The sequence below is a fragment of the Novosphingobium sp. HNCC26DJ243 genome (assembly GCF_057180545.1).
Map to the genome: position 1 here is coordinate 905,533 of NZ_JBXUGN010000001.1, position 114,414 is coordinate 1,019,946.

The 114,414-nt window shown below is 64.4% G+C and carries 104 protein-coding genes and 2 tRNA genes (2 of these 106 cut by a window edge); 39 read left to right on the plus strand and 67 right to left on the minus strand.

Annotated features, from left to right (window positions below; genetic code table 11):
* On the plus strand, window positions 1-147 hold the final stretch of the coding sequence (locus AC2A04_RS04345; protein WP_484211086.1) for a phosphoadenylyl-sulfate reductase. Its footprint begins 663 nt before the window's first position; 147 of the gene's 810 nt are visible here — the last part of the coding sequence; its start codon lies beyond the left edge, outside the window; the stop codon is at window positions 145-147.
* 10 nt (window positions 148-157) lie between these two features.
* Here the strand turns inward: AC2A04_RS04345 and AC2A04_RS04350 are convergent, their stop codons facing one another.
* The 31 genes from AC2A04_RS04350 to ccmA form a co-directional block, all read right to left on the minus strand.
* On the minus strand, window positions 158-2,761 hold the full coding sequence (locus AC2A04_RS04350; protein WP_484211087.1) for a CHAT domain-containing protein: 2,604 nt from the start codon (window positions 2,759-2,761) through the stop codon (window positions 158-160).
* A gap of 333 nt (window positions 2,762-3,094) precedes the next feature.
* Complete coding sequence (locus tag AC2A04_RS04355) at window positions 3,095-4,015, minus strand: NAD-dependent epimerase/dehydratase family protein (protein ID WP_484211088.1); 921 nt, start codon at window positions 4,013-4,015, stop codon at window positions 3,095-3,097.
* The gene (gene proB / locus AC2A04_RS04360; RefSeq protein ID WP_484211089.1) at window positions 4,015-5,148 is read right to left on the minus strand and encodes a glutamate 5-kinase; all 1,134 of its coding nucleotides are present in this window, start codon (window positions 5,146-5,148) and stop codon (window positions 4,015-4,017) included. The genes AC2A04_RS04355 and proB overlap by 1 nt, the downstream gene beginning before the upstream one ends.
* An 84-nt stretch (window positions 5,149-5,232) precedes the next feature.
* Window positions 5,233-6,291 carry a GTPase ObgE gene (gene obgE, locus AC2A04_RS04365; protein WP_484211090.1) on the minus strand — a complete coding sequence of 353 codons (1,059 nt, stop codon included), beginning with the start codon at window positions 6,289-6,291 and terminating at the stop codon, window positions 5,233-5,235.
* 166 nt (window positions 6,292-6,457) lie between these two features.
* Window positions 6,458-6,533, minus strand: a tRNA-Ala gene (locus tag AC2A04_RS04370).
* Between the two features lie 98 nt (window positions 6,534-6,631).
* Window positions 6,632-7,360 carry a hypothetical protein gene (locus AC2A04_RS04375; protein ID WP_484211091.1) on the minus strand — a complete coding sequence of 243 codons (729 nt, stop codon included), beginning with the start codon at window positions 7,358-7,360 and terminating at the stop codon, window positions 6,632-6,634.
* 188 nt (window positions 7,361-7,548) lie between these two features.
* A complete protein-coding gene (locus AC2A04_RS04380; protein WP_484211092.1) occupies window positions 7,549-8,292 on the minus strand; it encodes a Bax inhibitor-1/YccA family protein in 744 nt (247 codons plus the stop codon).
* Window positions 8,293-8,417: 125 nt separating this feature from the next.
* Complete coding sequence (locus AC2A04_RS04385; RefSeq protein ID WP_484211093.1) at window positions 8,418-9,224, minus strand: pyrroline-5-carboxylate reductase family protein; 807 nt, start codon at window positions 9,222-9,224, stop codon at window positions 8,418-8,420.
* Between the two features lie 31 nt (window positions 9,225-9,255).
* Entirely contained in the window at window positions 9,256-9,759 is a 504-nt protein-coding gene (locus AC2A04_RS04390; protein WP_484211681.1) for a type III secretion system chaperone family protein, read from the minus strand.
* 204 nt (window positions 9,760-9,963) lie between these two features.
* The gene (locus AC2A04_RS04395; protein ID WP_484211094.1) at window positions 9,964-12,300 is read right to left on the minus strand and encodes an SPOR domain-containing protein; all 2,337 of its coding nucleotides are present in this window, start codon (window positions 12,298-12,300) and stop codon (window positions 9,964-9,966) included.
* A gap of 64 nt (window positions 12,301-12,364) precedes the next feature.
* Entirely contained in the window at window positions 12,365-13,828 is a 1,464-nt protein-coding gene (gene ftsZ / locus AC2A04_RS04400) for a cell division protein FtsZ (RefSeq protein ID WP_484211095.1), read from the minus strand.
* A gap of 176 nt (window positions 13,829-14,004) precedes the next feature.
* Window positions 14,005-15,285, minus strand: a complete 1,281-nt coding sequence (ftsA, locus tag AC2A04_RS04405) for a cell division protein FtsA (RefSeq protein ID WP_484211096.1) — start codon at window positions 15,283-15,285, stop codon at window positions 14,005-14,007.
* Between the two features lie 7 nt (window positions 15,286-15,292).
* On the minus strand, window positions 15,293-16,270 hold the full coding sequence (locus tag AC2A04_RS04410) for a cell division protein FtsQ/DivIB (RefSeq protein WP_484211097.1): 978 nt from the start codon (window positions 16,268-16,270) through the stop codon (window positions 15,293-15,295).
* A 5-nt stretch (window positions 16,271-16,275) separates the two neighbouring features.
* The gene (locus AC2A04_RS04415; RefSeq protein ID WP_484211098.1) at window positions 16,276-17,259 is read right to left on the minus strand and encodes a D-alanine--D-alanine ligase; all 984 of its coding nucleotides are present in this window, start codon (window positions 17,257-17,259) and stop codon (window positions 16,276-16,278) included.
* Complete coding sequence (murB, locus tag AC2A04_RS04420; protein WP_484211682.1) at window positions 17,229-18,059, minus strand: UDP-N-acetylmuramate dehydrogenase; 831 nt, start codon at window positions 18,057-18,059, stop codon at window positions 17,229-17,231. Before murB ends, AC2A04_RS04415 begins: the two co-directional genes overlap by 31 nt.
* Before the next feature lie 149 nt (window positions 18,060-18,208).
* Window positions 18,209-19,633, minus strand: a complete 1,425-nt coding sequence (murC, locus tag AC2A04_RS04425; RefSeq protein ID WP_484211099.1) for a UDP-N-acetylmuramate--L-alanine ligase — start codon at window positions 19,631-19,633, stop codon at window positions 18,209-18,211.
* Entirely contained in the window at window positions 19,630-20,796 is a 1,167-nt protein-coding gene (gene murG / locus AC2A04_RS04430; RefSeq protein ID WP_484211100.1) for an undecaprenyldiphospho-muramoylpentapeptide beta-N-acetylglucosaminyltransferase, read from the minus strand. The genes murC and murG overlap by 4 nt, the downstream gene beginning before the upstream one ends.
* Complete coding sequence (locus tag AC2A04_RS04435) at window positions 20,793-21,986, minus strand: FtsW/RodA/SpoVE family cell cycle protein (RefSeq protein ID WP_484211683.1); 1,194 nt, start codon at window positions 21,984-21,986, stop codon at window positions 20,793-20,795. The genes murG and AC2A04_RS04435 overlap by 4 nt, the downstream gene beginning before the upstream one ends.
* Before the next feature lie 38 nt (window positions 21,987-22,024).
* Window positions 22,025-23,356 carry a UDP-N-acetylmuramoyl-L-alanine--D-glutamate ligase gene (gene murD, locus AC2A04_RS04440; protein WP_484211101.1) on the minus strand — a complete coding sequence of 444 codons (1,332 nt, stop codon included), beginning with the start codon at window positions 23,354-23,356 and terminating at the stop codon, window positions 22,025-22,027.
* On the minus strand, window positions 23,353-24,417 hold the full coding sequence (mraY, locus tag AC2A04_RS04445) for a phospho-N-acetylmuramoyl-pentapeptide-transferase (protein WP_484211102.1): 1,065 nt from the start codon (window positions 24,415-24,417) through the stop codon (window positions 23,353-23,355). Before mraY ends, murD begins: the two co-directional genes overlap by 4 nt.
* Window positions 24,418-25,887: a UDP-N-acetylmuramoyl-tripeptide--D-alanyl-D-alanine ligase gene (locus AC2A04_RS04450; protein ID WP_484211103.1), complete on the minus strand. Its 1,470-nt coding sequence runs from the start codon at window positions 25,885-25,887 to the stop codon at window positions 24,418-24,420.
* Complete coding sequence (locus tag AC2A04_RS04455) at window positions 25,884-27,332, minus strand: UDP-N-acetylmuramoyl-L-alanyl-D-glutamate--2,6-diaminopimelate ligase (RefSeq protein ID WP_484211104.1); 1,449 nt, start codon at window positions 27,330-27,332, stop codon at window positions 25,884-25,886. Before AC2A04_RS04455 ends, AC2A04_RS04450 begins: the two co-directional genes overlap by 4 nt.
* Window positions 27,329-29,074, minus strand: a complete 1,746-nt coding sequence (locus AC2A04_RS04460; protein ID WP_484211105.1) for a peptidoglycan D,D-transpeptidase FtsI family protein — start codon at window positions 29,072-29,074, stop codon at window positions 27,329-27,331. Before AC2A04_RS04460 ends, AC2A04_RS04455 begins: the two co-directional genes overlap by 4 nt.
* Window positions 29,071-29,871 carry a hypothetical protein gene (locus AC2A04_RS04465; RefSeq protein ID WP_484211106.1) on the minus strand — a complete coding sequence of 267 codons (801 nt, stop codon included), beginning with the start codon at window positions 29,869-29,871 and terminating at the stop codon, window positions 29,071-29,073. The genes AC2A04_RS04460 and AC2A04_RS04465 overlap by 4 nt, the downstream gene beginning before the upstream one ends.
* Window positions 29,868-30,839, minus strand: coding sequence for a 16S rRNA (cytosine(1402)-N(4))-methyltransferase RsmH (gene rsmH / locus AC2A04_RS04470; protein WP_484211107.1), 972 nt, complete (start codon window positions 30,837-30,839; stop codon window positions 29,868-29,870). The genes AC2A04_RS04465 and rsmH overlap by 4 nt, the downstream gene beginning before the upstream one ends.
* Window positions 30,836-31,333, minus strand: a complete 498-nt coding sequence (locus AC2A04_RS04475; RefSeq protein WP_484211108.1) for a division/cell wall cluster transcriptional repressor MraZ — start codon at window positions 31,331-31,333, stop codon at window positions 30,836-30,838. Before AC2A04_RS04475 ends, rsmH begins: the two co-directional genes overlap by 4 nt.
* Window positions 31,334-31,653: 320 nt before the next feature.
* On the minus strand, window positions 31,654-32,388 hold the full coding sequence (locus AC2A04_RS04480; RefSeq protein WP_484211109.1) for an ABC transporter: 735 nt from the start codon (window positions 32,386-32,388) through the stop codon (window positions 31,654-31,656).
* 5 nt (window positions 32,389-32,393) lie between these two features.
* Window positions 32,394-32,792 carry a hypothetical protein gene (locus AC2A04_RS04485; protein ID WP_484211110.1) on the minus strand — a complete coding sequence of 133 codons (399 nt, stop codon included), beginning with the start codon at window positions 32,790-32,792 and terminating at the stop codon, window positions 32,394-32,396.
* A gap of 14 nt (window positions 32,793-32,806) precedes the next feature.
* Window positions 32,807-33,805, minus strand: a complete 999-nt coding sequence (locus AC2A04_RS04490; protein ID WP_484211111.1) for a cysteine synthase A — start codon at window positions 33,803-33,805, stop codon at window positions 32,807-32,809.
* A gap of 88 nt (window positions 33,806-33,893) precedes the next feature.
* Complete coding sequence (gene ccmB, locus AC2A04_RS04495; RefSeq protein ID WP_484211112.1) at window positions 33,894-34,556, minus strand: heme exporter protein CcmB; 663 nt, start codon at window positions 34,554-34,556, stop codon at window positions 33,894-33,896.
* Window positions 34,553-35,128: a heme ABC exporter ATP-binding protein CcmA gene (gene ccmA / locus AC2A04_RS04500; RefSeq protein WP_484211113.1), complete on the minus strand. Its 576-nt coding sequence runs from the start codon at window positions 35,126-35,128 to the stop codon at window positions 34,553-34,555. Before ccmA ends, ccmB begins: the two co-directional genes overlap by 4 nt.
* Window positions 35,129-35,190: 62 nt before the next feature.
* On the opposite strand from ccmA, the gene AC2A04_RS04505 reads away from it, so the two are divergent.
* Together AC2A04_RS04505 and AC2A04_RS04510 are read left to right on the plus strand one after the other, a co-directional pair.
* Window positions 35,191-35,481, plus strand: a complete 291-nt coding sequence (locus AC2A04_RS04505) for a 4a-hydroxytetrahydrobiopterin dehydratase (protein ID WP_484211114.1) — start codon at window positions 35,191-35,193, stop codon at window positions 35,479-35,481.
* Window positions 35,482-35,602: 121 nt separating this feature from the next.
* On the plus strand, window positions 35,603-35,914 hold the full coding sequence (locus tag AC2A04_RS04510; protein ID WP_484211115.1) for a hypothetical protein: 312 nt from the start codon (window positions 35,603-35,605) through the stop codon (window positions 35,912-35,914).
* 367 nt (window positions 35,915-36,281) lie between these two features.
* Here AC2A04_RS04510 and AC2A04_RS04515 read toward each other — a convergent pair whose 3' ends face one another.
* Together AC2A04_RS04515 and AC2A04_RS04520 are read right to left on the minus strand one after the other, a co-directional pair.
* Window positions 36,282-37,085, minus strand: a complete 804-nt coding sequence (locus tag AC2A04_RS04515; RefSeq protein ID WP_484211116.1) for an SDR family oxidoreductase — start codon at window positions 37,083-37,085, stop codon at window positions 36,282-36,284.
* A gap of 214 nt (window positions 37,086-37,299) precedes the next feature.
* A complete protein-coding gene (locus AC2A04_RS04520; RefSeq protein WP_484211117.1) occupies window positions 37,300-37,917 on the minus strand; it encodes a DNA-3-methyladenine glycosylase family protein in 618 nt (205 codons plus the stop codon).
* A 128-nt stretch (window positions 37,918-38,045) separates the two neighbouring features.
* On the opposite strand from AC2A04_RS04520, the gene AC2A04_RS04525 reads away from it, so the two are divergent.
* Window positions 38,046-38,363 carry a 2Fe-2S iron-sulfur cluster-binding protein gene (locus AC2A04_RS04525; protein ID WP_484211118.1) on the plus strand — a complete coding sequence of 106 codons (318 nt, stop codon included), beginning with the start codon at window positions 38,046-38,048 and terminating at the stop codon, window positions 38,361-38,363.
* A 78-nt stretch (window positions 38,364-38,441) separates the two neighbouring features.
* On the opposite strand, the gene argC is transcribed toward AC2A04_RS04525, so the two are convergent.
* The 3 genes from argC to AC2A04_RS04540 all read right to left on the minus strand — a co-directional run bounded on the left by argC (window position 38,442) and on the right by AC2A04_RS04540 (window position 41,188).
* Window positions 38,442-39,371: an N-acetyl-gamma-glutamyl-phosphate reductase gene (gene argC, locus AC2A04_RS04530; RefSeq protein ID WP_484211119.1), complete on the minus strand. Its 930-nt coding sequence runs from the start codon at window positions 39,369-39,371 to the stop codon at window positions 38,442-38,444.
* Window positions 39,368-39,679 (minus strand): SH3 domain-containing protein, encoded by a 312-nt coding sequence (locus tag AC2A04_RS04535; protein ID WP_484211120.1) that lies wholly within the window; start codon window positions 39,677-39,679, stop codon window positions 39,368-39,370. The genes argC and AC2A04_RS04535 overlap by 4 nt, the downstream gene beginning before the upstream one ends.
* Before the next feature lie 114 nt (window positions 39,680-39,793).
* Entirely contained in the window at window positions 39,794-41,188 is a 1,395-nt protein-coding gene (locus AC2A04_RS04540) for a leucyl aminopeptidase family protein (RefSeq protein ID WP_484211121.1), read from the minus strand.
* A gap of 53 nt (window positions 41,189-41,241) precedes the next feature.
* On the opposite strand from AC2A04_RS04540, the gene AC2A04_RS04545 reads away from it, so the two are divergent.
* The 6 genes from AC2A04_RS04545 (at window position 41,242) to AC2A04_RS04570 (ending at window position 46,622) form a co-directional block, all read left to right on the plus strand.
* A complete protein-coding gene (locus AC2A04_RS04545) occupies window positions 41,242-42,057 on the plus strand; it encodes a DUF4163 domain-containing protein (protein ID WP_484211122.1) in 816 nt (271 codons plus the stop codon).
* A 55-nt stretch (window positions 42,058-42,112) separates the two neighbouring features.
* Window positions 42,113-42,943 carry a type I methionyl aminopeptidase gene (gene map / locus AC2A04_RS04550; RefSeq protein WP_484211684.1) on the plus strand — a complete coding sequence of 277 codons (831 nt, stop codon included), beginning with the start codon at window positions 42,113-42,115 and terminating at the stop codon, window positions 42,941-42,943.
* Window positions 42,944-43,208: 265 nt separating this feature from the next.
* Window positions 43,209-43,547: a P-II family nitrogen regulator gene (locus AC2A04_RS04555; RefSeq protein ID WP_484211123.1), complete on the plus strand. Its 339-nt coding sequence runs from the start codon at window positions 43,209-43,211 to the stop codon at window positions 43,545-43,547.
* A gap of 170 nt (window positions 43,548-43,717) precedes the next feature.
* Window positions 43,718-45,127, plus strand: coding sequence for a type I glutamate--ammonia ligase (gene glnA, locus AC2A04_RS04560; protein WP_484211124.1), 1,410 nt, complete (start codon window positions 43,718-43,720; stop codon window positions 45,125-45,127).
* Between the two features lie 293 nt (window positions 45,128-45,420).
* A complete protein-coding gene (locus tag AC2A04_RS04565; RefSeq protein ID WP_484211125.1) occupies window positions 45,421-45,819 on the plus strand; it encodes a CHAP domain-containing protein in 399 nt (132 codons plus the stop codon).
* Between the two features lie 182 nt (window positions 45,820-46,001).
* Window positions 46,002-46,622, plus strand: coding sequence for a tetratricopeptide repeat protein (locus AC2A04_RS04570; protein ID WP_484211126.1), 621 nt, complete (start codon window positions 46,002-46,004; stop codon window positions 46,620-46,622).
* A 3-nt stretch (window positions 46,623-46,625) separates the two neighbouring features.
* Here the strand turns inward: AC2A04_RS04570 and AC2A04_RS04575 are convergent, their stop codons facing one another.
* Window positions 46,626-48,911, minus strand: coding sequence for a bifunctional diguanylate cyclase/phosphodiesterase (locus AC2A04_RS04575; RefSeq protein WP_484211127.1), 2,286 nt, complete (start codon window positions 48,909-48,911; stop codon window positions 46,626-46,628).
* Between the two features lie 140 nt (window positions 48,912-49,051).
* Here AC2A04_RS04575 and AC2A04_RS04580 point away from each other — a divergent pair, with 140 nt between their 5' ends.
* Together AC2A04_RS04580 and AC2A04_RS04585 are read left to right on the plus strand one after the other, a co-directional pair.
* Window positions 49,052-49,198: a lmo0937 family membrane protein gene (locus AC2A04_RS04580; RefSeq protein WP_484211128.1), complete on the plus strand. Its 147-nt coding sequence runs from the start codon at window positions 49,052-49,054 to the stop codon at window positions 49,196-49,198.
* Between the two features lie 107 nt (window positions 49,199-49,305).
* A complete protein-coding gene (locus AC2A04_RS04585; protein ID WP_484211129.1) occupies window positions 49,306-50,730 on the plus strand; it encodes an aldehyde dehydrogenase family protein in 1,425 nt (474 codons plus the stop codon).
* Between the two features lie 64 nt (window positions 50,731-50,794).
* Here AC2A04_RS04585 and AC2A04_RS04590 read toward each other — a convergent pair whose 3' ends face one another.
* The 5 genes from AC2A04_RS04590 to AC2A04_RS04610 all read right to left on the minus strand — a co-directional run bounded on the left by AC2A04_RS04590 (window position 50,795) and on the right by AC2A04_RS04610 (window position 59,928).
* Window positions 50,795-54,985, minus strand: coding sequence for a translocation/assembly module TamB domain-containing protein (locus tag AC2A04_RS04590; protein ID WP_484211130.1), 4,191 nt, complete (start codon window positions 54,983-54,985; stop codon window positions 50,795-50,797).
* On the minus strand, window positions 54,985-57,237 hold the full coding sequence (locus AC2A04_RS04595) for an autotransporter assembly complex protein TamA (RefSeq protein WP_484211131.1): 2,253 nt from the start codon (window positions 57,235-57,237) through the stop codon (window positions 54,985-54,987). Before AC2A04_RS04595 ends, AC2A04_RS04590 begins: the two co-directional genes overlap by 1 nt.
* Complete coding sequence (locus tag AC2A04_RS04600; protein WP_484211132.1) at window positions 57,197-58,054, minus strand: arginyltransferase; 858 nt, start codon at window positions 58,052-58,054, stop codon at window positions 57,197-57,199. Before AC2A04_RS04600 ends, AC2A04_RS04595 begins: the two co-directional genes overlap by 41 nt.
* A 208-nt stretch (window positions 58,055-58,262) precedes the next feature.
* Window positions 58,263-59,513, minus strand: coding sequence for a threonine ammonia-lyase (locus AC2A04_RS04605; protein WP_484211133.1), 1,251 nt, complete (start codon window positions 59,511-59,513; stop codon window positions 58,263-58,265).
* A 37-nt stretch (window positions 59,514-59,550) separates the two neighbouring features.
* Entirely contained in the window at window positions 59,551-59,928 is a 378-nt protein-coding gene (locus AC2A04_RS04610; RefSeq protein WP_484211134.1) for a VanZ family protein, read from the minus strand.
* A 114-nt stretch (window positions 59,929-60,042) separates the two neighbouring features.
* Between AC2A04_RS04610 and AC2A04_RS04615 the strand changes: the two genes are divergently transcribed.
* Entirely contained in the window at window positions 60,043-60,963 is a 921-nt protein-coding gene (locus tag AC2A04_RS04615; RefSeq protein WP_484211135.1) for an NAD(P)-dependent oxidoreductase, read from the plus strand.
* The gene (locus AC2A04_RS04620; protein WP_484211136.1) at window positions 60,960-62,654 is read left to right on the plus strand and encodes an amidohydrolase; all 1,695 of its coding nucleotides are present in this window, start codon (window positions 60,960-60,962) and stop codon (window positions 62,652-62,654) included. The genes AC2A04_RS04615 and AC2A04_RS04620 overlap by 4 nt, the downstream gene beginning before the upstream one ends.
* Window positions 62,655-62,816: 162 nt before the next feature.
* On the opposite strand, the gene tatC is transcribed toward AC2A04_RS04620, so the two are convergent.
* The 9 genes from tatC to AC2A04_RS04665 form a co-directional block, all read right to left on the minus strand.
* Window positions 62,817-63,638, minus strand: a complete 822-nt coding sequence (tatC, locus tag AC2A04_RS04625; RefSeq protein ID WP_484211137.1) for a twin-arginine translocase subunit TatC — start codon at window positions 63,636-63,638, stop codon at window positions 62,817-62,819.
* The gene (gene tatB / locus AC2A04_RS04630; RefSeq protein WP_484211138.1) at window positions 63,635-64,033 is read right to left on the minus strand and encodes a Sec-independent protein translocase protein TatB; all 399 of its coding nucleotides are present in this window, start codon (window positions 64,031-64,033) and stop codon (window positions 63,635-63,637) included. The genes tatC and tatB overlap by 4 nt, the downstream gene beginning before the upstream one ends.
* Before the next feature lie 35 nt (window positions 64,034-64,068).
* Complete coding sequence (locus AC2A04_RS04635; protein ID WP_484211139.1) at window positions 64,069-64,308, minus strand: twin-arginine translocase TatA/TatE family subunit; 240 nt, start codon at window positions 64,306-64,308, stop codon at window positions 64,069-64,071.
* Between the two features lie 70 nt (window positions 64,309-64,378).
* Window positions 64,379-65,002 (minus strand): SMC-Scp complex subunit ScpB, encoded by a 624-nt coding sequence (gene scpB, locus AC2A04_RS04640; RefSeq protein WP_484211140.1) that lies wholly within the window; start codon window positions 65,000-65,002, stop codon window positions 64,379-64,381.
* Complete coding sequence (locus AC2A04_RS04645; RefSeq protein ID WP_484211141.1) at window positions 64,999-65,817, minus strand: segregation and condensation protein A; 819 nt, start codon at window positions 65,815-65,817, stop codon at window positions 64,999-65,001. Before AC2A04_RS04645 ends, scpB begins: the two co-directional genes overlap by 4 nt.
* The gene (gene nagZ / locus AC2A04_RS04650; protein ID WP_484211142.1) at window positions 65,817-66,833 is read right to left on the minus strand and encodes a beta-N-acetylhexosaminidase; all 1,017 of its coding nucleotides are present in this window, start codon (window positions 66,831-66,833) and stop codon (window positions 65,817-65,819) included. The genes AC2A04_RS04645 and nagZ overlap by 1 nt, the downstream gene beginning before the upstream one ends.
* Window positions 66,834-66,905: 72 nt before the next feature.
* A complete protein-coding gene (locus tag AC2A04_RS04655) occupies window positions 66,906-67,658 on the minus strand; it encodes an SPOR domain-containing protein (RefSeq protein WP_484211143.1) in 753 nt (250 codons plus the stop codon).
* 29 nt (window positions 67,659-67,687) lie between these two features.
* Window positions 67,688-69,436, minus strand: a complete 1,749-nt coding sequence (gene argS / locus AC2A04_RS04660) for an arginine--tRNA ligase (protein ID WP_484211144.1) — start codon at window positions 69,434-69,436, stop codon at window positions 67,688-67,690.
* 60 nt (window positions 69,437-69,496) lie between these two features.
* Window positions 69,497-70,159, minus strand: coding sequence for a hypothetical protein (locus AC2A04_RS04665; protein ID WP_484211145.1), 663 nt, complete (start codon window positions 70,157-70,159; stop codon window positions 69,497-69,499).
* 125 nt (window positions 70,160-70,284) lie between these two features.
* Between AC2A04_RS04665 and ispH the strand changes: the two genes are divergently transcribed.
* Genes ispH through rnhA form a run of 3 tightly spaced genes read left to right on the plus strand, consistent with a single transcriptional unit; the run spans window position 70,285 to window position 72,670 of the window.
* On the plus strand, window positions 70,285-71,268 hold the full coding sequence (gene ispH, locus AC2A04_RS04670; RefSeq protein ID WP_484211146.1) for a 4-hydroxy-3-methylbut-2-enyl diphosphate reductase: 984 nt from the start codon (window positions 70,285-70,287) through the stop codon (window positions 71,266-71,268).
* A gap of 2 nt (window positions 71,269-71,270) precedes the next feature.
* Entirely contained in the window at window positions 71,271-72,242 is a 972-nt protein-coding gene (gene thrB / locus AC2A04_RS04675; RefSeq protein WP_484211147.1) for a homoserine kinase, read from the plus strand.
* Complete coding sequence (gene rnhA / locus AC2A04_RS04680) at window positions 72,239-72,670, plus strand: ribonuclease HI (RefSeq protein ID WP_484211148.1); 432 nt, start codon at window positions 72,239-72,241, stop codon at window positions 72,668-72,670. The genes thrB and rnhA overlap by 4 nt, the downstream gene beginning before the upstream one ends.
* A gap of 195 nt (window positions 72,671-72,865) precedes the next feature.
* Here the strand turns inward: rnhA and AC2A04_RS04685 are convergent, their stop codons facing one another.
* The 4 genes from AC2A04_RS04685 to AC2A04_RS04700 all read right to left on the minus strand — a co-directional run bounded on the left by AC2A04_RS04685 (window position 72,866) and on the right by AC2A04_RS04700 (window position 76,017).
* Entirely contained in the window at window positions 72,866-73,342 is a 477-nt protein-coding gene (locus AC2A04_RS04685) for a hypothetical protein (protein WP_484211149.1), read from the minus strand.
* Between the two features lie 289 nt (window positions 73,343-73,631).
* Window positions 73,632-73,814: a YegP family protein gene (locus AC2A04_RS04690; RefSeq protein WP_311507879.1), complete on the minus strand. Its 183-nt coding sequence runs from the start codon at window positions 73,812-73,814 to the stop codon at window positions 73,632-73,634.
* A gap of 71 nt (window positions 73,815-73,885) precedes the next feature.
* Complete coding sequence (locus tag AC2A04_RS04695) at window positions 73,886-74,998, minus strand: NAD(P)/FAD-dependent oxidoreductase (protein ID WP_484211150.1); 1,113 nt, start codon at window positions 74,996-74,998, stop codon at window positions 73,886-73,888.
* The gene (locus AC2A04_RS04700; RefSeq protein WP_484211151.1) at window positions 74,995-76,017 is read right to left on the minus strand and encodes an alpha/beta hydrolase; all 1,023 of its coding nucleotides are present in this window, start codon (window positions 76,015-76,017) and stop codon (window positions 74,995-74,997) included. The genes AC2A04_RS04695 and AC2A04_RS04700 overlap by 4 nt, the downstream gene beginning before the upstream one ends.
* Window positions 76,018-76,099: 82 nt before the next feature.
* On the opposite strand from AC2A04_RS04700, the gene AC2A04_RS04705 reads away from it, so the two are divergent.
* The 7 genes from AC2A04_RS04705 (at window position 76,100) to AC2A04_RS04735 (ending at window position 83,329) form a co-directional block, all read left to right on the plus strand.
* The gene (locus AC2A04_RS04705; RefSeq protein ID WP_484211152.1) at window positions 76,100-76,588 is read left to right on the plus strand and encodes an A24 family peptidase; all 489 of its coding nucleotides are present in this window, start codon (window positions 76,100-76,102) and stop codon (window positions 76,586-76,588) included.
* A 73-nt stretch (window positions 76,589-76,661) separates the two neighbouring features.
* Window positions 76,662-77,687 (plus strand): Flp pilus assembly protein CpaB, encoded by a 1,026-nt coding sequence (gene cpaB / locus AC2A04_RS04710; RefSeq protein ID WP_484211153.1) that lies wholly within the window; start codon window positions 76,662-76,664, stop codon window positions 77,685-77,687.
* 44 nt (window positions 77,688-77,731) lie between these two features.
* Window positions 77,732-79,330: a type II and III secretion system protein family protein gene (locus tag AC2A04_RS04715; protein WP_484211154.1), complete on the plus strand. Its 1,599-nt coding sequence runs from the start codon at window positions 77,732-77,734 to the stop codon at window positions 79,328-79,330.
* Between the two features lie 14 nt (window positions 79,331-79,344).
* Entirely contained in the window at window positions 79,345-80,010 is a 666-nt protein-coding gene (locus AC2A04_RS04720) for a CpaD family pilus assembly protein (RefSeq protein ID WP_484211155.1), read from the plus strand.
* A 4-nt stretch (window positions 80,011-80,014) separates the two neighbouring features.
* Window positions 80,015-81,289, plus strand: a complete 1,275-nt coding sequence (locus AC2A04_RS04725; RefSeq protein ID WP_484211156.1) for a CpaE/TadZ family protein — start codon at window positions 80,015-80,017, stop codon at window positions 81,287-81,289.
* 41 nt (window positions 81,290-81,330) lie between these two features.
* The gene (locus tag AC2A04_RS04730; protein ID WP_484211157.1) at window positions 81,331-82,305 is read left to right on the plus strand and encodes a type II secretion system F family protein; all 975 of its coding nucleotides are present in this window, start codon (window positions 81,331-81,333) and stop codon (window positions 82,303-82,305) included.
* 19 nt (window positions 82,306-82,324) lie between these two features.
* On the plus strand, window positions 82,325-83,329 hold the full coding sequence (locus AC2A04_RS04735) for a type II secretion system F family protein (protein WP_484211158.1): 1,005 nt from the start codon (window positions 82,325-82,327) through the stop codon (window positions 83,327-83,329).
* 115 nt (window positions 83,330-83,444) lie between these two features.
* Here the strand turns inward: AC2A04_RS04735 and AC2A04_RS04740 are convergent, their stop codons facing one another.
* The 7 genes from AC2A04_RS04740 to AC2A04_RS04770 all read right to left on the minus strand — a co-directional run bounded on the left by AC2A04_RS04740 (window position 83,445) and on the right by AC2A04_RS04770 (window position 89,450).
* Window positions 83,445-84,452 carry a fumarylacetoacetate hydrolase family protein gene (locus AC2A04_RS04740; RefSeq protein WP_484211159.1) on the minus strand — a complete coding sequence of 336 codons (1,008 nt, stop codon included), beginning with the start codon at window positions 84,450-84,452 and terminating at the stop codon, window positions 83,445-83,447.
* Window positions 84,449-84,907 carry a MarR family winged helix-turn-helix transcriptional regulator gene (locus AC2A04_RS04745; RefSeq protein ID WP_484211160.1) on the minus strand — a complete coding sequence of 153 codons (459 nt, stop codon included), beginning with the start codon at window positions 84,905-84,907 and terminating at the stop codon, window positions 84,449-84,451. The genes AC2A04_RS04740 and AC2A04_RS04745 overlap by 4 nt, the downstream gene beginning before the upstream one ends.
* An 81-nt stretch (window positions 84,908-84,988) precedes the next feature.
* Window positions 84,989-85,900, minus strand: coding sequence for an S-methyl-5'-thioadenosine phosphorylase (gene mtnP / locus AC2A04_RS04750; RefSeq protein WP_484211161.1), 912 nt, complete (start codon window positions 85,898-85,900; stop codon window positions 84,989-84,991).
* Window positions 85,890-86,528 carry a TetR family transcriptional regulator gene (locus AC2A04_RS04755; RefSeq protein WP_484211162.1) on the minus strand — a complete coding sequence of 213 codons (639 nt, stop codon included), beginning with the start codon at window positions 86,526-86,528 and terminating at the stop codon, window positions 85,890-85,892. The genes mtnP and AC2A04_RS04755 overlap by 11 nt, the downstream gene beginning before the upstream one ends.
* The gene (locus AC2A04_RS04760; protein ID WP_484211163.1) at window positions 86,525-87,397 is read right to left on the minus strand and encodes a crotonase/enoyl-CoA hydratase family protein; all 873 of its coding nucleotides are present in this window, start codon (window positions 87,395-87,397) and stop codon (window positions 86,525-86,527) included. Before AC2A04_RS04760 ends, AC2A04_RS04755 begins: the two co-directional genes overlap by 4 nt.
* 63 nt (window positions 87,398-87,460) lie before the next feature.
* Window positions 87,461-88,246 (minus strand): SDR family NAD(P)-dependent oxidoreductase, encoded by a 786-nt coding sequence (locus tag AC2A04_RS04765; protein WP_484211164.1) that lies wholly within the window; start codon window positions 88,244-88,246, stop codon window positions 87,461-87,463.
* 31 nt (window positions 88,247-88,277) lie between these two features.
* The gene (locus tag AC2A04_RS04770) at window positions 88,278-89,450 is read right to left on the minus strand and encodes an acetyl-CoA C-acetyltransferase (protein WP_484211165.1); all 1,173 of its coding nucleotides are present in this window, start codon (window positions 89,448-89,450) and stop codon (window positions 88,278-88,280) included.
* Window positions 89,451-89,567: 117 nt separating this feature from the next.
* Between AC2A04_RS04770 and thiL the strand changes: the two genes are divergently transcribed.
* From thiL to AC2A04_RS04795, 5 genes are all read left to right on the plus strand, one after another.
* The gene (gene thiL, locus AC2A04_RS04775) at window positions 89,568-90,443 is read left to right on the plus strand and encodes a thiamine-phosphate kinase (RefSeq protein ID WP_484211166.1); all 876 of its coding nucleotides are present in this window, start codon (window positions 89,568-89,570) and stop codon (window positions 90,441-90,443) included.
* Window positions 90,444-90,567: 124 nt separating this feature from the next.
* Window positions 90,568-92,691, plus strand: coding sequence for a sodium-translocating pyrophosphatase (locus AC2A04_RS04780; RefSeq protein WP_484211167.1), 2,124 nt, complete (start codon window positions 90,568-90,570; stop codon window positions 92,689-92,691).
* A 145-nt stretch (window positions 92,692-92,836) separates the two neighbouring features.
* The gene (locus AC2A04_RS04785; protein WP_484211168.1) at window positions 92,837-94,000 is read left to right on the plus strand and encodes a GNAT family N-acetyltransferase; all 1,164 of its coding nucleotides are present in this window, start codon (window positions 92,837-92,839) and stop codon (window positions 93,998-94,000) included.
* Entirely contained in the window at window positions 93,997-94,878 is an 882-nt protein-coding gene (locus AC2A04_RS04790) for a transcriptional regulator (RefSeq protein ID WP_484211169.1), read from the plus strand. Before AC2A04_RS04785 ends, AC2A04_RS04790 begins: the two co-directional genes overlap by 4 nt.
* Before the next feature lie 46 nt (window positions 94,879-94,924).
* Complete coding sequence (locus tag AC2A04_RS04795; protein ID WP_484211170.1) at window positions 94,925-95,830, plus strand: acyl-CoA thioesterase; 906 nt, start codon at window positions 94,925-94,927, stop codon at window positions 95,828-95,830.
* Here AC2A04_RS04795 and AC2A04_RS04800 read toward each other — a convergent pair whose 3' ends face one another.
* From AC2A04_RS04800 to uvrC, 4 genes are all read right to left on the minus strand, one after another.
* Complete coding sequence (locus AC2A04_RS04800; protein ID WP_484211171.1) at window positions 95,831-96,241, minus strand: hypothetical protein; 411 nt, start codon at window positions 96,239-96,241, stop codon at window positions 95,831-95,833. It abuts the gene before it with no gap.
* A gap of 38 nt (window positions 96,242-96,279) precedes the next feature.
* Complete coding sequence (locus tag AC2A04_RS04805) at window positions 96,280-97,230, minus strand: hypothetical protein (RefSeq protein ID WP_484211172.1); 951 nt, start codon at window positions 97,228-97,230, stop codon at window positions 96,280-96,282.
* A gap of 131 nt (window positions 97,231-97,361) precedes the next feature.
* Entirely contained in the window at window positions 97,362-98,420 is a 1,059-nt protein-coding gene (locus AC2A04_RS04810) for a PLP-dependent cysteine synthase family protein (RefSeq protein ID WP_484211173.1), read from the minus strand.
* 10 nt (window positions 98,421-98,430) lie between these two features.
* Window positions 98,431-100,368 (minus strand): excinuclease ABC subunit UvrC, encoded by a 1,938-nt coding sequence (gene uvrC, locus AC2A04_RS04815; RefSeq protein ID WP_484211174.1) that lies wholly within the window; start codon window positions 100,366-100,368, stop codon window positions 98,431-98,433.
* A 160-nt stretch (window positions 100,369-100,528) separates the two neighbouring features.
* On the opposite strand from uvrC, the gene AC2A04_RS04820 reads away from it, so the two are divergent.
* A complete protein-coding gene (locus AC2A04_RS04820; protein WP_484211175.1) occupies window positions 100,529-100,936 on the plus strand; it encodes a PilZ domain-containing protein in 408 nt (135 codons plus the stop codon).
* A gap of 6 nt (window positions 100,937-100,942) precedes the next feature.
* Here the strand turns inward: AC2A04_RS04820 and AC2A04_RS04825 are convergent, their stop codons facing one another.
* A complete protein-coding gene (locus AC2A04_RS04825) occupies window positions 100,943-103,501 on the minus strand; it encodes a porin family protein (protein ID WP_484211176.1) in 2,559 nt (852 codons plus the stop codon).
* 274 nt (window positions 103,502-103,775) lie between these two features.
* Between AC2A04_RS04825 and infA the strand changes: the two genes are divergently transcribed.
* The 9 genes from infA to AC2A04_RS04870 all read left to right on the plus strand — a co-directional run.
* A complete protein-coding gene (gene infA, locus AC2A04_RS04830; RefSeq protein ID WP_264415920.1) occupies window positions 103,776-104,021 on the plus strand; it encodes a translation initiation factor IF-1 in 246 nt (81 codons plus the stop codon).
* On the plus strand, window positions 104,021-104,644 hold the full coding sequence (locus tag AC2A04_RS04835; RefSeq protein WP_484211177.1) for a Maf family protein: 624 nt from the start codon (window positions 104,021-104,023) through the stop codon (window positions 104,642-104,644). The genes infA and AC2A04_RS04835 overlap by 1 nt, the downstream gene beginning before the upstream one ends.
* Window positions 104,634-105,626: a ribonuclease E/G gene (locus AC2A04_RS04840; RefSeq protein ID WP_484211178.1), complete on the plus strand. Its 993-nt coding sequence runs from the start codon at window positions 104,634-104,636 to the stop codon at window positions 105,624-105,626. Before AC2A04_RS04835 ends, AC2A04_RS04840 begins: the two co-directional genes overlap by 11 nt.
* On the plus strand, window positions 105,623-105,796 hold the full coding sequence (gene yacG / locus AC2A04_RS04845; protein WP_484211179.1) for a DNA gyrase inhibitor YacG: 174 nt from the start codon (window positions 105,623-105,625) through the stop codon (window positions 105,794-105,796). The genes AC2A04_RS04840 and yacG overlap by 4 nt, the downstream gene beginning before the upstream one ends.
* 118 nt (window positions 105,797-105,914) lie before the next feature.
* Window positions 105,915-105,990 (plus strand) — tRNA-Phe (locus AC2A04_RS04850).
* Window positions 105,991-106,865: 875 nt separating this feature from the next.
* A complete protein-coding gene (locus AC2A04_RS04855; RefSeq protein WP_484211180.1) occupies window positions 106,866-108,062 on the plus strand; it encodes an ROK family transcriptional regulator in 1,197 nt (398 codons plus the stop codon).
* Between the two features lie 258 nt (window positions 108,063-108,320).
* The gene (locus tag AC2A04_RS04860; RefSeq protein ID WP_484211181.1) at window positions 108,321-110,588 is read left to right on the plus strand and encodes a TonB-dependent receptor; all 2,268 of its coding nucleotides are present in this window, start codon (window positions 108,321-108,323) and stop codon (window positions 110,586-110,588) included.
* A 323-nt stretch (window positions 110,589-110,911) separates the two neighbouring features.
* The gene (locus AC2A04_RS04865) at window positions 110,912-112,558 is read left to right on the plus strand and encodes a carboxylesterase/lipase family protein (RefSeq protein WP_484211182.1); all 1,647 of its coding nucleotides are present in this window, start codon (window positions 110,912-110,914) and stop codon (window positions 112,556-112,558) included.
* 444 nt (window positions 112,559-113,002) lie between these two features.
* Window positions 113,003-114,414 carry the 5' portion of an FGGY-family carbohydrate kinase gene (locus AC2A04_RS04870; RefSeq protein ID WP_484211183.1) on the plus strand. The gene runs 28 nt beyond the window's last position, so only the first 1,412 of its 1,440 coding nucleotides appear in the window; it begins with the start codon at window positions 113,003-113,005; its stop codon lies off the right edge, out of view.

Below are 114,414 nucleotides of genomic sequence, written 5' to 3' on the forward strand. Positions count from 1 at the left end.
GCCCCCTGCACCAGCCGCGTCGCGCCGGGCGAAGACCCGCGCTCGGGCCGCTGGAAGGGCTGGGACAAGACCGAATGCGGCATCCATTCGCCCACCGACGGGACGCCGGGCGACGAACTGCCGCCGGGATACGATCCGGTATTTTAAGGGTCTGACCCTAGTTTCCGACGACCATGAAGGGTGCCCAAAGCGCGGGATTGCGTGCTTCATCGGGCCTCCCATTTTTCATCACCTGCAGGATCGACCGACGCAGGGACTCGTCGGCAGGCAGGCCCTTGGCCGAAGCGTCGAGAATGCCGACCGAGAGCCGCGCTGCTATGTCGTCTCGCACCGGCCAGTGGCTGGCGACGACACGGTGGGCTCCGGCGAACAGGAATGCGCGGGCAAGGCCGGTGTAGCCCGCCGCACTGGTCAGGTCGCCAGCGGCGGTATCGCAGGCCGAAAGGATCACCCAATCGGCATCGAGGTGCAGTCTGGCAGCCTCCGAAGCTGTCAGCAGGCCATCGTTGTCGGCACTTTCTTCCTTGGGCGGGGTAAGCACGAGTGCCGGCTCGCTGCGGGAATCGAACGCGCCTGCAACAAGTCCATGCGTGGCAAACAGCAGCACGCTGACGTCTGCATAGTCGAAGGCACGCACCGCCGGCTCGGTGGCCTGTACACCTGTCAGAAGCGTGGCCTGCCCAGGCCGCCTGACATGCGCGGCGACCGTTTCAATCTCACGCGTGGCACCCGGCAGCGGCTGCAGCCTGCCCACGCGTGCCGAACGGGTTTCGCCTCCTGCGAACATGTCGGGACCAGCCATCGATGCAAGGTTCCCGGCGAGAAGCGGCGCACCGATGGCGACGAGATTGCGCCTTGCCGTGACGCGTGACGTCCCCAGCCCCAATGTTGCGAGCGACGGCAGCACCGAAACCGCATGATCCTCGATCAACCAGCGCGTGTCGGCAACCGTGGTTCCGGCGCGGCTGGCGAGCAGGGTGAGCGGCAGGGCCGAGAGGATGTCGCCAGTCACCACCCGCAAGCGCTGGCCCTTGGGCACTAAGGCGCGGACATCGGGAGTGAATATAGCCTCGTGTATCTCGTGCGCGGCGGCGATGTCGAACGGAACCACAGTGCCGTTTTCGGTCCCTGCCCGGATACGGCGCACGAGCGCACGCAGCGCTTCTCGGCGGATCGGCGCATGGCCGATGGCAATCCGGTCACGGGTGACCGCCATTGTGTAAAGCCCGAGGTCGCTTTCCTCGACGACGAGCAGCGTTTCGTTCGCAGAAAGGCGAGACTGGCTCTCGGTGAGCGACACGGCGCGCGGACGCAGGAGCGAACGGAAGCCGGGCGACTTGGCGTCCAGTTCGGCGTCGAGTGCGGCCAGCGCGGTGCGCGCATCGGCCACTGCACGATCCAGCGGCGCGCGGTCTGCGCCCTGTTCAAGGCCAGTGGCGCGCAGCAAGGCGGCATCTGCATCGGCCAACTTTCCAGCGGCTTCCTGCCGGCGACGCAGCAGCAGGCCGAGATCGGAGTTGCCGGCCTGTTCGCGCGCGGTGACCGCCACCGCCGCGCGGCTCGCGTCGGTTTCGACCAGGACCTGCAGCACCTCGAACGCGAACTCGTTGTCGCCCGCCAGCACTGCGGTTTCGAGCACCTGGCTGAACGCCTCGATGTTGTCGATCACGCCGACAACACGGTTCTGCGAAACTTCGAGACTGTTGTTGACCGCGATAGAAGTGCGGAAAGCGTCGCGCACTTCGGCCAGCCCCTCGGCCACGCGCCCGCGCCGAGCCTTGATCCAGCCAAGCGAGATGCGGCTGTTGAGGGTCTGGAAGTGAGTGGACGGGCGCAGGCGCTTGAGCACAGTGGCAGCTTCGGTGGCCATCGTCTCGGCTTCATCTAAGTGTGCAGCATGGGCGTAGGACTGGGCCAGCTTGAATCGATTCAGCGCCACCGCCAATTCGTGTTGGCGCGGCATTTTTGATAGAAGCGCAATGCCCTTCTCGCGCATGGTGAGACCTAGTGCTCGGTCGCCTGCACGATCCGCAGCGGTACCACCGTTGATGTAGGCGCCCGCCTGAGACGGCAATGCGCCGGCCAGTTCAAACTGCTCGGCCGACTTCTGGAAGAACGGCAAAGCCTCCGCGGGTCGGTCTGCCATAAGCAATGCAATGCCCAGCGCGGACAGTGAATCTGCACGTTCGCCCAGGATCGTCGTCTTTACGGCCTCCCCTACGTCAACTGACTGTCTCAACCAGGGGACAGCCTCGTGTATCCGCCCCTGCATAAGCAGTTCGGTGCCCAGCAGGTTCGGCAACTTTGCGCGATAAGGCTGTTTCGGACGGAGTTCGCCGCTTTCACTGACCAATTGTCGAAGCAAAGGCTCTGAGAGTTCAGGCTGTCGCGAGTAGACCAGTCCGATTGCGTACTGAAACGCTGCATCGACACGATCGTCGTCGCCAACCGGACGAAGGCGCTTAAGGACTTCCCAACCGTGGCGCGTACGATCGAGGCCTTCGTCAAACTGACTCTCACTGATCAGCAGCCGTCCAAGCATGGTATCGGCCTGAGCAATCTCGACACTTTCCTCCGGAAAATTCCGTAGCAGCAGTTCGCGCGCCCTTCTCACCAGACCGGCAGCATCCTTGTAGTCCTGTCGCTGAGACTTGGCGTTTGCCTCTGCGATCAGAACATCAGCCTCCACGTCTGGCGCATTGCCCGGAAGCAGTTTTCGCGCCAGCCGGATCGCCTCGTCAGCATCGTCAAGCCTGTCCAACTTGGCAAGTATGGTCGACCTCTGTGCAAGAAGTCGGACCTTGATCGCGATGTCTTTCTCCTGAGCGAGAAGTGCATCGCATTTTGCCAGCGCCTCAGCGGGCTGAATCGCAATATCGAAGTCAAACGAATTGGGCGCAGCGTTCGCCGGGTGAGCCAGAGGCATTGCAAGAGCCAATGCCGCAACGGGGAGCCATGACGTTCGAAGCCTCCGGAGCGCGCGGCCCGGATTGTTTGTCGCCCTCAATCTCGCACTCCCGACAGTCTCTCACCGTAACGCAATACCAAGAGTTATGCCAAAACAGTGAGAACGCCAGTGCCTTTCAGCACAATTTCACTTCAGCCAACCGGCCTCGCGATACCATGCTGCCGTCGCGTGCAGCCCCATGCGGGTTTCGACTTGCGGGGTCCAGATTGCAGGCGGTGGCTGGTTGCCTTCGCCCACGCGCCAATCGGCGTGGCACATGTAGCCGACGCGATCCATCGTCAGCTTGGCGCCCTTGCCGCGGAAGCGCGCGTCGAGCCTTGCGCCGAGGCGCAGCATGCCGGCGGGCAGGTTTAGCGCGGTGACGCGCTTGCCGACCGCGATGCCGATGGCGCGTGCCATATCGTTGTGCGTCCATCCGCCCGGCGTGCCATCGTCGGGTTCGAAGGTCAGATGCGTCACGTCCTCACCGCCCGGGATGAGCGCGAGCAGAAGACGGGCGAGGTCGTTGACGTGAATGATAGAGAGGTGCCCCTGCGGCGGCAGCGGCACGATCCCGCGCCGCGCGAGCTTGAACAGCTCGAACATCTCGGTATCGCGCGGGCCGTAAACGGCGGGCGGGCGGACCACGGTCCAGTCGAGGCTGCTGGCTTTGACAACCTTCTCGCCGCGCAGCTTGGACTCACCGTAGACTGACAGTTCCGGCTCGCGCGCAGAAAGCGAGGATACGTGGACGAAGCGCGGGACGCCGGCGTCGAGCGCGGCATTGACCACGTTCAGTGTGCCCCAGACGTTGCCGTCATAGAAGCCTTGCGGGTCAGGCGCGTTGACCACGCCTGCGATGTGAAGCACGACGCTGGCCTTGCCCACCAGTCGCTGCAAAGCGCGGCGGTCAGACAGATCGCCCTGCACCCACTCCACGCCGACGCGCGCTTCCTGCGGACGTCGGGCGAGCGCGCGGACCTCGATCCCTGCGCGAGCGGCGAATTCGAGAACCGCTTGCCCGACGAACCCGGTCGCACCGGTGATCGCCAGCAATTCTGCTGCCATTACAACAACACCATCTGATCGCGATGGATCAGGGCCGAGCGCGGGGCATAGCCAAGCAAGACCTCGTGCTCGCGGCTATGGCGGCCGGTGATGCGCGCGCATTCGGCGGCGTCGTACTCCGACAGCCCGCGCGCCAGTGTCTGCCCGTCTGGCCCCACCACGGCAATGGCATCGCCGCGCTGGAATTCGCCGTTCACCGAAGTGACCCCTGCCGCCAGCAGGCTGGACCCACGGGCAAGCGCCGCAGCGGCACCGGCATCGACATGGACCGTTCCGCGCAGGCGCATCTTGCCGCCGAGCCAGGCCTTGCGCGCCTGCTTGCGTCCACGCGGCAGGAACAGCGTACCGCGATCGGCACCAAGTGCGGTGGCGATGGGGGAAACCGGCTGGCCGTCAATGATGGCAAGGGCGATGCCGGCAAATTCGGCGATCTCGGCTGCCTGGAGCTTCGACGTCATCCCGCCCGAGCCGAGGCCCGAGGACGAGCCACCGGTGGCCATGGCGTGAATTTCGGGCGTGACACCTCGGACGATCGGAATGCGCACGGCGTCGCTCTGACGCGGATCGCGGTCATATAGACCGTCGATGTCCGAGAGCAGCAGCACCGCGCTGGCACCGGCGGCCTGTCCGACGCGCGCGGCGAGGCGATCATTGTCGCCAAAGCGGATTTCCTGAGTCGCGACCGAATCGTTCTCGTTGATCACGGGCACCGCGCCGGCTGCCAGCAGCGTGCCGAGTGTGGCCGTGACATTGAGGTAACGTCGGCGATCCTCGAGGTCCTCGAGCGTGAGCAGGATTTGCGCGGCTGTAAGCCCGTGGCCGGCCAGCAGCTCCGCCCAGAGGCCAGCCAGCGCAATCTGCCCGACCGAAGCTGCGGCCTGGGCATCGGACAGACTGCCACGCCCGCCCTTGGCAAGGCCGAGCTTGCGCGCACCGAGCGCGATCGCGCCCGACGATACGATGATGACTTCCTGCCCGGCAGCGCGGGCTGCGGCGATCTCCGCCACCAGCGCGCTCAGCCATTCACGGCGCGGCTCGCCATCCTTGCCGACAAGCAGCGCCGAGCCGACCTTGACCACCAATCGGGGGCAGGCTTGGGTGTCGGCGAGTTGGTCAAGCTGGCTGATCTTCATCTCGAAGCCGCTTAGGGGATTTGTGACAGGGCGTGAAGGCCTGCCGGTCGTATCTCTGGCCCAGACCGGCGATCAAGGTGGCGATCAGATCGGGGACCAGGGTTTCTCGTCGGCGGCATCCTCGACCTCGCCGGTCGGGCGTTCGGTCACGGTGGCTGCGGGCAAGTGATCGAGCACGGCGTCGAGCAGGTCGTCGAGGCCCTTGCCGGTCGCGCCCGAAATCGGGAAGACGCGCGTGGCACCGGCCTCGAGCAGTTCCTTGGCGAAGGCGTTGACCAGTTCGCGATCGACGAGATCGATCTTGTTGAGCGCGACGAGGCGAGGCTTTTCGTCCAGCCCGGCGCCATAGGCCTCAAGCTCGGCCTCGACCACGTGCATCGCCTCGACCGGATCGACGTCGCTGTGGATGTCGATCAGGTGGATGAGCACGCGGCAGCGTTCGATATGACCGAGGAAGCGATCGCCGATGCCCGCGCCGTCGGCCGCGCCTTCGATCAGGCCGGGAATGTCGGCCAGCACGAATTCGCGCGCGCGGTGGCGCACGACGCCAAGCTGCGGGCGCAGCGTGGTGAAGGCGTATTCGCCAACCTTGGCCTTGGTGTTGGTGATCTGGTTGATGAAGGTCGACTTGCCCGCGTTTGGCAGCCCGACGAGCCCGGCATCGGCCAGCAGCTTCAGTCGAAGCCAGACGTACATTTCCTCGCCCGGCCAGCCCGGACCGCTTTGGCGCGGGGCGCGGTTGGTCGAAGTCTTGTACGAGGCGTTGCCGCGCCCGCCGTCGCCGCCGCGCAGCAGGACGACGCGCTTGCCGACTTCTGTAAGGTCGAGCAGCACGGTCTCGCGATCATCGTCGAGCACCTGCGTGCCGACCGGCACCTTGATGACGAGATCCTCGCCGCCCGCGCCCGTACGGTTGGTGCCCTGGCCGCCCTGCCCGCGCTGCGCCTTGAAATGCTGGGTATAGCGGAAGTCGATCAGGGTGTTGAGACCGGCCACGGCCTCGAACACGATATCGCCGCCCTTGCCGCCGTTGCCGCCGTTGGGGCCGCCGTACTCCTCGTACTTTTCACGACGGAATGCGACTGCACCGGGGCCACCCTGGCCCGAACGGATGAAGATCTTTGCCTGGTCGAGAAAATGCATGACGGGTCACTGGTCCAACAACAGGCCCGGGGAATGCAGCCGAAACATCCTGCAAGCTGCGTCCTGAACCGCGGCTATTCTAACCCGTTCATGATGAGCTTGTCGAACACTGCCGACAGAGGAAACCGCGCAAGGCCTGCCTGAAAGATGCGGTTCCAGTGATACCTGGTGGAGCCGAGGGGGATCGAACCCCTGACCTCGTCATTGCGAACGACGCGCTCTCCCAGCTGAGCTACGGCCCCGTTCCCGGTATCGCCCGACAATCGGCGGACCGCCGGGAGCGCCGCCATTAGCGCAGCGTTCCCGGCGTGACCAGACCCATTTTTTACTCTGCAGGCGCTCAGTTCGGCGCGCCGCTCGCCGCCGACGGGGGCGTGACATACGTTACTGCAGGCTGCGGCGGCATCACCGGACCGCCGTACTGGGCCTGCCAGATGGCGAGTTCATTGCGGTACACTTCGTAACGCCGGTAGAAATCGTCGAACACGACTTCGATGCTCGGCAGGCTGCGCATCGCAAAAGCCTCGAGATCGGCCGACTTGATCAGCGCACCATCGCGCGTGACCGCCGTGACCGCATCGCAGAAGTCCGTCAGCGTCGGCGGCAAGGCGTAATGGTTGTAGACCGAAGTGATGTAGCTTTCGCGCGGGGCGATGTACTTGGCGCCGTACTTGGCCTTGAATTCGGCATCGAGCCGCTTGTTCACCGCATTGAGCGTCTTGGCGTGCACGGTGAGGAAGGTCTTGTAGCGCGGCAGGATTTCGGCGTGCTGGGGCTTGCTGCAGTTGAGCGCGGCGACGTTGTAGGCCGAGCGCAAGTTCCACACCATCTGCGCCGACGTGATGTTGCGGTTGAGCGAGGCGCGCAAACCGTTGGCATCGGCAGGCGGGATCATGATGTTGTCCGACGCGCCGTTAGGCGGCTTGGGTTTGGGCGGGATCACCACGACGACCGGCGGCGGCGGCGGTGGAGGCGGTGGCGGTGGCGGTGGTGCCGCGCAGGAGCCAAGCCCGATAGCCAGGGCGGTGAGAACCAGAGTTGGCGCTGATATGCGCCCGAAACGTGACATTGGCATTCCCCCAGATGATCCCGTGGCGCTCGATGATTGAGCGTGCGCCCGGGATCCTTTCTGCAAGCTGAAAGAGGTTACTAGCGCGACTACAGGGACTTGAGAATCCCTCGGGCAAAGAAAAACCCGGCGAGCCGGATGGCCCGCCGGGCATTCGCGTCCAGTCGATGCACCGGATCAGCGACAGATCAGCGGCGATCGCCCATGAACTGCAGCAGGAACTGGAACATGTTGATGAAGTCGAGATAGAGGTTCAGCGCGCCCAGTACGACAGCCTTGCCCGCGAAATCGGTGCCGGCGACGTAGGCATACTGCTCCTTGAGCTTCTGCGTATCGTAGGCGGTGAGGCCCGCGAAGATCAGCACGCCAAGGAAGCTTACCGCCCAGGCAAGGCCCGGCGACTTCAGGAAGATGTTGATCAACGACGCGATCAGTAGTCCGAAAACGCCCATGATCAGGAAGCTGCCGAAGCCCGACAGGTCCTTCTTGGTGGTGTAGCCGAACAGACTCAGGCCAGCGAACGCGCCTGCGGTGGCGAAGAACGTCGTCGCGATCGAAGTGCCGGTGTAGACCAGGAAGATGGTCGAGAGCGACAGGCCCATTGCAACCGCAAAGCCCCAGAACATGCCCTGGAGCGCCGTGGTCGAAAACTTGTTCGCGCCGAAACTCATGAACATGACAAAGGCGAGCGGTGCCAGCATGACCAGCCACATCAGCGGGGTGCCGACGAAAGCCTGCGTCATGCCCGAAGAGGCAGACACCATGGCGACGATGCCCGAGAGCAGCACGCCCGAGGCCATGTAATTGTAGATCGACAGCATGTGACGGCGCAGGCCAGCGTCGAACACTTCGCCGCGGGCCGAAGCACCCGAAAGGCTCGGAGACGCGCCGAAGCCCGTACGCGTGGGCTGAGGGTCGTTCCAGTTTGCCATTTTCAAAGCTCCGTTCTGTGGCCCCAATGGCCACGTACAGCGAATATCGGCGTAGTGAGGCGCGGTTTCAAGCGAAACCGGCACAATGCACCGACAATCATTTGTAACGAATTGTTGCGCGAGGCTCAGCCTGCGGCTCGGGCCTGTGCCGTCATCGCGGCGCTGCGGTCGCGCGCGCCGCGCAGAGTGTCTTCCATCAGCCGCGCCAGACGGCGATCCTGATCGAGAATGTCGATCCCGACCTGTGTCACGCCGCCGGGGCTGGCGACGCGGCGGGCCAGTTCACCCGGGCCGTGCGGAGAGGTTGCCGCAAGCATCGCCGCGCCCTCCACCATCGACAGCGCCAACCGGTCAGCCTGCTCGCGCGGGAGGCCGAGCACCGCTGCGCCCTCGGCCAGCGCATCGATGAAGCGATAGACGAAGGCAGGGCCCGATCCGGCAAGCGCGGTGACGAGGTCCATCTGCTCTTCGCCAGCAAGCCATTCGGCCTGGCCAAGCGGCGCCATGAGCGCATCGGTCTGCGCGCGCGCATCATCGTCGGCATCGCCGACCAGCGCAATCGGCGACTTGCCCAGAGCGGCCGCGAGATTGGGCATGACGCGCACGATCGCTCGCGCCGCCGGGAAAGCCTTGCGCAAGGTGGCAAGATCGACGCCCGCCAGAATGGAAAGCAGCAGCGTCCTTGGCCCGACATGAGCAGCCACGGTTGCAGCGGCATCGGGCAGCTGCTGGGGCTTGAAGCCGAGCAGGACAACGTCGAACGCGCCTTCACCATGCGGTGCGGCATCGAGCAGGCGCACGCCTTGAGGAGCGGCATCGAGATAGGGATCGACGACGGTGAACGATGCGGGCGCGATTCCACCGGCCAGCCAGCCCTTGAGCATGGCACCGCCCATGTTGCCGCAGCCGAACTGAAGGATGGTCGTCGTCATCTGCTGATCCTTGAAACCCGTTGGTGCGAGATCAGGCCTCGCCCGCTGCGTCCACCATTGCACTGGCCAGCGCCTCGGCAGGGCTCTTGTCGCCCCACAGGATGAACTGGAACGCCGGATAGAAGCGGTCACACTCATCGACCGCAGCCTCGATCGCGGCTTGAGCCTGACTGAGGCTGAGCATTCCATCGTCGCCCAGCATCAGGCCATGGCGGTAAAGCAGCACCGACCCGTTCGACCAGATATCGAAGTGCCCGATCCAGACCTGCTCGTTGATCAGGGCCATAAGTTCGAAGACCGGCCCTTTCTTGTCATCGGCGATGCGAATGTCGGGAAGGCAGAGAATCTGGAGGACGTGGTCTTCGGTCCGCCAGATCGCACGGACCTGATAGTTGGCCCAGGAGCCCTGGATTTCGCCGGTAACCTCGTCGTCGGACACGAACTCGCAGGGCCACCCGCGCGCCTCGAACAGCGAGGCAATCATGTCGACCGGAGCCGCTTCATCGCGCTCGTTGTCGTCATGGCCGGTCCGCATGGTACGTCCCCTGAACACTCGATGGGCCTCCCCGGATGGTCGGCCCCCGGCAAGGCGTTGTGCCCGACCTGCCGTTCACCCTGTCCATGAAGGGTAGACCCCCCCGCCGACAATCGACCGTTAACAGGCGGTTGGGCAAAACTCGACAAGCCTGTGGGAAAGCTGTGGACAAGGGGTGAACAAGGTGCCCCCCCCCCCGACCCATCATTTCAACGCGAGGGTATCCACGGCCTGGCCCGCCGGGCTGGTCCACTGATAGCTCGAAACACCGCTCTTGCGCAGGCGGGTGATGAACTCCTGCGCGGACGCCTCGCTCTCGAATGGACCGGTAAGCAGGCGGAAGTTGCCACGCAAGGGCGCGACATAAGGCTTGCGCCCACGCAGGACTTCGGGCGCTTCCTTGACGAGACGGCGCCACTCGTTGTCCATCATGTCCTTGTTGCCGCCCAGCACGACCTGCACCCAGATCCGGCTGGGATGGCTCGGGGCGGCTTTCTTGGCCTTGGCGTCCTTTGCGTCCTTCTCTGCCTTGGCATCCTTCTCTGCCTTGGCGGTCTTGGCATCCTTGCCCGTCCGGGCGTCCTTGGCAGTGGCCTTTTCGGGCTCTTTTGTGCTGGTGCGCGAAACGTCGCTCGGACCATCGGGGCGCTCGCCGCGCGGATCGGCCTTGACCGGTTTGGGTGCGGGTTTGGGCGGAAGTCGCGTGATATCGACTGCCGCGACAACCGGTTCGCGCTCTTCTGCTGGAGGCGTGAAGCTCTTGAACATCGACGCGAAATCAACCGGGCGTGATGGCGGCTCGGCGCTTTCGGGAAGGCGAGTCTGCACAGACGGCGTTGCGGTGGCCAGCTGGACGGCCTCGGCACCGGAAGGCACGGGAGGTGTCAACGGCGGAGGTGCTGCAGGGGCCTGAGATGGCGCGACAAGGGGCGATGCAGACGCAGCGACTGCGGCAGGCGTCGCCGGAGGTGTGCTGACGGGTACCGGAATGGTGATGGCGGGAGCCGAAACTGCAGTGGTCGAGCCGCCAACCCTGGCAAGGTCGAAGCCGGTGGCGGGCCGTGGTGCCGACGCGCCAGACGGCGTGCCCGGCTGGACAGGGGCCGCTGCCGCCGTATTCACCGGCGTCGGCGCAGGACGCGGCACGGGTGTCGGCGGCGCAGCCGTCGACGCCGCAACCTGCGCGGAAGGTACAGGCGCGGCCTGAATTGGCTGGACGGGCGCCGGAGCCCCAGTGCTGGCAGGCGGCGCGAGCGGCCTGATTGTCGTTGCCGCAGGCGCGGCCAGTGCAGGATTGGCCGAAACCGGCGCTGATGGCGGCGCCAGCGGGCGGATCGGGGCGGTATAGGGCCGGGCCGTACCCGGTGGAAGGTCGAGCACCGAAAGCACGGTCGGGCGCGTGGACGGAGGCACGGGCGTTGCTGCGGGCGCAGCGGGCGTCGCCGCCGCGATCGCCGTATTGCTGAAACCTGGACGTGGCGCTGGCGGCAGCGGCGTGGTGCCCAAAGCTTCTACCCGGCCCGTCGTGACGGACGAGGGCGTAGTCGTCCGGGCTGCGGCAAGCGCGCGGTCATCCTTGCCGGGCCGCCGACGCTTCTCGCGGCTGGGCTTATCACCCGACGAGCCCAGCGGCGCCCCTGCAGGCACCAGCCCTGCATCGGCAGCGCGCGGCGCGCGTGGATTGAGCGCGGCGTACTGTACAACGCGCGGATCGTCGCGACCGATTTCGGCGGCGCGCGGGAAACGACCGAAATTGGCGGCGGCTGCCTGTTGCGCCGGGGTCAGCCGGGGCATGTAACGCAAATAGGGCGCAATGCCTGCCGCCAGTTCCTGGGGCATCGAGGCATAGGCCACCGCGACGGCTTCGTCCGGTCCGCCGGTCACGGCCATGACGAAAGTCCGCGTGCGCCAGGTGGCGCGATCCTGCCTTGCGATCAGTGGCGCCAGGAGTGCTTCGGCCCCGCGCCGGTCGCCGGCAATTGCAAGGCTGAGCGCATAGCGGCGAGTCAGTTCGTCGTCGGGTCCGCGGCTCAGCGCAACCTGATACCAGCGCTGCGCGCGGCCGTTGTCGCCCACCAGATCGTAGGCAAGCGCCCGGTCCGATGCCATAGCGAAGGTATCGCCCCCGGCGCGTTCTGCCTCATCGAAGGCGCGCACCGCGTCCACCGGGCTTTCGGCGAGAAGGTAGGCCTTGCCGATCAGGATCTGCGCACGGGGATTGCCCGGCTGGATTTCATTGGCGCGGCTGAGGAAACCGATGGCCGCATCGCTGTCACCCAGACGCAGCGCCGCGTCCGCCGCATCATGGAGCGCGACAACGTTGCGCGGATCGGCGGCGAGACGTGCGAGCGCTGCGTTTAGATCGCGCGTCGGGCTTGCCGCAGTCGACTGCACCACGGGACGCGAAATCGTGGTCGGCCCGTCGGGATCGTCGTCAGCCTGCGCAAGTGCGCGGGGGGACGTTGCCGCGAGCATGAGCCCGAGCGCCAGCCGCAGGCCGGGCTTGAGCGTACCAGGCGCGAAGGGGAAGCGAATCGTCATCCAGCCGCGCTCATACCAAGGGCAACATGAAGCGGCGGCAACAGGCCACCGCTTCGCAACAGACTTACTGGTTGTTCTGGCGACCGAGGAAGCGCGGGATGTTCAGCGCGCTGCCATCATCGCCATCATCTTCATCGCGATTGCCGCGCGAAAGATTGGCCATCCGTTCGAACAGGGTGCTTCCGCCCGCAGGCTTGGCCGGCGCGGGCTCAGCCGCCCGACCGAGGCGTGGCATGGCGGGTTCTGCAGCAGGCTCGACCGAAGGTTCGGCCGGGGCTTCGTCCAGACCGCCGAGCAGCAGCTCATCACTCGCCGGATCGGCCGGCTCTTCCTGTGCTTCGGACAAGTCGAGCGTCAGGTCCATCGGTTCGGCGACGGTCGCCGGATCGGGCTGTATCTGTTCTGCGGCAGGCGTCCAGCTTGGCTGGGGTGCCGGTTCAGGCGCGGCGACAGCAGGCGGCGGAGCGAACGCCGGTGCGGCTGGTGCGGCAGATGGGACCGCAGGCCCGCGCGAGGTCGACGGGATCGAAACTGGGCGCGAGGCGACTTCGGCCTGCTCGGCGCTTTGTTCGATGCCAGTGGCGACAACCGACACGCGAATCTTGCCATCGAGATCGGGATTGAACGCCGAGCCCCAGATGATGTTCGCGTTGGGATCGACCAGTTCGCGAATGTGGTTTGCCGCTTCGTCGACTTCGAGCAGCTTCATGTCGTCGCCGCCGATGATCGAGATGATCACGCCCTTGGCACCCTGCATCGACACGCCATCGAGCAGCGGGTTGGCAATGGCGCGTTCGGCGGCTTCGAGCGCACGGTTGGGACCGTTGCCCTCGCCCGTTCCCATCATCGCCTTGCCCATCTCACCCATGACCGAGCGCACGTCGGCAAAGTCGAGATTGATCAGGCCCGGCATGACCATGAGGTCGGTGATCGAACGGACGCCCTGCTGCAGGACTTCGTCCGCCAGCATGAAGGCTTCCTTGAAGGTCGTCTCGGCCTTGGCCACCAGGAACAGGTTCTGGTTGGGAATGACGATCAGCGTATCGACGTGCTTCTGCAGCTCCTCGATGCCGCTTTCGGCAGCGCGCATGCGGCGCGTGCCTTCGAACAGGAACGGCTTGGTCACCACGCCCACGGTCAGCACGCCCTTGCGGCGCGCGGCTTCTGCGATGACGGGCGCAGCACCGGTGCCGGTGCCACCGCCCATGCCGGCGGCAATGAATACCATGTGCACGCCTTCAAGCGCGCGCTCGAGGTCCTCGAGCGTTTCCTCCGCAGCGGCACGGCCCACTTCAGGACGGGCGCCCGCGCCGAGGCCTTGGGTGATATCGGGTCCAAGCTGGATGCGGTTCTCGGCGATCGAATTGTTCAGCGCCTGCGCATCGGTGTTGACGACGATGAAATCGACACCCTCGATCTTGGCGTTGATCATGTTCGCGATGGCATTACCGCCCGCGCCGCCAACTCCGATCACCGTGATCCGGGGACGAAGTTCGTCGATGGCCGGCGGTCCGATGTTGATGCTCATTGTCGGTCTCCCAAACGGGTCAGTCAGTCGCCAATAAAGGCCTTGAAAAAGTCTGCCTCAACCTGTGGCACAATGCGGTCCGGCGAATCAAAGGCGGATTAACCTTTTCCACAGGTAGGATTACTCACACAGCCTGTATTCACGCCATTTTCGAGGCGGGACTGTGGATAACACGTTCAGAAGTAATCCCGGACCGCGCGCCAGAGCCGACTCAGCAGCTTCATGCCCTTGTAAGAACCGGTCGGCGTATAGTCGGGCCCGATGGCGCGAATATCGACCGGATCGGCGGCAGCGAAGAGCACGAGGCCGACCAGCGTCGAGGAACTTGGCGTTGCGTGTCCCGGCGGCAGGCCGAGCATGGTCGGCGGGGATCCGATGCGCACGGGACGGCCAAGCGCCGACTGCGCGTAGTCGGCAAGGCCGGGCAACTGCGCTCCGCCACCGGTCAGCACCACCTGCTGGCCGGTCTGACCGACAAAGCCCATCGCCTTCAACGCCTTGGCAACCTCTTCGGTGAAGAAGCCGAGCTGCTGGGTGATGACCGAGATCAGTTCGGCGCGCGGGATGCGGTTCTTGTCGTCGGCATGGCGCGCGACCGGACCACCCTCGGGATCGCCGGGCGCATTGACCGGAATCATCTCGCGATGGTCCGCCGGGCTGGCGATGGCCGAACCCGACATGCACTTGAGCCGCTCGGCCTGGTAGCGACGGATGCCAAAGGCCGAGGCGATCGCATCGGTGATGTCACCAGATCCATACTGGATCATCTGCATGCCAAGCAGCATACCGGCCGCATAGACCGAAACGGTGGTTACTTCCGCCCCGAATTCGACGAGCGCAACGCCCAGTTCCCGCTCTTCGGGTGACAGGCAGGCGTGGCCTGCGGCGACCGGCGAGCCGACCACCGCCTCGACATCGAGGTGCGCGTTCTGCACCGCTTCGCGCAAGTTGCGGATCGGCGCGCCGTCGGCCAGCATCACATGGATGTCGACCGCCAATCGCTCGGCATGGAGGCCCTTGGGATTGGGCACGCCGTGGGCACCATCGAGCGTGTAGTGCGCAGGCTGCGCGTGGAGCACGGTCCGCCCATCGGGTTCGATCATTTCGCGACCTGCGACAAGCAGATGCTCGATATCATCCTGTTCGATCCGCCGCCCGCCGACCTCGACTTCGACCCGCGTCGTCGTGCTGGCAAGGCCTGCGCCCGAGCAGCCGATCCATACCTTCTGGATGCCGATGTTGGCCATCTTCTCGGCGCGCTCGATCGCGTCGCGCACCGAATGGGTCGCGGCCTGCATGTCGGTCACGTAGCCGCGCTTGATGCCTTGCGCGGCGCGATGCCCTGAGCCGAGCACGACCATCTCGCCGGTTTCCGAGAGCCCCGCGATCATAGCGGACACGCGGAAAGAACCGATATTTACGGCAGCAAAAACCTTGGAAATGCGGGGCGTTGCCATCCGAAGCTCAACCCTCTTCGGACTTGTCGGCGGACTTTGCACTGGCGGCGGCACGCTTGGCTTCAGCCTTGGCCTGATCGGCGGCCCGCTTTTCGGCGGCGACCTCTTCGGCGTGACCGGGCACCCGCATGTAGATGCGATCGGGCGCGCGCATGTCGAACGCGGCAACCTTGCCGCCCAGCAGGCGATTGACGCCGTCCATGCGCGCAAAGCTCAAAAGCGCGCCCGCGGCCTTCTCGTCGCCCTCGGGCAGGGCGAGGACCTGATCGGTCTTGAATGTCAGGTTCCAGCGGCGGTTGCCGACCCATTCGGCCTCTGAGACCTGCGGCTTGAGCGCGGGCGCGGCGTCGAGCAGATGCGCCAGATCCTGCACACGCTGGCCGACGCCAAGCCCGGAGAGCACCAGCATGCCCTTGGCGCGGTCGGCGCGGACGGGTTCAAGCTCTGCGCCCGTCTCATCGATCAGGACCATGCGGTCAGGTTTGCGCAGCACCGCGTGGGGCGTGCGCTCCACGATGTCGATCACCAGCGTATCGGGCAGCTTGCGCGAGACGCGGGCGTCCTTGACCCAGGGCAGTTCGTTCAGTTCATCGCGCAGCGCGGCAAGATCGAGCGTGGTCATCGCGCGGTCGTTCTGTCCGAGAATGCGCTCGTAGATCTTGAGTTCGTTCATGCGGTTGACGCCGCGCACTTCGAGGTGGCTGACCTTGAAGCCCGCGTCAGACGCGATGAGCGCGGCCTGCTCCGACACGAGTGCGGGAATGCCCGCCATGACCACGGCGGTCCACACGATCGCGGCAGCAATCGCGAGAATGACCGTCATCACGATGCGATGAAGCGTCTCCTCGCTGAACGGCAGCCAGCGCATCACGCTGTCGAGCATCGAACCGGTCTGCTGGCGCGCGGTCTGGACCTTGCGCTGCGTGGTGCGCGCCGCTGCTGCGCGCCGCACGCCTTTCCCGCCCCGCTTGATCGTCTGCGCCATGATGATCAGCCCTTTCCGGAATCGTGAAGTGCTTCGGCAATGATCGCCTCGACGAGGTCTGGATAGTCCATGCCGAGCGCCTTGGCCTGTTCGGGCACGAGGCTCAGCGGTGTCATGCCCGGCTGGGTGTTGACCTCGAGCAGGAACAGGCCTTCGACGCCCTGATCGTCGTCCCAGCGGAAATCCGAGCGGCTGGTGCCCTTGCAGCCAAGCAACTGATGCGCGCGCAGGGCGATCTGCTTGCACGCCTCGGCGATCTCGTCGGGGATTTCCGCAGGGCACACATGCTCGGTCATGCCGTCGGTGTATTTCGCGTCGAAATCGTAGAAGCCCGACTTGGGGCGAAGTTCGGTGACGAGCAGCGCGCGATCGCCGATCACCGCCGTGGTCAGTTCGCGGCCCCGGATGAAGGGTTCGGCCAGAAGATGGTCGAACTCCTGCCATGGGCCCTTGCTGTCGGAGCTGATCGGGTTGCCGTAATTGCCGTCTGCCGTGACGATGGCGACCCCGACCGACGAGCCTTCGTTGACGGGCTTGAGCACATAAGGGCGCGGCAGGGGGTCGGCCTTGTACAGCTCTTCCGTGCGCACGATGCGCCCGCCCGGCATGGGGATGCCATGCGGCACCAGCGCCTGCTTGGTCAGTTCCTTGTCGATCGCGATGACCGAGGTGGCCAACCCCGAGTGCGTATAGATAAGGCCCATGATGTCCATCAGGCCCTGGATCGAGCCGTCTTCACCGGGCGTGCCGTGGAGCGCGTTGAACACGACATCGGGTTTCGCTTCGGCCAGACGCAGCGCGACATCGCGGTCCATGTCGATCCGCGTGACCGTGTGCCCCTTCGACTCCAGCGCCTTGGCCACGCCCTCGCCCGACATCAGGCTGACGGGGCGTTCGCTCGACCAGCCACCCATCAGTACGGCTACGTGAAGTTTTGCCAGAGGAAGTTTAGGCAGAGTCACTTGCGGCCGATCCTTTTGATTTCCCATTCGAGGTCCACGCCCGAGCTGTCTTTCACCCGGCGGCGGACCTCCTCGCCCAGTTCCTCGATCTCGGTGCTGGTGGCTGTGCCGGTGTTGATGAGGAAGTTGGTGTGCTTTTCGCTGACTTGCGCGCCGCCAATGGTCAGGCCCCGGCAACCGGCCTTGTCGACCAGTTCCCACGCCTTGCCGCCTGCGGGGTTCTTGAAGGTGGAGCCGCCGGTCTTGCTTCGCAGCGGCTGCGAGGCTTCGCGTGCGGCGCTGATGCGATCCATTTCCGTCTGAATCGCGTCCGGATCGCCAGGTTCACCGCGGAATCGCGCGGCGACGACGATGCAGCCGTCGGTCAAGTCTGAATGGCGGTAGGTGTAGCCGAGTTCCGGCAATGGCAGGGTCACGATCTCGCCCGAGCGGATCACGACGTCGCAATCGATCAGCACGTCCTTGACCTCGCGACCATAGGCACCGCCATTCATGCGGACAAAGCCGCCGACGGTGCCAGGGATCGAGCGCAGGAATTCAAGGCCAGCGATGCCGTTGTCACGCGCCGTGCTCGAAACGAGGATGCCGCTGGCGCCGCCACCGCAATTGAGCGTGATCTCGTCAACGCGCTCGACCTTGGCGAAGGCCTTGCCGAGACGGATGACCACACCCGGAACGCCGCCATCGCGCACGATCAGATTGGAGCCAAGGCCGAGCGCCATGACGGGGACATCGGGAGCCAGTCCAGCGAGGAAATCCTGCAGGTCGGCCACGTCCCTGGGCTCGAACAGCCAGTCGGCCGCGCCACCGGACTTGAACCAGACCAGCGGGGCAAGCGGAGCGTTCGGGGTGAGCTTGCCTCTGACACCGCTTGTTTTGAGCCCCGCTCCGTTCGTGTCGAGCGAAGTCGAGACACCTTGCGCAGCACTTTCCGTGTCTCGACTGCGCTCGACACGAACGGAAGTTGGTGGATTGTTCACCCCTGCCCCCTTTCGCGCGCAATTGCATCGGCGAGGCCCGCAGCCCACTTGGTGATGTCGCCGGCCCCAAGACAGACGACCATGTCGCCGGGCTGCACCATGGCTGCCAGTTCCTTCGCCAGTTCATCCGGCCCGCCGATAAGATGTGCGCTGCGATGCCCGCGCGCCTTGATGCCTTCGACCATCGCGGCGCTGTCCACGCCCTCGATCGGCAGTTCGCCCGCAGGATAGACCGGGGCGGCATAGACGACATCGGCATCGTTGAACGCGCCCTGGAAATCTTCCATGTGATCGCGCAGGCGGGTGAAGCGGTGCGGCTGGGCAACAGCAATGACGCGACCGGTCACGCCTTCGCGCGCGGCGGCAAGCACGGCGCGGATCTCGACCGGGTGGTGGCCGTAATCGTCGATCACGGTAACTGCCCCGGAATCAAGGGCCACTTCGCCGACCTTGGTGAAGCGGCGCTTGACCCCGCCAAATTTGGCAAAGCCCCCGCGGATGGTTTCGTCCGAGACGCCCATCTCCACAGCCACGGCGACAGCGGCTAGCGCGTTCTGCACGTTATGGCGGCCGGGCATCGGCAGCTCGATGCCTTCGATGGTGCGGAAGGAACCGTCGCGCTGGCGCAGCATGGCGTTGAAGCGGTTGCCACCGGGAATCGGCGTGACAGCCTCGCCGCGCACGTCGGCCTGGGCGGAAAAGCCGTAAGTCACCACACGACGGTCGCGCACCTTGGGGATAACCGCCTGCACTTCGGGATGATCGATGCAAAGCATCGCCGCGCCGTAGAACGGTACGTTTTCGATGAACTCGACGAAGGCGGACTTCACCCTGTCGAAGCTGCCGTAATGATCGAGGTGTTCGGGATCGATGTTGGTAACGACGGCCAGCGTGCCGTCCAGACGCAGGAACGAGCCATCGCTCTCGTCGGCCTCGACCACCATCCACTCGCTGTCGCCCAGGCGGGCGTTGGAGCCGTAGGAATTGATGATACCACCATTGATGACGGTCGGGTCCACCCCGCCCGCGTCCAGCAGGCAGGCGATCATCGAGGTCGTGGTGGTCTTGCCGTGGGTTCCGGCCACGGCCACGGTGCTCTTGAGCCGCATCAGCTCGGCCAGCATTTCTGCGCGGCGCACCACGGGGATGCGGTTTTCGAGCGCGGCGACGACTTCGGGGTTATCGCGCTTCACGGCGGTGGAGGTGACAACGACGGCCACGCCATCGACGTTTTCCGCACGCTGGCCGATCATTACCGTGATGCCGCGCTTGCGCAGGCCATCGACCACATAGCTTTCCGCCATGTCGGAGCCCTGCACCGAATAGCCCATGTTGTGCATGACTTCGGCAATGCCCGACATGCCGATGCCGCCGATGCCGACGAAGTGGATCGTCCCGATCTCGGTGCCGACGCCCTTCATGCCAGTTGCCCCTGTGCAGAGGTGGCCGCGCTGCGCGTTTCGACGCGGATCACGTCCATGATCGGTTCGGCGCCAAAGCTTTCGACGAGATCGGCAAGATCGGTCACGGCATTGGGCAGACCGCAGTTCCACGCAGCGTGCGCGGCGTTGGCAAGGGTGTGGGGATGCTGGGCCATCGTCTGGATTTGCTTGGCAAGTTCCTTGGGGGTGAAGCCGGTCTGGCGGATCGCACGGGCACCACCTGCTGCCACGATCTCGCGCGTGTTGGCCGCCTGGTGATCGTCGGTAGCGATCGGAAGTGGAATGAGGATGGCCGGACGACCGACTGCCGTGAGTTCGGCAATGGTCGAGGCCCCGGCGCGGCCGATGAACAGGTGCGCACCGGCAAGGCGCGACTGCATGTCCTCGAAATAGGTGCCGAGTTCGGCCGGGATCTCGTGCGCGGCATACCGTGCGCGGACGGCCTCGATGTCTTCGGGGCGGCATTGTTGCGTCACCTGAAGGCGGTGGCGCAGCGCGGGCGGGAGCATGGCGAGGCCATCGGGCACGACGTCAGACAGCACGGACGCGCCCTGGCTTCCGCCTGTCACCAGCACGCGAAACAGGCTGTCTTCGGTGAATTCGGGGAATGGCTCCCCGCGCAGCGCAAGCACTTCAGGGCGCACCGGATTGCCTACGCGGTGGACCTTGCCCCAAAGCTTCGGGTCCAGGCGCTCGACCTCGCCATAGGCGGTGGCGATGGCATCGACGCGCTTGGCCAGAAACCGGTTCACGCGCCCCAGCACGGCATTCTGTTCGTGGATCACCGTGGGGATTTTCGCCGAATGGGCGGCCAGCAGCGCGGGCAAGGCCGGATAGCCGCCGAAGCCGATCACGCAGGAAGGTTCGAAGCTCTCGAACAGGCGCAGCGCCATGGACCGGCCCTGCCAGATGGCGCGCAGCCCTTTCCACAAGGCAACCGGGCTCTTGCCCAGACGCCCTGCCGGAAGCACATGCGCGGGCAGGAAATCCGGCTTGCCCGGGATCTTCGCGCCGCGCTCGTCGGTCACCAGCGCGACATGATGGCCGCGCCGCTCCAGCTCGACCGCCAGCGCGAACGCGGGGATCAGATGGCCACCGGTGCCGCCCGCAGCGAGCACGTAATGTCGCGAAACTACAGTCATTTGCGGACGAGATCCGAGATGTCGAACTTTTCCCGGTTCAGGTACGGATTGCGTCGCGTGATCGCGAGCAGCAGGCCCACGCCCATCAGCAGCGCGATGGTCGACGATCCGCCATAACTGATCAGCGGCAAGGTCATGCCTTTCGAAGGGAAAAGTTGCAGGTTCACAAGGATATTGATGAACGCCTGGCCCACGAGCTGCGCGGTCAGCCCGGCTGCCGCAAGGATCGTGAACAGATCATCCTCATCGAGCAGGCGCATCAGCACGCGCAGCGCGATGGCGCAATAGACCGCCACCACGACCGCGCAGGCGATCAGCCCGAATTCCTCTCCGATCACCGAAAAGATGTAGTCGGTGTGAGCTTCGGGCAGCGCGTTCTTGCGGCTGCCGAGCCACAGGCCAGCCCCGCTCCATCCGCCATTGAGCAGCGTGCGCATGGCAAGGTCGACCTGGTCGAACTCGCTTCCGCCCGAGATGAAATTGTCGATGCGGTGGGTTGCGTTGGGATAGAAAAGATAGGCCGCGACAACGCCGACGACGCCTGCGCCCATCGACCACAGCACGCGGTTGATCGAGAGGCCTGCAAGGAGAACGAGGACGAACCAGACACCGCCGAACAGGACGGTCGATCCGAAGTCCGGCTGGGCCATCAGCAAGGCCGCGACCAGACCCATGATTGCGATGGTGATGGGGATGACCGGAATGTTCGGATCGCGCACCCGCCAAGAAAGGATCCACGCGATCGCGATGGCGAAACCGGGTTTCAGGAACTCCGATGGCTGCAAGCTGAAGCCGATCCACAGCCAGCGCTTGGCGCCCTTCACTTCGCTGCCGACAAGCGGGACCAGCACAAGCGCAACGACCATGGCCGCCGCCAGAAGGATCGCCCCGCGCCGCGCGGCCTCCTTGGGCAGGACCGAGGCGAAGAACATCGCGACCATGCCGACCGCGACCCAGCGCAGGTGAATCCAGAAAAAGTAGAGATCGCCCAGCGACTTGGCACTGGTCGAGAGGCGATGCGCGCTGGCAGGCGATGCCGCAGCGACCGCGATGCAGCCGATCGCCACGAGGAATAGCACGAGCCCCAGAAGCACACGATCGATCTCGCGCCACCAGATCAGCAGTTCGCTGCGGCGGCTGCGGCGGAAGCGCGCGCCATGGCCGACAACGCGCACGCCGCCATCCGGCATCGTGGTGGTGACAAGCCGCGTCGGAGTGGGCGTGGTGCTCATTGGTCCGGCCCCGGAGGACAGGGCGCTTCACGATCTTCGATCAAAGCGGCCACGATCTGGCGGAAACTGTCGCCGCGCGCCTCGAAATCGCGGAACTGGTCGAAGCTCGCGCAGGCAGGCGAGAGCATCACCACATCGCCCGGCTGTGCGGCTTCCATCGCCTGCCGCACCGCATCGCAAAGCATCTCGCTGCGCGTGACGGGCATGATCGGCTCGAGGATTTCGGCGAAGCGGGGGCCCGCCTCGCCGATGGTGTAGGCGGCGACGACATGGCTGAAATAGGGCGCGCACTCGTCAAGGTTGTCGCTCTTGGGCAATCCGCCAACGATCCAGTGGATGCGCGGATAGGCGCCAAGCGCGGGTGCGGTAGAGGCAGCGTTGGTCGCCTTGCTGTCGTTCACGAACAGTACGCCATCAGCCTCGGCCACGCGTTCCATGCGGTGAGGCAAGCCGACAAAACTCGCCAGCGCCGGACGCCAGACGTCCTCCGCAATGCCCAGCTGTTGCGCGATCTCGACCGCGATGGCGGCGTTCTGCAGGTTGTGCGGACCCTGCAACGAGGGCCATGCCGCCTGGCCTTCGAGGGCAGCGGGATCGACCACATGGACATGGCCCGGCGAGTGGGAAACCATGGTCCGGCTGGCGATGGCCAGCGCATGTTCGTCGCCGCATCCGAAGACTGCGTGCTGATCGGCACTCTGCATCGCAAACAGGCGCGCCTTGGATGCCGCGTATCCTGCAAATCCGTCGTAGCGATCGAGGTGATCGGGGCTGAGGTTGATGAGCGCCGCAACATCGCAGGCGAGGCCCTGCGTCAGGTCGATCTGGTAGCTTGACAGTTCGAGGACGTAGACCCCGCCTTCGGGTAGCGGATCCTGCCCGAGGATCGGCAAGCCGATGTTGCCGCCAAGGCGGACGGGCAGCCCCGCAGCCTCACAGATATGATGCACCAGCATGGTCGTGGTCGACTTGCCGTTGGTGCCGGTGATGCCGACCACGCGGTGAGCGGGAAGATCGGCGCGGGCCTGTGCGAACAGTTCGATATCGCCGATCACCGGCACGCCAGCGGCGCGGGCATGTTCGGCAATCGGATGGCGGTTGAGCGGCACGCCGGGCGAGACCACGACGCCGTCAAAACCGGCAAGATCAATGCTCAGCGGATCGGCGATGTCGGCGCGGCCTTCGAACGCGGCGCGCGGTTCCTCGCGGCTGTCCCAGACCGTGACTTGCGCGCCGCTGGCCAGCAGGCTTTCGACGCTGGCCAACCCCGAGCGGGCAAGGCCAAGCACTGCGTAGCGCTTGCCGGCAAAGGCGCGCGAGACGATCATCGCACCTTCAGCGTGGCAAGGCCGATCAGCGCCAGCACGATCGACACGATCCAGAAGCGGATGACGACGGTCGATTCCTTCCACCCGAGCTGTTCGAAGTGGTGATGGATCGGCGCCATGCGAAACACGCGCTTGCCGGTGCGCTTGTAGACCGCGACCTGCACGATTACCGAAACGGCTTCCATCACGAACAGTCCGCCGACGATGGCCAGAACGATCTCGTGGTGCGCGGCAACGGCGATCACGCCAAGCGCGCCACCCAGCGCGAGGCTGCCGGTATCGCCCATGAACACAGCGGCCGGAGGCGCGTTGAACCAGAGGAAGGCGAGCCCGGCCCCCATCATGGCCGCGCAGAAGATCGCCAGTTCGCCCGCGCCCTTCACATGCGGAATGCCGAGATAGGCGGCAAAGTCGGTGCGGCCGGCAAGGTAGGCGATGATCGCGAAAGTGCCCGCCGCGATGATCACCGGCATGATCGCCAGACCATCGAGGCCGTCGGTCAGGTTCACCGCGTTGCCAGCACCAACGATCACGAAGATCGCGAAGAGATAGTAGAACGGCCCGAGCGGCACGTAGAGATTGCTGAAAACGGGCACGTAAAGGTTGGTCTCACCCACCGCCAGCCACGCGGCGATGGCGGCGACCACGAATTCGCCAGCAAGGCGCACTTTGGCGGGCACGCCCTTGTGCGCATACTTGGTGACCTTGTCGTAATCGTCGAGGAAGCCGATCAGGCCGAAGCCCAGCGTGACGACGACGCAGGCCCAGACCAGACGGCTTGAAATGTCCATCCACACCAGCAGCGACAGGGTCAGCGCGGTCACGATGAGCAAACCGCCCATGGTGGGCGTGCCACGCTTGGCGAGATGCGTCTGGGGTCCGTCCTCGCGGATCGGCTGGCCCTTGCCCTGTCGGACGCGCAGCATGTTGATGAAGCGCGGGCCGATGATCAGCCCGATCACCAGTGCGGTCAGCAGCGTCGCCCCGGCACGGAACGTCTGGTAGCGAATGAGGTTGCTGAGCCCCTCAAATTGAAGCCATTGCGCCAGCAGGTAGAGCATTCATTGTTCCCTGGCCGTGAGCGAACGCACGAGTGCGCCCAAGCCGACCGAATTCGACCCCTTGACGAGGATGGCATCACCCCCGCGAACGCCGTCTGCAGCGAGGCATTGCGCCGCTTCCGCCGTGTTTTGCACATGCGCCACATCGATTGCACCGGCAAGCGAGCCCGCGCCGCTTTTCCCCAGCGCTTGCGCCAATGCCGCCATTTCGGGCCCGACGAGGATGAGGCGGTCCACCGTGCCTTCGGCCACCGGTCCGGCAAGCTCGGCATGATAGCGAGCCTCGTCCGCGCCGAGTTCGCGCATGGCACCCAGAATGGCGACGCGGCGCGTGGCAGGAGTCTGACCGAGCTGACGCAGGGTTACCGCCATCGAGGCGGGGTTGGCGTTGTAGCTTTCGTCGATCAGGAGGGCCGTGCCCGAGCCATCGCCGTTCGAAGCGGGAATGGTATGGCGCGCACCGCGTCCTGCCAGCCCTTCCATTTCGGCGAGCGCCAGACCGGCCGCGCCCAGATCGCCGCCGATCGCCTCGACCGCAGCCATGATCGCCAGCGAATTGGCAACCCAGTGCGCGCCCGGCTGGGCAATCGTGTAACAGACCTTGCGCCCGCCAAGGTCGGCGGTGACCAGCGTGCCGCCGCCCGCGGCGGGCAAGGCATCGATCAGGCGCACGGTCGCATCGGAATTGGTGCCGAAGCTGATCACGCGCTCTGCATGAAGTGCGGCCTTGGCGCGAAGCCGTTCGAAATGGCGACTGTCGGCAGGCACGATGGCGACGCCGCCCTGCTCCAGGCCCTCGAATATCTCGCCCTTGGCGTCGGCGATCTCTTCTTCACCCGAAAAGTGGCCGATGTGCGCGGGCGCGATGGTTGTGACGATGGCAACGTGAGGACGCACCATACGCGTCAGCGCCGCGAGTTCGCCCGAATGGTTCATGCCCATTTCGAACACGCCATAGCGCGTCGCGGCGGGCATGCGCGCAAGGCTCAGCGGCACGCCGACGTGGTTGTTGTAGCTCTTGACCGAGCGATGGGCGCGGCCACGGCTTGACCGGTCGAGCGCTGAGTACAGCGCCTCCTTGACCCCGGTCTTGCCTGCTGAGCCGGTGACTCCGATTATGCCGGCATCCACCCGATTTCGTGCCGCTTTTCCCAAATCCTCAAGCGCGGTTGAGGTATTTGCGACCAGTACGTGCGGACTGAAACAGGCATGCTCCACCACCGCGCCTGCAGCACCACGTCCGGCGGCCCCTTCCAGAAAACGGTGGCCGTCCGAGCTTTCGCCCTTGAGGGCGAAGAACAGGTCGCCTTCGACCACTTCGCGACTGTCGATTTCCACGCCTGAAACGGCAAACCGGGCGTTGGCACGGCCACCGGTCGCGGCCGCGATTTCCTCGCTCGTCCAAAGCGCAAGACCCGCCGCATCGGACGGGTCATCGGGCCAGGCGATAAGGGCTGGATGGGCGGTCATGTGGCACACTCCCTCGCGACCTGCACGTCGTCGAATGGCAGGATGCGCATGGCATCGCCCTTGCCGATGATCTGCCCCTGTTCATGCCCCTTGCCCGCGACGAGCACAATGTCGTCGCGCCCAGCCTCGACGATCGCGGCGGCAATGGCGCTGCGCCGGTCGCCGATCTCGCGCGCCTGCGCGTCGCAGCCTGCCAGGACTGCCGCGCGGATTTCTGCCGCGTCCTCGCCGCGCGGATTGTCGTCCGTCACGATCACGATGTCCGACCCCGCACAGGCAGCGCGGCCCATCTCGGGACGCTTGCCGCCGTCACGATCGCCGCCAGCCCCGAAGACGGTGATCAGCCGGCCCTTCACATGAGGGCGCAGCGCAGCGATTGCCGCCTCGATCGCATCGGGCGTGTGCGCATAGTCGATGTAGACCGGCGCGCCGGCGCGGTTGATCGCGGCGCGTTCGAGCCGCCCTCGCACCGGCTGCAGGCGGCCCAGCGCATCGAAAACCGTGCCTGCATCCACGCCCGAGGCCAGAGCAAGCCCCGCCGAAACGAGGGCATTGGCGGCCTGATAGGCACCGATCAGCGGAAGGTTGACCTTGCGCGCCTTGCCCTCGTGCTCGATCTCAAGCGCCTGGCCAAGCTGGGTGGGTGTACGGGCGAGCAGGCGGATCTCGTTCCCCTGCTCGCCCACACAGAGCAGCCGCAGACCCCTCGCGCGGACGTGCTCGACCGCCCGTCCGGACCACTCGTCGTCCATCCAGACGACGGCCGTGCCGCCATCCTCGACGACGTGATCGAACAGGCGCATCTTGGCCGCGAAATACTCGTCCATCGTCGCGTGATAATCGAGATGGTCGCGGCTGAGGTTGGTAAAGGCTCCGGCGATCACGCGCAGGCCTTCGTTGCGGAACTGCGAAAGACCGTGGCTGGATGCCTCGTAGGCCACGTGAGTGACACCTTCGCGCGCCAGACCCGTCATGTTCGAGAGGAATGTGACGATGTCGGGCGTGGTGAGGCCGGTCGCGACGCTTTCGTCCGCCGTGGTCACGCCGAGCGTACCGATCGAGGCCGCCGAATGCCCCGCCATGCGCCAGATCTGGCGCGTCATCTCGACGGTCGAGGTCTTGCCGTTAGTGCCGGTCACGGCGACGACCGTTTCGGGCACAGGCTGGAAGAACCGGGCTGCAAGGAGGGCAAAGGCACGCCGCGGCTCGGCATCAGCGATATGAACCGCGCCGTCTACCTTGGCTTCAGGGCGTGCGACGATGGCAACGGCCCCGGCCTTCACGGCGTCGGCAATGAAGTCCTCGCCGTTGAAGCGCGTACCCGGAAACGCGCCGAAAACCGTTCCAGGTGCGACCTTGCGGTGATCGATGGCAAAGCCGGTGACGTTGGCGTCGGTTTCGCCTGCAAGCAGGCCTTCGCCGTCAAGAATTGCACCGAGCTTCATTCGCCCTTCCCGTTGCCGACGAGCGGCGAAAGATCCGAAATGTCGATGTCGCGGCTGTCGTCGGGGACGACGCCGAGCAAGGGGCCGATGCGCGGGACGACGCGACCAACGATCGGACCGGCGTTGTAGGCCGCCGTGCGCTGGAACGAGGTTGCGGCAGTGCCCTTGGGCTCATCGAGCATGGCGATGACCACGTAGCGCGGCTTGTCCATGGGGAAGGCAGCAGCGAACGTCGCGACCAGCGACGTGCGATTGTAGCCGCCCTTGCCGCCCGGCTTTTCGGCAGAACCGGTCTTGCCTCCGACACGGAACCCCTGCGCATTCGCGCTTCTGCCCGTGCCGTCGACCACGATCATGCGCAAAAGCTGGCGCATACGCGCGCTGGTCGATGCCTTGAACACGCGGCGCCCGGTTGCGGCATGGCCGGGATCGACCTTGTAGAGGGTTGCCGGACGCCAGATCCCGCCATTGACCATCGCCGCGTAGGCGGCAGCAAGATGCAGCGGCGTGACCGCGATGCCGTGGCCATAGCTGACCGTCATCGTGGTGATGCGCGACCACTCGCCGTTCTTTTCGGCTCCGCGCGGCCAGAGCGGGAAGCCGCGCGCGGGCAGCTCGATATAGGGGCGCTCGTTCATGCCCAGTGCCGCCATCGTGCGCTTGAGCGCGGGCGCGCCGAGCTTGTCGGCAACTTGCGCGGTCACGATGTTCGATGAATGGATCAGCGCTTCGGGGACGTTGAGCGATGCGCCGAAGCTGTGGCTGTCACGGATCTGGAAACCGCCGATCGCGAGCGGGCGGTTCGAAGGATAGCGCACCGAGAGGTCGGTAATGACGCCATCGTCGATCGCGGCGGCGACGGTGAGCGGCTTGAACGTGGACCCGAGTTCATAGACCTGGTTGGTGACCTTGTTGAACACGAGATCGTTGTAGGCCATGTCCGAACGGTTGGGATTGAACGAAGGCAGCGAGGCCAGCGCGATCACTTCGCCGGTATCGACATCGAGGATGATGCCCGCAGCGCCCTTGGCCTCGGTCTCCATCATGCCGCGCCCGAGTTCGTCCTCGAGCGCGCCTTGCGCACGCATGTCGATCGAGAGGGCAACCGGCTGACCGCGCTGGGCGGGATCGAGCAGGCGCTTTTCAAGGACCTGCTCCATGCCGACATGGCCCTGGCCCTCGCCGTCGACATAGCCAAGCACGTGAGCGCCGAGCGAACCTTGCGGGTAATAACGCTGGTTCTCGCGCGGGAATTCAAGTGCGGGCTCACCCAGCGCGAAGATGCGGTTGGCTTCCTCGGGCATGACCCGGCGACGTAGATAGCTCGGCCGGTCTGACTTCAGGCGCTTGAGCAGGTCGTTGTAGTCCGCGTCCGGGAAGATCTGCATCAGGGCGCGGGCGACTTCGTCGGGCGACTTGACCAGCGGCGAGCCGCCTTCACCCAGAGCCTTGGGATTGAACCATAGCGCGTAGGCGGGAAATGCGCGGGCGAGCGGGAAGCCATTGCGATCGGTGATCTCGCCGCGCGGCGGCAGCAGTGCTTCGGCCAGCGAGCGCCGTTCCGGTGCGTCTTCGAAGAAGCCGAGCTGCCCGATGCGCACCATGGCGGCCAATCCGGCGAACAGGAACAGGAACGCGACCACCAGCACGCGCACCTTCGCTTCCACCAGCGACCGCTGACGGATGTTCGCCAGACGGACGCGACCCGAAGCGATGGCGGCGGAGGCGGTAAGGGCGTTCACCGGGCTGCCTTAGCCTCCTTGCGCGGCGTGGGGCGAGTGGCCGACGCCAGCTTGTCCTTCCTTGCAGGCGACTTATCCGCAACTGCGACCTTGGTCGCCTTGGGTTCGGACGATTTCGCCGTCTTTGCGGGGGGCTTGGCCTTCTCCGGCTTTGGCTTTGCCGACTTCGCATCGTCTGACTTCGTTGCCAGCTTCCGGGGCGATTCCTTTTCCGGCCGATCCTTTTCCGAAGCCGTCTCCTTGCGCACCGGCTTGCGCGACGAAGGCTCCACCACCTTGCCCAGGCGGTCCTTCAGCGTTTCGACCGCTTCGGCGTGACCCATGCGCGGTGCGTCTGCTCCGTCATCGTCGCCGTCGTCGCTGTCGTCGCCCAACCTGCGGTCGTCGCTCGACAGCGCCTTGCCCGAGAGCGGAGAAACCATCGCCGGGAATGCCGCCGACGCGATCACGCTGTCATCCACGCTGGCAACGCGGATCGGCTCGGGCGCATCGACAGTGGACGGCACGCTCAACTGGGCCAACTGGCGCTCACCTTCGAGGTACTGGCTGGCACCGGGCGCGGCGTAGCCGAACTCGACATCGTTCCACGCCTTGAGCTGCTGCTGGTTGGCGCGGGTCTCGAACTCGGTCTCGAGGTACATCTTCTCCTGCTTCAGCGCGACGATCTTCGCCTCGGCATGATGGACCTGGCTGCGCAGCGCATTGACGCGGAAGGCGAGGACGAGAACGAGCGTCAGGCACAGGCCAAGCAGGACGAACCATCCGGCAGAGCGCAGGCGATTGGAGGGGCTGATCATGCCGCCGCACTCCTGCCTGCGGCACGCGCAGGTGCCGATGTGCGGGCTGCCCAGCGCAAGGTGGCCGAACGCGAGCGGGGGTTGCGCGCCTCTTCTTCCTCGGTCGGCCGGATCGCGCCCGAAGGCTTTTCGAATACGGGCTTCGTCGCATCGAGGACCTGCGGCAGGTGACGCGACCCTGCAGGAACCGCGCCGGCGCCGTCGCGCAGGAACTGCTTGACGATGCGGTCCTCAAGACTGTGGAAGCTGACCACCGCGATGCGACCGCCGGGGACCAGCACCTTCTCGGCAGCAGCAAGGCCTTCGATGAGTTCATCGAGTTCGCCGTTCACATGGATGCGAACAGCCTGGAAGCTGCGGATGGCCGGGTCCTTCTGGGCCTTGGGCCCCTTGATGTCGGGGCGATAGCCGAGCGCCTTGCGCACGACGTTCGCAAATTCGCCGGTCGTGGTGAGCGGGCGGGCGGCGACAATGGCGCGGGCAATCCGGCGCGACTGGCGCTCTTCGCCATAGCGATAGAGTACGTCCGCGATGTCCCCCTCGTCCGCCTCGTTCAGGAAGTCGGCCGCGCTCGGCCCGTCCTGCGACATGCGCATGTCTAAGGGGCCGTCGCTGGAGAAGGCAAACCCGCGAGCGGCCTGATCGAGCTGCATCGAGCTGACCCCGATGTCGAAGACGACGCCCTGGACGCCCGCAATTCCGGCCTCTGCAAGTCCTTCTGCCAGTTCGGAAAAGCGCCGCGGATGGAGCACCAGGCGCGGATCTTTTCCACAGGTTTCTCCCCAGAGCTTTCCCGCCTCGATCGCATCGGGATCGCGATCGAAAGCATGGACCGTCGCGCCTGATTCGAGCAGGCGACGCGTGTAGCCACCGGCACCGAAGGTTGCGTCGACGATGACATCGCCAGGCTTGGGGTCGAGCGCGGCCACGACCTCGTCGAGCAGGACGGGAATGTGCGGGGCGCTCACTTGCGCTTGCCCTTGGCTGCTTCGGCCATCTTGGCCCGGCATCCGGCCTGAGCGCTTTCCCAGCCCGCGCCCTGCCGGAACAAGACTTCGGGATTCCAGATCGTGATCTGGCGACCGCCGCCGTGAAAGTAGAGCCCGTCCTCCACCGCGCCCAGTTCGGCGAGATGGTCGGGAAGAACGAAGCGTCCGCTGTCGTCGAAGCTGGCGCGGTGAAAACCGTAGACTTGGGCCTCTGCCATATCGCGATCGAAGTCGATGCCGAGCCGCAGCTTCTTCTCTTCCTCGCGGTCGATCTCGGCTGCGAAGTCGGCCAGGCGGGACAGGCCGAAGCCCACGAGGCAAGGCAGGCGCGGGTGCTTGTCGAGGCAGAGGGTGCGCTGATTGTCGGAAGCGGAAAAGACGTCGCTGCGGAAATCGGCAGGCAGGACGAAGCGGCCCTTTTCGCCGCGTGGCGAAAAGCCCTGTCCTACGAAGTTTGCCGGCCCACCCGCCACTCATGCACCCCGCTCGCGGACAAACGACCCATCCTTCGGCGCTGCGCCATCGCGCAGTGCCGACTCATCCCCCGCGGATGCGACTGGAGTTCGTCCCGATGGACAGCATTACTAACGCGGGAGTGCGCGGGCGAAAAGGGGAAAATGCGGGAAATTGCGGACTAATTATGATTCAACGCGTTTTTTCTTCAGTGTTGATACGTAGTTAACCATGTACTGCTCAAACAGAGGGCAGCAGAAACCCTTATGAATCCGCAAGTTCCGGCAATTCGCCGATGATGTCCCAGCGGCTGCCCGCGCTTTCCCGTGAAGAACGCGATTCACTGCCCGATCGCTTCATCGATCAGGCGATCGAATTGCGCCTTTCCGGCATCGGGATCATCGGTCGCTTCGAGGAGAGCAGCGTCTGCGACGATGACTGCCCGCCCTTTCCCGATGCTGCACCGCGCCACGATAGCGCCCTCACCTAATTCGCAGCGGGCATCGTGCCCTCCGGGGATAGCGGCGAAATGGCCCGGAAGGTTTACCAAAAGGCCGTCGCCCGCATCTTCCCGCGCACCCGCGACTTGCTCATCGTCGAAGCGCAATTCGATCCCCCAGCGGGCGAGGATCGGCGACAGCAGCACCACATCCTGCGGCCGCCGCCGGTCGCCGATCGGGAACGCGCTTTCCCAGGTCAGCATCGGGTCGGCAAACATCAGCATCCGCCCGCCATTGCGCACCCAGGTGTCGAGCGCGACATTCTCTTCCGGAGCTAGCGGACGCGGCTGCGCAATGATCGCACGGTCGAAGGCAGAAAGGCCGAGCAGGGTATCGAGCGCGACGACCTTGCCGCGCTGCTCGATCACGTCGCGCGCCCAGTGAACCTGCTCCGTGCTTGAAATCATGTCGCGCACCCCGGCCTGTTCGGGCCAGACGATCGGCAGGCTGGTGAACAGCGCTACTGGCTTGCCGCTGTCGGACATGCCGTGTTTCGCCATCATGCCCAGCCCGAGCAAGACCATTCCGGCGACAAGGGCCACAAGCCAGACGCGCCGCCGCGGGACCGCGCGCATGACGATCAGGGGTTGGTTGCGGGAGCCGGCCTCGAGGCGCGCGACGGCGCAGCCGGTGCCTTGCCGCCCTTGCCCGTATCGCTGCCCGAAACCGGCAATTCGGGCGCCACGCCCATATCGACCAGCGGATCGTTGGCCGTGGTCTCGCTCGCCGAGGTCATCGGCTCGGCCACGTTGACCGAGGTCTCGTCAAGGTACTTGGCGCGATCCATGATCACGTTGGCAAGGCTGACCAGCAGCAGCATTCCGGCAAGGCCGAACATGCCGACCTGAAGGCGATGCACCGCTTGCGCCCGCAGTTCGCGTGTCGACGGCGGTGCGTAGGCGAGCACGCTGGGCGGGTTCACCGGATCGGTGCCTGACTGGGCAGTGCCACTGGCCTGCGACCTGGCGAAGAGTGCCATGAAGGCCTTCTAGCCTATTGCTCCAGCCATGGGAACACCGGCAGTCCCTTCGCTTTCAGCCACTCGGCATTGTAGAGCGAGGACAAGTAGCGGAAGCCGGTATCGCACAGGATCGTGGCGACGCGGCTGCCGGGGCCAAGCTGCCTTGCCAGCGCCACGGCGCCGGCCACGTTGATCCCGCTCGACAGGCCAAGGCACAGCCCTTCGTCGGCCAGCAGTCGCTCGACCCAGTAGAGCCCTTCCTCGTCGGAGATGCGGAACTGCGTGTCGATCGGCGCGCCATCGAGATTGGCAGTGATGCGGCCCTGACCGATGCCTTCGGCCACCGACGAACCTTCGGCCTTGAGTTCGCCATGGGCGTAGTAGTTGTAGAGCGCTGCGCCGTGCGGGTCGGTCAGCGCGATCGTCACCTTGTCGTCGAAGGCCTTGAGCCCCAGACCCACGCCCGCGATGGTGCCGCCGGTGCCCGCAGCACAAGTGAAGCCGTCGATGCGGCGTTCCATCTGCTCCCAGATTTCGGGCGCGGTGCTTTCGATATGTGCGCGGCGATTGGCGATGTTGTCGAACTGGTTGGCCCAGACCGCGCCTTCGGTTTCCTCGGCAATCCGGCGCGAGGTGTGGACGAAATGGCCGGGGTTCGAAAACGGCGCGGCAGGGACGAGCACCAGTTCGGCGCGAAGCGCGCGCAGCGTGTCCATCTTCTCGCGCGATTGGGTTTCGGGCATGACGATGACCGACTTGTAGCCGCGTGCGTTGGCCACCAGCGCAAGCCCGATGCCGGTGTTGCCCGCAGTGCCCTCGACGATCGTGCCGCCGGGCTGGAGCAACCCGCGCTCTTCGGCATCGCGCACGATCCACAGCGCCGCGCGATCCTTGACCGAAGCGCCAGGGTTGGCGAATTCGCACTTGCCGTAGATCTCGGCTCCGGCTGCCTCGCTGGGGCCTTTCAGCAGGACCAGCGGCGTATTGCCGATGAGGGAAATGGTATCGGGTGCAATCGAAGGTGCCATCATGGCTCCCGAGTTAGGGGCACTTCGCGCGATTGCCAACGAATTTGCGCTTGGGGCCGGTGAAGCCCTGCTCGCGTCCCTATTCGCGAACCTATTCGCGACTGGCCCGGATCGCGGCGCCCCCGGCGAAGGGCGCAATCGCCAGCGCCAGCAGGCTGGATGCCGCCAGCAGCGCAAGGCCGCCCTCGCCGCCCGGCTGGAGCGATCCGGCGCCGAAGATCAGCAGCGGCACCGCCAGCGGGATCGCCAGAAGCCCGCCGAGCGCAGACCCGGCGCGCAGGCCCGCAGTCAGCGCGGCGATGGTCACGCCGATGGCGGCAAGCCCGGGCGTGCCGAGCAGAAGCCCGATTTCCACCGTGCGCAATTGCGCGGCGTCGAGCGAAAGCAGGCCCGCCGAAATCGGCGCGGCCAGCATCAGCGGAATGCCGAAGCTGATCCAGTGCGCAACGATACGGCTGAGCAGCAGCGCTTCTTCCGAAAGGCCGCGCAGGGCCCACTGGTCGAAGAACCCTGCTTCGACATCTGGCTCCACCAGCCGGTCGAGCGGCAGGATCGATGCGAGCAGCGCCGCGACCCAGATGACGCCCGCGCCAGTGCGCGCCAGCAGCCGCGCATCTGGCCCCACCGCGAATGGAAAGAGCATGGCGACCGCGAGGAAGAACAGCAGCGGCAGCACCGCCCCGCCCCGCCCTTGCGCGCCACGCGTGAGCAGGATCAGGTCGCGCCGGAAGACCGGCCAGAGCCGCGCGATCATGCCGCAAAGTCCAGCAGTTCGAGCGTGGTCGCCCGCTCGACCGAGAGCGGCTGGTGCGAGGCGATCACCACGATGCCCCCGCCCGCGCAATGGGCCTTGATCGCGGCCTGCGCCATGCAAGACCAATGGGAATCGAGCCCGTTGAGCGGTTCGTCGAGCAGCCAGATCGCGGCATTGCTGGCGGCCACGCGCGCCAGCGCCGCCCGCTTGCGCTGGCCGGTGGAAAGATAGCGCACCGGCACGTCGAGCAGGTCGGCAAGGCCGAAGTCGGTCGGCGCGGCGGGCGCACGATCGATCCGCCGCCAGAACGCCAGCGCCTGCTCGAGCGGTTCGTGCCCGTCCAGTGCCAGCCGCTCGTCCGACAGGGCCAGATCGCCGGTCCGCTCAACGGTTCCGGCAAAGGGCCGCAGAAGCCCTGCAAGAATGCGGATCAGGCTGGATTTGCCGATACCGTTGGGGCCTGCAAGATGGACGATGTCGCCCGGCCTTGCCGCCAGCGAGAGTCCGCGAAAGAGGATGCGGTCTCCGCGCCTGCAGGCGATATCCTTGGCGACGAGACGGCAGTCTTGCATGGGAGCCCGCGATAGGGGAAAGCATTGCGCCTGCCAAGCACGCCGATGGAAGAAGGACAACCATGGCCATCCCCCGCCTGACCGACGCCGAACGCGACGCCCTTCTGGTCGACCTTCCCGACTGGACCTTGCGAGCCGACGGACTCGCCCTCACCCGCACCTTCCGTTTTGGCGATTTCTCGGAAGCCTGGGCCTTCATGTCCCGCGTCGCCCTCTACGCCGAAAAGGCCGACCACCACCCCGAATGGTTCAACGTCTACAACCGCGTGGAGGTGACGCTGACGACGCACGATGCCGATGGGCTGTCGGCAAGGGATGCGGCGATGGCGCGGGCGATGGATGGGTTTGTTTGAGAGGTTCAGGCTGCCAGTGGGACGGCGGCCGGTTTCCGATGTTTTTGATTGAAAGCTGCCGTTCCGGACACGACGCCAGAGCGGTCATTGACCGCCAGTGTTGAAAACGTCAGTCAGGGCCATGCACGCTGAAATCGAATGTGCCTTTGCAGGCCTCTCTGACCGAGCAAAAATCGCCGTTCTTGCTCGCGCCATTCACATGGAAACAATCCATAACCGGGATCACTCAGGAAGTGCTGAGCGGCTCTACCGTTCAAGTGAGTTCGTGCATCGCCTGGCTGGTTTCATCATGTCGTTGGCCTATCGACCTGATGAATTCCAACGTGACGCGACTTGGGCGACCAAGGCACTCGTCGAAGGTGTGGCCATTCATGGCCAACCATATCTGACAGAGTTGCATAAATGGATCGTGGAAGCGCATGCGGTATCTTAAGGTCAGCTTACCACCCACTCCCTGCCACTCGCGTTGTTCACATCACACCCCAAAACCAGTCGTCAACCGGACTTGATCGGGATTGAGGGATTGGAGAGGGCAGCCCTCCTTTCCCACCATCGTCGTCGCCCCGTGCCTGACACGGGGCTTGGCTACCTTTCAGCGTCGCCTCGGGCCGCTTCCACGGCCGGATACCACTGGTCCCAAAAGTCCAGCCAATCGTGAGGCCGCAAGGAAAGCCAAGCGCCGTGTCAAACACGGGGCGACCGGTGGTTTGTTTGGGTAGTTGTTCGATTCCCGCGACATAACCGCCGCTCCCGTCCTTCACACCGCATCCCTAATCCGGACGAATAGGCGGGAATGGCTGCTACTTCCCCAGCGGCTTTGCCGACGACCGCATCTGCTTGCGCAGCGTCCCCGGCATCCAGCGCGAGGCGAAGGCCAGTTTGCGGGCGGTCTTGCCGACCACGGTGTGTAACCGGCCGCCATGCACCGCAGCCCATGCGGCCTCTGCCACTTCGCTCACCGGCGTGAGTTCAAGGCCTGCGCCAAGGACGCGGGTGCGGATATCCTCGTTGCTGGCGCGGTTGGGGGCGTGATCGAGCAGCGGGGTTTCGATGAAGCTGGGCATCAGGTCGCGCACCGCGATCCCGTCCTCGGCCCATTCGCCGTCAAGCGACTCTGTGAGCGCCCTCACGCCGAACTTGGTGGCCGAATAGACCGAGGCTCCGGGCGAGCCGTAGAGCCCTGCGGCGCTGGCAGTATTGAGCAGGCACGATCCCGGCGCGCTGGCTTTCAGCCACGGATAGGCCGCCTGCGCGCCGAAGATCACGCCCTTGAGATTGATGTCGAGCGTGCGTTCGATCTCTTCCGCCGTCAGATCGACGATGGCCCCGCCAATCGGAATGCCGGCGTTGTTGAATACCACATCGATCTGCCCGCCCGACGCCCTTGCACAATCGGCCAGCGCCTGATCCCAGCCCGAGCGGTCGCGCACGTCGAGCCTGTGGCACGAACTCTGCCCTTGCGCGAGCAGCGCCGCCGTTTCGGCCATGCCCGCGTCGTTCACATCGGCGAGGCCGACGAACCAGCCGCCCTGCCCGAAGCGCTGCGCCACCGCGCGCCCGATGCCCGATGCGCCGCCGGTGATGAAGATCGTCTTGCGCGCCATTGGCCACCCCTGCTCACATTGCTGTCAGCAACAGCTTACAGGATTTGGCAAAGGTGAAAAGCTGGCCCGCCTATTCGCCACCAGCTCTGCCTTTCCGTCACCCTGAACTTGTTTCAGGGTCCATCCATCCCCACACCCGGCAGCCTGATCGGCAAGATGGATCCTGAAACAAGTTCAGGATGACGGTTCGCGAACGAGCAATCCGCGCCACAAGTCAAAGCGCCGGATTGTTATAGCAATGCCAGGTAAAAATCGCCGCCGCGCCGCGATGGGGGCGCCAGTCCTCGGCCAGAGCGCGGGTTTCCTTCTCGCTCGGGCGCTCGGCAAGGCTCAGCAGCTTGCCCAGCCCCACCTGCACCGCCAGATCGCCCGCGGGCCAGATGTCGGAGCGGCCTTCGGCGAACAGCAGGTAGATCTCGGCCGACCAGCGCCCAATGCCCTTGATCTTCACCAGTTCGGCAATCGCGTCCTCGTCGTCGGCGGGCAGGCTTTCAAGATCGAGTTCGCCCGAGATGACCAGTTCGCACAAGCTGCGCGCATAGCCCTGCTTCTGACGGGACAATCCGCAGGCGCGCAGGGAATCGAAGTCCGAGCCTAGCAGATCGTGCGGCGGCAAGTCCTCGCCCAGCAGCGCCTCGAGCTTGTTCCATACCGATGCGGCGGCGGAAACGCTCACCTGCTGGCCGACGATCGTGCGCAGCAAGGTGCGATAGCCGGTCGCGCGGAGGCGCGGTTCGGGGTAGCCGACACGCTCTATGGCCCGTGCAAGCAAGGGGTTGCGCGCCGCGATGTGATCAAGCCCTTCGCGAATGGCCTCGGCCGTCAATCCCACCCTATTTCTCCGCAACAGTGTTTTGGCCGGATCGGCAGTTGCCAAAGCCGCGTACAGGCGATAGCAGCCCCGGCCAAAGGCGAACAGGGGGCCGCCTTGCCACCTGCGCCACGCTTGGAGAAGTGACGATGCCGAAGATTGTCGTTGTCGACCGTGCAGGTGAAGAAAAGACGGTCGAGGCCGATGCCGGCCTTTCGGTGATGGAAGCCATTCGCGATAACGGCTTCGACGAACTGCTGGCGCTGTGCGGCGGCTGCTGCTCGTGCGCCACGTGCCACGTCTATATCGACCCGGCCTTTGCCGACAAGGTCACGCCGATGAGCGAAGACGAGAACGACCTGCTCGACAGCTCGGACCACCGCAACGAGAACTCGCGTCTTTCGTGCCAGGTCCAGATCACCGGCGACCTAGACGGTCTGCGCGTGACGATCGCTCCCGAAGACTGATCGGCTCGCCCTTGCGGCAATGAAAAAGGCCCGCCTCCTGCCGGAGCGCGGGCCTTTTCCTTGTCCAATGCAATATCCTTACAGGCGCAGGCCCGCCGTCTCGTCGAGGCCCGCCATCAGGTTGAGCGTCTGCACGGCCGCGCCGCTGGCACCCTTGCCGAGATTGTCGAGCACGGCGACCAGCCTTGCCTGTTCCCCATCAGCGCTGCCCATCACGTGCAGCTTGAGGCCATCCCACGGCTCCATCGAAGCACGCATCAGCATCTCGCCGTCGGCGGGGATATCCTGTTCCACGGTGACGACCGGTGAGCCGGCATAGAACTGGGTCAGCGCAGCGCGCAGCAGTTCGGCGGACACGTTACCGGGCATGACGCCAAGCGGCAGCGGGATTTCGACGACCATGCCGCGATGGGCATTGATCACGGCAGGGCTGAACAGCGGCGCTATGGCAACGCCGGTGTAGCGCTGCATTTCGGGCACATGCTTGTGGCCGAAGGTCAGGCCATAACCGCGCCAGGCGATGTCGGTGTCCTGTTCGAAGCGACCGATCAGCGCCTTGCCGCCGCCCGAATAACCCGAAACGGCGTTGCAGCTATAGGGCCACGCGGCAGGCAGGAGGCCGTTGTGCACCAGCGGCGCCAGCAGCGCGATGAAGCCGGTGGGATAGCAGCCGGGATTCGACACGCGCATGGCCTGCGCCACCGTTTCGCGCCCGACGATCTCGGGGAAGCCATACGTCCAGCCATCGGTCACGCGATAAGCGGTCGAAGCATCGATCACACGCGTGCGGTCGTTGCGAATCATCGCCACGGCATCGCGTGCGGCATCGTCGGGCAGGCACAGGATCACGACGTCGGCGTCGTTGATCGCCTCCGCCCGCGCTGCGTCGTCCTTGCGCCGCGCATCATCGAGAGCGATCAGCGTGAATTCGCTGCGACCTGCAAGCCGGTCGGCAATTTCCAGTCCGGTCGTGCCCGCTGCGCCGTCGATGAAGACGGACGTGGTCACGCCACCGCCTCGAGCGCGCTCATCTCGACATAGCCGACCAGCAGGTCGGACTTGGCCTGGCCCCAGGCCCAGCCGCCAGCGATGTCGAGCACGTCGAACACTTCGCCCGCAGCCAGAGTGCGCAGCTCGGTGCCCTCGGCCTTGCCCGCGCCGCGCAGCGTTGCCGCCGCCTTCACCAAGTGCGCCATCGGCACCGCATAGTGGGGCACGAAATAGCGTCCGGCGAGGCCGATATGCGCAAGGTCGCCCCGCACCGGCAGATGCGGCTTGTCCGAACGGTCCGACGGTCGCACGAGCGAAAGCTGCACGGTCGGAACGTCAGTCGAAAGAGGCGATGCTTCAACGGTCAATTCAGGTTGCCCCCGGAACAGGAAAGCCGGGCGATTAGCCGCGTCAGCGCTTTCAGGCAAGGCAGAGCGCATTCAACCGCGTTCCTGCCCATAGCGCGCCTTGAGCAAACCCCATGCCGCACGCAGGCCGAGGGCGTCTCCTCCCTTGGGCCTTCCGGGCTTTGGCGCGGGCCGCCACGCGAAAGTATCGAAATGCGCCCAGTCGATCCCTTCGCCCACGAAGCGGTCGAGGAAAAGCGCGGCAACGCTGGCCCCGGCAAAACCGTTGGCAGGCGAGTTCTGCAGATCGGCGACATCGGATTTCAGATATTCGCGATAGCCCTCGAACATCGGAAGGCGCCAACACGGGTCGTCCCGCTCGAGACCGGCAGCGAGCAATTCCTCGGCGGTGGCATCGCGCCGTGCGAACATCGCGGGCAGGTCCGGGCCGAGCGCAACGCGCGCAGCCCCGGTCAAGGTGGCGAAATCGATCACCAGTTCGGGCTTCAACTCTGTCGCACGGGTGAGCGCATCGCCCAGGACCAGCCGCCCCTCGGCGTCGGTATTGGTCACTTCGACCGACAGGCCGTTGCGCGCACGCAGAATGTCGCCGGGGCGGAACGCGTGTGCCGAAATGGCGTTTTCCACCGCAGGGACAAGCACATGCAGCCGGATTTTCAAGCCCATTGCCATGACCAGACCGGCCAGCGCGAGCGCGTGGGCCGCCCCGCCCATATCCTTCTTCATCAGCGCCATGCCCGACGACGGCTTGATGTCGAGCCCGCCCGAATCGAAGCAGACGCCCTTGCCCACAATAGCGACGCGCGGATGCTTCGGGTCGCCCCACTCCAGTTCGATCAGCCGGGGCGCATGGCTGCGCGCAGCCGCTCGCCCCACCGCGTGGACCATCGGATAATCGTGCTCGAGCGTATCGCCGGCGACCACGTGAATTTCGGCGTGATAGGTCTTGGCCAGCGCGCGGGCTTCGGATTCGAGCTGGGCCGGCCCCATGTCCTCGGCAGGCGTATTCACCAGATCGCGGACCATGAGCACGGCGGACGCTTCGGTCAGGGCCGGCTCGATCCGTGCGACATCCCTGGTCAGCAGGATACGCGGCTCGGCGTCCTTGGCGTCCTTGCGATAGCGGTCGAAACGGTATTGCCCGGTGACCCAGCCGTGAAGCGCCTTGCCCGGTTCCCCGCCCGCGCAGCGATAGGTTCCGCCCGGCAGGACATCGGCCAGCTTGGCCATGCACCACGACGAAAGGCTGCCGACATCGGCCACGCCCGCAACCGCGAACCAACCATCGCCATCGGGAACGATCGCGTGTTCGTAACCGTTGCCCTCGAACTTCTGCGCGGCCAGCGACGCACGCTGTCCGGCGTTGAGACCTTTGACGAAATCCGGCAGCGTGCCCTTGTCGACAAGGTGGATGGCAATGGCCTGTTGGCCGCGATCTGGCTGGATAAGCGCGTTTTTGTCGGTCATGTTGGACAAGGTCATGCCGCAGAGCGCGGCCCGTTGCGAGAGGAAATTGCCTGATGCGCGCCATTGCCCTGATCCCGCTGCTGCTGTCCGCAGCGGCATGCTCGGTCAGCAAGGAACCCGAAGCGTCGGCAAGCGCCAGCGCCGAGCCGGGGGCAGCCGCTTCAGCCATCCCGCCGTCGGCACCAGCGCAGATTCCCGTCGCCGCACGCAGCGTGACCGAGGAAAACGACCTCTACGAGTTCACCTATTCCTATCCGGCAGCGGCTGGCGCCATACCGGCGCTCAAGGAACTGCTCGACGACGATCTAGGCAAGGCCAAGGCCGAACTTGTCGCCGACGCAAGGGAAGGCAAGAAGGACGCGACGGAAAACGGTTATCCGTTCAATCCCTATAGTCACAGCGTGGAGTGGAAGGACGTGACCGACATGCCCGCCTGGCTGAGCCTCTCGACCCTCGTCGGGTTCTACAGCGGAGGCGCGCATCCCAATTACGTCTACGACACGATCCTGTGGGACCGGATCGCGGGCAAGCGTCGCGCGCCTGTCGATCTCTTTGCTTCCAGGGCCGCGCTCGCCTCGTCCATTCGCGAACCATTCTGCAAGGAACTCGACAAGCAACGCGCTCGCAAGCGCGAGGGGCAGGATCTGGGGGGCGGGATCACCGAATTTGAAAAGTGCATCGACCCGACCGAACAGACCGTCATTCTCGGCTCGTCCAACGGCAAGGCTTTCGACCGGATCGGCGTGCTGGTTTCGCCATACGCGGCAGGCCCTTACGCCGAAGGGTCGTACGAGGTGACCGTACCAGTCACGGCAAAGGTTCTGGCGGCGGTGAAGCCCGAATTCCGGGCAACGTTCGTCGCGAGATGAAAAGGACCCTTGCGAACATCTCGCATTTGCCGGGCAAGATGGCTACATGACGGCGATGACCGAATATGTGACCGTTGACGATACCGACCTCCTCCCGCGCGACGGGACGATCAAGCTGCATGGCCCCTCGGGCTTCGAGGGCATGCGCAAGGCAGGCCGCCTTGCCGCCGAGATTCTTGACGCCCTCGCGCCACTGGTGGTGCCGGGCGTTCGGACGGATCATCTCGACGACGTCGTGCGGCAGATGACGCTCGATGGCGGCGCGGTTCCAGCAACGCTGGGCTATCGCGGCTACACGCACTCCTGTTGCATCTCGATCAACCACGTGGTCTGTCACGGCATTCCGTCGGACAAGACGCTCAAGGATGGTGACATCGTCAATATCGACGTTACTCCCCTGCTTGATGGCTGGCACGGCGATTCAAGCCGCATGTACCTGGTTGGCGACGTGCCGCTGAAGGCAAAGCGTCTGGTCGATGTCACGCACGAATGCCTGATGATCGGCATCGCCAAGGCAAAGCCCGGCGCGCGTCTGGGCGATATCGGTGCGGCGATCCAGGAACATGCCGAGCGCCAGCGCTATGGCGTGGTGCGCGAGTTCTGCGGACACGGCCTTGGCCGCCTGTTCCACGATGCACCTGAAGTGGTCCATGCTGGACGGGCAGGAACCGGTCCCGAGCTGCGCCCCGGCATGTTCTTCACGATCGAGCCGATGATCAATCTCGGCAAGCCCGGCGTAAAGATCCTCGAGGATGGCTGGACGGCCGTGACGCGCGACCGTTCGCTCTCTGCGCAGTTCGAGCATTCCATCGGAATTACCGAGGACGGCTGCGAAATCTTCACCGCGAGCCCGAGGGGCTTGGACAAACCGCCCTACGCGGCATGATCTGCCTAAAAAACAGGCACGGCTTGCGCAAATATTGGGCATGATTTGAACACGCCTGCGCAACGATGCGTATGCTGGGCTTGCGCATTCGATTCAAATCTTGCCGGAAGCCCGCATTTCCTGCTTTCCCGCCGCGTCGCGATGGCCTAGTGATCTTGGCCAGCCGCGTGGCACGATTCTTGTAACGTCGTTGCCACACACGGGATCATAGGCAGGTCTGTCGCCATCGTGGCGCGCCGGCACGTGTTGCAGGGGTCATAACGACGTGAAAAAGGTCGAAGCCATCATCAAGCCCTTCAAGCTCGATGAAGTGAAGGAATCGCTGCACGAAATCGGCGTGTCCGGCATCACCGTCACCGAAGCCAAGGGCTTCGGACGCCAGAAGGGCCACACTGAACTTTATCGCGGCGCTGAATATGTCGTCGATTTCCTGCCCAAGGTGAAGCTCGAGGTCGTCGTTGGCGACGCGCTCGTCGACCGTGTGGTCGAGGCGATCGCCTCGGCTGCCCAAACCGGCCGCATCGGCGACGGCAAGATCTTCGTCATCCCGGTCGAGAGCGCGCTGCGCATCCGCACCGGCGAACGCGACGACGACGCCATCTGATCCTTCGTCCAGCCAGCCTGAGGATCAAGACAAGTTGAAGCCTTGCCCGGCCAGCCGGGCAGGACATCAGAGCGGGGGTGGGCCTGTGGACGGGCAAGCCTCCAGTAGACCAACCACCCCAGTTACCCCCCGTACCTCTCCGCCGGGGGCAAGAAGAAGAAGGACCAGCGATGGCAACTGCAAAGGACATTCTCGCCCGGATCAAGGACGAGGAAATCGAGTGGGTCGATCTGCGTTTCACCGACCCCAAGGGCAAGTGGCAGCACCTCACCATGGTGTCGACCGTGCTCGGCGAAGATGAGCTTGAAGACGGCCTGATGTTCGACGGTTCGTCGATCGAGGGCTGGAAGGCCATCAACGAGTCGGACATGATCCTCAAGCCCGACCTCGACGCCGTCTACATCGATCCGTTCTCGGCCACCCCGATGCTGATCATCTGCTGCGACATCGTCGAGCCCTCGACCGGCGAACTCTACGCCCGTGACCCGCGCTCGACCGCCAAGCGCGCCGAAGCCTTCGTCAAGACCGCCGGCGTCGGCGACACCGTCTATGTCGGTCCGGAAGCCGAGTTCTTCCTGTTCGACGACGTAAAGTTCTACGACGGCTACGACGGCAACGGCTTCAAGATCGATGACATCGAACTGCCGACCAACTCGGCCAAGGACTACGAAGGCGGCAACCTCGGCCACCGTCCGCGCGCCAAGGGCGGTTACTTCCCCGTCGCTCCGGTCGACAGCTGCGTCGACATCCGTGGCGAAATGGTTCGCACCATGATCGACATGGGCCTGCCCTGCGACAAGCACCACCATGAAGTGGCCTCGGCCCAGCACGAACTCGGCCTGACCTTCGGTACGCTGGTCCAGACCGCCGACCGCATGCAGGTCTACAAGTACGTCGTGCAGCAGGTCGCTCACGCCTATGGCAAGACCGCAACCTTCATGCCGAAGCCGATCAAGACTGACAACGGCTCGGGCATGCACACCCACATCTCGATCTGGGAAGCTGGCAAGCCGCTCTTCGCCGGCAACGGCTATGCCGGCCTGTCGGACATGTGCCTGTACTTCATCGGTGGCGTGATCAAGCACGCCAAGGCCCTCAACGCCTTCACCAACCCGACGACCAACAGCTACAAGCGTCTGGTTCCGGGCTACGAAGCCCCCGTGCTGCTGGCCTATTCGGCCCGCAACCGTTCGGCATCGTGCCGCATCCCCTACGGTGCCGGTTCGAAGGCAAAGCGCGTGGAATTCCGCTTCCCCGACGCGATGGCCAACCCCTACCTGTGCTACGCTGCACTGCTCATGGCGGGTCTCGACGGGATCAAGAACAAGATCCACCCGGGCGAAGCCATGGACAAGAACCTTTACGACCTGCCGCCGGCAGAGCTCGCTCAGGTTCCGACCGTGTGCGGCAGCCTGCGTGAAGCGCTGGAATCGCTCGAAGCCGATTATGACTTCCTGCTCCAGGGTGGCGTGTTCACCAAGGACCAGATCGAAGCCTACATCGAACTGAAGTGGCCAGAAGTGATGCGTTGGGAAACCACGCCGTCGGCCGTCGAATTCGACATGTACTATTCGCTTTGATCCACCGGATCCGTGAATCAGGAAGGGCGTCCGGGAAACCGGGCGCCCTTTCCTTTTGCAGCTAAAAGATCGCCGCTCATCGCGGACAACGCACCGGATCGTGATCTTTTCCACAGTTTGCGACGAACCGAGTTGAACGGTTGTGACCGCAAGATGAACCGAAGGCCCTGCGGGTTATCGAATCCGCCTGGATCGTTAGGTAGGCTGCCATGTTTCGGAAAATGGTCGCAGCCTTCCTCGCTCTCGTTTCGTTTACTGCACTCCCCGCAGTAGCCCATGCGCGGCTTCAGTGCGTGACATACGCACGGCAGATTTCCGAAGTGCAGATCTCGGGCAATGCCCGCGACTGGTGGAGCAATGCCGAAGGCAGCTACGAACGCGGCCAGCAGCCGAAGGCCGGCGCCGTCCTCGCCTTCTCTGGCACGCGCGCAATGCCCTACGGTCACGTCGCAGTCGTCCGCAAGGTCGTCGATGATCGTCACATCCTGATCGATCATGCCAATTGGTCCGGCCCCGGCGTGATCGATCGCGGAGTGGTCGCGGTAGACGTTTCTGCTGCCGGCGACTGGAGCGAAGTCCGCGTGTGGTATGCCCCGACCAGGTCGGTCGGCCTGCGCGCCAGCCCCGCCCATGGCTTCATCTATCCCCGCACGATGACCGCGACGGCTGAATCCGCTTCGGCCAAGGGCTAGACTGCAACCGGCCAGTTCCACTTCGGAATCGGCACAGTTCGCGATTGCCCGCCTGCCGTTTGCACGCCATGCTCTCCCAAAGGCAGCGTTGGGGGACGATCATGGGCAAGCTGAATGGTGCATTCCTCTCCTTGGTCATACTGTGTGGCGCAAGCACGAACGCCGTTGCCGCCCCCCAGATAATGGCGCGAGAAGCCGTATCCGCTGCCGTAGAGTCCGCATTCCAGGATATTCTTGGCGGACGACCGGCGCAGGCAGCCGAGAAGGTCGAACCGGTCATCGCAAGCTTCGACGCCATGCAGACTGGCAATCCGCATGCCTGCGCGCAGACCGAGGATCAGGCCGCAACGCTTGCCCTGCTCGATGCCGCCAAGGGTGACCGCAAGCTGACGATCGTCAGCCTGGATTACTGTGCCGGCTATTTCATCAAGGGCTTTGCGCTGATCGATCTCCATCGCGCGAGGGATGCCCTGCCCTGGCTCCAGCGCGCGCATGACCATGCGCCGCTCCATGCGCATTTCACCAACGAACTCGCCGAATGGTACAAGGCGGATCGCCAATGGCAGAAGGCCTATGACCTGTTCCGCGAGGCCAGCGATTCCGCCGACAATGCCGAGGAGACGTCGCGCGACCTGTACAAGGCCAGAGCGCTGCGCGGCATGGGCTTCATCCGGATCGAAACCGGCGACCTCAACGAGGCGGAAGCACTGTTCAACGCTTCGCTGAAACTGGAGCCGGGCAGCAAGGCCGCCCTCAACGAACTCGAATACATCCGCAGGCTGCGCCGGACGCCAAGCACCTGACGCTCAGGCCGAACGGCGCGCCCTGGTGCGAGGCGGCTCGAGCAGAGCCAGCGCCTCTTCTGGCGGCATCGCCTGCCAGAAGAGGTGGCCCTGGATCATCTGGCAACCAGCAGCCTGAACGAGTGCGCGCTGGATAGGTGTTTCGACACCTTCGGCCACCACCTTCATCCGCAAGTTGTGGCCGAGCGAAACGATCGCGCGCAGGATCGAGTGCGCATCAAGATCGGCCTCGATGTTCTGCACGAACGAGCGGTCGATCTTGATCCGGTCGAACTGGAACGAGCGCAGGTAGCTCAACGACGAATAGCCGATTCCGAAATCGTCGAGTGCGATACGGAAGCCGCGATAGTTGAGCCCCTTCAGCACGTCGACGACATGATCGCTGCGATCGAGCATCACGCCCTCGGTAACCTCGAGCACGATCCGGCGCGGATCGACGCGCGTTTCACGAACGATGCCATCGATCGTGGCAAGGAAGTCGCTCGCCATGATCTGCAATGGCGAGAGATTGACCGAGATGTCGCAGTCAGGCCAGTCGCGACACTCGGTGAAGACGCGGCGCAGCACCCAGTTGCCGAGCGGTACCATCAGGCCTGCCTGCTCGGCCACGGGTACGAACATGCCAGGGCGAATTGCGCCGCGCTCCGGATGCTGCCAGCGCACGAGCGCTTCGAACCCCAGAATGTCGCCATCGGCAGCGTTGACGATGGGCTGGTAGGCTACGGCGAGCTCATCGCGCGCGATCGCACGGCGCAGTTCCATTTCCATCTCGCGGCGCAGTTTGACCGAGGCATCCATGTCGCGGGTGAATCTGCGAAAGCGGGCACGGCCACGTTGCTTGGCGCGGTAGAGCGCGATATCGGAGCGACGTAGCAGTTCTCCGGGGTCCTCGCTTTGCTCCGGCCCCCAGCTGATCCCGCACGACAGACTGATGTCGAGGCTGTTGCCCGAGATGACGAACGGTTCGTCCATCAGTGCCATGATCTGGTTGCCAAGCATGTCGGCCGCTGCGCGGCCACCAGTAGTGCGCCGCAGGAGGACGAATTCGTCCCCGCCAAAGCGCGAAAGAAAATCGCCTGGCGGCAACGCACGGCGCAGGCGCATGGCGACCTGGCGCACGAGTTCATCTCCCACATGGTGACCCAGCGTATCGTTCACGACCTTGAAGCGATCGATGTCGACATAGGCGACGAAGACGTCGCCGAGATCGCGATCTTCGACACAGGCACCAAGTTCCTGGCGCAGGCGCTGCATGAAGTGCGTCCGGTTAGGCAGCCCCGACATCGCGTCATGCAGCGCGTTGTGCTGGGCCTGTGCCTCGCTGGCGATGAGTTCGCTGGTCGTCCGCCGCATGCGCCGCACGATGATCGCGCCGCCCGCGACGACACCGACGAAGAACAGGATGTAGACCGCCAGAAGTGGCGCGGTCCGCCGCAAAATCGAGGGGCCCGGTGGCTCCGATTTCCACGAAATCCAGCCGATCCGGTCGCCATCGACGTCCTTCACGGAAAAGGCATTGCGACCCGGATCCGCATCGGCGCCGGCACTGAACCGTACCTCGTCCAGCAGCAGCGATTCCTTCAGGTTGCCGAGAATCTTGCTGTCGAGATAGCGCACGAGAACGATGTAGTCCGGCTCGGCCCGCAGGAGCGTGGGGTTGACGTCCGGGACGACCGATCCCACGGCGAGAAATGCCGGTTGTCCGTCCAGCGTCGTCATGGCGGCTAGCCCGCGGGACACCGGTATGCCCTTGGCATCATGAGGCCAGGCGACAGAGCCGAGCATGCGCCAGGACTTGGCCGGGACGCTTGTGTTCCCTTCCTTCACCGACCGGGCCACGAGTTGGCGCACCTGAGGCGTGATCTCGGCGTAGCTGCAGGCGCGCACAAGTTGTCGCCCCTTCCAGCAATGGACGAGTGAGCCGTCGAACCGCACATGGTAGATACGGTCGATATTTTGGCTGCCGGCGAAATATCCGGCGAGAAAGTTTCGCGCCCAACCTTCAACGTCCGGACTGTTCAGCTTCGTGACCGCCTCATCCCACTGAATCTGAAGCAGGTTGGCGTCGAGAATTTGCTGCCCGGTCCGATCAACGAAGCGCTCCACCAGCTTGCGTTCCTCGGTGCGCGCAAATTCATCGGCAATGTCGGTGGAATTGCGGAAGGCCGCGATCAGGGCGGCCGTCAGTGCCAGCAGGGCCAGGAAAGTTGCGGCCACGATCAGGCCGGCGCTTGTCGCGCCCACGCCTTGCCGTATCCGGCTCTGTCCCGAGAATGGTCCGGTCACCATGGCTGCCAGCGTTAGCGACCGGTTGCGAAGAAATGGTTAGCAAACCTTACGCGCTAGCGTCCGACAGGGGGCTGGAACAAACATCAATCACCGCGATTGTGGGAAGTAATCATCACAATACGTGCTCCGGGAGATCGACCATGCTTCTGACCATTGCCCTCATTCTCTTCGTGCTTTGGGCCCTGGGCGTCTTTGCTTTCAAGGTCACGGCGGGCGTCATTCACATCGTTCTGGTCGTCGCGCTGATCATCGGTCTGGTGCACCTGTTCCGGGGACGCAGGGTTTGACGTCACGGACGGGTTGCGAAATGCAACGCTAATCCCTAGCTTCTTTCCTGTCATGGGCCGGGCAAGCGATTGTCCGGCCTTTCCACTTCGAGACCGGGAGAAGCGCCATGCGCGAGAGGCTGCAGCACTACATCGACGGCAAATGGACCGACAGCGAGGGCGGCAAGCGCCACGAGGTCATCAACCCTGCCAATGAGGAAGCCTGTTGCGCAATCACGCTGGGCACCGTGGCCGACGTCGACAAGGCGGTCGCTGCTGCACAGCGCGCTTTCAAGACTTTCAGCAAGACAACGCGAGAGGAGCGGCTTGCGCTGCTCGATCGCATCGTTGCCGAATACAAGAAGCGCGTCCCCGACCTTGCGCTGGCAATGGCGGAAGAAATGGGTGCGCCTGTCAGCTTTGCCAGCACCGCGCAGGTGGGCGCAGGTATCGGCGGGTTCCTCGGCACAATGGCCGCACTCAAGAATTTCTCGTTCATGGAAGACAATGGCGCCTACAAGGTCGCCTATGAGCCGATCGGCGTCGTCGGCATGATCACGCCTTGGAACTGGCCGCTCAACCAGATCGCACTCAAGGTTGCACCGGCACTCGCGGCCGGCAACACCATGATTCTCAAGCCTTCCGAGGAATGCCCGACCAATGCGGCGATATTCGCCGAAATTCTCGATGCGGCGGGCGTGCCACCAGGCGTGTTCAACCTCGTTCAGGGTGATGGTCCGGGCGTTGGCACCGCGATCAGCTCGCACCCCGGCATCGACATGGTGAGCTTTACCGGATCGACCCGCGCGGGCATCCTCGTGGCCAAGGCGGCTGCCGACACGGTAAAGCGCGTGCACCAGGAACTGGGCGGAAAATCGCCAAACATCGTGCTTCCGGACGCCGATTTTGCCGCGCACCTTCCGGCAACGGCCTCGGGCCCGCTGGTCAACAGCGGCCAGAGCTGCATTTCGCCCACCCGCATCCTTGTCCCCCGCGAACGCGAGGCAGAAGCGGCCGCGTTCGTTTCGGCAATGTATTCGGCAACTGCAGTGGGCGATCCGCAGCAGGAAGGTGGACACATCGGCCCTGTCGTCAACAAGGCGCAGTTCGACAAGATCCGTGGCCTGATCCAGTCGGCCATCGACGAAGGCGCAAAGCTTGAAACCGGAGGTCCGGACCTGCCGGCCAACGTCAATCACGGATATTACATCAAGCCGACCGTGTTCTCGGGGGTCACGCCTGAGATGCGGATCGCGCAAGAGGAAATCTTCGGCCCGGTTGCCACGATCATGGCTTACGACAGCCTCGATCAGGCGATCGAGATTGCCAACGACACTGCCTACGGCCTGTCGGCCTGCATCACCGGCGATCCGGCGAAGGCCGCTCAAGTTGCGCCGGAACTGCGCGCGGGCATGGTCGCGATCAACAACTGGGGTCCCAGCCCCGGCGCTCCGTTCGGTGGCTACAAGCAATCGGGCAATGGCCGCGAAGGCGGACTTTATGGCCTCAAGGACTTCATGGAGATGAAGGCCATCAGCGGCCTGCCCGCCTGACCCTTAACAAGAGTGCAGCAACCGAAGGGCCGCCCCTGACCGGGCGGCCCTTTTGGCATTGCGCTCAGTAGTCCTTGCTGGCCTTGAGGTTGATGCTCTCGTCACCCACGGTCGATACCGTGGCCAGCAAGGCCAGCCAGCGCGTGATCCGGAATTCGACCGAGGTGGCGCTGTAGCCACCGCCGTCGGTTACCAGTTCCACGAAGAACCTGCGCCCGATGTACTTGCCCACCGCAATGCTCGTCCCGGACCCCAGCGTCGGGTCGGCGCCCACGATCCGCAGACGGTCAAGACCGATCGCAGCGCGCAGCTTGTTGATCGGATCGAGACCGCCACCGCCGCGCAGGCTGGCAAGCGCGGACGCAAGCTGGACCGCTTCAGGGGCAGAAATCTGCGTAATCGAACTGCCGAACAGCAGGCGGCTGAGCAGTTCTTCTTCGGGAAGCGCTGGCGTCGAGGAGAAGCTGATGATCGGCTTGGTGCCGGTTCCACCAATCGTGATCTTGGCGCTGACGTTGTTGGCGTCACCCTCGGCCACGATATCGAGCTGCGGATCGACGGGCACTTCTCCGGCAAAGCGGATGCGCCCTCGGGTCAGTTCGAAGCGCTTGCCGGCAAATTCGTAGCCGCCGCGCACGAGATCGGCCGTCCCGAAGATCTGCGGCGCGGCGGTCGTGCCGCGCAGGCGGATGTCGGCGCCCCATTCGCTGTCGAGCCCGAGCCCGCGCACGTCGATCCGGTTCATGCCCGCAGCATCGATCAGGAACCGCCAGGGCGCAGCCGCGACCCGGGCCGGCGCAGCATCTGCCGGCGCGTTCACCTCGCGCGTGGCGATGACGGGCAGTTGTTGCACCGCGCTTGCCCGACCCAGCGCCCAGCGCGCGGTCTGAATCTGTACGCGGCCGGCAATCGTGCCGCCCACGCCATCGCTGATGATGCGCAGCGGTCCGGTTACTGCAGCGGCCATGTCGTCGCGATTGATCAGGCGCGCATTCTGCGCGGAAAGGCGCAGGTCGATCGTCGGCCCGCGTTCCGACAGGTTGGCAAGGCCGATGCTGCCGCTGCCGCTGACCCGGCCACCGTTAGGCGTTGTCCCGGCAAAGCGCGCCAGAGACAGCGTCGAATCGCTGAACGTGCCCGCCATCGCGACATCGCGAACATCTGTGCCGGTGAGCGTGCTTTGCACGCGCAGGCCCTTGGATGAAAGCGCACCGTTGAGCACGGGCGCGGCAATCGTGCCGCCGATGTCGGCGCGGACGCCCAATGGCCCGGTCAGATCGAAAATCTCGACCCCCGACAGACGCCACAGTGCCTCGGCAGGTCCGGAATAGCGCAATTGTCCTGCAAGGTTGCCAGCTTCCAGGCGGTCCATGAACGCACCGCCGCGGGGCAATCCGCCGATGCGCGCCTGCAATCTTCCCCGGACGTCACTCCCTTCGCGGATCACGGCACGAGTCTGAACCGCATCAGGATCGAGCCGCGCGACCAGGGCCACGTCCACCGGACGCGAGGTGAGCACCAGCCCCGAGCGCGACAGGCCCTTGACCATCAGGGCGGCGTTGCCCGAGGGCGCGCCCTGCCCATCGTTGCTATATTCGACGATGCCCGAAGCAATGCCGCCAAGGCCCAGATCGGCAATGACGATGTCGGCCACCGAGACAGGCATGTTTGCCAGCAGGAGCTTCAGTTGCGTGGGCCCGCCCAGAATATGGCCTTCACCAATCAGGATGCCCCGGCCAAAGCCAATCTGGGTCGGCGCAAGTCGCCAGCCCTCGCCTTCGCGCGTCAGTACCGCGCGGCGGGGCATCGAGACGGCGCGCCCCGCATATTCTCCCGAAACGAAAGCGACGATCTGGTCGGGTTCGAATGCCGCGGTTCCCTGCAGCGCAAAGCGTGTGCCCCTGCGACCGGAGACCGAGGCCGTGACCGATCCGCTGCCGTCCTGGAGATAGGCGGCCGCGGCAAGGCGTCCGATGAAAACCTTGCCCATGCCGATCCCTTCGGCGAGCAGCGTGCCCTCGACCGTCGAATGGCCATCCTTGATCAAGCCGGTCGCGTCGATTTTACCGCTACCGATCGAGATCGGGTTCGCTCCACCGAAGCGTGCATTGCGCGCAGTTACATTGGCGTCGAAGCCCTGCCCGCCCTCTCGCGGTGCGAGCAGTACCGACCCGTCAAGGCCGCCGCCTGCCAGCGCGAGTTGACCGGAAATACCGTCCTTGCCCAGTGTCACCCCGCCGGTGATGTCGGTCTGCCAAACACGGAACTGCTGGATGTCGATGCGCGTCGCCCCGCCCGGCGGCATGAACAGACCCAGCGTTCCCGAAAACGGCCCAAGGCGTGAATCGCCACCGGTCTCGATACGGAAGCCGTCTGCAATCGGCGCGAGCGCGACGCGCACGTCCTTGAGGCCCGCAGCGGGCAGCGGGCTGGCGAAGACCAGGACGGCATTCGGCCCTGCCCCGGTCATCGCCGCCTCGACAGTGAATGCGCCGTAATCGCTGTGCCGACCGCGACCGGTCAGCGAGGCGGTGCCTCCGGGCTGCACCTTGCCGTCAAGCGCCATCTGGAGCTTGTTCGAATTGATCGTCGCCTTGCGGAAGGTCACGGGAATGCGCTCGCCCATCGCAAGCCCACCGGCAAAGCGCAGATTGCCGCCCGTCAGGGTCTGCAATGTCGCGTTGTCGATCCGGCTCATCCGCCCCGCGACATTGGCCTGCAGTGTCCACGGAACGCCATCGCCGATCTTGAACACGATCTTGGCGTTGCCGTTGACCGTGCCAAGGTTCGGCACCGCGAAGCCATTGGCGACGACAGGCCCCGCCAGTGCATAACCCCCGCGTGCCATGTCTCCGCGCAGGGCCAGCCGCGCGCCAAGCCCCTTGAGCGCCAGCGAGAGATTGTCCGAAGTCAGCCTGTTGCCTTCGAACACCAGATCGCCGGTCACGCGGCCGCCGGGAAAGCGCGGGTCGATCATGGTGTTGCCGGTCGTTACCCGCTGGGCCGTCACGGCCAGCGGCAGGATGAACCGATCTCCGTTCCAGAATGCCGTCCCAGCACTACGCAGGCCCTGCGCATCGAGCGTGCCCAGCCTGAGCCGCCCGATCGTCACCACGTGATCGATCGAGAGATTGGAGAGCGGTCCGTCCAGCGTGGCGTCGAGCACGACATTGGCGAGTTGAGGTGTCGCCACGATCCGCTCGGGCCGCAGCAGTCGGGCGGTGACTTTCAGTGCATCGGCCTCGTTGTCGACCAGATCGAGCTTGCCGCTGGCCGCGACCTTGAAGGCCTCCCCGGCAACGCGGAAACGGCCGTCAAAGGCGTTATCGAGGAATGTTCCGTCGTAAAGGACTGACAAGGCCGAGCCGATTGCCCGCCCCGGCATTCCCGCGACGAGACCCTCGGGCCATGCCTGTCCGGCAAGGCGATAGGTGTTTGCCTGCTTGCCGAGCTGGAAGGCGGCGAGTCTCTCGCCGTCCTGCGTGGCATAGGCAAGACCATCCCAGCGCGACCATCCGCCACGCCCGAAAACGTGCGCCTTGATATCCTTCCTCGCGCCCGCCAGCTTGGCGATGACGCCGTCCTTCGGTGCATCGTAGAGCAGCGAGAGGACGAACTTGTCGCGATCGGGCTCGCTGTCCAGCTTGAATGAAATCAGATCCTTTCCGCCGAACTTGCCGTTTACGTCGACGATGGCATGGCCACCGCGAATGTCGGCGCGCGCCAGCAGGTCCACCCGCCGCTTCTCGCCCGCCATCGCCTCGGACACGGTCAGGTTATCGATCACCAGCTTGTCGACGCGAATGTCGAAGTCCGGCAGGATCGGCGCGTTCTCGTCCTCGCTCGGCCGTAGCCGTGGCGCGCGACGAAGCGTGCCGCGATGCAATGCCAGCAGCCGGATATCCAGCCCGGTCTTGAGCCACGAAAGCGGGCGCCAGTTCAGTTCGGCTTCGGGCACGGTCATGAACACGCCCTCGGGATCGCTCACCCGAATGTCGCGCAAGGTGGACGTGCCATAGATCGAGCCATCGATGCGGCCGATCTCGATGCGCAGGCCCGAGCCCGGCGTGATTGCCGCGATGCGATCCACGACAAGCCGGTGCCCGAGCGAGGAATCGAGCACGAGCAGCGCGGCAAGGATCAGTGCGATGCCAGCCACAAGCAGGATCGCAAGGCGCCGCGCGGCACCACGCACGAAGCGCGAGCGCCGTGAACGCACCGGAGCGGCTGGCGGCGTGTCGTCCGGCTCGCCCATCAGAACGCCTGCCCGAGCGCGACATAGACGCCGATGCGGCTGTCACCCTTCGAAGGATTGAGCGGTGTGCCGACGTCGATGCGAATGGGCCCGAAGTTGGTCTGGTAACGGATGCCGATGCCGACGCCGATCTTGAGGTCGGACAGACGCGGTGTCGTCGTGGTGTCGACCGCGCCGGCATCGACGAAGGGCACGACGCTGACCGCGCCGCCGAGCAGCCCGGTCTTCACGCGTGCTTCGAGCGAGAATTCGGACAGTGCGCGGCCACCGCTGGGCTCGTTCAATTCGTCGCGCGGGCCGATCTGCTGATAGCCATAGCCACGAACCGACCCGCCGCCGCCTGCGTAGAACCGCCGTGACGGTGCGATGTTTTCGATCCCGGTGCCGATGATCGTGCCAAGGCGCACGCGACTGGCGATGACCAGTTTCTCGCCCACCGGCTGGTAGTAGCTCGCGTCGAACTGGAGCTTGCCGTAGCTCGACTTGTCGCCGTCCTGAACGGAGATTTCAGGCGACGCGCGCAGGCCCACGCGGAAGCCGCGATTGGGATCGAGCAGACTGTCGCTGCCATCGTAGGCAAGGCGCAGCGGCAGGGCACCGATGAAGTAGGTCGTGCGCGGCTCGTCGGCGAGGATCGCCGCAGCGTCACGTTCGCCCGTTGCCAGAATTTCGATGCCGCCCGCAAATATCCACGGCTTCTGGAACAGCAGCGTCGTCTGCCGTTCCAGCCCCGCCGTCAGCGATATGGTCCGCGCCTGGAATGCCGCGCTACGCTGGCTGCGCGCATAGAGATCGGCGTTGAGCACAAGGTCGCGCTTGAGGAAGTTGTTTCGGCGGAAGGTGACGCCGGCCAGCTGTTCCTGCGTGCCTGCCACGGCGCGAACGCGCAGCATGCCTTCGGGCGGGAAGAAGTTGCGATGCTCCCACTGTGCTTCGGCACGGAAGCCTTCGCCGCTCGAATAACCGAGCAGGCCGGCAATTGTGCGCAAGGGAGCAGGCGTCAACGAGACATCGACATCGACCACGCCGGGCTCGTTGCCTGCCGGCTTCTTCGTCTCGCGGGTCTCGACCGTGACCGAGGAAACAAGGCTCGTCGCCAGGATCGCCTGCCGCAGATCGTCCAGCTCCGAACGCTTGAACGTATCGCCGCTGTCGAAGCGGGCGATCAGATCGAGGTGCCGCGAACTCAGGAATTTCTCGCGCGAGGAATGCACCTGACCGATGCGATAGACCCCGCCCGGCGTCACCGGCACGGTCAGGTCGCCCTCGCGCCGTTCATGGTCGATCAGCAGGTCGGGCTCGCCAACCTTTGCGAAGGCGTAGCCGGTCTCACCCAATGCGGTCTGCAGGTTCAATCGCTCGGCAACGATCCGGTCGGAATTGACAGCATCGCCCGGGTTGAGCTTGAACGCCGCGCGCAAGGCCGTGAAGTTCGCGCCGGTAGCGGCCAGATCGCCGAACGCGAGCGCGCCGAAGCGGTATTGTGGCCCCGGCTGAATATCGAAGCGCACCACGACCTTTTCGACATCAATCGGGCCGTTGGCCTCGCCTTCGGCAGACGCCGAAAGTCCGCCCAGCGACTGGTAGACCTGTGCATCGTAGTAGCCGTTGATGCGCAGGATGTTGACGAGCATTTCGCGATCGGTGCGCGCACGCCTGACGATCTGCGCCAGATTGTCTTCATCGTCGTCGAACGACTTGAGGCTGGAAAGACCGGCAAAGCGATCGACGATCGCGCCTTGGTCGGCAATCGCTTCGTTCCCACGCGGAAACGCCAGTTCGACCTGCTTGCCCACGCTCACAAGATCGGCATCGGCAAGGCGCACGCTAGAGGCGGAATCGCCTTCCTGCTGGCCCGGCAAGGCATCGACCGCGGCTTCCGTGCTCTGTTCGGCGACCTCGATGTCCGGATCGGGCGAAAGTTGTTCTATCTTCGGCAGTTCGCTGCCATCGGGCCAGGCAATCGTGATCCCCGGGATGTCGGGCATTGTCGCCCCGGCATCGATGTCCTCGATCACGCTCGAAGGCGGTACGCCATTGCGCGCAGCATCGGTATCGACTGCCCAGGCATCGGGGTTCTGGACCGCCGAATCCGGGATCAGGGCTTCAAGTTCCTGATCGGCCTGCATCGACTGCGCGGCAACGTTTCCGGCAAACGAACCCGAAATCGACAGGGCCAGAAGGGTGGCAATGACTCGCAGCAGCGGCGAATCAGCAGTGAGCGTAGCGCTCCTGCGAGCCGTGCACCCCATCCTTGAGGCTGCCTTCGAGGGCAACACCCGCAACCTCGCCCTGGCGCGCGGCGACTGCTCGTCCAATGGCGCTGGCCTGTTCAGCAGGTTCGAACCGTTCCCAGCCATCGCGGCCCAATTTCTCCATAGGCCGGAAGCGCACCTTATATTGCATGCGTTCCGAGCCTTCGACCCAATAGCCGAGATAGACATACGGCAGCCCCACGCGAGCCGCGCGTTGGATATGGTCGAGGATGATGAAGGTGCCAAGCCCGGACCGCGTCTCGTGTTGTGGATCGTAGAAACTGTAAATCATTGAAAGACCGTCGCCCTGCTCGTCGGCCAGACATGCCCCTACCAGCTTGCCTGCCGAGCCGTCGACCGTCGGCTCCCTGTATTCGATCACGTAACTCTTGACGGGCGTGTGCTCCACCATGTCCGCGAAATCCATCTCGTCCATGGTCGCCATCCCCCCGCCAGGGTGACGCACGGCGAGATAACGCTGCAACAGTTCAAACTGTTCCGGGGTGGACCACGGGCGGCAAACATTTACCACGAGGTCGCGATTGCGCTTCCAGATTCGCTTCTGCGTTGAAGACGCTCGAAATTCTTCGGTCACCACCCTCACCGAAACGCAAGCTGTGCATTCCACGCAGCTTGGGCGATACGCCACGGTCTGGCTGCGGCGAAAGCCGATCCGGCCCAGCGCGTCGTTCAGTTCGTCGGCGTTGGGCCCTTTGAGCTCGGTGAACACCTTGCGTTCGCTGCGGCCCGGAAGATAGGGACACGGCGCAGGGCTCGTCACGAAGAAGCGGGGAAAACGAACGGGCGCGGTCACGACCTGCGATTGCCTCCTGCGGCCGGGCAATCCGGCCTGTCAGTCATGACAATGCCCGAGCCAGCCGAATCCTGAAAGCCCCATTAACCATGGAACTGCGCAGAACTTGCAGCCCTAGCGCGACCGAAACGGGGATTTAGCCCGCGCCTGATCTCCCAGTCCGGATACAGGACAGTCGGCCCGCAAAAGTTAACGCGGGCCGAATCAGTCAGCCAAGTTCGACCTGCTCGATGTGATAACCCTTGGCGCGCAGGCCCGCGACCAGGCGGTCGATCTGTTCGCGATCGCGCGCCTCGCATTCGATTTCGGCGGTAAGGCCCTTGGCCGGCAGCGAGGTGAAAATGCGCTGGTGCCAGACTTCCAGAATGTTGACCTGGTAGCGGTTGAATTCCTCGACCACCTTGAACAAGGCGCCGGGGCGATCCTGCAGCGTGATGCGCAGGCGGCCGAGGCGGCCCGAGCGCGCGAGATCGCGCAACAAAACGTTGGCAAGCAGGCGAGTGTCGATATTGCCGCCGCACAGCACGATACCCACGTTGCGCCGGGCAAAGCGTTCTCGATGGGTCATCAGCGCGGCAAGACCGGCAGCCCCCGCGCCTTCGACCACGGTCTTCTCGATCTGCAGCAGCAGGGCCACGGCGCTTTCCAGCGCGGGCTCGTCCACCAGCACGATATCATCGACAATGTGCGCGAGGACCTGCGAGGTGAATTGACCCGGTTCCTTCACCGCAATGCCCTCGGCAAGGGTGTCACCCCCGCACGGCATCTCGAGATGCTTGAGCTTTGCGTACATCGACGGGAACAGTTCGGCCTGCACGCCGATCAGCCCGATATCCGGCTTGATCCCGCGCGCCGCCGTGCCCATGCCTGAAAGCAATCCGCCGCCACCGATCGGCACCACCAGCATGTCGATCTCGGGCGCATCCTCGAGCATTTCGAGCGCGACCGTGCCCTGCCCCGCAGCAACGCGCGGATCGTCGAAGGGATGCACGAAGGTCAGGCCAAGCTCGGCTTCGAGCGCGCGGGCATGGGCATAGGCTTCGTCGAAAGTCTCACCCTCGAGCACGACCTTGCCGCCGACCGCCTCGGTCTGCATGACCTTCACCGTCGGCGTGGTCTTGGGCATCACGATCGTGACCGGCAAGCCCAACCGGGTGCCGTGATACGAAAGGCCCTGCGCATGGTTGCCCGCCGAAGCCGCGATCACGCCGCGCTCGCGCTGCTCCTGCGTGAGTTGCAGCAGCGCATTGAGCGCGCCGCGTTCCTTGTAGGCAGCGGTGAACTGCAGGTTCTCGAACTTGAGCCAGATGTTTGCGCCGGTGATCGCGCTCAGCGTCTTGCTGTAGAGCGTCGGCGTGCGCACGACTTGGCCCGCAATACGCTCCGCCGCCGCGCGAACATCGGCGAGTGTCAGCAGGTCTTGTGCCTGCACGGCTGGCTTGAGCGCTACGTTTTCCATCCGCGCGCCCTAACGGAAACTCGGGCCTTTTGGAACCTCAAGCTTTCCCTGATCGGGCAGCAATCCGCCGGAATGCCAGGACAGGCACAAGCGCTGCTGCAATCGCCAGCGAATCGGCCACCCAGTCGCGCCAGTCCGAATCGCGGTTGAGCGCAGGAATCGTCTGCACCACCTCGATCCCTGCCCCCACGAGCGAGAGCCAGAGCGCCGCGCGGAGCAGCGAGGCTTTGGGCCAGCCGGTCCCGGCAAGAACGGTCAGCGTGAAAAACGCCATCATGTGCTGAAACTTGTCGCCCAGCGCATCGGTCGGAAGTTCGGGTGGCTTGGGCAGCACGGCCATCACCAGCGCAAAGGCAAAGGCGGGCCAGAAGGCCGTGCGGGCAAGGCGGGAGAGCCTGTCGGTCCAGCGAGTCATCGCGCGGGTTCATGCCCCGGGGTCGGTATCGTGGCAAGTGCACCGGTGCCAAGGATCGTGGCAAGAGCCGCGCGGGGGCTGGCACTCCGGCCCAAAGCGGATATGAAAGCAGACATGACCGATCAATCCTTACCCACCGCCAAGCCCGTCAACGTCTCGTACCTCGGCCTCGGGGTGATGGGCGGGCCCATGGCCCGGCATCTTGCCAAGGCGGGGCATCACGTGACGATCTACAACCGCTCGCCCGCCCGTGCAGAGGCATGGCTTGCGGCAAATCCGGGCCTGTCGGTGCGCGTGGCCTCGAGCCCCGCCGAAGCGGCCGAGGGGGCCGATGCGGTGATCACCTGCGTTGGCAATGATGATGATCTTGCCGATGTCGTGTTCAGCCCCAATGGCGTGTTCTCCACGTTGCGCCGCGGCGCGCTGTTCATCGATCACACCACCGTTTCGGCGCGGATCGCGCGCCAGATCGCGGTGGAGGGTCGCGACAAGGAACTGCTCTGCGTCGATGCGCCGGTAACCGGCAGCCAGTCGGGTGCAGAAGCAGGCACGCTGTCGGTCATGTGCGGCGGAAGCGCGAAGGCTGTCGACGCAGCCCGTCCGATCCTTGCCGCCTATTCCAAGCGCGTCGTGCATGTCGGAAAGTCGGGCGCGGGCCAGACCGCGAAGATGGCCAACCAGATGTGCATTGCAGGCGCACTTGCCGGCCTGTCGGAGGCGGTGCGCTTTGCCCAGATCGCCCACCTCGACATGGACAAGGTCTACGAAGCGATTTCCGGCGGTGCCGCCCAATCGTGGCAGATGGACAACCGCTTCCACACGATGGCCAAGGACGAATTCGATTTCGGCTTTGCGGTCGACCTGATGCGCAAGGACCTCGGCCTTGCCATCGAGGAGGCGCGCACGATCGGTGCCAGCGTGCCGATGACCGCGCTTGTCGACCAGTTCTATGTCGACGTTCAGGCCATGGGCCATGGCCGCAACGATACGAGCGCCCTGATCCGCCGCTTGCCCCGCCGCAAGGCCGACAAGTGAAGCCGTTGCGCATCGCGCTGGCGGCGCTGCTCGCCGGTGCCTCGCCCGCCGCTCTGGCTGATACGCTGATCGACAACGTCCGCGGCTCGACGATCGGGACCAACGGCCAGGTCGAAGCCTTTACCGGACTGCTGTTCGACAATGCCGGGAATGTCGTGCGCGTCATCCACGCGGGCGACAGGAAGCCCAAGGCGCGCAAGGAATACCAGTACCACGTCGACGGCAAGGGCCGCGTCATGCTCCCGGGCATGATCGACGCACACGTGCACGTGATGGACATCGGCTTTGCCGCGCTGACGCTCGACCTGTCGGACACGACCTCGCTCGCGCAGGCGCTCGACCGGATCGCGAAGTTTGCCGCCGAACACCCTGATCGGCCGTGGATCATCGGCCGGGGCTGGAATCAGGAGACGTGGAAGCTTGGCCGCTTTCCTACCGCCGCAGAACTCGATGCGGTTACCGGTAACCGGCCAGTCTGGCTCGAACGCATCGACGGACACGCCGGATGGGCCAACAGCGCTGCGCTGAAGGCAGCAGGCCTCTCGGCTGCGACCAAGGACCCTGCCGGCGGCAAGATCGAGCGCAACGCAGATGGGAGCCCGCAGGGCGTTCTGGTGGATGCCGCGATGGAACTTGCCAAGGCCAGCGTGCCGCCACCCCGGCCCGACGACCGCGACACGGCCTTTGCCACGGCACAGCAGATCCTGTTCAAGCGCGGGGTCACCGCCGTGGCCGACATGGGCACCTCGATCGAGGACTGGCAGACCTTTCGCCGCGCGGGCGATGTCAACCGACTCTATGTCCGCGTCATGGCCTATGCCGCAGGCGTGGACCAGATGGTGCTCATCGGCGGGCCCGGCCCTTCGCCCTGGCTCTATGCCGACCGCCTGCGCCTCAATGGCGTGAAGCTCTATCTGGATGGCGCGCTCGGTTCGCGCGGTGCCCATCTCAAGACCCCTTACACTGATGCACCGGGCACGCGCGGGCTCCCGCAAATTTCGCAGACGCAGCTTGGCAACCTGATGAGCCGCGCTGCCATGGACAATTTCCAGGTGGCCATTCACGCCATCGGCGATCAGGCCAACGCCACGGCTGTCAGCGCCATCCAGGATCTTTCCGAGACGTACAAGGGTGACCGGCGCTGGCGAATCGAACACGCCCAGATCGTCGACCCGAAAGACTTTGCCCGCTTTGCCGCTTCAGGTGCCATCGCCTCGATGCAACCCGTTCACCAGACCTCCGACCGCCTGATGGCCGAAGCGCGTCTGGGCCCGGACCGGCTCGCCGGGGCTTATGCGTGGAAATCGCTGCAGAGTGCGGGCGCGAGGCTTGCCTTCGGGTCCGATGCGCCGGTCGAGATCGCCGATCCCTGGGCCGGCTTTGCCGCCGCGATCAGCCGTCAGGGGCCCGACGGCGTCCCCGCCGGCGGCTGGCAGCCGCAGGAACGGCTTGATCGCACATCCGCTTTCGCTGCCTATACCAGCGGCGCCGCGTTCGCTGGTTTTGCCGAAAAGCGCTTCGGCCGACTGGCCCCGGGCCTTCGCGCCGATTTCATTCTGGTCGATACCGATCCGCTCGTCGCGCCGCCAGAACAGGTCCGCGCAACGCGTGTGCTGGAAACATGGGTGGGCGGTGGCCTTATCTGGTCTGCCGAAGAAAAGGTGGAAACCGGCAAGGCGGACACGCGTTAAACAGCCTGACGCGGAAGGCGGACGACCGGAGACGGTTCGAGGCTGCGTTGCAAAGGCCTGCACCGCTCTCTCACCAGCAGGTGTTGCGGCCCCTACGCGGGGTCTGTATCAACATTCGAAGCGGGGGCTGCGGCCCCCGTTTCCCGTTCTGGACAGGAGCGGTCAGGGCAGCAGCGGTGGCTGCTCGCCGGCGGGAAGCGCCACCAGTTCGCCCGCTTCTTCTTCCGCCTTGCGACGGGCGTCTGCGCGCTCGGTAAAGCGCATTAGCAGCAGCGTGCCCTCGAACAGGATGAGCAGCGGAATCGCGAGCATGAGCTGCGATACGACATCGGGCGGCGTTGCCACGGTTGCTACCGCAAAGATCACCACGATGGCGTAGCGCCGCGCCTTGACCAGTTGGTCGCGGCTGACGATCCCCGCGCGGTTGAGCAGCATCAGCAGAACGGGCAGCAGGAAGCTGATCCCGAATGCGAGAATGAACTGCATGACGAGGCTGAGGTAATCGCCGGTCCCCGGCAATGCCTCGAGCTGAAGTCCACCCTTGTTGCCTTCAAAGCCAAGGAACCACTTGAACGCGGTCGGCATCACGACGAAGTAGGCAAGGCTCGCGCCCATCGTGAACAGGATCGGCGTGGCCAGAAGAAACGGCAGGAACGCCCTCTTTTCCTTGGCATAAAGCCCCGGTGCGACGAACGCCCAGAGCTGGTTGGCGATCACCGGAAAGCTGATGAAGAACGCCGCGAACATCGAGACCTTCAACTCGACGAAGAACGCTTCGTAGAGCTTGGTATAGATCAGCTTGCCCTGCCCCGGCGGGAACGCGACGACGAGGGGACGTGCAAGGATCGCGAAGATGTCGTCGGCAAAGTAGAAGCACACCGCAAAGGCGATCAGCATGGCATAGACGCAGCGCAACAGACGGGTGCGCAATTCGAGCAGATGGTCGAGCAGCGGTGCCTGGCTCTCGTCGATATCGCGGATCATGGCTGCGAACTCGCAGGGCCCGGAACGTCGTGCAGTTTGGTTTCAGGCGGCATCGGCCCGACCATGACCGGCGCGCTGTCACCCGAGGGCAGCGGGTCGTTCTGATCCTCAGCCGCAGCCGGGGTCTGGCCCTCGGCGGCCGCAGCAGCAGCTTCCTGAGCCGCCGTCTCGCGCATGATGCGCTCGTTCTGCTCTTTCCACTTGCGCTCCATCTCTTCCAGCTCCGCCTCGCGGATCATGGTTTCGATGCCTGAACGGAAGTGGTTGGACATGGCGCGCATTTTCGCCACCCAGCGCCCTGCGGTTCTCAGCGCCATGGGCAGGTCCTTCGGGCCGATCACGACGATCGCCACGATGACCAGCACCAGCAGTTCGGAAGCGCCGATGTCAAACACGGCTTGGGGCCCTCAGCGGACTTGCGATGTCGGGCTTACTGCGCCTGATCGTTGGACGTCGGCTGCGGAGCCGGCTGCGCGACAGGCGGGACCTGCTGCTGTATCTGTGCGGGCGGGGGCGGAACCGGCTTGTTGTCCTCTTCATGCATGCCCTGCTTGAAGCTTTTGATGCCCTTGCCGAAATCGCCCATCATTTCGGAAATGCGGCCACGGCCGAACAGGATCAGCACGACCAGCGCCAGCACGATCAGGTGCGGAAGGGAAAGACCACCCATGTCACAAACTCCTTTGCGCCTCTCCTGAAGCGCGAGACCCTAGATAGGAAGTCCGGTCGCCTCTGACCAGTCAATCCGTTTCGATGTTTTCGCGATCTTCGCCTGACGGCTCGTGCGCTTCCGTGTCGTCATCGCCCGCCCCCGTCAAGACGGCAAAGGCCTCTTCAACCGGATCGAGCAGCCCCGCTGCGCGCAATTCTTCGATTCCGGGCAGATCCCGTCGCGATTGCAGGCCGAAATGCGTCAGGAAATCGGGCGTAGTCGCATAGATCGTCGGCCGCCCCGGAACCTCGCGGCGTCCCGCGATGCGGATCCATCCCGCTTCCAGCAGGACATCGAGCGTGCCCTTGGCCGTCTGGACGCCGCGGATCGCCTCGATCTCGGCCCGACTCACCGGCTCGTGATAGGCGATGATTGCCAGGGCTTCGGTAGCCGCGCGCGAAAGCCGGCGTGGCTCTTCCTTTTCGCGCCGAAGCAGATGAGCAAGGTCCGACGCGGTCTGGAAATGCCAACGTCCACCGCGCTCGACCAAGGCGATGCCGCGCTCGGCATAGAACGCCGCAAGCTCGGCAAGCACGCAGGACACTTCGGCACCGCCCAGATGAGCGGAAATCTCGTGCGCCGTCATCGGCTGCTCGGAAGCAAAAAGCGTCGCCTCGACCGCGCGCACAAGATCATCGGGGCGCTCGTTCATGCTGCCCGTCCGGCGCTGGCTGAAGGAGCCGCGCGGAGCATCAGCGGGCCGAACGCTACATCCTGCGCGATTTCGGCCCTGCCCTGCTTGGCCAGTTCGAGCGCCGCCAGAAAGCTAGAGGCAAGCGCCGACTTGCGCAGCAGCGGATCGGCATCAAGCGGCAGGAACGCGCGCAAATCGGTCCACTCCATCGCGATGCCCAGCATCTTGGATACCCGCGCAAGCGCCGCATCGAGCGTCATCACCGCCCGTTCGCGGACCATGTGCACTACCGGGTGGTTGCGCTGCTTGATCGCGCCATAGGCCTGGATCAGCGAAAAGATGTCGCACTTCCACAAGGCCTTGCGATCCACGCGCAGGCCTTCGGGCGCGCCACGGACGAAGACGTCGCGCCCGACGCGATCCCGCCCCATGAGCCGTGCTCCCGCCTCGCGCATCGCGCCAAGCCGCTGCAGGCGCAGTTGCAGCTTGAGCGCGAGTTCCTCGGGACTGGGCTGCACTTCGGGATCGCGCGGCAGCAGCAGCAAGGACTTCAGATAGGCGAGCCACGCCGCCATCACCAGATAGTCCGCCGCCAGCTCCAGCTTCAGCGCTTCGGCCTGCCCGATGTAGCTGAGATACTGGTCGACGAGGTCAAGGATCGAGATCGTCCGCAGATCGACCTTCTGGCGCCGGGCAAGCTCGAGCAGGAGATCGAGCGGACCTTCCCAGCCATCGAGTTCGAGATAGAGCGCGGCATCATCCGTGGCCGCCGTGGCAACGCCGTCCCACGCCTCGTCGCCTGCAAACAGGGTCGGAGAGGTGGCATCTTCCATCACGCGAGATCCAGCAACCGGTCGCGCGTGGCGAAAAGCGTGGACTGCACGGTCAGATCGGCAGGACCATCGAACGCCGCGGTCGGTGCCAGGGCCCGCTCAAGCCGCGCGGCGGTTTTCGCGCCCATCGGCTCCAGCGCTTTGGCAATACCGACCATGTCATCCATTTTCGCCCAGCAGTTGAGCGCCAGATCACAGCCCGCCGCCTGCGCCCGCGCCGCACGATCGGGCACGCTGCCGCCAAGGGCCTGCATGTCGAGATCGTCTGTCAGGAGCAGGCCATCGAAGCCAATCGTCTTGCGGATGATCTCTTCGATCACGAACGGCGAGAGCGTGGCCGGGTTCTCGGCATCCCACGCGGTGAACCGCAAGTGGCCGGTCATGGCGATCGCGGCATCCTTGAGCGTCCGGAACGGCGCAAGATCCTGCCCAAGCTCCTCGGCCGACGCGGTGACCAGCGGCGTTTCCTTGTGGCTGTCGACCAGCGAGCGGCCATGGCCGGGCATGTGCTTGACCACGCCCGCAATTCCTGCGCGCGCCAGCCCGTCGAGCGTGGCCCGGCCGAGCGCCGCCACGCGCATCGGCTCTGATCCCAGCGCGCGATCGCCGATCACGTCGTGCGCGCCGGGCTGGCGCACGTCGAGCAAGGGCAGGCAGTCGACACTGATGCCCGCCTCGGCCAGATCAAGCCCGAGCGCGTGGGCATTGCTGCGCGCCGCCTCGATCGCGCTGGCAGGTGCAACGTCATAGAGCCGGTCGAATCGTTCACCGGGGGGGTAGGCCGCCCATACCGGAGGCTTCATCCGGGCTACGCGGCCGCCTTCCTGGTCGATGCAGATGAAGGTCCGCTCCCGCCCGTGAAGGGCGCGCAATTCATCGGTCAGTGCGCGGACCTGCGCGCGGTTGTCCACATTGCGTCCGAACAGGATGTAGCCCGCCGGATCGGCATCGCGGAAGAAGGCCCGCTCATCATCAGTCAGGGTCAGGCCCGATAGCCCGAAGATCGCCGGAAGCATGGGCGCAGGACTCGCGCAAACCCGGCGTATTCTCAAGGCCGGGTTCGCGCTTGGCGGGGGAAAACTAAGACGTCAGCGCTTTACCTGGCACTTGAGCCCGCCCGCCTGCAGCTTCTGGCACAGCGCGCTGGCCGAAGAGAGATCGGACGCCACCGCCTGCAGACGATAGACCGTGCCGATATCGGCCTTGCCTTCGATCACGCGGTGCGAAAGGCCCTTGAGCGCTTCGTGCGTCGAGGAAAGCTTGCTCCAGGCTGCTTCAGCCGTCGCGTTCGACGAGAACGCCCCGACCTGCACACCGATGCCGCCCGTTGCGGGCGCGGATGCCGGAGCCGAAGCCGCAGACGACGAGGCACTGGGCTTTGCGGCGGGAGCGGCCGTCGGCACGGGCGAGGCCGTCCCGGCGAGGTTCGCGGCAGGCTTTTCACCCTCGCTCACCTTGAAGCTCGAATCACCGGTGCCTGCGAAGGTCTTGCCGCCCGGATCGCTAGGCGCGACCTTGTAGGGTTCCTTGCTCGCCTCGATCAGGCTGCCATCGGCATTGGCCGGACCGCTGGCGCGGTTGGTTGCATACCAGATGCCGCCGATCAGCGCGGCGAGAACCATGAGGCCGATGACCGCAAAGCCGATCAGACGGCCATTGCCGCTATCGTCTTCCTCGCCATCGATGTCGTCGGCGCTTTCCAGCCACGGCAGGCGTTCTTCCTCGCCAAGGGCCAGCCGCTCGCCCGCGCTATCGTCAGCGCCAAGCTCTGCCGAGACGTCGAACGGCTTGCCTGCGCCGAGGCCCTGCTCGTCCCAGGAATTCTGTTCGTCACCACCCATGATCGCGCCCCTGCCCGTTAACTCTTGCGTCAAAGCTCTTCCGCGGCCTCGACACCCAGCAGCGCGAGACCGTTCTTCACTACCTGCCCGATTTGCGCGGCGAGGAAAAGGCGCGCTGCAGTCAATGCGGAGTCATGTGCCACAATGAAGCGCTTCTCGGGCCGGTCATTCCCGAGATTGTAGTAGGAGTGGAATGCCGAGGCGAGATCGTGAAGGAAGAAGGCAATGCGGTGCGGCTCGCGCGCGGCGGCAGCGGCCTCGACCGTGCGCGGGAACTGCGCCGCCAGTTTGACCAGCGCCAGTTCCTCCTCGCCCAGCAATGCAAGGTTTTCCGATGCCGGGGCAAAGCCCTCGTCCGCACCCTTGCGGATGTTACGGCAGATACGCGCGTGGGCATACTGGACGTAGAACACGGGGTTGTCCTTCGATGCCTCGACCACCTTGGCGAAATCGAAATCCATCTGCGCATCGGGCTTGCGCGTGAGCATGGTGAACCGCACCACGTCCTTGCCGACCTCATCGACGACATCGGAAAGCGTCACGAAGTTGCCGGAGCGCTTCGACATCTTCACCGGTTCGCCATCGCGCAGCAGCTGAACCATCTGCACCAGCTTGACCTCGAACGGCTTGGGGCTGCCGCCGTCGGCGCTCGTCAGAGCGGCCACGGCTGCCTTGATCCGCTTGACCGTACCGGCATGGTCCGCACCCCAGATGTCTACCAGCGCGTCGGCATTCTGCGCCTTCTGGAAGTGATAGGCGAGATCGGCGCCGAAATAGGTCCAGGCCCCGTTCGACTTCTTGATCGGCCGGTCCTGATCGTCGCCGAACCGGGTTGAACGGAACAGCGGCAGCTCCACTGCTTCCCAGTCTTCCGGGGTCTTGCCCTTGGGCGCTTCGAGCACGCCGTCATAGACGAGATCATGCGCGCGCAGCCACGCTTCGGCGGCATCGACCTTGCCCGAGGCCTGCAGTTCAGCTTCGGACGAGAACAGGTCGTGCCGGATGCCGAGCGTGGCAAGATCGGCGCGGATCATGTCCATCATCGCGGCAACCGCGCGCGTGCGGAAGAGGATCAGCCAGTCGGCTTCGGGAGCGGCAGCATACGTGTCACCGAATTCGGTGGCGAGCGCCTGTCCCACCGGGACGAGATATTCGCCGGGATAGAGGCCCTCGGGAATCTCCACCGTTTCGCCGAGCGCTTCGCGGTAACGCATGTGGACCGAGCGCGCGAGCACATCAACCTGCGCACCCGCATCGTTGACGTAGTATTCCTTGATGACCTTGTGCCCGCTGTAGGCGAGCAGGTCGGCCAGGGCATCGCCGACAACCGCGCCGCGACAATGGCCCATGTGCATCGGACCGGTCGGGTTGGCCGAAACGTACTCGACGTTGACGACCTTGCCGCCGCCCATGTCGGAACGGCCATAGTCCGCACCCGCCAAGCCAATCAGCGCGAGTTCGCCACGCCAAGCCTCGTCGGTCAGACGCAGGTTGATGAAGCCGGGGCCGGCGATTTCGGCCGAAACGACGCGCGGCTCCTTTTCCAGCTCGGCCACCAGCAGCGCGGCGAGCGCCCGCGGGTTGGTGCCGGCAGGCTTGGCGAGCACCATCGCGGCGTTCGTCGACAGATCGCCATGCGAGGGATCGCGCGGAGGCTCGCACGTGACCGCGCCTCGGTTGAGGCCTTCGGGCAGCGAGCCCGCCGCTTCAAGCGCCGTCAGCGCAGCGTCGATTACCCGAGCAAAGTCGGCATGGAGATTGATCTGGCCAGTAGTCATGGCCGCGCGACTAGCGGAATCGCGGCAAAAGCGAAAGGGCGCTATGCGCGCCCTCCCTGATCAACGCCGAACGTTGTACTGGAGCTGGTCGTTGGTCAGCTGGAAGCCCACCAGAAGCTCGAAATTTGCCTTGGCGAGCGCGGCCTTCACATCGGGCTGCGACAGCGGATCGATGGCGGCGTCCTCGTCGCCCGCGCGGCGCTTGCGCGAGATGCGCTTGACGATGTCTTCGGGCAATGCTGCCTCGGCCTTTTCGACATAGGCACCGGCGACGCCCTTGCCCGTCGCGCGGTCCTGGCCGTCGGCAAATTCCACCACGACCTTGCCGATGCGCTTGGCAACAACGGTGTTGCCGCCGCGCACGACGGTCGAGAAATAGGGCAGTTCGACGCGGCGGGCACCGCGCGTGTCGGTGCGGCGCGCAAGCACGTCGAAAGTCGCCTGCGAATAGAGCTTGTCGCCATCGGTGCAGGTCGAGCGAACGTTGGTCATCGTCGCCACGACATCGACAGCGGCCGAATCGGTGCGTGCAGGATCCGAAAACAGCGTCATGTCGCCTGTGTAGTCAGGCACGCCAACGCGCGGGCAGGGATCGCGCAACGCCTTAACGCCAACCGCCTCATCGACGACCAGTTCGCCACGGCCACCGCCGCAGGCCGAAAGCGCAAGTGCCATAACAAGCGGAGCGCCCAGCAGGACCAATCGACGGGCGGATGCGATCATGGGCACTCAATCCTTGGCAAAAGCTGCATCGACGGCGCCACGGCACCACCGTTTGCGCCACCTCTACTCACCACAACCGCTTTCGGCAATGGCAGGCGGGCGAGCTTGCTGCTAAGGGCCTCGGCATGAACGCCAGCTTGCCAGACGCGCCCTCCGGATCGGGCTCCAACCGCCTCCTCCCCCTGCGCCTTCTTATCGCCGCGCCGCGCGGCTTCTGCGCCGGGGTGGACCGCGCGATCGAGATCGTGGAACGCTCCATCGAACGCTATGGCGCACCGGTCTATGTCCGGCACGAGATCGTCCACAACCGCTTCGTCGTCGATGGGCTCAAGGCCAAGGGCGCGGTCTTCGTCGAGGAACTGGACCAGGTGCCCGATGGCGCGCCGGTCGTGTTCTCGGCCCACGGCGTGCCCAAGGCTGTTCCCGAGACCGCGACCGAGCGTGGGCTCGACTGGCTTGACGCCACCTGCCCGCTGGTGAGCAAGGTTCACCGCCAGGCAGAGCGCCAGGTTGAGGCCGGGCGGCACATCCTGTTCATCGGCCACAAGGGCCATCCCGAAGTGATCGGAACGATGGGCCAGGTCGACGACGGCGCGATCACGCTGGTCGAGACGGTCGAAGACGTGGCAGCGCTCTCCTTCCCGCCCGAGACGCCGCTCGCCTTCCTTACGCAGACGACGCTCTCGGTCGATGACACGGCAGAGATCGTCGAGGCGCTGCGCCAGCGCTTCCCTGCAATCGCCGGGCCCAAGGCCGAGGACATCTGCTATGCTACCTCGAACCGTCAGGCTGCGGTCAAGGCCATTGCCGAGGCGTGCGATCTGCTGCTCGTCATCGGCGCGCCCAACAGCTCCAATTCCTTGCGCCTCGTCGAGGTTGCCGAGCGCCTTGGCACGCCTTCGCGCCTGATCCAGCGCGCCAGCGAGATCGAGCCGGCATGGCTCGACGGCGTGGACACGCTGGGACTTACCGCCGGTGCCTCCGCGCCCGAAGTGCTGGTGCGCGAAGTCGTCGCCCGGATTTCCGAACTGCGCACGGTGACAGAAGAGACCGTGACGACCGCCGAGGAAAAGATGGTCTTCAAGCTGCCTCGCCAGCTGGTCGACTGACGATGGCGGTCTATACCCAGATCGGCGCCGAAGAGATGGCGGCGCTCATCGGCGATTTCGGGGTCGGCGAACTGGTCTCGGCCAAGGGCATTGCCGAGGGCGTTTCCAATTCGAACTGGCTGCTGGAAACCACCGGCCAGGACGGCAGCGGCGCGCGCTTCATCCTGACGATGTATGAATTTCGCATCGAGCTGGAAGACCTGCCCTACTTCCTCTCGCTGCTCGATCACCTTGCGGCCAAGGGCTGCCCGGTGCCGCGCACGATCCATGATCGCAACGGCGCGCTCTACCGCATGCGTGGTGACAAGGCGCTCGCACTGATCGAATTCCTGCCCGGCGTCTCGGTCAGCGATCCTACGCCCGGTCAGGCGCGCGCAGTGGGCAAGGCCCTTGCGCAATTGCACCTCGCATCGGCTGATTTTCCGGGCACCCGCGCCAACGCGATGGGCCTTGCCGAATGGCAGCGCCTGTTCGACGCCTGCGGGCCTGATGGCCTTGCCGCAATTGATCCCGACCTTGCCGCCATCGTCGCGGACCACCTGCCGGGCATTGCCGCCGCATGGCCGACCGACCTTCCCCGCTCGGTGATCCACGCCGACCTGTTCCCCGACAACGTCCTGATGCTGGGCGACAGGGTCTCGGGCCTGATCGACTTCTACTTCGCCTGCAACGACCTGATGGCCTACGACGTCGCGGTCACCCATGCCGCGTGGTGCTTCGATGCCACGGGCCGCACGTTCCGCGAAGACCTCTCCGCCGCGCTGCTCCAAGGCTATGAAAGTCTGCGGCCTCTGCTGCCGGAGGAACGTGCCGCCCTGCCGCTGCTCGCACAAGGCGCCGCGCTGCGTTTCACCTCGACCCGCGCCTATGACTGGCTCAACACGCCTGCCGATGCACTGGTCACGCGCAAGGACCCGATGGCCTTTGCCCGCCGCCTTCAGTTCTACGCCGCCAACCCGAAGGTCTTTGCATGAAGCACGTCGAGATTTTCACCGACGGCGCGTGCAAGGGCAATCCCGGCAAGGGCGGCTGGGGCGCGCTGCTGCGCATGGGCGAACGCGAGAAGGAAATGGCCGGTTCCGAACGCGATACGACCAACAACCGCATGGAACTGATGGGCGCGATCCGCGCGCTGGAGGCGCTCAAGCAGCCCTGCCAGGTAACCCTCCACACCGACAGCAAATACGTGATCGACGGCATCACCAAATGGATCTTCGGCTGGCAGAAAAAGGGCTGGAAAACCGCCGACAACAAGCCGGTCAAGAACGAAGACCTCTGGCGCGCACTGGTCGAAGCCGTCCGCCCGCACAAGGTCGAATGGATCTGGGTCAAGGGCCACGACGGTCACCCGGAAAACGAACGCGTGGACAAGCTGGCCAGCGACGCGGCGGTGGCGGCTTGAGGGGTTTGTGGGCGGTCTTTCGCCCGTTTGCTACGTCGTCCCGGACCTGATCCGGGACCCCGCTGCCTACTTTCACTTCAGGTGTGGCGCTGAACCCCAAGAAAAGCGGGGCCCCGGATCAAGTCCGGGGCGACGGCGGGTTTTGGGGTTTGGCATTTAGTGAGCGAGTGACTGGTTTGGGGTGGTTTTCTGCCATTAAGCGGCTTGGCAATCAGCGCTATTGCTGGGACGATAGGGCAGCCAGCGACCGTCTTGAGCGAGGATCCTAAAGCCTTCGAGATCACCTGCTTCGAACACGCCGTGGACTTGATCACCGACCACCCGGAAGAAGGGCATGAATACGCCGATGCCTTTACGGTCGATCGCAAACTCGTAAACGGAAGCTTTCAATTCCACCCGAAGTGGAGACTCCGCTGTCAGAACGAGGCCGCCCTTCAGCCGTTCAAGGTGGAAGCCTATTGTAGGAAAACCAGCCTGAAGGACTTGCAAGCCTTTCAAGTCGAGCCTGATCCTTGGAGCGTTCGGTGACGTATAACAGCCAAAAACGCTATCGTTTTTGGGTGGAGGTTGAGGTGCAGGTCTGAACCAGGTGTAGGCAAAAAATAAAGGTGCAAGCACAAGCGGGACGATCCGAAAAAACCTACTGAACTCGTCTTCACTGTCGCTCTGCATGCCGCACTTTCGCGCATCGCCTCAAAGTCCGCAATGGCGTCGTATCCGGATTGGCAGCTTCTGGGCGTTTCCCCCGGTTATCGGCCCTGATCCCGCCCTGCGTCTGCCGAGGCCGAGCTTTTCCTGACGTGGGCATCATTCGAGAGGTCTGAAGGACATTAGCCCTCTCCCCTTGAGGGGAGAGGGTTGGGAGAGGGGAGCGCGCGCCGCCCGAGCCCCTCTCAACTTCGGCTAGGCAGGCAAGCTGCCAAGCCTTCGTATCTCTCCCCTCAAGGGGAGAGAGCACGCATCAATCAACCGTGGTATCCACCACCTCAGCCCCCGGCCCGTTCTTCAAAATCGACTCAATCGCGTTCTTGGCGCTGGCCTTGCTCTTGTAGCCTTCGGTCCAGAAAATCGTTTCGCTATTGTGGCAGAAATAGGCGACGAACTCGCCGGCCTTGTTTTCGCGGATTTCGAAACGGTGTGCCATCGTGATTCCCCTCAGGTGATCCCGAAGAGAGCCTATCATGCAAAGTCGTGCGGAAAAGCGGCAATCCGGTCCTATCCGGCGGTAGTGAATCGCCCTGGCGCATAGACAGCGGCGTCGATCCCGTCGGTCAGACCGTCACGGGGCAAGCCCAGCAGCAATTGCGCGGCGAGCCTTGCGGCGGCCGGTGCGGTCTGAATGCCGAAGCCGCCTTGTCCGGCGAACCAGAACAGGCCGACCGCTTGCGCGTCAAAGCCGAACACCGGCAAGCGGTCGGGCGCGAAAGAGCGCAATCCGGCCCAGCGGCGCTCCATTGCCTCGATTTTCCAGTCAACGACCTGCGCAAACCGGTCGATGGCAATGGCGACGTCGAGTTCCTCGGGTGCGGCATCGCCCGCGACGTCGGGAATCTCGTCGTGAGGGGAGAGCCACAGCCGCCCGCCCTGTGGCTTGAAGTAGAAGTCCTCATTGATGCCAAGCGTCAGGGGCAGGTTCTCGTCCGGGGCAGGATCGGTGCGCAGCTGCACGATCGTGCGGCGCAAGGGCCGGATGCCGAGCGCTTTCGCCCCGGCCTTGACCGCAACGTCGTCAGCCCACGCACCAGCGGCATTGGCGAGAATCGCGCAGCGTGCCTCGCCGCCGTTCCACGCGATCCGCCAGCCCTCGCCTTCGCGCTCGATCCGCTCCACCCGCGCGCGGACGCGCAACACGGTGCCTGTCCGCTGCGATGCCGTAAGATAGTGCTGGTGCAGCGCGGCCACGTCGATGTCGGCGCAGGCCGGTTCCCACGCGCCGACGACCCATTCAGGACGCAATCCCGGCACGCGTTGCTCGAGCGCGGCACGATCCTGAAGGTGCAGCGTCGCGCCAAGCGCGGAAAACTTTGCGACAAAGGCCTCGACCTTGTCGCGGTCGGCGGCCCGGCCGATGTTGAGCGCACCGCGCGGGGACAGATACCCCCCCTCGCGCAAGAAGCGCCCCGATGCCATGGTCAGCGGGAAGACGCCCGGTCCGCCATAGGTCTCCTCCCAGAACGCCGCCGAGCGCCCGGTTGTGTGATAGCCGGGAGTCTCTTCGGCCTCGACCAGCAGGACGCGCGCGTGTGGAGCGCATTCGGCGGCAAGGCTTGCACCCGCGATGCCGGCCCCGATGATCGCAACGTCGAAGTCTTCGGCAGCAAGATTCACGCAGGCGCGCCCTCATCAGACATGGGCGCTTCAGGTTGGGGCCCGTCAGGCTGGGGCGCGAGGCGGTCGAGGAAGTCGTCGATCACCTGCAGCACCTTGTCGCGGACCGGGTCGACCTCGCGCAGAAGCTCGTGCCGCGCCTCCTTGCCCCAGGTGACCAGTTGGGCGCGCGGCAGGCGGCGGGCGGCGCGGTCAATCGCCTTCCACGAAACCAGCCCGTCATGGCGCGCGGCAAGCAGCAGCACGGGCACATCGACCGCCTCGAGCAGACCGGGCGTATCGAGCACCAGCATCGAGGCATAGCCCCGCTCGACCCAGCGCCAGCTGCCCGGTCCCATGCCGAGTTCCGGCCGCGCCGTCTTCCAGTGGGTTTCGTCCTCATAGCGGGCCTCGTCATGCGTCAGCAGCATGCTGCGCGTCGCGACGCTCGCGCCCGGCTTTTCGCTGGTCTTCCATGCGGGCCGCCGGGGATCGCCGATTCGGCACATCGCCTCGGCCACCCGGTGCAGCAACCGATTCGGCCCCGGGGTCAGGAATCCGAGCATCGGTGCGCTCAGGACGACCGCAACAGGGTTAATCCGCTTTTCGGCGACCGCTCTCAAAACGAGATGCCCGCCCATCGAATGGCCCACGATCACATGCGGCGCGGGAGTAGATTTCACCCATTCTTCCCAGAATGCGCCAAGGTCATCCAGCCACACCGAATAGTCCTCGACATGGCCCGTCGTGGGGTGATCCGCCAGCCGTCCGGACCCGGCCTGTCCGCGCCAGTCCAGAGCGGTTACGCGCCAACCCTCGCCATACCAATAATCCAGTGATTCCAGATACTTTTCATAGAAATCACCGCGCCCTGGCAGAAAGAGCAGAGACCCGCGAAAGTGGCCTGCGGCCGCTTGGCCAGCCTGCCCCGGCCAGTCGATCCGGCGGATGAGGTGGCCGTCGCGTGCAACCCACATCGCCTCTCGTGCAGCCTCGGGAATCGCGCGGCGGTCAATGGCCTCACCCGTGCCGAAATCCATGAAGCGCCATCTCCACATGACGCAATTCCGCGCCAAGGTTTGGTTACCGTTTGGTAAGTGATTGTCCCGTATGCCCCATGACATGCAGGGGAACATCATCGTTTACGGACTGGTCGGGGCATTGGCAATCGCACTGCTGGTTGCTGCCTTCACCGATATCCGCCGCCGCCAGATCGACAACTGGCTGAACGCCGCCATTGCGCTCGGTGCGCCTGCCTACTGGTGGGCCGCAGGTCTTTCGTTGTGGCCGGACATCGCCTCGCAAGTGGGCGTTGCCATGCTGACCTTCGTCGCGCTGGCCGGGCTCTTCGCGCTCAAGCTGATGGGTGGCGGCGACGTCAAGCTGCTCAGTGCGCTGGCGCTCTGGCTCGCGCCGATGACCTTTCTCAAGCTCATCGTGATCATGTCGCTGCTCGGCGGCCTGCTCACGATCATCTTCGCCGGCTGGCACTACACGGTGACCCGCAGGCGCGATGCCAAGATCCCTTACGGCGTGGCGATTGCCCTGGCCGGATTGATCACTCTGGCCCCTGTCCTGGAGGCCGGCTGGCGCTCCGTTACAGGTGCATGAACGCAATATCACAAATTTTAACCAATTTGCCCGAGACATGCGGGCCGGACTTTAGAGGGCGGGACAAGTAGCCATGGACAAGAGGAAGCTGATGTTGCTGGTGGGGGCGCTGATCGTCGCGATCGGCACGGCCTTCGCGGCAAGGAGCCTTTTCGCCGGCGCATCGACGCCTACGGCAGAAGCTGCGGCCAAGGTGCCGATGGGCCCCAAGGTGCTCGTCGCCCAGCGCGCGCTGCCGGTCGGCACGATCATCACGGCTGATTCGCTCAACTTCCAGGCATGGCCCAAGGACATGGTCCAGGACGTCTACTTCGTCGAAGGCGAGGCGGACATGCAGAAGCTTCTGGGCACCGTGGTCCGCAATCCGGTTACGGCCGGTGAGCCGCTGACCAAGGGCAACCTCGTCGCTCCCGGCGACCGCGGCTTCCTTGCAGCAGCCCTCGGACCCGGCATGCGCGCCGTGACCATTCCGGTCTCCGCCCGCACCGGCGTTGCCGGCTTCGTCTTCCCGGGCGACCATATCGACCTCGTCCTGACGCAGACCGTCAAGGGTGGCGGCGAAGGCATGGCGCTCAAGGCGTCCGAGACGATCATGAAGAACCTGCGCGTTCTCGCCACCGACCAGTCCACCGAACAGGAAATGGTCGAAGGCAAGACCCGCGTCCGCACCTTCAGCACGGTCACGCTCGAAGTAACGCCCAAGATCGCTGAAAAGATCGCGGTGGCGCAGACCATCGGCACGATCAGCCTGTCGCTGCGCTCGCTTGCCGACAACTCGGCCGAGCTGGAGCAGGCGATTGCCGCAGGCGACGTCAAGATCCCGGCCGGCGTCAGCAAGAGCCAGGAGGAAGCCCTGCTGAAGCAGGCGATGAACCGTCCGATCGAAGGCAACAACGCGAGCTTCGTTACCGGTGGCGACGTCTCGCGCTTCCAGCGCCGGACCATGCCGGTTGCCGCTCCGGCCGGTGGCGCTCCTTCGATGGGTGCGCCTGTCCAGGCACCGCAGATGACCATGAACGGCACGCCCGCCCCCCGCGGTCCTGTCGTGCGGATAACCCGCGGCAAGGACACCGAAGCCGTATCGGTGGGAGCAAAGTGATGAACATCGAGCCGCGTCAGACTCCGCTTGCGAAGGGCAGCAACATGAAACGCCGTCTCTCCACCACGCTCATTTCGGCCGCGATGATCGCCGTGCCGATGGCCCTGGTCCCCGTCACCGGCGCGCTTCATGCCCAGAGCATGACCAGTCCCGCCCGCAACGTGACGATCTCGATCGGGCGCGGCGAACTGGTCACCGTTCCGGGCCGGATGGCCGACGTCTTCGTCGCCGACGACAAGGTTGCCGACGTCCAGGTCAAGTCGTCCAACCAGCTCTACGTCTTCGGCAAAGCCGGTGGTGAAACCACGATCTACGCCAGCAACGCCAAGGGCGACGTGGTGTGGTCGGCAAACGTCCGGGTCGGCAACAATCTCGACTCGATCGACCAGATGCTGCACCTCGCCATGCCCGAGGCGCGCGTCAACGTCTCGACCATGAACAACACGGTTCTGCTGACCGGCACCGTCGCCGCGCCTGAGGACGCTGCCGAGGCAGACCGCCTCGTCAAGGCCTTCGTCGGCGACAAGACCAACGTGATCAGCCGCCTCAAGATGGCAACGCCACTGCAGGTCAGCCTGCACGTGAAGTTTGCCGAGGTCAGCCGCTCGCTCGTTCGCCAGATCGGCGTCAACCTGACGACCATCGACGGCAGCGGCGGCATCAAGTTCGGCATCGGCCAGGGCCGCTCGATCGGTTCGACCTTCACGACCGACCGCAACCTGCCGTTCGGCGTGGGCACCTCGGCAACGAGCGGTTTCACGTTCGATCCGACCAAGATCACGGCAACGAACCCCACGGGTATCGTCGAACGGGCTGGCAGCTCGGTCACCGCGACGGCGGCGGGCACCACGATTGCGGGGATGGGCAAGCTTCTGGGCCTCGATCTTCTGGGCGCGCTCGATGCGGGCGAGACAATCGGCCTCGTGACCACCCTGTCGGAACCGAACCTCACCGCGATCTCGGGCGAAACCGCCGAGTTTCTGGCGGGCGGCGAATATCCGATCCCTGTTTCGCAGGGCCTCGGCACCACTTCGATCGAATACAAGAAGTACGGTGTCAGCCTCGCCTACACGCCGACAGTGCTCGCCAACGGCCGCATCTCGATCCGCGTGCGCCCGGAAGTCTCGGAGCTTTCGAGCACCGGCGCGCTCAAGCTCGACAGCATCGAAATTCCGGCGCTGACCGTGCGTCGCGCCGAGACGACTGTCGAACTGGGTTCGGGTCAGTCGTTCATGATCGCTGGCCTGCTCAGCAACGGCGCGCAGAACCAGCTGACCAAGATGCCGGGCGCGGGCGACATCCCGATCCTGGGATCGCTGTTCCGCTCGACCAATTACAAGAAGGGCGAGACCGAACTGGTCATCATCGTGACGCCCTATCTGGTGAACCCCGTCAACGCGAGCGACATCCGCCTGCCGACCGACGGCTTCCAGAGCCCGAACGACATCCAGCGGCTGCTTGGCCACATGGAACATGACGGTGTGACCGGGGGCGATCGCCCCAAGCCGACCGAGAAGGAAGGCACAACCCAGGCCGGACCCAAGATCGGCGCGCTCGATGCGCCCAAGGGGCCAGCCCAACCGCGCGACCGTCGCGGCGACCAGAAGGTCGCCAGTGCCGAGCCCGGCTTCAGCATCAAGTGAGAAAGGGACAAGCAATGCGCCACAGCCTCACCCGCAGCACGACCGGTGCGCTGGTCCTCGCCGCTGCCGTCGCCTTGTCGGCCTGTTCGACGACGCCGGAAAACCGCATGCTCAACTCGGTCCACCAGCCGGTGGTCGAGCGCAACCGCTACGTCCTTGATGTCGATACCCTGCCAGGCGGCGGGCTCTCGATCCAGGAACAGCGCCGCCTTGCCGGCTGGTTCGAAAGCCTTGGCCTCAAGTATGGCGACAAGATCTCGATCGACGATCCGCTGGGGTCCAAGGCCACGCTGGCTTCGATCGAAGCGGTCGCAGGTCGCTGGGGCATGTTCGTCGACGGCGCAGCGCCGATTACGGCGGGCTACGTCGCCTCTGGCGCAACGCGCGTCATCGTGACCCGCGCGACGGCTTCGGTTCCGGGATGCCCGGACTGGACGAACAAGTCGGACTTCTCGATGACCAATCGCACGACGTCGAACTTCGGCTGCGCGATCAACAGCAACCTGGCCGCCATGGTAGCCGACAAGGAGCACCTTGTGCAGGGCGCCACGGGCACGGGCGAAACCGTGGTCATGAGCGGCACGAAGGCGATCGACAGCTATCGCAATGCCAAGCCCACCGGCGAAGATGGCCTGAAGAGCGTCAATACATCGAGCGGCAGCGGCGGCGGAGGGAACTGAGACCATGAGCTTAAAGAACGCAAATCGCGACGCCTTCGCCGCATTCATGTGCGACGAGACCGCACTCGACATGCTCCGCCCGGTCGTCGTCGACATGGGCTGGGCTCCCGAAAAGTGCCATCGCGGTGGCCTGCGCAACGCGATCCAGTCACTGTCGATCACCGCCAGCCCGAACATCCTCATGGTCGACCTGTCGGAAAGCGGCGATCCGCTGAACGACATCAACGCGCTGGCCGAAGTGTGCGAGCCCGGCACGGTCGTGATCGCGGTCGGTCAGGTCAACGACGTGCGCCTCTATCGCGACCTCGTGGCCTCGGGCATTCAGGATTACCTGCTCAAGCCGCTTAACGCGGGACAGATCCGCGATGCGCTGGTTCAGGCGCAGACGATCTTCACGGCACCCAAGAGCCATGATCCGATGGCGGCCAAGCGCCACGTGTCGACTGCGATTGTCGGTACGCGCGGCGGCGTCGGGGCATCGACGCTGGCGACTTCGCTCGCCTGGCTGTTCAGCACCGACCACAAGCTGCCGACGGCGCTGCTCGACCTCGACGTGCATTTCGGCACCGGCGCGCTGACGCTCGATCTCGAGCCCGGACGCGGCCTGACCGACGCGATCGACAACCCGAGCCGCATCGACGGGCTGTTCATCGAACGCGCGATGATCCGTGCGAACGACAATCTGGCGATCCTTTCGGCCGAAGCGCCGATCAGCTCGCCGCTGATGACCGATGGCAGCGCCTTCGTGCAACTGGAGGAGGAATTCCGCCAGGCGTTCGAGATGACCGTCATCGACATGCCGCGCAACATGCTGATCAACTTCCCGCACCTGCTGGGTGACGTGAACGTGGTGATCGTAGCCACCGAACTGACGCTGGCCGGCGCGCGTGACGCGATCCGCCTGCTGTCGTGGCTCAAGACCAACGCAAGCCATGCGCGGCCCATCATCGTCGCCAACAAGGTTCAGGCTGGGGCCAACGAGATCAGCAAGGCCGATTTCGAAGCCTCGATCGAGCGCAAGATCAACTTCATGATGCCCTACGACATCAAGGGTGCGTCGAACGCGGCCAAGCTCGGCCAGACCTTCGTCACGGCAAACCGTGCATCGAAGGGCGGCGGTATCCTGCGCGACATCGCCCATGCAATCATCGGTTCGGTGGGCGAAGACGGCACGGCCACCGCGGACACCGCCAGCGATGCACGCAAGGCTTCGCTGCTCGGCAAGTTCGATCTCAAGAAGATGCTTGCGCCCAAGGCGAAGGCAAACGCTGCGGCCTGATCGGCCGGGGTGACTGGTGAAGTGACAGGAAGGCAAGGCTGATGGCAAACTTGATCCAGCTTCTGGTAATGTCGGTAGGCCTGATGCTGGTCATGGTACTGGGCTATGCCGCGCTATCGGGGCCATCGGCTTCGAAGGAAGGCGGACGCCGGCTCCAGTCGGTGCGGTTCCGCCATTCCGAGAACGCCGTGGACAAGGTCGAGGCCCAGTATCGCAAGACGCTGGCCACGCGCAAACCACGCTCCACACGGATCGCGGGCTCGGGCTCTCGGCTCGAAGCGCTGGCGCTGCGCCTGCACCGTACCGGCAAGTCCTGGACGGTCGCGCAGTATTTCTACGTCAGTGGTGGTATTGCCCTGGCCATACTCGTGATCGTCTATATCAAGACGGGCGCGCCTGCGCTTGCACTGGGAGCAGGCATCCTCATCGGGGGCGGCCTGCCGCACTTCCTGGTCGGACGCGCGATCAACAAGCGCCTCGATGGCTTCACGGGCCGTCTGCCCGACGCGCTGGACCTGCTGGTGCGCGGGTTGCGCTCGGGCCTGCCGGTCACTGAAACGCTGGGCGTCGTGGCAAGCGAACTGCCGGGTCCTGTTGGCCAGGAATTCAAGATGGTGACCGATCGGATCAAGGTCGGCCGGACCATGGAAGAAGCCCTCCAGGATACGGCGGACCGCCTCAACCTGCCTGAATTCAACTTCTTCTGCATCACGCTGGCCATCCAGCGCGAGACTGGCGGCAACCTTGCCGAAACCCTGTCGAACCTCTCCGACGTGTTGCGCAAGCGCGCACAGATGAAGCTCAAGATCAAGGCGATGAGCTCGGAATCGAAGGCTTCGGCCTACATCGTGGGTTCACTGCCCTTCATCGTCTTCGGCCTGATCTACACCATCAACCCGGATTACCTCGGCAAGTTCTTCATCGACGATCGCCTCATCGTCGCGGGGCTTGGCGGGCTTACCTGGCTTGGCATCGGTGCCTTCATCATGGCCAAGATGGTCAGCTTCGAAATCTGAGCGAAAGGGACAGGCGACCATGATGAAAACCCCGCCCGGACCGACACTCCTCGGTTTCGACGTCTACCTCGTCGGCTCGATCCTCGTCGCGGTTGCAGCCTTTGCGGTGATGCTGGCGATCTACGCAGCGGTCACCGTGCGCGATCCGATGACCAAGCGCGTCAAGGCATTGAACGAACGGCGCGAACAGCTCAAAGCCGGCATCGTGACCGCCAGTGCGCGCAAGCGCACCAGCATCGTCCGTCGCAACCAGACCACCGACCAGATCCGCGGCTTCCTCGAATCTCTCAAGGTCCTGCAGGACAGCCAGCTGGCCGTCGTCCAGCAGAAGCTTGCGCAGGCTGGCATCCGCAAGAAGGAATGGGCGGTTGCGGTCATCCTCGGTCGCCTCGTCGGCCCGATCGTGCTGGGACTCGTCGGCGCAACCATCTTCTACTGGTCGAACTCCTTTCCCGACTGGAGCCCGTTCAAGCGCTTCATCGGCTTCGCGGTCTGCCTGATCGCGGGCTACAAGGGTCCGGACATCTTCGTGCAGAACATGATCGGCAAGCGCACCGGCGCCATCCGCAAGGGTCTGCCGGACGCGCTCGACCTTCTCGTCATCTGCGCCGAGGCCGGTCTTACCGTCGATGCCGCGTTCAACCGCGTGGCACGCGAACTGGGCCGGGCCTATCCCGAACTGGGCGACGAATTCGCACTCACCGCGATCGAACTGTCGTTCCTGACCGAGCGTCGCCAGGCTTTCGAGAACCTCGCCTATCGCGTCGACCTCGATTCGGTGAAGGGCGTGGTCACGACCATGGTCCAGACCGAGCGTTACGGTACGCCGCTGGCGTCTGCCCTGCGCGTGCTCTCGGCCGAATTCCGTAACGAGCGCATGATGCGCGCCGAAGAAAAGGCCGCGCGCCTACCGGCGATCATGACGATCCCGCTGATCCTGTTCATTCTGCCCGTGCTGTTCATCGTGATCCTCGGCCCGGCAGCCTGCTCGATCAGCGATACGCTGATCAACAAGAAGACCTGATCTCGGGCAATCGTCGCGCCGGAACCTCCCGGCGCGACGTCCCACGACCAGCAAAAGGCCCGGTGCGCCATCAAGCGCCCGGGCCGTTTTCTTGCCTGCCTCAAGGATCGCTGCGTCAGTCCTTGACCACGCTTTGCTCGATGGCACCGAAAATGCTCTTGCCCTTGTCGTCACGGACCTCGATCCGCACGACGTCCCCGCCCTTGAGGAACGATGTCACGGGCGATCCGGTTGCGATCGTCTCGACCATGCGTTGTTCGGCAATGCAGGCGTAGCCCCGCCCGCCGTCGGCCACTGACCGCCCCGGCGACCCATCGGGATCACGGTTCGATACTGTGCCTGATCCGATGATTGAACCAGCTCCAATCCTGCGCGTCCTTGCCAGATGCGCGATCAGCACGCCGAAATCGAAGGTGCATTCCTCGCCCGCTTCGATCCGCCCGAACGGCAGGCCATTGAGATCGATCATCAGCGTGCGCGAAAGCTTGCCGCCCGTCCAGGCGCTGCCGAGCGCATCGGGCGTCACGAAGACGGGCGAGAAGTGGCTGGCAGGCTTGGACTGCACGAAGCCGAAACCCTTGGCGAGTTCACCCGGAATGAGATTGCGCAGCGAGACGTCGTTCACGAGCCCGATCAGCCGGATATGCCGCAACGCGTCTTCAGGAGTGACGCCTTGCGGCACGTCGCCTGTAACCACCACGATCTCGGCCTCGAAATCGCAACCCCAGTCCTCGTCGACCAGGTGCAGCGGCTCGCGCCCGCCGCGCAGGTCGTCGCTTCCGCCCTGGTACATCAGGGGATCGGTCCAGAAACTTGCCGGAAGCTCGGCCCCGCGCGCCTTGCGCACCAGTTCGACGTGATTGACGTAGGCGCTGCCATCGACCCACTGATAGGCACGCGGAAGCGGCGCGGCCGCCTCCCGCTCGTGAAAGCGCCGGCGCGGGATAGCGCCATGCGCCAGCTCGATCGACAGTGCCTCGATCAGTGGGAAAAACCGATCCCATTCGTCGAGCAGGCCCTGCAGGGTCGGGACGATGTGATCGGCGTCGGCGTACCAGGCCAGATCGTCGGAAACGACAATCAGCCTGCCGTCCCGCCCTTGCGGGAGCGATGCGAGCTTCACTTTTCGTCTCCCTCGATCGCCCGTGCGGCCTTGAGCAGCTTGTCGAGAATTGCGCGCAGCTTGAGCTGCTCGCGCTCGGTGATGGCCGAGAATATCTTCTCGTAGATGTCGAACGCCTGCGGCCAGATCTTGCCGTGCAGGTCGCGCCCCGCAATGGTGAGTTCGAGGTGGTGCGACCGTCCATCAAGCTCGTTGGGACTGCGCTGCACCAGGCCGCGTTCCTCGAGCACCTTGCACGCCCGATTGACCGCCACCTTGTCCATCAGCGTTGCGCGAACAAGATCGCGCTGCGTCAGCGATCCGGCATCGCCGAGCACAGCCATGATCCGCCATTCAGGAATCTTGAGGCCGAATTCGCTGCGGTATTCGCCTGCGATAAGTCCGCTCACCGCGTTTGAGGTGATGGCCATCCGGTAGGGCATGAAGTCGGCGAGACGGGTCATTGTTCCAGGCATGATTTCGTATCACATGAAACCAGCGCGGTGTGCAAGAAGAAATAATATGTCACCACGCGGTGCGCTCGCCATTACTTCGTTTCACTGTGGTCCGCTACAGGAAACTTTCTTCTCCAAATAGTCGCTTTCCAAATTCGCAGAAAGTTTTGACAATTGTGAACGATCACGCATCGAAGGGGCGGTCATCATTGCCCCGTCCAATGCCCTGTCGATCGGGCTGGCTGGGCGCGTTGCCGGAAGAAGGCGCGCAAGGCGAACGATCGTGTCACGCGCGAGTGCGGTATTCGCCGCCATCACCCGCAGCACGTCGGCAACTTCGACATGCTCCCCTTCGCGCCACGAATCGTAATCGGTGACCATGCCGAGCAGCGCGTAGGGCAGTTGCGCTTCACGGGCGAGGCGTGCCTCGGGCATCGCGGTCATGCCGATCACGTCAGCGCCCCACTGGCGGTACATCCGGCTTTCCGCCCGGGTCGAGAACTGCGGCCCCTGCATCGCAAGGTAGCACCCGCCGCGATGCACCGTCGCTCCTGCCGCTGCTGCCGCTTCGGCGGCATGGCCCGACAGGCGTTCGCACACGGGATCCGCCATGGAAACGTGCGCCACCAGCCCCGGTTCGAAAAAGCTCTCGGAGCGGCCATGGGTGCGGTCGATGAACTGGTCCACTGCCACGAAGCTGCCCGGTGCCAGTTCCTCGCGCAGCGATCCGATGGCCGAGATTGCCAGAACATCGGTCACGCCGCAGCGCTTGAGCACATCGATGTTGGCCCGCGCGTTGATCGCATGGGGCGGCAAGCGATGGCCTTTGCCGTGGCGGGCCATGAACACGAACCGGACGTGGCCGATCCACCCGATCGTCACCGGGCCGGATGGTTCGCCGAATGGCGATGCCACCGCGATTTCCTGCGCTTCTTCAAGCCCCTCCAGATCATAGAGCCCCGATCCGCCAAGGATACCGATGCACCAGCCCGGTGCATCGCCCTCAGTGCGCAAGGATGCCGGCCATGATGAAATCGAGCGTGTGTTCGCGGTAGCTGTCGCGAAGCTCTTCGGTCAGCGTGTCCTGGTCGAAGCAGTGCTTGAGCACCAGACGCGCCGAAAAGAAGCGGTCGGCCGCGCCGGTCAGCGTGAAGTAGAAAAGTTGCGGGTTGATGGGCCGGAACACCCCCGCCTTCACGCCCTCACCGATGAAGCGGTGATAGGCGCGATTGAGCGGCAGCAGGTACTGCTCGGCGATGCGCTTGGCTTCCGTCTCGTCACTGTCGCGCACAAGGCGCATCAGTAGACGATTGAGATAGGGGTAGGCGTAGTAGGTATCGATGCACTTGGAGATGTGCTTGCGCAGCTTGGCCTCGGGCGACATCTCGTCCTTGGCAAGCAGGGCATCGACCGACTTGACGATCGTCTCCATGTCGCGATCAAGCAAGGCCTTGAGCAATCCCGCCTTGTTACCGAAGTAATACTTCACCAGCGCGGAATTGAGCCCTGAGCGCAAGCTGAGTTCGGACAGTGAGATGTCCACCACATCGCCCTCGCGCATGATGGTCGATGCCGTCTGCAGCAGCAGTTCACGCGCGCCCGGTGTCTCGAAGCTCTCGCTCTTCTCCATTTCCCCGCTCATTCCCAACCTGGTTCATCCCACCATGGATAAAACGACGGCATATCCGAAGAAACGCGTCCCGGGTAGCGGGGTACGCGCTTTTCGAGAAAACTGGCGATGCCCTCGGCCGCGTCGGCACCTCGCGACAGCGTGTAGATCGCGCGGCTGTCAACCCGGTGTGCCTGCATCGGATGATCCAGCGACGCATTGTGCCACAACATGGCCCGCGTCATCGCAACCGAGACGGCGCTGGTGTTGTCGGCGATTTCGCGCGCCAGTGCGATCGCAGTGGGCATGAGGTCTGCCGGCTCGTGCAACGAGCGCACAAGTCCGCCGCGCAAGGCTTCCTGAGCATCGAACACCCTCCCTGTCATGCACCATTCCAGCGCCTGGGGCATGCCCACAATACGCGGCAGAAACCAGCTCGATGCTGCTTCCGGCACGATTCCGCGCCGCGCAAACACGAAGCCGAAGCGCGCGGCGGTCGAGGCGATGCGAATGTCCATCGCCAGTTGCATGGTCGCGCCGATGCCCACGGCGGCGCCGTTGATCGCCCCGATGATCGGCTTGCTCGACTGGAACATGCGCAGCGTCAGCCGCCCGCCGCCATCGCGCACGCGTTCGTCTGAGAGGTCGGAAACGGTCTCGTTGGCTGAGAAGACATGGCCGCCATCTTCGGGCGTCAGGTCCGCGCCAGCGCAGAAGGCACGGTCTCCTGCCCCGGTCACGATCACGGCACGCACGTCATCGTCGGCATCGGTGCGATCGAACGCATCGATCATCTCGCGCATCATCGTGCGCGTATAGGCATTCATCTTTTCCGGGCGATGGAGCGTGAGCGTCGCAATTCCGTCGGCGATATCCAGCCTGATCTGCGTGTAGTCGGCCACGGCCACCTCTCCCGAAAAAGCTCCGGTGCGCCCCACGCAGGCGGGAACGCACCTCTCAACCCATCAGCGCGGCGCCATGCGGATCGCGCCGTCGAGGCGAACGTCCTCGCCGTTGAAGTAGCCCGTTTCGATCATGCACATAGCCAGATTGGCATATTCCTCGGGCATGCCGAGTCGCTTGGGGAACGGCACCGAAGCGGCAAGCGCCTGCTTCACGTTCTCCGGTGCGCCCTGCAGCAACGGGGTGTTGAATATCCCCGGCAGGATGGTGTTGACGCGGATGCCCTCGCTCATCAGGTCGCGCGCGATCGGCAGGGTCATGCCGACGACACCACCCTTCGAAGCAGAATAGGCGGCCTGACCCATCTGGCCGTCCTCGGCGGCTACCGAAGCGGTGTTCACGATCGCCCCGCGCTCACCAAACTCGTCGCACGGGTCGAGCGACATCATGCCCGCGGCGGACTTGGCGATGCAGCGGAACGTGCCGACGAGGTTGATCTGGATGATCCAATTGAATGCATCCATCGGGAAATGCTTGATCTCGCCGGTTTCCTTTGATCGGCTTGCGGTCTTGATCGCGTTGCCGGTGCCCGCGCAGTTGACGAGGATGCGCTCCTGTCCATGCGCGGCCCGGGCCTTGGCAAAGCCGGCGTCAACGCTCTCGTCGCTGGTCACGTTGACTTCGCAGAAAACGCCGCCGATCTCGGCCGCGACGGCCTCGCCCTTTTCCTTCTGCAGATCGAAAATGGCGACCTTCACGCCCTTGGCGGCGAGCGCACGGGCGGTTGCGGCACCAAGGCCGGAGGCTCCACCGGTCACGACGGCAGCTACGGAACTGTCGAGCTTCATATGTTCAGTCCTCTGTTGAATCGGGGTTCGATCAAAGCGCTTCGATGATCGTGACGTTGGCCACGCCGCCGCCCTCGCACATCGTCTGCAGGCCATACTTGCCGCCACGCGCGCGCAGCGCATGGACGAGCGTTGCCATGAGCTTGGTACCCGAAGCGCCGAGCGGATGGCCGAGCGCGATGGCTCCGCCGTTCACGTTCAGCTTTTCCGGATCGGCACCGGTATGCTTGAGCCATGCCATCGGCACCGACGCGAAAGCCTCGTTCACTTCGTAGAGGTCGATGTCGGCGATGGTCATGCCTGCGCGCTGCAGCGCACGATCGGTGGCGAACAGCGGCTCTTCCAGCATGATCACGGGATCGCCCGCGGTCACCGTAAGATTGTGGATGCGCGCCAGAGGCGTCAGCCCGTGGCCCTTGAGCGCTGCTTCCGAAACGACGAGCACCGCGCTTGATCCGTCGCAGATCTGGCTGGCGCTGGCGGCGGTCAGCAACCCTTCGGGGCTGAGCAGCTTCACACCGGCAATGCTGTCGAGCGTCGCGTCGAAGCGGATGCCCTCGTCCACCGTGTGCATTACGGGGCCGTCGGGCGTGTCGATCTCGATCCCGACAATTTCGTTGGCAAAGGCTTGCGAATTGGTCGCCGCAATTGCCTTCTCGTGGCTCGAAAGGGCAAAGCGATCGAGTTCGTCCTTGGTGAAGCCGTGCTTCCGGACGATCATCTCGGCGCCGACGAACTGCGAGAACATGATGCCGGGATACTTCTCCTCCAGCCCCGGCGATTTGTAGTGCCCGAGCCCCTCCTTCATGTGAAACGTGGCGTTGGAGCCCATCGGCACACGGCTCATGCTTTCGACGCCCGCGGCGATCACCACATCCTGTACGCCCGACATCACCGCCTGCGCCGCAAACTGGATCGCCTGTTGCGAGGAGCCGCACTGCCGGTCGATCGTCACCGCAGGTGTCGATTGCGGCAGCAGCTTCGAAGCCAGCACCGCGTTGCGGCCGACCTGCATAGCCTGCTGCCCGGCCTGCGTGACGCAGCCCATGATCACGTCATCGATCGCCGCCGGATCGATTCCGCTGCGCGCGACAATGGCATCGAGGCTGCGCGCGGCCAGATCGACGGGATGAACCCCGGCAAGCCTGCCGCCGCGGCGGCCACCTGCGGTACGCACCGCCTCGACGATATATGCTGTGCCCACGCGTTCGACTCCTCCAAATTTCCTTAATCGAACGATTAAGGGGCGTGGCGACGGCGGTCAAGCGCGGCGTTGCGACGCAAGCTTGCCCGATCCCGCAGCCAGCCGCATAGAGTGCCCGTGAGCAAGGAACTCGCCCTGATCGAAGCGTTGCGCGCTCTGGCCCCCCACCCGGCGGCGCGCGGCCTTGCCGACGATTGCGCCGTGCTGGATTTCGGGGGTGAGGCGCTGGTGCTGACCCATGACATGATGGTCGAGGGAATCCACTGGCTGCCGGGACAGGACATGGCCGATGTTGCGTGGAAGCTCGTCGCCACCAACCTCTCGGATCTTGCCGCCAAGGGGGCCGAACCTGTCGGGGTCCTGCTCGGCTTCACGCTCGGCGATGAGGATGCGCGCTTCGTGGAAGGCCTTGCCCAGGCGCTCAAGTCTTTCGGCGTGCCCTTGCTCGGCGGCGATACGGTAGGCGCCAACGGCCCGCGCAGTCTCGGTCTTACAGCGCTCGGCCGCGCCACGCACCGCCCGCCGCCTGCGCGCTCGGGCGCTCGTCCGGGCCACACGGTATGGCTCACAGGCCCGGTCGGCGCGGCAATGCTGGGCTACGAAGCGTTGCAAGACGGACGTTCCGACGATTCGCTAGCCTTCCGCCGTCCCACCCCGCGCCTTGCCGAGGGCCGCGCCCTCGCCCCGCTCGCAACCGCCATGATGGACGTGTCCGACGGTCTGCTGATCGACAGCGCCCGCATGGCCGAGGCCAGCGCCGTCACGCTTGCCATCGAAAGCGCCGCCGTCCCCTTCCCCGCAAATCTTCTGCCTGACAGGCGCAGTGACGCAATGCGCTGGGGCGACGATTATGAGCTTCTGTTCACGCTGCCCCAGAGCGTTAACACACCCGTAGCGGCCTTCCGGATCGGCGAGGTCATCGCGAGGTCCGACTCCCCCGTTCTCATCGACGGCCAGCCGCCCGAAGGCCGGCTCGGTTACACGCACGGTTAAAAACCCCTTGATCCAAGTCATGGAAGGGCTTGCGAGGCAGAAATAAAGCTATAGCCTCTCGCCCCGACCCGCGAACGACGGGGACGGGCCATTCGTGGCACCGTGAATAAAGGGGGATGCCAACGTGAACCTAGTCGCATTATCGATATTATTCGGGTTGCTGGCCATCGTTTATGGCTTCGTGACCAGCCGTCAGGTGCTGGGCGCATCTGCAGGCAATGCCAAGATGCAGGAAATCGCTGCCGCCATTCAGGAAGGCGCGCAAGCCTACCTGAAGCGCCAGTACACCGCGATTGCGGTGGTCGGCGTGGTCGTGGCCGTGATCATCGCCGCAACGCTCGGCACGATCTCGGCCACAGGCTTCGTGATCGGCGCCGTGCTTTCGGGTCTGGCTGGCTTCATCGGGATGAACATCTCGGTGCGCGCCAACGTCCGCACCGCAGCCGCTGCACAAAGCGGCCTGCAGGCAGGGCTGACGCTGGCGTTCCGCGCCGGTGCGATCACCGGCATGCTGGTCGCAGGCCTCGCCCTGCTCGCCATCGCGGTGTTCTACCATTACCTGACCGACATTGCCGGCTACACCGTGGGCGGCGATGACCGCACCGTGGTCGACGGCCTCGTCGCTCTCGCCTTCGGTGCCTCGCTCATCTCGATCTTCGCGCGTCTGGGCGGCGGCATCTTCACCAAGGCAGCCGACGTCGGCGCCGATCTCGTCGGCAAGGTCGAGGCTGGCATTCCCGAGGACGATCCGCGCAACCCGGCCGTCATCGCCGACAACGTGGGCGACAATGTGGGCGATTGCGCCGGCATGGCCGCCGACCTTTTCGAAACCTACGTCGTCACCGTCGGTGCCACGATGGTGCTCACCGCGCTGCTGCTCAAGGGTCTGGGCGATGCTCTCGGCGCCATGATGGCGCTTCCGCTCCTGATCGGCGGCGTATGCATCGTCACCTCGATCATCGGCACCTACTTCGTGAAACTCGGTTCCTCGAACAACATCATGGGCGCCATGTACAAGGGCTTCCTTGTCACTGCCGTCCTCTCGGTCGGTGCGATCTGGTGGGCCATTTCCTACGCTCTGGGCGACATGGAAGCGCCCATGTCGTACACGATCCTCGACAACACCGTGACGTTCACGGGCCGCGTGCTGTTCTACTGCTCGCTGCTCGGCCTGGTCATCACGGGCCTGATCATCTGGATCACCGAATACTACACCGGCACCAACTACCGCCCGGTCCGCTCGATCGCCAAGTCGTCGGAAACCGGGCACGGCACCAACGTGATCCAGGGCCTTGCCATCAGCCTTGAATCGACCGCGATGCCGACGCTCGTGATCTGCGCAGGCATCATCATCGCCTACCAGCTCGCAGGCCTGATCGGCATTGCCTATGGCGCTACCGCCATGCTGGCGCTGGCGGGCATGGTCGTTGCCCTCGACGCCTACGGTCCGGTTACCGACAATGCCGGCGGCATTGCCGAAATGGCCGGTCTCGACGATTCGGTCCGCGAAAAGACTGACGCGCTCGATGCCGTGGGCAATACCACCAAGGCCGTGACCAAGGGCTATGCAATCGGATCGGCGGGCCTTGCCGCGCTGGTCCTGTTTGCCGCCTATACCACCGACCTGCGTGAATTCTTCCCGAATCTCGCGGTCAGCTTCAGCCTTGAAAACCCCTATGTCATCGTCGGGCTCCTGGTCGGCGCGCTCCTGCCGTACCTGTTCGGTGCGATGGGCATGACCGCTGTGGGCCGCGCTGCGGGCGACGTGGTGCTCGACGTGCGCAACCAGTTCCGCGACAATCCGGGCATCATGGAGGGCACGTCCAAGCCCGACTATGCCCGCACGGTGGATCTCGTGACCAAGGCGGCGATCAAGGAAATGATCGTTCCGTCACTGCTGCCGGTGCTCGCACCGATCGTAGTGTACTTCGTGATCACCGCAGTTGCCGGTCAGGCCAACGGCTTTGCCGCACTGGGTGCGCTGCTGCTGGGCGTGATCGTCGGCGGTCTGTTCGTTGCCATCTCGATGACCTCGGGCGGCGGCGCATGGGATAATGCCAAGAAGTACATTGAAGACGGCAACCATGGCGGCAAGGGTTCCGAAGCCCACAAGGCCGCCGTCACGGGTGACACCGTGGGCGATCCCTACAAGGATACCGCCGGCCCCGCCGTCAACCCGATGATCAAGATCACCAACATCGTCGCGCTGCTTCTGCTCGCGGCGCTGGCGGCCCACGCAGCGGGATAAACCCCCGCCGAGGCAGGGTTACCTTGCAAGTGCGACACCCCGTCCGGAGCGATCCGGGCGGGGTTCGTCTTTCTGGACGAGAATTTCCCAACGTTAACCGAGTTTTCGCGCCTTTGCCCTAATCCCGCAGGCGGAGACCGACACGTTGAACGCCCCGCCCTTTACCCTGTCGCACGATGCGATGCCTGTCGTGCCAGCCGGCGCGATGCGAATGCGCGCCTTGCCCTGGCGTGAGGCGCAGGCACCCGCGTTTAGCGAAAGATGGCAGGCCCTCGCCTCCTCCGCATCGACACCCAACCCATTTCTCGAAGCGTGGTATCTGCTTCCGGCGCTCGAATCGTTCGATCCGAAGCACCGCGTCGACCTGTTCACAGTCGAACTTCATGGGGAACTCGTCGGACTTCTGCCTCTGGCGCAGGCCAGCCGCTATGGCCGCTGGCCGATCCCGCATCTTGCAGGCTGGCTTCACGCCAATGCCTTTCTCGGCGTGCCACTGGTGCGCGCGGGCTGCGAGGCTCTCTTCTGGGGGGCGTTGACCCAATGGTGCGACGCGAACCACGGCCGCGCGCTGTTCCTGCACCTCGCCTCGATGCCGCTCGAACAGCCCCTCACGCAGGCCCTGCTGGATATTTGCTCAAGAAGCGGGCGAAGCGCCGCTCTGGTCATGCGTGAACAGCGTGCCCTGCTCCACTCGCCGCTGCGGCCGGACAGCTATCTCGAGCGTGCCCTGACCGGCAAGAAGCGCAAGGAACTGCGCCGACAGCATGCACGCCTTGCCGAACAGGGTGATCTGCAGTTCGAACGCCGCACCGACACGCTCGGGATCGATGCCTGGATCGAAAAGTTCCTCGGGCTTGAACGCAGCGGGTGGAAGGGCAGCGCGGGCAGTGCCATGTCTTGTGCACCCGAAACCGAAACGCTCTTTACCACGGCGCTCGAAAGGGCCGCGGCGCTCGGCAAGCTCGAGCGCCTTGCCCTGACGCTCGATGGCCGGCCGATCGCGATGCTGGCGAACTTCCTCTGCCCGCCGGGAAGCTTTTCCTACAAGACCGCGTTCGACGAGCGTTACGCGCGCTATTCGCCCGGCGTGCTTCTCCAGCGCGAAAACCTTGACCTGCTGCTGCGCGACGACATCGCCTGGTGCGACAGTTGCGCCGCGCCCGACCATCCGATGATCGACAGCCTGTGGTCCGAACGCCGCCCAATCGGTCGCATCTCGATTGCCATAGGCGGGCGCATCCGCCGCGCCGCGTTCAATCTGCTTCTCGCGCTCGAACTGGGACGCAATCCGACAGGGCTGGACCGATGACCGACCAGATTGCCAACTTTTCCGATGCCGCACCGATCGACGCCTTCGACGAAGGCGCGCGCAACGCATTTGCCGCGTCCTATCCCGAGACACCGCACAAGCTTGCCCATCGCCTGCGCGACCACCCTCTGATGCAACTCGATGCCCTGGCCGAGATGGCGCAGGCGCTGCCCGACGCCAGCGTCGAATACAACCGCGCCGACCTGCCGCTCGGCCTCAACGGTGAGAAAGCCCCGGCCAACGGTATCGGCATTGGCGACACGATCCGCAACATTGCAACGACCGGTAGCTGGGCCGCGCTCAAGAACATCGAACAGGTCCCGGCCTATGCCGATCTGCTCATGGCCCTGCTCGAGGAACTGCGCCCCACGATCGAGGCGAAGACGGGCGCGCTGCTCAAACCGCAGGGTTTCGTCTTCGTGACCAGTCCGGGTGGCGTCACGCCCTATCACTTCGATCCGGAGCACAACATCCTGCTCCAGCTGATGGGATCGAAGGTCATGACCATGTTCCCGGCAGGAGACGCGCGCTTCGCCCCGGACGAGACGCATGAAACCTATCACACCGGCGGCGGGCGCGAACTCTACTGGCGCGACGAACTCGCAGCCGGTGGGACGCAATGGGCGCTCCATCCCGGAGAGGCGCTGTTCGTGCCGGTGATGTCGCCACACTTCGTCAACAATGGCCCTGCCCCCTCGGTTTCGCTTTCGATCACATGGCGCTCCGAATGGAGCTTTGCCGAAGCCGACGCGCGCGCCTTCAATGGCCTGCTGCGCAAGGCCGGTTTTGTTCCCAGGCAACCGGGCCGCTGGCCCGCCACGAACCGGACCAAGGCCCTTGCGTGGCGGCTGATCCGGCGCCTGCGCGGAACGGTGTGACGGACATTGCGTTGACGTAAACGGCAACCTCGTTCATCAGGAACGCATGACTGCCGATCAGGACCCCACGCCACAGGAACTCGTTTCACGCCTGCTCGACCTGCTGGACGTCGCCGACCATGGTGGCGACAGTTTCGAAGGCCGACGCAAGATCGGCGGCATCGGACGCGTTTTTGGCGGCCAGGTGATCGGTCAAGCTCTGGCGAGCGCCGAACGTACGGTAGGCGATGACCGCCCCGTCCATTCGCTACACGCCTATTTTCTGCGCGGCGGCAGCGAGGATCACGTGATCGACTTCAAGGTCGAACGCGACCTCGACGGCGGCAGCTTCTCCAACCGTCGCGTGGTCGCAAGCCAGCTCGGCAAGCCGATCCTCAACATGGTCGCCTCGTTCCACAAGCGCGAGGACGGCGTGCATCATGCCGACGCAATGCCCGAGGTCGCCGGACCGGACGGTCTGCCAAGCGAAAGCGAACTGCGCCGCACGTTTGCCGAGAAGATGTCCGACCGCCAGCGCGCGCTGATGCTCCAGCCCCGCCCGATCGAACTGAGACCGCTCGAACCGCGTCACTGGATGGGCGGCGGGCCACAGCCTGCTCGCGCGCACACCTGGTTTCGCTCGGTCGCAGCGCTTCCTGACGAGCCACGCATCCATCGCGCCGTCCTTGCCTATGCGAGCGACATGACTCTGCTCGGCACATCGACGCTGCCGCACGATCTCAGCTGGGCCAAGGGCAACATGATGGGGGCCAGTCTCGACCATGCCATCTGGTTCCACGACGATTTCCGCGCCGACGATTGGCTGCTTTACGCCTGCGACAGCCCTTGGGCCGGACGCGCGCGCGGTTTCAATCGCGGTCGGATCTATGCGCAGGACGGCAGGCTGGTGGCGAGCGTCGCGCAGGAAGGCCTGATTCGGTCGATTTTGCCCCGCCAGAACAATGGCGGCTGATCAGGGTTTCGGGCAGGTCTCACCGTCAATGCGCGGCTGGGCCACCATCGCGAAGACGACCTTGCCAAGCGCCGATGCGTTGACATTGGTCGAAAGGTCGCGCGCAACACGCTCGAACCGCTGGCAGTTGGCCGGATCCGTCGCCCCGCCGCCATAGCGATTGCCAAGCTTTGTCGAATAGGCGTCGAACGCGCGGGGCTCGCCGGAAAAGAATGCCCGCAGACGCCGGTCGGCCGCCGCGAAGATCGTACGATGAGCGGTCAACATCGCCTCATAGCCCGACGATATGTCGACTCCGACGGCCTTGCAGCGCAGGCTTACCGCCATCATCATCGTTCCGAATTCGTTTAGACGGGCAGCGGTCAGGGTTTCGGCATCAAGGCAACCGCGCGCCTGGACCGGTCCCGACATAATCAGCCCTGCGATTACGGCAAAGGCAGCAAGGCTTCTCACTTGGCCGCAACTTGCGCGCAGGGCACCAGCGGTACCGCCATCAGGGCATCGAACTGACGCACCAATGCCGACTGACGACTATATGTCAGCGCCGCGACCTGTTGCTGGTAGGCGCTGGCTTCGGCGGCTATGGCGTTCATCGGCTGCGGGTCGCGCGATAGCTGGAAGCTGTCGTATACCTTCTGCAGGTTTTCCATGAAGGCCACTGCTGCGGAATTGTTGGCACGGGCCAGATCGAGCACCGGCTTGTAGCGCGTTTCATAAAAGACGTTGCGCTGCTCTGCCGAACAGAACGACACGGGAAGCCCAAGCTCGGGCACTTCGGCCATTGCCGGTCTTGCCGGCAGCGCGAACCCCTGCGACGCCGCCACCTGCAACGTCCCGGCCCCCACTTCCTGCGAGCGTGCAAGTTCTGCCAGAAGCGCTGTATCCGCAGCGGCTTGCGCCACCGTGGCTGCAGGCGCTGGCCGTGATGCCACGGCCACGACCGGCGCGACGGCGACGGCAACGGGGGCAATGCGCTTCGTTACGGGGGCAGGCAGGGGCGCTGGCTCGGGTTGCGGCACTGATACAGGTGCGGCAAGCGCTGCGGCGGGCGACGGTGCCAGAGCTGGCGCCGGAGGAGCGGCCATTGCGACAGCCGGCTGCATCGTCGCTACAGGCTGGGGCTGGGGCTGGACCGTCAGTGTCTGAAGCGGCGGCGACTTGCGCAAGTTGGCAAGCTTGGCCCGTGCCAGGGGACTGAAGGTCCCGGTCGGATATTGTTGCAGGTAGGCTTCGTAAATCGCCGGGTCATCGCTCCCGGCCACCGACTGCCAGAACGCCAGTTCGAACTGCGACCCGACGCCATTGCCGACTTCGGCAGCCGCCGGAACCGCGTTGCTCCAGGCGAGCGACGCGGCAGCGACCATGATCAACCCGCGCGAGCGGTTTGCAAAGCGTCCCAACTGAAGTCCCCTACTTTCGCGAATCTACGCGAAAACCCTTATCCCGCTTAACAGGAAGCACCGGGTGTCCTCAAATTTCCACCACCAAGAATGGTTACCGGGACAGAAGGCACGTGAGGGAGGCAGTCGTTTCAGTTCAAAAGGGCGAGAACTCGTGACTCGTGCTCTCGCCAATCGACACCCTGCGCCTCGAGCCAGTGGTCATCGTAATAGGTCTGGGCATAACGCAGGCCGGAGTCGCACAGGATCGTCACGATCGATCCGCCCTGCCCCGCCACCGCCATCTCCTGGGCCAGTTCAAGGCAGGCATGGATATTGGTTCCGGTCGAGCCGCCAACCGGGCGCCCGATCCGTGCCGCGATCGCGCGCATCGCACCGATCGATGCAGCATCGGGAACGGCGATCATGCGGTCGATCACGTCCGGCAGGAACGAAGGCTCGACACGCGGACGGCCGATACCCTCGATCAGGCAGCATGCGTTCGCAGGTGGTGCGGTCACGCTCCGGTCCTCATGGTGGCGATGGAACACCGAGCCTTCCGGGTCGGCCACGCAGAGCCGCGTCGGATGACGGCCATAGCGGATGAAGCGCCCGAGCGTGGCAGACGTGCCTCCGGTCCCGGCACCGCAGACGAGCCACGCCGGCACAGGATGATCTTCGCGCCCCATCTGCTGGAAGATCGATTGCGCGATGTTGTTGTTACCGCGCCAGTCGGTTGCCCGTTCGGCGTAAGTGAACTGGTCGAGGAACAGCCCGCCCGCCTCCGCCGCCAGCCGCTCGGCCGCAACATACATCTCGGCGGCGCTGTCCACCATGTGCACGTCCCCGCCGTGAAAACGGATGGCATCGATCTTGGGCTGCGATGTGCTGCGTGGGATCACCGCCACGAATTTCAATCCGATGAGCCGCGCGAAATAGGCTTCCGAGACTGCGGTCGAACCGCTCGTTGCATCCACCAGCAGCGTGTCCGGCCCGATCCGGTTGTTGCACAGGCCATAGAGGATCAGCGATCGCGCCAGCCGGTGCTTGAGGCTTCCGGTGGGATGAACGCTCTCGTCCTTGAGATAGAGCGTGATGCCGGGGAACTTCGGCAGCTCCACCCGGATCAGGTGCGTGTCGGCCGAACGGTTAAAGTCCGCCTCGATCCGCCGCACCGCCTCGTCGGTCCACGCGCGCCGCTGGTCGTCCATCATGCCTCTCCTAACCGGAGGGATGATAGAAGTCGTAGACGGTTTGCGCCACTGTTGCACTCACCCCCGGCGCGCGCTGCAGATCCTCGAGGCTCGCGGCACGCACCTTTCCCGCCGTGCCGAAGTGCAGCAGCAGCGCCCGCTTGCGCGCAGGGCCAATGCCTGAAATCTCGTCGAGCGGGCTCGCGGTAATCGCGCGGCTGCGCTTGGCCCGGTGCGCGCCGATGGCGAAGCGGTGCACTTCGTCGCGCATGTTCTGCAGGTGGAACAGCACCGGCGAATTCACGGGAAGCATCTTCTCGCGCCCGTCGGGGAAGTGAAACACCTCGCGCCCCTCGCGCCCGTGATGCGGCCCCTTGGCGATGGCGACCAGTGCCACATCCTCGATCCCGAGTTCGCCCAGCGCCTCCTTGACTGCCGACATCTGCCCCTTCCCACCGTCGATCAGGACGAGGTCGGGCCAGTTGCCGCTCTCACGATCGGGATCATCCTCCTGCGCGCGCCCGAACCGGCGCGTCATCACCTCGCGCATCATCCCGAAATCGTCGTTGGTCTGTGCGGTCTTGATGTTCCACTTGCGGTACTGCGCCTTAACAAAGCCTTCGGGGCCCGACACGATCATGGCGCCCAGTGCATTTGTGCCCTGGATGTGGCTGTTGTCGTAAACCTCGATCCGCTGCGGCACGTCCGGCAGTTCGAGGAACTCGGCGAGTTCGCGCATGACCTTGGCCTTGGTGCCGCTTTCGGCCATGCGCCGCTCGAGCGCCTCGACCGCGTTGCGCTGCGCCTGTTCCATCAGCCGTCGCCGGTCGCCACGCTGGGGAACCGAAATCTCGACCTTGCCACCCGCTGCTTCGCACAGCGCCTCGGAGAGCAGTTCGGCCTCGGCCAGTGCGCGGTCGACGAGAATGAGCCGCGCCGGCGGCACTTCCTCGTAGAACTGCGCAAGGAAGCTGGTCATAACCTCTTCCTCGGCCAGACCTTCGGTATGCGTCGGGAAGAACGCGCGATGGCCCCAGTTCTGCCCGCCGCGAATGAAGAAGGCCTGCACCGCCACCTGCCCGCCCTTGCACGCCATGGCAAAGACATCGGCATTGCCGACGCCATCGGCATTGATCGCCTGGCTGCCCTGGATGAACGTGGCCGCCCGCAACCGGTCGCGCATCATCGCCGCGCGTTCGAAGTCGAGATTTTCGGCCGCCGCCTGCATCTGCGTCTCGATCTCGCGCTGCACCGCGCTCGACTTTCCGCCGAGGAAATCCTTCGCCTGCCGCACCAGTTCGCCGTAGTCTTCCTGGCTGATCCGGTCGACGCATGGGGCCGAGCACCGCTTGATCTGGTACAGCAGACAAGGCCGGTCGCGCCGCGCCATGAAGCCATCATTGCAGCTGCGCAGCAGGAACAGCTTCTGCAGCGCATTGATGGTGGTGTTGACGCTGCCGGCGCTGGCAAAGGGCCCGTAATAATTGCCCTTGGCCTTGCGCGCGCCGCGATGTTTCTGGATGCGCGGGAACGCGTGATCGGCGCGCAGCAGGATGAACGGAAACGACTTATCGTCGCGCAGCAGGACGTTGTAGGGCGGGCGAAAGCGCTTGATCAGCTGCGCTTCGAGCAGCAGCGCCTCGGCTTCGGAATTGGTCGTGACGATCGTCATCGACCGTGTCTGGCTGACCATGCGCCGCAACCGGTTGGTCAGCCGGTCGACTTGCGTATAATTTGCCACCCGGTTCTTGAGCGCCCGTGCCTTTCCCACGTAGAGCACGTCGCCCCGCGCATCGAGCATGCGATAGACGCCCGGCTTGGGCTTGAGCGTCTGCACCGTCTCGCGGATAGCCGCCACGCCCTTCTCGATGTCGGGCTGGTCCGACCCGCGCACGGTGACCGACGCGCGATCCTCGTGGAAGCGCTCGGTATCGCGATCGGGGGGAGAGTCGGGCTTGCGGGCCATGGCGTGACCAGCAGATAGTGCCTGCGGTCCGCCGTGCAATGGCCACGCGGCGCATTTCCCCAGACCTTCCCCGCACCCGAACCCTCATCCTCGCCCCATCCGTATTCTCCCGGGGTATCCGTTTCGGCGGCATTAGCCCGACATGAGGCACTATTCGTGAATGACCGGGAAACCATTTGCCCCCACCGCTCTGCCGACCGGGATCGTCCGCCCCGGGCGCCGCGCCGATGCCCGCGTACGGCTGCACATTCCCGCCCGCCTGATCCTGCTGACCGGCGTCGAACAATGCATGCTCGAAGACCTTTCGGTCACCGGAGCCGCGCTCATTCCGCAGGAAGCGCTGCCGCCGGTCGGCGCTTCAGGCATCCTCCAGTGCGAAGGACTCGAGGTCTTCGGCATGATCCGCTGGGCGCGTTATGGCCGCTGCGGACTGATGTTCGAGGAACGCCTGCCAATGGCAAACGTCATCGCCATGCGTCACCTTGCCGACGCCTTCGAAGAGAACGAACGCGAACGCTTCCGCCAAAGCGCAAAAGCCTGGGTGCAGAGCGGCGCCCGGCACCTTTAAGCCGCATCAGAACTGCTTGCGGAACTCGATCTCGAACACCCGCCCTCGCGGATCGAGATAGCCCGGCTGATAGCGCAGCGGCACTGCGCCGCTGTCGTCAGTCACGCGCTGCTGCGCATCGAAGACATTGTCCACCGAGAACGACAGCCGCGATCCCTTGAGGAAGGGCACAGCCTCGACCAGCTTCGGCTTGCGCCCGAGATCGGCAAAAAGGCGCAAGTTGAAAGTGGCGATCGGCGCGAAACGCAGCGAAGTCGATCCAGGCGCGCCGCTGGCATCGATCCGCGAACCGCCTGTATAGCTGCCGCTCGCGCGCAAGCCGAACCCGCGATAGAATCCGCCGCCCTCCATCTCGAGAGAGTGGCGCGCAACGCCGCTGCTGATCGCATCGCCTTCCAACAGGTTCAGCACCGTTCCGCCCGGCGCGATCTGCACCGATTGCTGGAAGCGCACAGTATGGAAGAGCGAGAGATTCCAGCGCCCGCGCCCGTCCGAATTGAAGCCGCCCGGCCCACCTCGGCCGCCCCCACCTCCACCGGCGCCACCACCGGCGCCCATGCGGGGACCGCGATCACCGCGCGGCGGTCCACCCGCACCAGCCGGGGGCCCGCCCGCGCCGCGCAGGCCTGCCATCGGGCCGCGCTGCATATTGGGGTCAGGCTTTCCGAAGTTGCCCGAAAGGTTGAGCCCGTAGCGCAGGCGCGAACCCTTTTCCTCGGCAAAGGTCACCGCGCTCTGGTCAACCGAGACGATCCGCCCGCTGGCATCGCGCACCACGCGCCCCGGAAACGCGGCCTCGACTTCGGGCGTCAGCAGCGGAAACCCGTTCGACGTGTTGGTCGACCGATTGCGGTAGTATTCGGCGATGAAGGCGGAGTTCTTCAGGAACGGCAGCGTCCAGTTCAGGCCAAACTTCCAGTCGCGCTGGCGCTCCTTGACCAAGTTGGGATTGCCACCGCCGATCACGGTCGCCAGCACCGTCTCGCCCCGCGTGAAATCGAAAAGTGTGACGTTTTGCGTCACGATAGTCGGCCCACCGAGCTGGTTCAGCGTGGGCGCCGCATCAGCGGCCACATAGGTCGCCTGCAACGTGAGCTTCTCGGTAGGCGCAAAGGTCAGGCCGCCGCCCCAGTTATAGAGCGTCCCGAAGTCTGACAGGCGATGAACCTCGGCATTGGCGTTGAGCGAGATGTCGCCCACCCCTGCGCCGAAGCCTTCCTTGCGGCTGGTGATCGGCAGGTCGAGGCTGAACCCTGCCTGCGCATCGCCGCGCTTGAGATTGACGGTTCCCGCAGCCGTGCGCGTATCGCTGCTTTCGATGCCGGAATAATCGAATCCGGCCTTCACCGTCAGCCCGACCTCGCCACCCGGCAGACGCAGCGGTCTGCCACTGATCGTCGCCAGGCTGGAGAGCGAATCCGTCTTTGACAAGGCCCTATCCGCAGCCGTTCCGGAGATGGCAGAGGCTGGCAGGGTTCCGCTTGCGGAAATCGTCCCTGCATCCACCAGCGCCTGCAGGCCGGAAAGGTCCGCACGATTGTCGATCGTGCTGCGCGTCTCGACATGACCGCCATCGGCGGTGACGGCCAGAAACCAGTCACCCAAAGGCTTGTTCAGAGCCGCGCCCGCCTGAAGCGTGGTCGTCCGGCGACGCGTGGTGATGGGTTGGGGATCGAGCGTGGTGCGCGTGTATGCGTTCCCTGCAGCATCGCTCAGGGTTACGGTGTTGAGACCATTGAGCGTACGGGAATCATCGCGCTGCACCAGTACGTTGGCGCTCAGCCCGGCACCGCCGCCAAGCGCGCGCGCCAGCGTGGCATTGAGCTGGGCGGACTTGGCATCGCCGATCAGCGTGCGATAATCGGCCGCCGCCGGATCGTCCGCCACGCGCGTTCCTGCAAGCGACTGGACAATCCCGCGCTCGCCCTCGGTGAGCGGACTGGTATCGGTCAGCTTGCCCGTCACATTGATGCGGTTGCCATTGTCGATCCGCGCCAGCGTGAATTCCTGCTCCCATTCCGAAAACCCGCCGCCACTTGGCAGGCGCAGTTCGCTGTCCGAGCCGAAACTGCTGAAATTGTCCTTCAGGATGAAGTTCACAACGCGCTGATCGGGACGATAGCCGTACTTGAGCGCCACTTCCTCGGGCAGTACCTCGACGCGGCGGATCGCCTCGGGCGGAAGCCCGCGCATTTCGCGGAAGCCCGAAATGCGCATGCCGTTGAGCAGCACGATCGGCGCGCCGTCGCCCCGCCCTCGCCCCGATGATGTCTGGGGAGACAGCGCGCTCAACAGATCCTGGATCGATCCGGCACCGTACGAGGCGATCGCCTCTTCATCGAGCACCGCGATCGGGGCCTGCGTCGTATCGACCTGCCCCTTGATCCTTGTCGCGATCACAAGGATCTGGCCCGGTTCGGCAAAGATCGGGTCCTCGTCCTCGCTGGCGGGCACATCCTGCGTGGCATCGTCGGTGCCGGTGGTCACGTCCTGCGCCATCGCCGGGTTGAGGGCCGCGAGGCAGAAGGAAATCGCGCCAAGTGAGGCGACAATCGGGAATTTCACTATGCAAACCCTTGATAGGCGGCGCGCCGCCGGCCGTATGGCCCGATCAACGCAATGCTCTGTAAACGCAAAGGGTGGCCATGCGGTCCCATGCGGGCAATGCTCATATCGTATCATTTTGTCGCATTGCAGCATGCTGAATGCCTGCATATGCCCCGAATCCGCCCCCTCTTCCCTTTTTGGGTTTTCGCGGCTATGGGCGCGTCGCGCGGGCCCGTAAGCGGTGCTTCGCGCGCAAACGCAAAGACCAGCAAGAAGGCTTCCGACCCCGCCGATGGCGAAAGAAGAACTCCTCGAGATGCGCGGGATGGTGGTGGAACTCCTGCCCAACGCAATGTTCCGCGTGCGCCTCGAAAACGACCATGAGATCCTCGGCCACACCGCCGGCAAGATGCGCAAGAACCGCATCCGCGTGCTGGTTGGCGACGAAGTCCTGGTCGAACTGACGCCCTACGACCTGACAAAGGGGCGTATCACCTATCGCTTCATGCCCGGTCGCGGCGGCCCCGGCCCGTCCTGATGGGGTCAGGCTCCCTTCCGGATTCAGCCTCAACTCCGTCCGCCCCCACGCCCGAACTGGTATTGGCCTCGGCCAGCCCGAGGCGGCTTGAACTGCTCGGCCGCCTTGGCATCGCGCCTGTCCGCATTGTCGCAACCGACATCGACGAAAACCCGTTGAAGGGTGAGCGCGCACGGGATCACGCCGTCCGACTCGCAGCCGAAAAGGCGCGCGCCGCAGCAGTCCTCGCCCCCGGCACCGTCATTCTTGCGGGCGACACGGTCGTCGGCACGGGTGCTCGCATCCTGCCCAAGGCTGAAGACGAAGCCACCGCGCGCCTCTGCCTGTCGCTGCTTTCGGGCCGCCGCCACCGCGTCTACTCCGCAGTCGCGGTCATCACGCCTGACGGTCGGTTGCGCGAAGCATGCTCGGAAACCATCCTGCGCTTCAAACGCCTTTCCAGCGAGGAAGTTGACGCCTACATCTCGGGCGGCGAGTGGCACGGCAAGGCTGGCGGCTACGCCATCCAGGGCAGTGCCGAAGGCTTCTGCAACTGGCTTTCCGGCAGTCATTCAGGAGTCATCGGCTTGCCCTTGTTCGAAACGCGCCGCCTCCTGATCGCGGCGGGCCTCGATGTCCGCTGAGTGGCTTTATGAAGCCGGTATCGGCGAGGAACGGGCAATCCTCGTTTCGCGCGGCCAGATCCTTTCCGCCCGCATCGAATGGGGCGCGGCGGTTCGCCCCGGACTGATCACCCCGGCTCGTCTCGTCAAACGCCATCATGATGCAAAGCGTGGCACGGTCCGCCTCGAAGATGGCACCGAAGCCCTGATCGACCAGCTTCCGCGCGACGCTACCGAAGGCGTCACGCTCACCGTCCGCATCACCCGCGCTGCCATCGCCGAACGCGGCCGCACCAAGCTCCCCGTCGCCCGGCCTGCCCCTGGCGAAGCGCCCCGCCCCGCGCCATCCTTGCGCGAAGAGATCGAAGCCACCGGCGCCCGCCTGCGCGCCCTGCCCGTCACCAGCAACGAATTCGCGCAGCACGGATGGGATGAACTCGTCGAACACGCGCTGACCGGCGAAATTCCCTTTCCCGGCGGCTCGATCATCGTCAGCCCCACGCCCGCGATGACGCTGATCGACATCGACGGCGCGCTGCCGCCGCTCAAGCTTTCGCTCGCCGCCGTGCCGGTCATTGCGGATGCGCTGCACCGGCTCGATATCGGCGGCTCGATCGGCATCGATTTCCCGTCGCTGGCCGACAAGAAGGACCGCCAGCACGTCGACAAGGCGCTGGCGGACGCGCTGATCGACTGGACGGGCGAGCGCACCGCGATGAACGGCTTCGGTTTCGTCCATCTCGTCGCGCGGCTCGAACGCGCGTCGCTCGTCGCGCGCTTCGCCCGGCACCGCGCCGCCGCCGCCGCGCGGATCCTGCTGCGTGAGGCCGAGCGCGTGGCCGAACCCGGCGTGCTCCTGCTCACCGGCCATCCGCAGGTGCTCGACGCGCTCGCGCCCGAATGGGAAGCCGAACTCGCGCGCCGCACCGGCCGGACGGTTCGCCGCAAGCCCGATCCGGCGCTTGCCCTTTCCGGCGGATTCGCGCAGGCGATTGCCGCATGACGACAGATGCCACCCGCCCCGTCCGGCGCTGCCCGATCTGCGGCAAGCCGCGTTCCGAAGCGCATACGCCCTTCTGCTCGACCCGCTGCCGCGACCGCGATCTGGTGAAATGGCTGGACGAAGGCTACGCCCTTCCTGGCCGCCCCGTGGAAGTCGATCCCGAGGATTGAGGCCCCCGCATTTCGACGGCAAATTTCCTGCAATGGGGGCTTGCCAACCTCTCCCCGCTTCGCCATAGGCGCGCTTCCAATCGAAGCGGTCCCTTTTTCAAGCGGTCCGTCATGCGATGCCCGGGTAGCTCAGTTGGTAGAGCAGCGGATTGAAAATCCGCGTGTCGGCGGTTCGAATCCGTCCCCGGGCACCATTGGCCTGTTCGCCAAACCCCGCCAAAGCTTGAAAAACCCCGGAAATCTGCCACTTTTAGCGTCGGCTTTACCGCTGATGTTTGCCTTTGTTCGAGCGCAGCCGGGGGATTTTGGGGGCCATCTTGGGGGCCAATTCGAATTGCTCGAAAGGCGTGGGCCCCCAAATGGCACTGACAGACACCACAATCCGCAATGCAAGCCCCTAGCGAAGCCCTACAAGCTGACCGACGAAAAGCGCCTGTTCCTGCTGGTCCAGCCATCGGGCGGCTAACCCTGCAGTGTAAGGCCAAATCTTCCGCCGCGATCTCAAGCCGGAAATGCTGCTGGAAGTCGAGAGAGCATTGCGAGGGTATTTTGCTCAGGCAAACGAGGAGCATTCGGCAGCTGTGATACGAGACCAAGCGAACATTATTTTTTCAGAGCTAATGCGCCAATAGCTTCGAAACTTGGGCACGTGCATTGCGACTGCAAGGGTCCGCTCAAGCATAGTGCCGTTGAAAATATCACGCACTTCGCCAGCGCTGCGAGACAAGGAAAGATGCGGCCCGGCGCTTTCGCAAAAAACTCGGACGAAGCGAGGTAGTGGCTGAACAGTATTCAAATCTTTTTCGAACTGCTGTCGGCTTTCGACCAGACCCAGTCTTTTGTCGCATGGTCGAGTTACAGCCAGTTTTGCCGTAAGAAGCCGCTTGATAGCCGCCGATTGGTCGGATTAGCCAACGCACGGTTTCAAGTGGAATGTGGGTTTTAGTGTTCGATGGGGAAGGGATGATTGTTATAGCGTTTCCGGGCAAGGCTAGCACCTTGCTCTGGCGCCACGAACAACGACGATCTAATGCACCCCACCTTCTTACTCCAAAATTGGGCCTAATTCATGGATCCGATGGCAAGCCGACTGCGGATTCTGGAGCGATTGCGGCGACAGGAGATGTCGCGCACGGAATTGGCACAGACGATCGGTCTGGGGCAGGCGACGGTGTCGGGTATCGTGAAAGAACTCGTCGCTTACGGCTTGTTGCGTGAAAGCAAGGTGCCCGGTGACAAGCGCGGTCGCCCGCGTGTTGCCTTGTCGCAGAACCCGGGCGCGCTGCTCGTCGCGGGGGTTTTTGTGCAATCGGGGGGCACAGTCGATCTGCGAATAAGCGATATGGCCGGCACGATCCTTGCGCAGGTCATGATGGTCTCCCCAGCCCCTGCCACGATGCGCGACATTGTCGAGACGATCGCCATGGCGTTTGACACCGCCATGCAGCAGGTGTCGGGCGACAATCCTTTGGCCGGACGGCCTACGGCCATCGGGGTCAGCCTTCCCGCCATGATCGATGCCGCCAAAGGGCAGGTTCACTGGTTGCCGCCACACCCGCCATGCGTGGAACCTGTGGCACAATGGTTGACCGACAGGATCGGAATTCCGGCATTCATTGATAACGTGGGCAACATCAACGCCTTGGCCGAACGCTGGTTCGGCAACGAAGCGTTCGATGACAATCTCTGCGTGGTGGTGGTGGGGACCAGCGTGGCCTTGGGCCAGTTCGTAGGCGGGGCAATCTACCGCGGCGCTCACAGCATCAACGCGGAAATCGGGCATACGAAGACCGGGATCAATGCACAGGCGCCTTGTCCTTGCGGTGCACACGGCTGTCTTTGGCTGGTCGCCGGCCTGTCTGGAATGGCGTCTCGTGCCATCGCCTTGGGGTTGTGGGACGGTGATCCGATCTACCGACACGCGGCGTGCATGGCGCAACTGAGCAAGTTGGCTGCAGATGGCAACGATCAGGCCAGGCTCTTGCTGGCCGAGGCGGGGACGGCACTGGGCATTGCCTTGGCTAATCATATCGGGTCGTGGGATCCATCGAGACTGCTCATTCTGGCGCAGGACGACTACTGGACGCAGGATGTCTTGCCCGGCGTGCTGACAACGATTCAGAACAATTTGCCTTTGCCCGCGCGTGACATAACCGTCATCGACGCGCGCCGCGGCGATCCTGACTTGCAAATCCTGGGTACATTGGCGCTGGCGCTGGATCATATCTTCCGTGCGCCCGATCTCGGGATTTTGCTGCCTCGTTGAAAAAAGGCCTGCATTAAATTTTTCGACCGTCGAAATAAAAATTGACGAACGATCCACGTGGCTGCATGACGCGGCCATCGCCGGTGGGAGGATCGTGGCCCGCGTCAGTGTGTGCGGCCTTCTGTCATTATATAACGACTGAACTTTGCCGGTATCTGCGCGCGGGAGCGGGCATGTGCCGAGGCGCTGTCCAGCAAAACGCATTTTATATTCTAGACCGTGACGCGAACGCAGGATTCGCGAAAAAGGGAGGGAAACATGCTAGTAAAGATTGCACTGCTTGCGTCCATAAGTGGCGCTGCGTTAGCCACGCCGGCGCTTGCCCAGCAGGCCACTGCGGAAAACATTGCGACTGACGGAAGTGGCGAGATCATCGTTACCGCGCAGAAGCGCGCGGAAAGCATTCAGAAGGTGCCTATCTCGATCACTGCCGTTTCGGGTGAGCAGATCGCCTCGCGCCAGATCTACGATCCTGCCCAGCTGCAGTACGTCGCTCCCTCGCTTTCCACGACGAGCTTTAACGGCGCAGTCGGGGCCACCAACTTCTCGGTCCGCGGTATCGGCACGCTGTCGTTTGCGGACACGATCGAGCCCACCGTTTCGACCGTCATCGACGACGTCGTGATGGGCCGCCCGCAGCTCGGCGTGGCCAACTTCTTCGACATTTCCAGCGTCGAGGTGCTCAACGGTCCGCAGGGCATGCTGTTCGGCAAGAACGCCTCGGCCGGTCTCGTTCACATCAAGACCACCCAGCCCAAGCTCGACACATTCGAAGCGATCGGACACGCAAGCTACGGTTCGGTGAATTCCGACAAGCGTGGTTCGGAATGGATCGCGCAGTCGACGGTGAACATTCCGATCGCACAGACCGCCGCGCTACGCGTCAACGCGTTCTACACCGATCACTCGCCGATCATCCAGAACAAGCTTTCGGTCCCCGGTTCCGACTATGGTCAGGAACAGTACGGCGTGAAGGCGAAGCTGCGCTGGAACCCCGGCAGCAACTTCGACATCGTGATCGCGGGTGACTATACCAAGTCGAACGGCAACCTGACCGGCAGCACGACCGACCGCGTGCTCGACCCGAACAGCCCCTTTGGCGGACTGAATGCCGCGCTGGGCATCGTGGCTGGTCCTGACAATACCTATCTTGCCTCGAACGGTATCACCAACACGCATTATTCCGTTGGTGGCGTGCAGGCGAACGCGACCTATACGTTCGACAACGACATGTCGCTGACCAACATCGCGGCGTGGCGCTCGTTCAAGATGACCAACCAGTTCGACGTCGACAATCACCAGATCAACATTGCCGACTTCAACCTGCAGCACGCGAACTACAAGCAGTTCACCAACGAGCTGCGCCTGTCTTCGCCCAGCAACGCCACGCTCGAATATCAGCTTGGCCTGTACTACTACCACGCCACCGCGCGCGGTGATGCCCAGATCCTCGGCAACCTCGGCTTCGGCCCGCCGCCGCCGCCGTTCAAGGCCTGGATCGGCCTCGCCCAGGCAACCAAGCTTATCAGCGACAGCTATGCAGCGTTCGGCCAGGCGACGTATCACGTCACCGATGCTGCACGCATCGTGCTGGGTGGACGCGTGACGCGTGACGAACTCGACTATCGCCGCGATGCCGATCCCAACGGCACGATCATCAGCCTCGTTGGCCCCGTGCCGACCACGGTGGTCAATACTGCCGAGAAGACCAACTTCTCGTATCGCGTGATCGGGCAGTACGACATCGCCTCGAACGTGATGTTCTATGCCTCCTACTCGCGCGGCTACAAGGGACCGGGGTTCAACGGCGATTCCACGCTGATCCAGCCTGAAATCCCGCAGAGCTTCGAAGCCGGCATCAAGTTCAAGTCGCTCGACCGCAAGGTCACCTTCAATCTTGCCGCCTACACCGAGAAGTTCTCGAACTTCCAGGCACAGGGTTTCGACGTTGCTGCGCAGCAGTTCCGCGTGGTCAATGCCGGCAGCCTCAAGTCGGACGGCTTTGAAGCGCAACTGGCGCTGAACCCGATGGACGGCCTGAACCTGACGGCCAACTTCAACTACGCCAACTCGCGCTACGGCAGCTACGTCAACGACCAGTGCTATCCGGGCCAGGTTGCCAAGTGCAACCCCGCCACCGGTATCGCGGATTCGAGCGGCAATGCACTGCCCAACTCGCCCAAGATCACCGCAACGCTGGGCATGGACTACCGCCGCGAAATCTCCGAGGGTCTTGAAATCAAGACCTCGGCGAACATGTACTATCGCGACAAGGTCAACTTCAGCTCGAACGGCGATCCGCGCCGCGTGCAGCCTTCCTATACCCTGTTCGACCTATCGGCCGGTCTGGGCGCTTCGGATGGCCGCTGGGGCCTGACCGCGTTCTGCCGCAACTGCGGTGACAAGCGCTTCGTCAGCTACATCGAAGTCAACCCGGCACTTCCGGGTACGCCTTCCTACGGTCAGCAGTTCGGCATTCAGGCCTTCCGCACCGTCGGTGTCGCCTTGGATTTCCGGTTCCAGTAAAATTCCGACCCATTGGGGCAGGCAGCACCTGCCCCAATGGTTTTATCTGGAAAATACATCGAAATTCAGAACTTTGTCCGCAAAGTAGAGCGGAATTACGTTTGTCGGTTCGCCAACAGTGCTGGTTTCATTATCCTGAGCGAGCCGACATGACACACCCGATGGCCGGCGTGACGCAATGCACCGCGCAAACGTTGGCGTAAGCGACGTCGCATGCACTTGAAAACCGGCCGGTGCGCCCCGCTATTTGAGGGACCGGCACTACGTCATCTTGCGGGTCGGTCTGCATTTTGAGGCTGTATGCCGGTTCATATTATCTGCCGTTGACCTTCCAAATCGAACGGGGAAGCAACCTCATGGCCTTGCATCTTAAATTCGTCAGTTCCATGTTTCGCCGTGCCGCCATCGTGGTCTGGCTGACTGCAAGCGCACTTGTGTCCAGTCCGGTCGGAGCGCGGGCTGAACGCCAGGTTGCGCCAACCGTGCAGGTCACCGGCGGAACACTGGTCGGCGCACGGTCGCAGGGCGTCGAGACCTTCCTCGGCATCCCCTATGCGGCCGCGCCCATCGGCGAAAACCGCTGGATGTCACCGCAACCTGTGCAGCCATGGTCCGGCGCGCGCGACGCAAGTCATTTTGGCGCCAGTTGCTGGCAACCTGTTGAGCCCAAGGGGTTCGGCCCTTGGACTCACGAGTATGTCGTCCAGGGCAAGGTCAGCGAAGACTGTCTATTCCTGAACGTTTGGCGCCCGGTCAAGCGTCCGGCCGGCAAGCTGCCGGTGCTCGTGTGGATCCACGGCGGCGCCTTCATGAGCGGTTCGGGTTCGGTGCCGATTTACGACGGACGCCATCTGGCGCAACGCGGCGTGGTGGTGGTAACGATCAACTATCGTCTCGGAGTTCTGGGGTTCCTGGCACATCCGGAATTGACGCATGCGACGGCTGGTGGACCTCCTGGAAATTTCGGCCTTCAGGACCAAATCGCCGCCCTGAAATGGGTTCAGGCCAATATCACGGCTCTTGGCGGTGATCCTGATCGGGTTACGATTGCAGGTCAGTCGGCAGGGGCGATGTCGGTGCATTCACTGGTCGCTTCACCGCTGGCCCATGACCTGTTTGTCGGCGCCATTGCCCAAAGCGGACTGCCAACCGGGCTTATGGCCGCCAAATCGCTGACCAGCGCGCAAGCGGATGGTGCAGCCTATGCTAAGGCACATGGCGCCGGATCGCTGGCGGCCTTGCGCGCGCTCAGTCCCGAGCAACTCAACGCGGGCGAAGGAGGCATGCTGCGCTTTGGGCCAATCGTCGACGGTGTGCTGCTGCCTGCGGATGTATCCGCGATGATTGCTGAAGGAAGGTTCAATGACGTCCCGATGCTTGTAGGGCAGAACGCGGACGACGGTGTCAATCTCGCTCCCAAGCCACCTGCAACGCAGGCATTTTATGACAGCTATGTAAAAGACACGTTCGGAACGATGGGAGATCAATTCTCCACACTTTACCCGTCAGGCAGTGCCGAGGCACGCGCCCAAGCCATCCGTGCGATCCGCCTTGACCGGGGTTTGGCCTCAATCTGGCAATGGAGCGAAGGGAAGCTGAGGAACGGTCATGCCCCGGTGTGGTCCTATCTGTTCAATCATATCGAGCCCGGCCCTGAATCGGCGCGCTGGGGGGTCTTTCACTCCTCAGAGATACCTTATGTATTCGGGACATTGGACGCTTCGCCCGAGAGAGGCTTCACTCAGAAAGATCGCACTGTTTCACTCGAAATATCTAGCTACTGGCTCAATTTCGTACGCAGCGGCAATCCAAACGGCGCCACCCTTCCGGCATGGCCTCGCCTGAATCGGCAAACGCCGCAGATGCTGAACATAGGTGATAGAACACAGAGCCAGCCCCTGCTTCCCGCACCGCGTTTCAAGGCATATCGCGACTACCTTGAGCAAGGCGGTATCGTCTCGATGTTCTGAAATCAGTAAACGCCTCAGGCCGCTTTGCTGCCTTGAAATGATGGTTACATCCGGCATAATCGCAATGAATTTACGGGGTTTTGACACCCGCGCTGAATGCTTGGAGTGATGACTTCTGAGCTTGCCGCCGTTTTGTTACGGTTTGGGTTCGTGAGCGAGTGTGGTTTTTCTGTTGAGCCCTTGCTAACGGTCTTCAAAAGCCGCTGGCCGGTATGGTGATCTGCGGACCAGATCTAGATCTCTTCGGCGGGCTGTAGCGCCCTAAGTCTTGAGCTGGCTTTCTGATCCAGGTCGGGCACCATCGCTAGCTCCCGATTACCCACATTTTGCACTCTCCCCAACTGCGCTCTTGCGCAGCGCTGGCTCATGGGCGACTTTTGCGCTGGAAACGATCGAGATTGATCGTTATTGATTGTTTTGAATCATAGGGATGGGAGAGAGCGCTTGGCTCGGGGCGCCACTATAGTCATCGACCTTGGCAAGACGCTGAGCAAGGTCAGTCTGTGGGATCTGGACGGGCATATGCTCGATCGTCAGGTGCGTCCCAATATCCCGCTCGAAATCGCCGATAGTCGCCGCCTTGATGCCGAAGGCATCGGCAAGTGGCTGGTCGAAACGCTCGCGACTTATGCCGGTCACCCCGTCACCACGATCATCCCAGTCGGCCATGGCGCGGGCGTCGTCGCGCTTGTCGATGGCAGGCTTGCCTTCCCGCCGCTCGATTACGAGCAGGCGATTCCCGACGAGGTGATGGCTGAGTACCGCCGCCAGCGCGATCCCTTCGCCCGCACCGGATCACCCGCCCTCCCCGACGGCCTCAATTTCGGCAGCCAGCTGTGGTGGCTCGAACGGCTCTATCCCGAAGCGATGAAGCGCGCCACGCTCCTGCCATGGGCGCAATACTGGGCATGGGCACTCACCGGGCGGGCAGTGAGCGAAGTCACCAGTCTTGGCTGTCATTCGGATCTGTGGGACCCGCAGGCCTCCGATTTCTCGCCGATGGCCCACCGCCTCGACTGGGCCGCGCGCTTTGCCCCGGTCGTGCGCGCGGGGGATACTGTCGGTACGCTCCTGCCCGACCTCGCGAGAGCCACCGGCCTTTCGGAAAACGTCCGCGTCCTTGCCGGATTGCACGATTCCAACGCCGCCCTGCTTGCCGCGCGCGGCTTTGCCGAGATCGCCGACAATGAGGCGACTGTCCTGTCCACCGGCACCTGGTTCATCGGCATGCGCCTGCCCGCCACGCCGGTAGACACCGCCTCCCTGCCCGAGGCGCGCGATTGCCTCGTCAATATCGACGTCCATGGCCGCGCGGTGCCCTCGGCCCGCTTCATGGGCGGGCGCGAGATCGAGACGCTGATCGAGATCGACACCCGACGGGTCGACATCCGGCCCGACCAGCCCGCATTGCTCGCAGCCGTGCCCGAAGTCGTGCGCGGGCAACACATGGTCCTGCCCACGCTGATGCGCGGCTTCGGCCCTTATCCCGATAGCCCCTTTGCCTGGGTCAACCGTACTGTGGACCGACCGGAAAGCTGGTATGCGCGTCGCGCCGCAGCCTGCCTCTATGCCGCGCTGGTAGCCGATACCTCACTCGATCTGATCGGCTCTACCGGTCGCCTGCTGGTCGAAGGCCGCTTTGCCGAGGCGGAAGTTTTCGTGCGCGCGCTCGCATCGCTGCGTCCGGACACGGCGGTGTACACCGCCAATGCGCACAACGACGTGTCGTTCGGCGCGCTGCGCCTGATCGATCCGGGGCTGAAGCCGCAAGGATCACTGGTCCGTGTGAAGCCTCTCGATACCGACCTTGCAGCCTATCGCGCGCGCTGGCTGGCCGAAGTCGCAGCCGCCAGAGT

What these genes read in the sequence shown, in the direction of transcription:
- AC2A04_RS04355 (WP_484211088.1), bottom strand. Translation starts at nt 4,015, where the DNA reads ATGGCAGCAGAATTGCTGGCGATCACCGGTGCGACCGGGTTCGTCGGG.
- proB (WP_484211089.1), bottom strand. Translation starts at nt 5,148, where the DNA reads ATGAAGATCAGCCAGCTTGACCAACTCGCCGACACCCAAGCCTGCCCC.
- obgE (WP_484211090.1), bottom strand. Translation starts at nt 6,291, where the DNA reads ATGCATTTTCTCGACCAGGCAAAGATCTTCATCCGTTCGGGCCAGGGT.
- AC2A04_RS04375 (WP_484211091.1), bottom strand. Translation starts at nt 7,360, where the DNA reads ATGTCACGTTTCGGGCGCATATCAGCGCCAACTCTGGTTCTCACCGCC.
- AC2A04_RS04380 (WP_484211092.1), bottom strand. Translation starts at nt 8,292, where the DNA reads ATGGCAAACTGGAACGACCCTCAGCCCACGCGTACGGGCTTCGGCGCG.
- AC2A04_RS04385 (WP_484211093.1), bottom strand. Translation starts at nt 9,224, where the DNA reads ATGACGACGACCATCCTTCAGTTCGGCTGCGGCAACATGGGCGGTGCC.
- AC2A04_RS04390 (WP_484211681.1), bottom strand. Translation starts at nt 9,759, where the DNA reads ATGCGGACCGGCCATGACGACAACGAGCGCGATGAAGCGGCTCCGGTC.
- AC2A04_RS04395 (WP_484211094.1), bottom strand. Translation starts at nt 12,300, where the DNA reads ATGACGATTCGCTTCCCCTTCGCGCCTGGTACGCTCAAGCCCGGCCTG.
- ftsZ (WP_484211095.1), bottom strand. Translation starts at nt 13,828, where the DNA reads ATGAGCATCAACATCGGACCGCCGGCCATCGACGAACTTCGTCCCCGG.
- ftsA (WP_484211096.1), bottom strand. Translation starts at nt 15,285, where the DNA reads ATGGCAACGCCCCGCATTTCCAAGGTTTTTGCTGCCGTAAATATCGGT.
- AC2A04_RS04410 (WP_484211097.1), bottom strand. Translation starts at nt 16,270, where the DNA reads ATGGCGCAGACGATCAAGCGGGGCGGGAAAGGCGTGCGGCGCGCAGCA.
- AC2A04_RS04415 (WP_484211098.1), bottom strand. Translation starts at nt 17,259, where the DNA reads ATGGGAAATCAAAAGGATCGGCCGCAAGTGACTCTGCCTAAACTTCCT.
- murC (WP_484211099.1), bottom strand. Translation starts at nt 19,633, where the DNA reads ATGAAGGGCGTCGGCACCGAGATCGGGACGATCCACTTCGTCGGCATC.
- murG (WP_484211100.1), bottom strand. Translation starts at nt 20,796, where the DNA reads ATGACTGTAGTTTCGCGACATTACGTGCTCGCTGCGGGCGGCACCGGT.
- AC2A04_RS04435 (WP_484211683.1), bottom strand. Translation starts at nt 21,986, where the DNA reads ATGCCGGATGGCGGCGTGCGCGTTGTCGGCCATGGCGCGCGCTTCCGC.
- murD (WP_484211101.1), bottom strand. Translation starts at nt 23,356, where the DNA reads ATGATCGTCTCGCGCGCCTTTGCCGGCAAGCGCTACGCAGTGCTTGGC.
- mraY (WP_484211102.1), bottom strand. Translation starts at nt 24,417, where the DNA reads ATGCTCTACCTGCTGGCGCAATGGCTTCAATTTGAGGGGCTCAGCAAC.
- AC2A04_RS04450 (WP_484211103.1), bottom strand. Translation starts at nt 25,887, where the DNA reads ATGACCGCCCATCCAGCCCTTATCGCCTGGCCCGATGACCCGTCCGAT.
- AC2A04_RS04455 (WP_484211104.1), bottom strand. Translation starts at nt 27,332, where the DNA reads ATGAAGCTCGGTGCAATTCTTGACGGCGAAGGCCTGCTTGCAGGCGAA.
- AC2A04_RS04465 (WP_484211106.1), bottom strand. Translation starts at nt 29,871, where the DNA reads ATGATCAGCCCCTCCAATCGCCTGCGCTCTGCCGGATGGTTCGTCCTG.
- AC2A04_RS04480 (WP_484211109.1), bottom strand. Translation starts at nt 32,388, where the DNA reads ATGCGCGCGGTCCCGCGGCGGCGCGTCTGGCTTGTGGCCCTTGTCGCC.
- AC2A04_RS04485 (WP_484211110.1), bottom strand. Translation starts at nt 32,792, where the DNA reads ATGGCACTCTTCGCCAGGTCGCAGGCCAGTGGCACTGCCCAGTCAGGC.
- AC2A04_RS04490 (WP_484211111.1), bottom strand. Translation starts at nt 33,805, where the DNA reads ATGATGGCACCTTCGATTGCACCCGATACCATTTCCCTCATCGGCAAT.
- ccmB (WP_484211112.1), bottom strand. Translation starts at nt 34,556, where the DNA reads ATGATCGCGCGGCTCTGGCCGGTCTTCCGGCGCGACCTGATCCTGCTC.
- ccmA (WP_484211113.1), bottom strand. Translation starts at nt 35,128, where the DNA reads ATGCAAGACTGCCGTCTCGTCGCCAAGGATATCGCCTGCAGGCGCGGA.
- AC2A04_RS04505 (WP_484211114.1), top strand. Translation starts at nt 35,191, where the DNA reads ATGGCCATCCCCCGCCTGACCGACGCCGAACGCGACGCCCTTCTGGTC.
- AC2A04_RS04510 (WP_484211115.1), top strand. Translation starts at nt 35,603, where the DNA reads ATGCACGCTGAAATCGAATGTGCCTTTGCAGGCCTCTCTGACCGAGCA.
- AC2A04_RS04515 (WP_484211116.1), bottom strand. Translation starts at nt 37,085, where the DNA reads ATGGCGCGCAAGACGATCTTCATCACCGGCGGCGCATCGGGCATCGGG.
- AC2A04_RS04525 (WP_484211118.1), top strand. Translation starts at nt 38,046, where the DNA reads ATGCCGAAGATTGTCGTTGTCGACCGTGCAGGTGAAGAAAAGACGGTC.
- AC2A04_RS04540 (WP_484211121.1), bottom strand. Translation starts at nt 41,188, where the DNA reads ATGACCGACAAAAACGCGCTTATCCAGCCAGATCGCGGCCAACAGGCC.
- AC2A04_RS04545 (WP_484211122.1), top strand. Translation starts at nt 41,242, where the DNA reads ATGCGCGCCATTGCCCTGATCCCGCTGCTGCTGTCCGCAGCGGCATGC.
- map (WP_484211684.1), top strand. Translation starts at nt 42,113, where the DNA reads ATGACCGAATATGTGACCGTTGACGATACCGACCTCCTCCCGCGCGAC.
- glnA (WP_484211124.1), top strand. Translation starts at nt 43,718, where the DNA reads ATGGCAACTGCAAAGGACATTCTCGCCCGGATCAAGGACGAGGAAATC.
- AC2A04_RS04570 (WP_484211126.1), top strand. Translation starts at nt 46,002, where the DNA reads ATGGCGCGAGAAGCCGTATCCGCTGCCGTAGAGTCCGCATTCCAGGAT.
- AC2A04_RS04575 (WP_484211127.1), bottom strand. Translation starts at nt 48,911, where the DNA reads ATGGTGACCGGACCATTCTCGGGACAGAGCCGGATACGGCAAGGCGTG.
- AC2A04_RS04580 (WP_484211128.1), top strand. Translation starts at nt 49,052, where the DNA reads ATGCTTCTGACCATTGCCCTCATTCTCTTCGTGCTTTGGGCCCTGGGC.
- AC2A04_RS04585 (WP_484211129.1), top strand. Translation starts at nt 49,306, where the DNA reads ATGCGCGAGAGGCTGCAGCACTACATCGACGGCAAATGGACCGACAGC.
- AC2A04_RS04590 (WP_484211130.1), bottom strand. Translation starts at nt 54,985, where the DNA reads ATGGGCGAGCCGGACGACACGCCGCCAGCCGCTCCGGTGCGTTCACGG.
- AC2A04_RS04595 (WP_484211131.1), bottom strand. Translation starts at nt 57,237, where the DNA reads ATGGGGTGCACGGCTCGCAGGAGCGCTACGCTCACTGCTGATTCGCCG.
- AC2A04_RS04605 (WP_484211133.1), bottom strand. Translation starts at nt 59,513, where the DNA reads ATGGAAAACGTAGCGCTCAAGCCAGCCGTGCAGGCACAAGACCTGCTG.
- AC2A04_RS04610 (WP_484211134.1), bottom strand. Translation starts at nt 59,928, where the DNA reads ATGACTCGCTGGACCGACAGGCTCTCCCGCCTTGCCCGCACGGCCTTC.
- AC2A04_RS04615 (WP_484211135.1), top strand. Translation starts at nt 60,043, where the DNA reads ATGACCGATCAATCCTTACCCACCGCCAAGCCCGTCAACGTCTCGTAC.
- tatC (WP_484211137.1), bottom strand. Translation starts at nt 63,638, where the DNA reads ATGATCCGCGATATCGACGAGAGCCAGGCACCGCTGCTCGACCATCTG.
- AC2A04_RS04635 (WP_484211139.1), bottom strand. Translation starts at nt 64,308, where the DNA reads ATGGGTGGTCTTTCCCTTCCGCACCTGATCGTGCTGGCGCTGGTCGTG.
- scpB (WP_484211140.1), bottom strand. Translation starts at nt 65,002, where the DNA reads ATGAACGAGCGCCCCGATGATCTTGTGCGCGCGGTCGAGGCGACGCTT.
- AC2A04_RS04645 (WP_484211141.1), bottom strand. Translation starts at nt 65,817, where the DNA reads ATGGAAGATGCCACCTCTCCGACCCTGTTTGCAGGCGACGAGGCGTGG.
- nagZ (WP_484211142.1), bottom strand. Translation starts at nt 66,833, where the DNA reads ATGCTTCCGGCGATCTTCGGGCTATCGGGCCTGACCCTGACTGATGAT.
- AC2A04_RS04655 (WP_484211143.1), bottom strand. Translation starts at nt 67,658, where the DNA reads ATGGGTGGTGACGAACAGAATTCCTGGGACGAGCAGGGCCTCGGCGCA.
- argS (WP_484211144.1), bottom strand. Translation starts at nt 69,436, where the DNA reads ATGACTACTGGCCAGATCAATCTCCATGCCGACTTTGCTCGGGTAATC.
- AC2A04_RS04665 (WP_484211145.1), bottom strand. Translation starts at nt 70,159, where the DNA reads ATGATCGCATCCGCCCGTCGATTGGTCCTGCTGGGCGCTCCGCTTGTT.
- ispH (WP_484211146.1), top strand. Translation starts at nt 70,285, where the DNA reads ATGAACGCCAGCTTGCCAGACGCGCCCTCCGGATCGGGCTCCAACCGC.
- thrB (WP_484211147.1), top strand. Translation starts at nt 71,271, where the DNA reads ATGGCGGTCTATACCCAGATCGGCGCCGAAGAGATGGCGGCGCTCATC.
- rnhA (WP_484211148.1), top strand. Translation starts at nt 72,239, where the DNA reads ATGAAGCACGTCGAGATTTTCACCGACGGCGCGTGCAAGGGCAATCCC.
- AC2A04_RS04685 (WP_484211149.1), bottom strand. Translation starts at nt 73,342, where the DNA reads ATGCAGAGCGACAGTGAAGACGAGTTCAGTAGGTTTTTTCGGATCGTC.
- AC2A04_RS04690 (WP_311507879.1), bottom strand. Translation starts at nt 73,814, where the DNA reads ATGGCACACCGTTTCGAAATCCGCGAAAACAAGGCCGGCGAGTTCGTC.
- AC2A04_RS04700 (WP_484211151.1), bottom strand. Translation starts at nt 76,017, where the DNA reads ATGGATTTCGGCACGGGTGAGGCCATTGACCGCCGCGCGATTCCCGAG.
- AC2A04_RS04705 (WP_484211152.1), top strand. Translation starts at nt 76,100, where the DNA reads ATGCAGGGGAACATCATCGTTTACGGACTGGTCGGGGCATTGGCAATC.
- cpaB (WP_484211153.1), top strand. Translation starts at nt 76,662, where the DNA reads ATGGACAAGAGGAAGCTGATGTTGCTGGTGGGGGCGCTGATCGTCGCG.
- AC2A04_RS04715 (WP_484211154.1), top strand. Translation starts at nt 77,732, where the DNA reads ATGAAACGCCGTCTCTCCACCACGCTCATTTCGGCCGCGATGATCGCC.
- AC2A04_RS04720 (WP_484211155.1), top strand. Translation starts at nt 79,345, where the DNA reads ATGCGCCACAGCCTCACCCGCAGCACGACCGGTGCGCTGGTCCTCGCC.
- AC2A04_RS04725 (WP_484211156.1), top strand. Translation starts at nt 80,015, where the DNA reads ATGAGCTTAAAGAACGCAAATCGCGACGCCTTCGCCGCATTCATGTGC.
- AC2A04_RS04730 (WP_484211157.1), top strand. Translation starts at nt 81,331, where the DNA reads ATGGCAAACTTGATCCAGCTTCTGGTAATGTCGGTAGGCCTGATGCTG.
- AC2A04_RS04735 (WP_484211158.1), top strand. Translation starts at nt 82,325, where the DNA reads ATGATGAAAACCCCGCCCGGACCGACACTCCTCGGTTTCGACGTCTAC.
- AC2A04_RS04745 (WP_484211160.1), bottom strand. Translation starts at nt 84,907, where the DNA reads ATGCCTGGAACAATGACCCGTCTCGCCGACTTCATGCCCTACCGGATG.
- AC2A04_RS04755 (WP_484211162.1), bottom strand. Translation starts at nt 86,528, where the DNA reads ATGAGCGGGGAAATGGAGAAGAGCGAGAGCTTCGAGACACCGGGCGCG.
- AC2A04_RS04765 (WP_484211164.1), bottom strand. Translation starts at nt 88,246, where the DNA reads ATGAAGCTCGACAGTTCCGTAGCTGCCGTCGTGACCGGTGGAGCCTCC.
- AC2A04_RS04790 (WP_484211169.1), top strand. Translation starts at nt 93,997, where the DNA reads ATGACCGACCAGATTGCCAACTTTTCCGATGCCGCACCGATCGACGCC.
- AC2A04_RS04795 (WP_484211170.1), top strand. Translation starts at nt 94,925, where the DNA reads ATGACTGCCGATCAGGACCCCACGCCACAGGAACTCGTTTCACGCCTG.
- AC2A04_RS04800 (WP_484211171.1), bottom strand. Translation starts at nt 96,241, where the DNA reads ATGTCGGGACCGGTCCAGGCGCGCGGTTGCCTTGATGCCGAAACCCTG.
- AC2A04_RS04810 (WP_484211173.1), bottom strand. Translation starts at nt 98,420, where the DNA reads ATGGACGACCAGCGGCGCGCGTGGACCGACGAGGCGGTGCGGCGGATC.
- uvrC (WP_484211174.1), bottom strand. Translation starts at nt 100,368, where the DNA reads ATGGCCCGCAAGCCCGACTCTCCCCCCGATCGCGATACCGAGCGCTTC.
- AC2A04_RS04820 (WP_484211175.1), top strand. Translation starts at nt 100,529, where the DNA reads ATGACCGGGAAACCATTTGCCCCCACCGCTCTGCCGACCGGGATCGTC.
- infA (WP_264415920.1), top strand. Translation starts at nt 103,776, where the DNA reads ATGGCGAAAGAAGAACTCCTCGAGATGCGCGGGATGGTGGTGGAACTC.
- AC2A04_RS04835 (WP_484211177.1), top strand. Translation starts at nt 104,021, where the DNA reads ATGGGGTCAGGCTCCCTTCCGGATTCAGCCTCAACTCCGTCCGCCCCC.
- AC2A04_RS04840 (WP_484211178.1), top strand. Translation starts at nt 104,634, where the DNA reads ATGTCCGCTGAGTGGCTTTATGAAGCCGGTATCGGCGAGGAACGGGCA.
- yacG (WP_484211179.1), top strand. Translation starts at nt 105,623, where the DNA reads ATGACGACAGATGCCACCCGCCCCGTCCGGCGCTGCCCGATCTGCGGC.
- AC2A04_RS04855 (WP_484211180.1), top strand. Translation starts at nt 106,866, where the DNA reads ATGGATCCGATGGCAAGCCGACTGCGGATTCTGGAGCGATTGCGGCGA.
- AC2A04_RS04860 (WP_484211181.1), top strand. Translation starts at nt 108,321, where the DNA reads ATGCTAGTAAAGATTGCACTGCTTGCGTCCATAAGTGGCGCTGCGTTA.